Source organism: Streptomyces sp. NPDC104381, assembly GCF_055583745.1.
Map to the genome: position 1 here is coordinate 81,595 of NZ_JBVJNK010000011.1, position 113,584 is coordinate 195,178.

Annotated in this window: 99 protein-coding genes, 2 pseudogenes and 1 riboswitch (1 of these 102 cut by a window edge); of the genes and pseudogenes, 60 read left to right on the top strand and 41 right to left on the bottom strand. The window is 72.2% G+C overall.

Annotation, left to right across the window (positions count from 1 at the left end; genetic code table 11):
• Positions 1 to 168: 168 nt before the first annotated feature.
• From ACZ607_RS31885 to ssgD, 3 genes are all read right to left on the bottom strand, one after another.
• On the bottom strand, positions 169 to 1,146 hold the full coding sequence (locus ACZ607_RS31885) for an acyl-ACP desaturase (RefSeq protein ID WP_469740657.1): 978 nt from the start codon (positions 1,144 to 1,146) through the stop codon (positions 169 to 171).
• A 154-nt stretch (positions 1,147 to 1,300) separates the two neighbouring features.
• Positions 1,301 to 2,947 carry an ABC-F family ATP-binding cassette domain-containing protein gene (locus tag ACZ607_RS31890; RefSeq protein WP_469740659.1) on the bottom strand — a complete coding sequence of 549 codons (1,647 nt, stop codon included), beginning with the start codon at positions 2,945 to 2,947 and terminating at the stop codon, positions 1,301 to 1,303.
• 264 nt (positions 2,948 to 3,211) lie between these two features.
• Positions 3,212 to 3,628: a spore wall synthesis regulator SsgD gene (gene ssgD, locus ACZ607_RS31895; RefSeq protein ID WP_469740662.1), complete on the bottom strand. Its 417-nt coding sequence runs from the start codon at positions 3,626 to 3,628 to the stop codon at positions 3,212 to 3,214.
• A gap of 184 nt (positions 3,629 to 3,812) precedes the next feature.
• Here ssgD and ACZ607_RS31900 point away from each other — a divergent pair, with 184 nt between their 5' ends.
• Positions 3,813 to 4,898, top strand: a complete 1,086-nt coding sequence (locus ACZ607_RS31900) for a WD40/YVTN/BNR-like repeat-containing protein (RefSeq protein ID WP_469740664.1) — start codon at positions 3,813 to 3,815, stop codon at positions 4,896 to 4,898.
• Positions 4,899 to 4,935: 37 nt separating this feature from the next.
• On the opposite strand, the gene ACZ607_RS31905 is transcribed toward ACZ607_RS31900, so the two are convergent.
• Positions 4,936 to 6,264: a BTAD domain-containing putative transcriptional regulator gene (locus ACZ607_RS31905; protein WP_469740667.1), complete on the bottom strand. Its 1,329-nt coding sequence runs from the start codon at positions 6,262 to 6,264 to the stop codon at positions 4,936 to 4,938.
• A gap of 193 nt (positions 6,265 to 6,457) precedes the next feature.
• Between ACZ607_RS31905 and ACZ607_RS31910 the strand changes: the two genes are divergently transcribed.
• Positions 6,458 to 7,009, top strand: a complete 552-nt coding sequence (locus ACZ607_RS31910; RefSeq protein WP_469740670.1) for a hypothetical protein — start codon at positions 6,458 to 6,460, stop codon at positions 7,007 to 7,009.
• A 14-nt stretch (positions 7,010 to 7,023) separates the two neighbouring features.
• On the opposite strand, the gene ACZ607_RS31915 is transcribed toward ACZ607_RS31910, so the two are convergent.
• Entirely contained in the window at positions 7,024 to 7,323 is a 300-nt protein-coding gene (locus ACZ607_RS31915) for a YciI family protein (protein ID WP_469740672.1), read from the bottom strand.
• Between the two features lie 51 nt (positions 7,324 to 7,374).
• Between ACZ607_RS31915 and ACZ607_RS31920 the strand changes: the two genes are divergently transcribed.
• Together ACZ607_RS31920 and mmpA are read left to right on the top strand one after the other, a co-directional pair.
• Entirely contained in the window at positions 7,375 to 8,073 is a 699-nt protein-coding gene (locus ACZ607_RS31920) for an endonuclease V (protein ID WP_469741028.1), read from the top strand.
• A gap of 49 nt (positions 8,074 to 8,122) precedes the next feature.
• Positions 8,123 to 8,269 carry a morphogenic membrane protein MmpA gene (gene mmpA, locus ACZ607_RS31925; protein ID WP_014152821.1) on the top strand — a complete coding sequence of 49 codons (147 nt, stop codon included), beginning with the start codon at positions 8,123 to 8,125 and terminating at the stop codon, positions 8,267 to 8,269.
• Between the two features lie 28 nt (positions 8,270 to 8,297).
• Here mmpA and ACZ607_RS31930 read toward each other — a convergent pair whose 3' ends face one another.
• Positions 8,298 to 9,488, bottom strand: coding sequence for a saccharopine dehydrogenase family protein (locus tag ACZ607_RS31930; RefSeq protein WP_469740676.1), 1,191 nt, complete (start codon positions 9,486 to 9,488; stop codon positions 8,298 to 8,300).
• Between the two features lie 207 nt (positions 9,489 to 9,695).
• On the opposite strand from ACZ607_RS31930, the gene ACZ607_RS31935 reads away from it, so the two are divergent.
• From ACZ607_RS31935 to ACZ607_RS31955, 5 genes are read left to right on the top strand one after another with little or no spacing between them, the layout of a single operon-like run.
• Positions 9,696 to 10,847: a CaiB/BaiF CoA transferase family protein gene (locus ACZ607_RS31935; protein ID WP_469740678.1), complete on the top strand. Its 1,152-nt coding sequence runs from the start codon at positions 9,696 to 9,698 to the stop codon at positions 10,845 to 10,847.
• Positions 10,847 to 11,881 (top strand): LLM class F420-dependent oxidoreductase, encoded by a 1,035-nt coding sequence (locus ACZ607_RS31940; protein WP_469740680.1) that lies wholly within the window; start codon positions 10,847 to 10,849, stop codon positions 11,879 to 11,881. Before ACZ607_RS31935 ends, ACZ607_RS31940 begins: the two co-directional genes overlap by 1 nt.
• A gap of 1 nt (position 11,882) precedes the next feature.
• Positions 11,883 to 13,025, top strand: coding sequence for an acyl-CoA dehydrogenase family protein (locus ACZ607_RS31945; RefSeq protein ID WP_469740682.1), 1,143 nt, complete (start codon positions 11,883 to 11,885; stop codon positions 13,023 to 13,025).
• A 37-nt stretch (positions 13,026 to 13,062) separates the two neighbouring features.
• The gene (locus ACZ607_RS31950; protein ID WP_469740684.1) at positions 13,063 to 14,277 is read left to right on the top strand and encodes an acetyl-CoA C-acetyltransferase; all 1,215 of its coding nucleotides are present in this window, start codon (positions 13,063 to 13,065) and stop codon (positions 14,275 to 14,277) included.
• A gap of 44 nt (positions 14,278 to 14,321) precedes the next feature.
• On the top strand, positions 14,322 to 16,493 hold the full coding sequence (locus ACZ607_RS31955; RefSeq protein ID WP_469740686.1) for a 3-hydroxyacyl-CoA dehydrogenase NAD-binding domain-containing protein: 2,172 nt from the start codon (positions 14,322 to 14,324) through the stop codon (positions 16,491 to 16,493).
• Positions 16,494 to 16,511: 18 nt separating this feature from the next.
• Here the strand turns inward: ACZ607_RS31955 and ACZ607_RS31960 are convergent, their stop codons facing one another.
• The gene (locus ACZ607_RS31960; protein ID WP_469740688.1) at positions 16,512 to 17,252 is read right to left on the bottom strand and encodes a MerR family transcriptional regulator; all 741 of its coding nucleotides are present in this window, start codon (positions 17,250 to 17,252) and stop codon (positions 16,512 to 16,514) included.
• Between the two features lie 195 nt (positions 17,253 to 17,447).
• On the opposite strand from ACZ607_RS31960, the gene ACZ607_RS31965 reads away from it, so the two are divergent.
• Positions 17,448 to 19,268, top strand: coding sequence for an AMP-dependent synthetase/ligase (locus ACZ607_RS31965; RefSeq protein ID WP_469740691.1), 1,821 nt, complete (start codon positions 17,448 to 17,450; stop codon positions 19,266 to 19,268).
• A 36-nt stretch (positions 19,269 to 19,304) separates the two neighbouring features.
• The gene (locus ACZ607_RS31970; protein WP_469740694.1) at positions 19,305 to 19,781 is read left to right on the top strand and encodes a macro domain-containing protein; all 477 of its coding nucleotides are present in this window, start codon (positions 19,305 to 19,307) and stop codon (positions 19,779 to 19,781) included.
• A gap of 20 nt (positions 19,782 to 19,801) precedes the next feature.
• Here ACZ607_RS31970 and ACZ607_RS31975 read toward each other — a convergent pair whose 3' ends face one another.
• Positions 19,802 to 20,965, bottom strand: coding sequence for an acyl-CoA dehydrogenase family protein (locus ACZ607_RS31975; protein ID WP_469740696.1), 1,164 nt, complete (start codon positions 20,963 to 20,965; stop codon positions 19,802 to 19,804).
• A 106-nt stretch (positions 20,966 to 21,071) separates the two neighbouring features.
• On the opposite strand from ACZ607_RS31975, the gene ACZ607_RS31980 reads away from it, so the two are divergent.
• A complete protein-coding gene (locus tag ACZ607_RS31980; RefSeq protein WP_469740698.1) occupies positions 21,072 to 21,704 on the top strand; it encodes a TetR/AcrR family transcriptional regulator in 633 nt (210 codons plus the stop codon).
• A gap of 6 nt (positions 21,705 to 21,710) precedes the next feature.
• On the opposite strand, the gene ACZ607_RS31985 is transcribed toward ACZ607_RS31980, so the two are convergent.
• Both ACZ607_RS31985 and ACZ607_RS31990 read right to left on the bottom strand, forming a co-directional pair.
• The gene (locus ACZ607_RS31985) at positions 21,711 to 23,168 is read right to left on the bottom strand and encodes an aldehyde dehydrogenase family protein (protein ID WP_469740700.1); all 1,458 of its coding nucleotides are present in this window, start codon (positions 23,166 to 23,168) and stop codon (positions 21,711 to 21,713) included.
• Positions 23,165 to 24,043 (bottom strand): oxygenase MpaB family protein, encoded by an 879-nt coding sequence (locus ACZ607_RS31990; protein ID WP_469740702.1) that lies wholly within the window; start codon positions 24,041 to 24,043, stop codon positions 23,165 to 23,167. The genes ACZ607_RS31985 and ACZ607_RS31990 overlap by 4 nt, the downstream gene beginning before the upstream one ends.
• 236 nt (positions 24,044 to 24,279) lie before the next feature.
• Here ACZ607_RS31990 and ACZ607_RS31995 point away from each other — a divergent pair, with 236 nt between their 5' ends.
• Complete coding sequence (locus ACZ607_RS31995) at positions 24,280 to 25,173, top strand: oxygenase MpaB family protein (RefSeq protein WP_469740705.1); 894 nt, start codon at positions 24,280 to 24,282, stop codon at positions 25,171 to 25,173.
• Here ACZ607_RS31995 and ACZ607_RS32000 read toward each other — a convergent pair.
• Complete coding sequence (locus ACZ607_RS32000; protein ID WP_469740707.1) at positions 25,136 to 26,188, bottom strand: LacI family DNA-binding transcriptional regulator; 1,053 nt, start codon at positions 26,186 to 26,188, stop codon at positions 25,136 to 25,138. The genes ACZ607_RS31995 and ACZ607_RS32000 overlap by 38 nt on opposite strands.
• 233 nt (positions 26,189 to 26,421) lie before the next feature.
• On the opposite strand from ACZ607_RS32000, the gene ACZ607_RS32005 reads away from it, so the two are divergent.
• On the top strand, positions 26,422 to 28,158 hold the full coding sequence (locus ACZ607_RS32005; RefSeq protein ID WP_469740710.1) for a BCCT family transporter: 1,737 nt from the start codon (positions 26,422 to 26,424) through the stop codon (positions 28,156 to 28,158).
• A 14-nt stretch (positions 28,159 to 28,172) separates the two neighbouring features.
• Here the strand turns inward: ACZ607_RS32005 and ACZ607_RS32010 are convergent, their stop codons facing one another.
• Positions 28,173 to 29,105 carry an FAD-dependent oxidoreductase gene (locus ACZ607_RS32010; RefSeq protein WP_469740712.1) on the bottom strand — a complete coding sequence of 311 codons (933 nt, stop codon included), beginning with the start codon at positions 29,103 to 29,105 and terminating at the stop codon, positions 28,173 to 28,175.
• A 104-nt stretch (positions 29,106 to 29,209) separates the two neighbouring features.
• On the opposite strand from ACZ607_RS32010, the gene ACZ607_RS32015 reads away from it, so the two are divergent.
• The gene (locus ACZ607_RS32015) at positions 29,210 to 30,850 is read left to right on the top strand and encodes an ABC-F family ATP-binding cassette domain-containing protein (protein ID WP_469740714.1); all 1,641 of its coding nucleotides are present in this window, start codon (positions 29,210 to 29,212) and stop codon (positions 30,848 to 30,850) included.
• Between the two features lie 98 nt (positions 30,851 to 30,948).
• Here ACZ607_RS32015 and ACZ607_RS32020 read toward each other — a convergent pair whose 3' ends face one another.
• The 3 genes from ACZ607_RS32020 to ACZ607_RS32030 form a co-directional block, all read right to left on the bottom strand.
• Complete coding sequence (locus tag ACZ607_RS32020; protein WP_469740716.1) at positions 30,949 to 33,378, bottom strand: Tex family protein; 2,430 nt, start codon at positions 33,376 to 33,378, stop codon at positions 30,949 to 30,951.
• Between the two features lie 223 nt (positions 33,379 to 33,601).
• Positions 33,602 to 33,733 carry an LPFR motif small protein gene (locus tag ACZ607_RS32025; RefSeq protein ID WP_261988152.1) on the bottom strand — a complete coding sequence of 44 codons (132 nt, stop codon included), beginning with the start codon at positions 33,731 to 33,733 and terminating at the stop codon, positions 33,602 to 33,604.
• 67 nt (positions 33,734 to 33,800) lie between these two features.
• Positions 33,801 to 34,664 (bottom strand): SCO6745 family protein, encoded by an 864-nt coding sequence (locus tag ACZ607_RS32030; protein WP_469740718.1) that lies wholly within the window; start codon positions 34,662 to 34,664, stop codon positions 33,801 to 33,803.
• A gap of 158 nt (positions 34,665 to 34,822) precedes the next feature.
• Here ACZ607_RS32030 and ACZ607_RS32035 point away from each other — a divergent pair, with 158 nt between their 5' ends.
• Positions 34,823 to 35,785, top strand: a complete 963-nt coding sequence (locus ACZ607_RS32035) for a GlxA family transcriptional regulator (RefSeq protein WP_469740721.1) — start codon at positions 34,823 to 34,825, stop codon at positions 35,783 to 35,785.
• 42 nt (positions 35,786 to 35,827) lie between these two features.
• Positions 35,828 to 36,463 carry a DJ-1/PfpI family protein gene (locus tag ACZ607_RS32040; protein ID WP_469740722.1) on the top strand — a complete coding sequence of 212 codons (636 nt, stop codon included), beginning with the start codon at positions 35,828 to 35,830 and terminating at the stop codon, positions 36,461 to 36,463.
• Here the strand turns inward: ACZ607_RS32040 and ACZ607_RS32045 are convergent.
• Positions 36,450 to 37,265, bottom strand: coding sequence for an enoyl-CoA hydratase/isomerase family protein (locus ACZ607_RS32045; RefSeq protein WP_469740724.1), 816 nt, complete (start codon positions 37,263 to 37,265; stop codon positions 36,450 to 36,452). The genes ACZ607_RS32040 and ACZ607_RS32045 overlap by 14 nt on opposite strands.
• Positions 37,266 to 37,345: 80 nt before the next feature.
• Between ACZ607_RS32045 and ACZ607_RS32050 the strand changes: the two genes are divergently transcribed.
• Both ACZ607_RS32050 and ACZ607_RS32055 read left to right on the top strand, forming a co-directional pair.
• Complete coding sequence (locus ACZ607_RS32050) at positions 37,346 to 37,933, top strand: HdeD family acid-resistance protein (protein ID WP_469740725.1); 588 nt, start codon at positions 37,346 to 37,348, stop codon at positions 37,931 to 37,933.
• Positions 37,934 to 38,081: 148 nt separating this feature from the next.
• Entirely contained in the window at positions 38,082 to 38,537 is a 456-nt protein-coding gene (locus ACZ607_RS32055; RefSeq protein WP_469740727.1) for an ATP-binding protein, read from the top strand.
• 24 nt (positions 38,538 to 38,561) lie between these two features.
• On the opposite strand, the gene idi is transcribed toward ACZ607_RS32055, so the two are convergent.
• The 4 genes from idi to galE form a co-directional block, all read right to left on the bottom strand.
• Complete coding sequence (gene idi, locus ACZ607_RS32060) at positions 38,562 to 39,155, bottom strand: isopentenyl-diphosphate Delta-isomerase (protein WP_124275907.1); 594 nt, start codon at positions 39,153 to 39,155, stop codon at positions 38,562 to 38,564.
• A gap of 148 nt (positions 39,156 to 39,303) precedes the next feature.
• A complete protein-coding gene (locus tag ACZ607_RS32065; protein ID WP_469740730.1) occupies positions 39,304 to 40,557 on the bottom strand; it encodes a GNAT family N-acetyltransferase in 1,254 nt (417 codons plus the stop codon).
• A gap of 212 nt (positions 40,558 to 40,769) precedes the next feature.
• Complete coding sequence (locus tag ACZ607_RS32070; protein ID WP_469740732.1) at positions 40,770 to 41,711, bottom strand: cation diffusion facilitator family transporter; 942 nt, start codon at positions 41,709 to 41,711, stop codon at positions 40,770 to 40,772.
• A gap of 179 nt (positions 41,712 to 41,890) precedes the next feature.
• The gene (galE, locus tag ACZ607_RS32075; protein WP_469740734.1) at positions 41,891 to 42,877 is read right to left on the bottom strand and encodes a UDP-glucose 4-epimerase GalE; all 987 of its coding nucleotides are present in this window, start codon (positions 42,875 to 42,877) and stop codon (positions 41,891 to 41,893) included.
• 307 nt (positions 42,878 to 43,184) lie between these two features.
• On the opposite strand from galE, the gene ACZ607_RS32080 reads away from it, so the two are divergent.
• The 18 genes from ACZ607_RS32080 to ACZ607_RS32165 all read left to right on the top strand — a co-directional run bounded on the left by ACZ607_RS32080 (position 43,185) and on the right by ACZ607_RS32165 (position 63,303).
• A complete protein-coding gene (locus ACZ607_RS32080; protein ID WP_469740736.1) occupies positions 43,185 to 44,939 on the top strand; it encodes a DUF5941 domain-containing protein in 1,755 nt (584 codons plus the stop codon).
• Positions 44,936 to 45,673 (top strand): phosphocholine cytidylyltransferase family protein, encoded by a 738-nt coding sequence (locus ACZ607_RS32085; protein ID WP_469740738.1) that lies wholly within the window; start codon positions 44,936 to 44,938, stop codon positions 45,671 to 45,673. Before ACZ607_RS32080 ends, ACZ607_RS32085 begins: the two co-directional genes overlap by 4 nt.
• Complete coding sequence (locus tag ACZ607_RS32090) at positions 45,661 to 46,722, top strand: iron-containing alcohol dehydrogenase family protein (protein ID WP_322982618.1); 1,062 nt, start codon at positions 45,661 to 45,663, stop codon at positions 46,720 to 46,722. Before ACZ607_RS32085 ends, ACZ607_RS32090 begins: the two co-directional genes overlap by 13 nt.
• Positions 46,700 to 47,479, top strand: coding sequence for a CDP-alcohol phosphatidyltransferase family protein (locus ACZ607_RS32095; RefSeq protein WP_469740741.1), 780 nt, complete (start codon positions 46,700 to 46,702; stop codon positions 47,477 to 47,479). The genes ACZ607_RS32090 and ACZ607_RS32095 overlap by 23 nt, the downstream gene beginning before the upstream one ends.
• Positions 47,480 to 47,487: 8 nt before the next feature.
• Entirely contained in the window at positions 47,488 to 48,360 is an 873-nt protein-coding gene (locus ACZ607_RS32100; protein WP_469740743.1) for a glycosyltransferase family 2 protein, read from the top strand.
• A 108-nt stretch (positions 48,361 to 48,468) separates the two neighbouring features.
• Entirely contained in the window at positions 48,469 to 49,398 is a 930-nt protein-coding gene (locus tag ACZ607_RS32105; protein ID WP_469740745.1) for an ABC transporter permease, read from the top strand.
• Positions 49,391 to 50,176 carry an ABC transporter ATP-binding protein gene (locus ACZ607_RS32110; protein ID WP_469740747.1) on the top strand — a complete coding sequence of 262 codons (786 nt, stop codon included), beginning with the start codon at positions 49,391 to 49,393 and terminating at the stop codon, positions 50,174 to 50,176. The genes ACZ607_RS32105 and ACZ607_RS32110 overlap by 8 nt, the downstream gene beginning before the upstream one ends.
• Before the next feature lie 419 nt (positions 50,177 to 50,595).
• Positions 50,596 to 51,510: a squalene synthase HpnC gene (gene hpnC, locus ACZ607_RS32115; RefSeq protein ID WP_469740749.1), complete on the top strand. Its 915-nt coding sequence runs from the start codon at positions 50,596 to 50,598 to the stop codon at positions 51,508 to 51,510.
• Positions 51,511 to 51,539: 29 nt separating this feature from the next.
• Positions 51,540 to 52,460: a presqualene diphosphate synthase HpnD gene (gene hpnD / locus ACZ607_RS32120; RefSeq protein WP_469740751.1), complete on the top strand. Its 921-nt coding sequence runs from the start codon at positions 51,540 to 51,542 to the stop codon at positions 52,458 to 52,460.
• An 88-nt stretch (positions 52,461 to 52,548) separates the two neighbouring features.
• Positions 52,549 to 53,937: a hydroxysqualene dehydroxylase HpnE gene (gene hpnE / locus ACZ607_RS32125; RefSeq protein ID WP_469740753.1), complete on the top strand. Its 1,389-nt coding sequence runs from the start codon at positions 52,549 to 52,551 to the stop codon at positions 53,935 to 53,937.
• On the top strand, positions 53,934 to 55,037 hold the full coding sequence (locus tag ACZ607_RS32130; protein WP_469740756.1) for a polyprenyl synthetase family protein: 1,104 nt from the start codon (positions 53,934 to 53,936) through the stop codon (positions 55,035 to 55,037). The genes hpnE and ACZ607_RS32130 overlap by 4 nt, the downstream gene beginning before the upstream one ends.
• Before the next feature lie 104 nt (positions 55,038 to 55,141).
• Positions 55,142 to 57,148, top strand: a complete 2,007-nt coding sequence (shc, locus tag ACZ607_RS32135) for a squalene--hopene cyclase (RefSeq protein ID WP_469740758.1) — start codon at positions 55,142 to 55,144, stop codon at positions 57,146 to 57,148.
• A gap of 4 nt (positions 57,149 to 57,152) precedes the next feature.
• Positions 57,153 to 57,812: a phosphorylase family protein gene (locus tag ACZ607_RS32140; RefSeq protein WP_469740760.1), complete on the top strand. Its 660-nt coding sequence runs from the start codon at positions 57,153 to 57,155 to the stop codon at positions 57,810 to 57,812.
• A 6-nt stretch (positions 57,813 to 57,818) separates the two neighbouring features.
• Positions 57,819 to 58,838: an adenosyl-hopene transferase HpnH gene (hpnH, locus tag ACZ607_RS32145; RefSeq protein WP_469740762.1), complete on the top strand. Its 1,020-nt coding sequence runs from the start codon at positions 57,819 to 57,821 to the stop codon at positions 58,836 to 58,838.
• Between the two features lie 170 nt (positions 58,839 to 59,008).
• Entirely contained in the window at positions 59,009 to 60,919 is a 1,911-nt protein-coding gene (gene dxs / locus ACZ607_RS32150) for a 1-deoxy-D-xylulose-5-phosphate synthase (protein WP_469740766.1), read from the top strand.
• Positions 60,916 to 62,310 carry an aspartate aminotransferase family protein gene (locus ACZ607_RS32155; protein WP_469740768.1) on the top strand — a complete coding sequence of 465 codons (1,395 nt, stop codon included), beginning with the start codon at positions 60,916 to 60,918 and terminating at the stop codon, positions 62,308 to 62,310. The genes dxs and ACZ607_RS32155 overlap by 4 nt, the downstream gene beginning before the upstream one ends.
• 57 nt (positions 62,311 to 62,367) lie before the next feature.
• Positions 62,368 to 62,988: a helix-turn-helix domain-containing protein gene (locus ACZ607_RS32160; protein ID WP_469740771.1), complete on the top strand. Its 621-nt coding sequence runs from the start codon at positions 62,368 to 62,370 to the stop codon at positions 62,986 to 62,988.
• A gap of 141 nt (positions 62,989 to 63,129) precedes the next feature.
• Positions 63,130 to 63,303 carry a DUF6126 family protein gene (locus tag ACZ607_RS32165; protein ID WP_469740773.1) on the top strand — a complete coding sequence of 58 codons (174 nt, stop codon included), beginning with the start codon at positions 63,130 to 63,132 and terminating at the stop codon, positions 63,301 to 63,303.
• A 71-nt stretch (positions 63,304 to 63,374) separates the two neighbouring features.
• Here the strand turns inward: ACZ607_RS32165 and ACZ607_RS32170 are convergent, their stop codons facing one another.
• Positions 63,375 to 64,199 carry a tyrosine-protein phosphatase gene (locus ACZ607_RS32170; protein ID WP_469740775.1) on the bottom strand — a complete coding sequence of 275 codons (825 nt, stop codon included), beginning with the start codon at positions 64,197 to 64,199 and terminating at the stop codon, positions 63,375 to 63,377.
• Between the two features lie 415 nt (positions 64,200 to 64,614).
• Positions 64,615 to 64,775: riboswitch (cyclic di-AMP (ydaO/yuaA leader) on the top strand.
• A gap of 4 nt (positions 64,776 to 64,779) precedes the next feature.
• Here ACZ607_RS32170 and ACZ607_RS32175 point away from each other — a divergent pair.
• Together ACZ607_RS32175 and ACZ607_RS32180 are read left to right on the top strand one after the other, a co-directional pair.
• Positions 64,780 to 65,694, top strand: a complete 915-nt coding sequence (locus ACZ607_RS32175) for a M23 family metallopeptidase (RefSeq protein WP_469740778.1) — start codon at positions 64,780 to 64,782, stop codon at positions 65,692 to 65,694.
• A gap of 176 nt (positions 65,695 to 65,870) precedes the next feature.
• Positions 65,871 to 66,698, top strand: coding sequence for an SGNH/GDSL hydrolase family protein (locus ACZ607_RS32180; RefSeq protein WP_469740780.1), 828 nt, complete (start codon positions 65,871 to 65,873; stop codon positions 66,696 to 66,698).
• 22 nt (positions 66,699 to 66,720) lie between these two features.
• On the opposite strand, the gene ACZ607_RS32185 is transcribed toward ACZ607_RS32180, so the two are convergent.
• From ACZ607_RS32185 to ACZ607_RS32205, 5 genes and pseudogenes are all read right to left on the bottom strand, one after another.
• The gene (locus ACZ607_RS32185; RefSeq protein WP_469741030.1) at positions 66,721 to 67,680 is read right to left on the bottom strand and encodes an STM4011 family radical SAM protein; all 960 of its coding nucleotides are present in this window, start codon (positions 67,678 to 67,680) and stop codon (positions 66,721 to 66,723) included.
• 32 nt (positions 67,681 to 67,712) lie between these two features.
• A complete protein-coding gene (locus tag ACZ607_RS32190) occupies positions 67,713 to 69,080 on the bottom strand; it encodes an STM4012 family radical SAM protein (protein ID WP_469740782.1) in 1,368 nt (455 codons plus the stop codon).
• Positions 69,077 to 69,889, bottom strand: coding sequence for an STM4013/SEN3800 family hydrolase (locus ACZ607_RS32195; RefSeq protein ID WP_469741033.1), 813 nt, complete (start codon positions 69,887 to 69,889; stop codon positions 69,077 to 69,079). The genes ACZ607_RS32190 and ACZ607_RS32195 overlap by 4 nt, the downstream gene beginning before the upstream one ends.
• Before the next feature lie 313 nt (positions 69,890 to 70,202).
• Positions 70,203 to 71,300 (bottom strand): annotated as a pseudogene (locus tag ACZ607_RS32200) (STM4014 family protein); the annotation flags it as partial.
• A gap of 7 nt (positions 71,301 to 71,307) precedes the next feature.
• Positions 71,308 to 72,258: an STM4015 family protein gene (locus ACZ607_RS32205; protein ID WP_469740784.1), complete on the bottom strand. Its 951-nt coding sequence runs from the start codon at positions 72,256 to 72,258 to the stop codon at positions 71,308 to 71,310.
• Positions 72,259 to 72,412: 154 nt separating this feature from the next.
• On the opposite strand from ACZ607_RS32205, the gene ACZ607_RS32210 reads away from it, so the two are divergent.
• The 3 genes from ACZ607_RS32210 to ACZ607_RS32220 all read left to right on the top strand — a co-directional run bounded on the left by ACZ607_RS32210 (position 72,413) and on the right by ACZ607_RS32220 (position 74,061).
• On the top strand, positions 72,413 to 72,556 hold the full coding sequence (locus ACZ607_RS32210; RefSeq protein ID WP_469740785.1) for a hypothetical protein: 144 nt from the start codon (positions 72,413 to 72,415) through the stop codon (positions 72,554 to 72,556).
• A gap of 107 nt (positions 72,557 to 72,663) precedes the next feature.
• Complete coding sequence (locus tag ACZ607_RS32215; RefSeq protein WP_469740787.1) at positions 72,664 to 72,990, top strand: hypothetical protein; 327 nt, start codon at positions 72,664 to 72,666, stop codon at positions 72,988 to 72,990.
• 69 nt (positions 72,991 to 73,059) lie between these two features.
• The gene (locus tag ACZ607_RS32220) at positions 73,060 to 74,061 is read left to right on the top strand and encodes a DUF6745 domain-containing protein (protein WP_469740789.1); all 1,002 of its coding nucleotides are present in this window, start codon (positions 73,060 to 73,062) and stop codon (positions 74,059 to 74,061) included.
• 93 nt (positions 74,062 to 74,154) lie between these two features.
• On the opposite strand, the gene ACZ607_RS32225 is transcribed toward ACZ607_RS32220, so the two are convergent.
• Both ACZ607_RS32225 and ACZ607_RS32230 read right to left on the bottom strand, forming a co-directional pair.
• The gene (locus ACZ607_RS32225) at positions 74,155 to 74,766 is read right to left on the bottom strand and encodes a TetR/AcrR family transcriptional regulator (protein ID WP_469740791.1); all 612 of its coding nucleotides are present in this window, start codon (positions 74,764 to 74,766) and stop codon (positions 74,155 to 74,157) included.
• A 57-nt stretch (positions 74,767 to 74,823) separates the two neighbouring features.
• Positions 74,824 to 76,023 (bottom strand): glutamate dehydrogenase, encoded by a 1,200-nt coding sequence (locus ACZ607_RS32230; RefSeq protein WP_469740794.1) that lies wholly within the window; start codon positions 76,021 to 76,023, stop codon positions 74,824 to 74,826.
• Between the two features lie 202 nt (positions 76,024 to 76,225).
• Between ACZ607_RS32230 and ACZ607_RS32235 the strand changes: the two genes are divergently transcribed.
• The 3 genes from ACZ607_RS32235 (at position 76,226) to ACZ607_RS32245 (ending at position 78,730) form a co-directional block, all read left to right on the top strand.
• On the top strand, positions 76,226 to 76,660 hold the full coding sequence (locus ACZ607_RS32235) for a PPOX class F420-dependent oxidoreductase (protein ID WP_469740796.1): 435 nt from the start codon (positions 76,226 to 76,228) through the stop codon (positions 76,658 to 76,660).
• A gap of 117 nt (positions 76,661 to 76,777) precedes the next feature.
• On the top strand, positions 76,778 to 77,977 hold the full coding sequence (locus ACZ607_RS32240; RefSeq protein ID WP_469740799.1) for an MBL fold metallo-hydrolase: 1,200 nt from the start codon (positions 76,778 to 76,780) through the stop codon (positions 77,975 to 77,977).
• A 174-nt stretch (positions 77,978 to 78,151) separates the two neighbouring features.
• Positions 78,152 to 78,730, top strand: a complete 579-nt coding sequence (locus ACZ607_RS32245; RefSeq protein ID WP_469740802.1) for a hypothetical protein — start codon at positions 78,152 to 78,154, stop codon at positions 78,728 to 78,730.
• Between the two features lie 217 nt (positions 78,731 to 78,947).
• Here the strand turns inward: ACZ607_RS32245 and ACZ607_RS32250 are convergent, their stop codons facing one another.
• From ACZ607_RS32250 to ACZ607_RS32260, 3 genes are all read right to left on the bottom strand, one after another.
• A complete protein-coding gene (locus ACZ607_RS32250) occupies positions 78,948 to 80,327 on the bottom strand; it encodes an MFS transporter (protein ID WP_469740805.1) in 1,380 nt (459 codons plus the stop codon).
• A gap of 206 nt (positions 80,328 to 80,533) precedes the next feature.
• Positions 80,534 to 80,989 (bottom strand): RpiB/LacA/LacB family sugar-phosphate isomerase, encoded by a 456-nt coding sequence (locus ACZ607_RS32255; protein ID WP_469740809.1) that lies wholly within the window; start codon positions 80,987 to 80,989, stop codon positions 80,534 to 80,536.
• Positions 80,990 to 81,061: 72 nt separating this feature from the next.
• Complete coding sequence (locus ACZ607_RS32260) at positions 81,062 to 82,057, bottom strand: LacI family DNA-binding transcriptional regulator (protein ID WP_469740813.1); 996 nt, start codon at positions 82,055 to 82,057, stop codon at positions 81,062 to 81,064.
• Between the two features lie 143 nt (positions 82,058 to 82,200).
• Between ACZ607_RS32260 and ACZ607_RS32265 the strand changes: the two are divergent.
• The 6 genes and pseudogenes from ACZ607_RS32265 (at position 82,201) to ACZ607_RS32290 (ending at position 87,954) form a co-directional block, all read left to right on the top strand.
• A pseudogene (locus tag ACZ607_RS32265) lies at positions 82,201 to 82,745 on the top strand (VOC family protein).
• Positions 82,729 to 83,544 carry a MerR family transcriptional regulator gene (locus tag ACZ607_RS32270; RefSeq protein ID WP_469740817.1) on the top strand — a complete coding sequence of 272 codons (816 nt, stop codon included), beginning with the start codon at positions 82,729 to 82,731 and terminating at the stop codon, positions 83,542 to 83,544. Before ACZ607_RS32265 ends, ACZ607_RS32270 begins: the two are co-directional and overlap by 17 nt.
• Positions 83,545 to 83,827: 283 nt before the next feature.
• Positions 83,828 to 85,618: a hypothetical protein gene (locus tag ACZ607_RS32275; RefSeq protein ID WP_469740820.1), complete on the top strand. Its 1,791-nt coding sequence runs from the start codon at positions 83,828 to 83,830 to the stop codon at positions 85,616 to 85,618.
• 30 nt (positions 85,619 to 85,648) lie between these two features.
• Positions 85,649 to 86,524 carry a hypothetical protein gene (locus tag ACZ607_RS32280; RefSeq protein ID WP_469740822.1) on the top strand — a complete coding sequence of 292 codons (876 nt, stop codon included), beginning with the start codon at positions 85,649 to 85,651 and terminating at the stop codon, positions 86,522 to 86,524.
• 86 nt (positions 86,525 to 86,610) lie between these two features.
• Positions 86,611 to 87,432, top strand: a complete 822-nt coding sequence (locus ACZ607_RS32285) for an APH(3'') family aminoglycoside O-phosphotransferase (RefSeq protein ID WP_469740824.1) — start codon at positions 86,611 to 86,613, stop codon at positions 87,430 to 87,432.
• A 21-nt stretch (positions 87,433 to 87,453) separates the two neighbouring features.
• Positions 87,454 to 87,954 (top strand): TetR/AcrR family transcriptional regulator, encoded by a 501-nt coding sequence (locus ACZ607_RS32290; RefSeq protein WP_469740826.1) that lies wholly within the window; start codon positions 87,454 to 87,456, stop codon positions 87,952 to 87,954.
• Here the strand turns inward: ACZ607_RS32290 and ACZ607_RS32295 are convergent.
• Entirely contained in the window at positions 87,951 to 89,408 is a 1,458-nt protein-coding gene (locus tag ACZ607_RS32295; RefSeq protein WP_469740829.1) for an MFS transporter, read from the bottom strand. The genes ACZ607_RS32290 and ACZ607_RS32295 overlap by 4 nt on opposite strands.
• Positions 89,405 to 90,061 (bottom strand): TetR/AcrR family transcriptional regulator, encoded by a 657-nt coding sequence (locus ACZ607_RS32300; protein WP_469740831.1) that lies wholly within the window; start codon positions 90,059 to 90,061, stop codon positions 89,405 to 89,407. The genes ACZ607_RS32295 and ACZ607_RS32300 overlap by 4 nt, the downstream gene beginning before the upstream one ends.
• A 265-nt stretch (positions 90,062 to 90,326) precedes the next feature.
• Here ACZ607_RS32300 and ACZ607_RS32305 point away from each other — a divergent pair, with 265 nt between their 5' ends.
• The 6 genes from ACZ607_RS32305 (at position 90,327) to ACZ607_RS32330 (ending at position 104,898) form a co-directional block, all read left to right on the top strand.
• On the top strand, positions 90,327 to 91,187 hold the full coding sequence (locus tag ACZ607_RS32305) for a DUF4132 domain-containing protein (protein ID WP_469740833.1): 861 nt from the start codon (positions 90,327 to 90,329) through the stop codon (positions 91,185 to 91,187).
• Positions 91,184 to 96,367: a hypothetical protein gene (locus tag ACZ607_RS32310; RefSeq protein ID WP_469740835.1), complete on the top strand. Its 5,184-nt coding sequence runs from the start codon at positions 91,184 to 91,186 to the stop codon at positions 96,365 to 96,367. Before ACZ607_RS32305 ends, ACZ607_RS32310 begins: the two co-directional genes overlap by 4 nt.
• The gene (locus tag ACZ607_RS32315) at positions 96,364 to 97,599 is read left to right on the top strand and encodes an ATP-binding protein (protein ID WP_469740837.1); all 1,236 of its coding nucleotides are present in this window, start codon (positions 96,364 to 96,366) and stop codon (positions 97,597 to 97,599) included. The genes ACZ607_RS32310 and ACZ607_RS32315 overlap by 4 nt, the downstream gene beginning before the upstream one ends.
• 3 nt (positions 97,600 to 97,602) lie before the next feature.
• Positions 97,603 to 101,505, top strand: a complete 3,903-nt coding sequence (locus ACZ607_RS32320) for a DUF5682 family protein (protein ID WP_469740839.1) — start codon at positions 97,603 to 97,605, stop codon at positions 101,503 to 101,505.
• Positions 101,502 to 103,454, top strand: a complete 1,953-nt coding sequence (locus ACZ607_RS32325; RefSeq protein WP_469740841.1) for a DNA polymerase III subunit gamma/tau domain-containing protein — start codon at positions 101,502 to 101,504, stop codon at positions 103,452 to 103,454. Before ACZ607_RS32320 ends, ACZ607_RS32325 begins: the two co-directional genes overlap by 4 nt.
• A gap of 418 nt (positions 103,455 to 103,872) precedes the next feature.
• A complete protein-coding gene (locus tag ACZ607_RS32330; protein ID WP_469740843.1) occupies positions 103,873 to 104,898 on the top strand; it encodes a sporulation protein in 1,026 nt (341 codons plus the stop codon).
• Positions 104,899 to 105,154: 256 nt separating this feature from the next.
• Here ACZ607_RS32330 and ACZ607_RS32335 read toward each other — a convergent pair whose 3' ends face one another.
• Complete coding sequence (locus ACZ607_RS32335) at positions 105,155 to 105,820, bottom strand: maleylpyruvate isomerase family mycothiol-dependent enzyme (RefSeq protein WP_469740846.1); 666 nt, start codon at positions 105,818 to 105,820, stop codon at positions 105,155 to 105,157.
• A 226-nt stretch (positions 105,821 to 106,046) separates the two neighbouring features.
• Here ACZ607_RS32335 and ACZ607_RS32340 point away from each other — a divergent pair, with 226 nt between their 5' ends.
• Complete coding sequence (locus ACZ607_RS32340; RefSeq protein WP_469740848.1) at positions 106,047 to 106,571, top strand: O-acetyl-ADP-ribose deacetylase; 525 nt, start codon at positions 106,047 to 106,049, stop codon at positions 106,569 to 106,571.
• 58 nt (positions 106,572 to 106,629) lie between these two features.
• On the opposite strand, the gene ACZ607_RS32345 is transcribed toward ACZ607_RS32340, so the two are convergent.
• Positions 106,630 to 106,989: a nuclear transport factor 2 family protein gene (locus tag ACZ607_RS32345; RefSeq protein WP_469740850.1), complete on the bottom strand. Its 360-nt coding sequence runs from the start codon at positions 106,987 to 106,989 to the stop codon at positions 106,630 to 106,632.
• A 170-nt stretch (positions 106,990 to 107,159) separates the two neighbouring features.
• Here ACZ607_RS32345 and ACZ607_RS32350 point away from each other — a divergent pair, with 170 nt between their 5' ends.
• Positions 107,160 to 107,675 carry a winged helix-turn-helix transcriptional regulator gene (locus tag ACZ607_RS32350; RefSeq protein WP_469740852.1) on the top strand — a complete coding sequence of 172 codons (516 nt, stop codon included), beginning with the start codon at positions 107,160 to 107,162 and terminating at the stop codon, positions 107,673 to 107,675.
• Between the two features lie 7 nt (positions 107,676 to 107,682).
• On the opposite strand, the gene ACZ607_RS32355 is transcribed toward ACZ607_RS32350, so the two are convergent.
• From ACZ607_RS32355 to ACZ607_RS32375, 5 genes are all read right to left on the bottom strand, one after another.
• Positions 107,683 to 108,171: a hypothetical protein gene (locus tag ACZ607_RS32355; protein ID WP_469740854.1), complete on the bottom strand. Its 489-nt coding sequence runs from the start codon at positions 108,169 to 108,171 to the stop codon at positions 107,683 to 107,685.
• A gap of 97 nt (positions 108,172 to 108,268) precedes the next feature.
• On the bottom strand, positions 108,269 to 109,786 hold the full coding sequence (glpK, locus tag ACZ607_RS32360) for a glycerol kinase GlpK (protein WP_469740857.1): 1,518 nt from the start codon (positions 109,784 to 109,786) through the stop codon (positions 108,269 to 108,271).
• Between the two features lie 27 nt (positions 109,787 to 109,813).
• Positions 109,814 to 110,659, bottom strand: a complete 846-nt coding sequence (locus ACZ607_RS32365) for an MIP/aquaporin family protein (RefSeq protein WP_469740859.1) — start codon at positions 110,657 to 110,659, stop codon at positions 109,814 to 109,816.
• Between the two features lie 112 nt (positions 110,660 to 110,771).
• Positions 110,772 to 112,088 carry an MFS transporter gene (locus ACZ607_RS32370; protein ID WP_469740861.1) on the bottom strand — a complete coding sequence of 439 codons (1,317 nt, stop codon included), beginning with the start codon at positions 112,086 to 112,088 and terminating at the stop codon, positions 110,772 to 110,774.
• Positions 112,089 to 112,100: 12 nt separating this feature from the next.
• Complete coding sequence (locus tag ACZ607_RS32375) at positions 112,101 to 112,664, bottom strand: NADPH-dependent FMN reductase (RefSeq protein ID WP_469740863.1); 564 nt, start codon at positions 112,662 to 112,664, stop codon at positions 112,101 to 112,103.
• A 159-nt stretch (positions 112,665 to 112,823) separates the two neighbouring features.
• Here ACZ607_RS32375 and ACZ607_RS32380 point away from each other — a divergent pair, with 159 nt between their 5' ends.
• Positions 112,824 to 113,327, top strand: coding sequence for a MarR family winged helix-turn-helix transcriptional regulator (locus ACZ607_RS32380; RefSeq protein ID WP_360367695.1), 504 nt, complete (start codon positions 112,824 to 112,826; stop codon positions 113,325 to 113,327).
• 66 nt (positions 113,328 to 113,393) lie between these two features.
• Here ACZ607_RS32380 and ACZ607_RS32385 read toward each other — a convergent pair whose 3' ends face one another.
• Positions 113,394 to 113,584: the 3' end of a purine-cytosine permease family protein gene (locus ACZ607_RS32385; RefSeq protein ID WP_469740865.1), read on the bottom strand. It continues 1,219 nt past the right edge of the window; the window shows 191 of its 1,410 coding nt (coding positions 1,220-1,410); its start codon lies beyond the right edge, outside the window; its stop codon occupies positions 113,394 to 113,396.

Genomic DNA, 113,584 nt, shown 5'->3' on the forward strand with positions numbered 1-113,584 from the left:
ACTTGTTACACCGCCATCCTTTCTTTTCTTTTAAGTTTTGGGGTTAGACCTTTTTTTTGGATACGTTCTGGTGGCTCCCCTCGGTTCTTCGAGGGCCCGCCACGGTCCGGCGGGTCGGGGAGCGGATCCCGAGCCCGGCCGGGTGTGTTCTCGGGGGAGACCGGGGGATCAGCCCTGTGCGGCCCGGGCCGCCACGCGGGCCTTGCGGGCCGCCAGCTTCTCGTCGAACTTCGACGCCTCGCTGTCCAGGCCGTTCATGTACAGCCCGAGCTCCTCCTGCGCCTTCAGGCCCTCCGGGCCGAGCCCGTCGATGTCGAGGACCTTCAGGTACCGCAGGACGGGCTGGATCACGTCGTCGTGGTGGATGCGCATGTTGTAGATCTCGCCGATCGCCATCTGCGCCGCGGCCCGCTCGAAGCCGGGCATGCCGTGCCCGGGCATCCGGAAGTTGACGACGACATCGCGGACGGACTGCATCGTGAGGTCCGGGGCGAGCTCGAAGGCCGCGCCCAGCAGGTTGCGGTAGAAGACCATGTGCAGGTTCTCGTCGGTCGCGATCCTGGCCAGCATCCGGTCGCAGACGGGATCGCCCGACTGGTGGCCGGTGTTGCGGTGCGAGACGCGGGTCGCGAGCTCCTGGAAGGCGACGTACGCCACGGAGTGCAGCATGGAGTGGCGGTTGTCGGACTCGAAGCCCTCCGCCATGTGCGCCATGCGGAACTGCTCCAGCTTGTCCGGGTCCACGGCGCGCGAGGTCAGGAGGTAGTCGCGCATCACGATGCCGTGCCGGCCCTCCTCCGCGGTCCAGCGGTGCACCCAGGTGCCCCAGGCGCCGTCACGGCCGAAGAGGGAGGCGATCTCGTGGTGATAACTGGGGAGGTTGTCCTCGGTCAGCAGGTTCACGACGAGGGCGATGCGCCCGATGTCGGTGACCTTGGACTGGCCGGTCTCCCACGCCTCCCCGTCCTCGAAGAATCCGGGGAAGTTACGGCCGTCGGAGAACGGCACGTACTCGTGGGGCATCCAGTCCTTGGCGACCTTGAGATGGCGGTTGAGTTCCTTCTCCACCACCTCCTCCAGCGCGTAGAGCAGCTGGGCGTCGGTCCACGCCTTCGAACTGCCTGTGTGGGGAGAGGTGATCGTCACGGGGGCTCCTGGGGACGGGAGAATTACCTACGGCTTCGTAGGTTACGTGACCGTAGGTTAAGGCGGCAGTAAGGCCGCAGCCAAGCCCGGTCCTCGCGGTACCCGCTCACACACGGTCATCCGTGCAGGTCATAGGCGTACGGTAGGGGACAGGTCAGGCGCCGTCGCCCCCGATTCCCGGCAACTCTCCGGGGTCGATGTCCCGGAGTCCGCCCTCGTCCAGCAGCAGCCACCGGGTGATCCCCAGAGACGTCAGGAACGGCAGGTCGTGGCTCGCCACGATCAGCGCTCCCCGGTACGCCGCCAGCGCCGACGTCAGACGGTGCACGCCGGACAGGTCGAGGCTGTTCGTCGGTTCGTCCAGCATCAGCAGCCGAGGGGCCGGCTCGGTGAGCAGCAGCGCCGCCAGCGCGGCCCTGAGGCGCTCACCGCCGGAGAGCGTACCGGCCGGGAGGTCCGCACGCGCGCCCTTGAAGAGGAAGTGTGCCAGCCTCGCCCGGATGCCGTTGTCCGTGGTGCCGGGCGCGACACGTGCCACGTTGGCCACCAGGGACGACGTGTCGTCGAGCACGTCGAGACGCTGCGGCAGGAACCCCACCGGCACCTGGGCGTCCACCTCGCCCGACACCGGGTCCAGCCGGCCGGCGATCGTGCGCAGCAGCGTCGTCTTCCCCGCGCCGTTACGGCCGATGAGCGCGATCCGCTCCGGGCCGCGCAGATCCCACTCGCCCGGCACCCGTGCCCCGTAGGCCAGTTCGAGGTCACGGAGCATCAGCACGCCGCCTCCCGGGTGCACCCGGGTCTGCGGCAGCTCGATCCGGATCGCCTCGTCGTCCCGCACCGCCTCGACCGCCTCGTCGAGCCGCTCCTCCGCCTCCGCCAGCCGCTCGGTGTGCATGATGCGGTGCTTGCCGGCCGACTCCTGGGCGGTCTGCTTGCGCTGGCCCATCACGGCCTTCGGCTCGCGTTTGTTGTCCCACATCTTCTGCCCGTACCGCTTGCGGCGGGCCAGTTTGACGTGGGCGTCGGAGAGTTCGCGCCTCTGGCGCCGTACGTCGGCCTCGGCCGCCCGCACCATCCGCCCGGCCGCCTCCTGTTCCACGGCCAGCGCCTGCTCGTACGCCGACAGGCTGCCGCCGTACCAGGTGACCGCGCCGTCGCGGAGATCGGCGATCCGGTCCACCCGCTCCAGCAGGTCCCGGTCGTGACTGACCACGACCAGCACTCCCGTCCAGGCGTCCACGGCGTCGTACAGCCGCCTGCGGGCGTACACGTCGAGGTTGTTGGTCGGCTCGTCCAGCAGCAGGACGGAAGGGCGGGCCAGCAGGAGTGCCGCCAGGCGCAGCAATACGCACTCGCCGCCGGACAGTTCGCCCACGGTCCGGTCGAGTCCGATCGCGGACAGGCCCAGCTGGCTCAGCACGGCCCCGGCGCGCTCCTCGACGTCCCAGTCGTCCCCGACCGCGGTGAAGTGCTCCTCGCGGGCGTCGCCCGCCTCGATGGCGTGGAGCGCCGCGCGAGCCGTGGCGACCCCCAGGACCTCGTCCACCCGCAGGGCGGTGTCCAGGACCAGGTCCTGGGGGAGGTAGCCGATGGTCCCGGCCGCGCGGACGCGCCCGCCCGTGGGCGTGAGTTCACCGGCCATCAGACGCAGCAGGGTGGACTTGCCGCAGCCGTTGAGACCGATGAGTCCGGTCCGGCCGGGACCCACCGCCAGGTGGAAGTCGTCGAAGATCTCGCGCCCGTCGGGCCAGGCGAACGAGAGGGAGGAGCAGTGGATATGCGTGGTGGATGCAGGCACAAGGGTCTCCCGGCTGCGTCGAGGGAATCACGGAGAACGGCTCGGACACTGGGGTCGCGCGAGGGCACGCGTGCGTCGGGCACGCGGTGCGGCGGGCGGACACCTCAGATGTGGAGCAACGTCCTTCTCCGATCCGACGACAACAGGGACGACGGAAACGCTACGAGCCGTCCCCGTGGCCACGCAACCGAATTCCGGCCGCGGAAGGGGGAAGAGAAAACGGGAGAGGAGCCGGGAGGGAGGCCGGGAGGGCGTCCGGGCCGCTCAGGAGGACCCGCCCAGCAGATCGGTCAGGTCGCCGTCCAGGTCCAGGAAGCGGTACTCGTCCCCGACCGGGACCAGCTCCTGCGCCCGCTTCAGGAAGCGGCGCAGCTCGGAGGTCCGCACATGCACCATCGCGATGCCCTCGACCGCGTGGAACTCCAGCACCGTACGGTCGTACCCGAAGGGCCGGACCCGGACGTCACCGACACCGGCCGGCGCGTCCATGCCGGTGGCGAGCAGCTCACGGGAGAACTCCCAGGACACCTCGGTGCCTTCGAGCGTCGCCGGCGCCGGGAACGCCATGCGGACGGCGAAGGGGTCCTTGCGGTCGTAGTGCAGAGTGGCGGGCAGAGTCTCCATACGCGGCGCGGACGCGACCATACGGGCCTGCACGGACTGCTCGATAACGCTGGACAAGACCTGCTCCCTCTCGCCTCGGACGAACGGTTCCCGGCATTGGAGTAGACGACGGAACGCCTCCATCCGTGCACCGGCGGACGGCGTGAGCTGCGTCACCGCCCCCGTCTCCCCCTGATCCACTGCCCCGTTTCGCCGGGCGCACCCTGGACGCCCGTCCACCGGTGGGTTAGCTTCCAGCGCCATGAAGGCCATGGGGAAGACGAGACGGCTGATCGCACCTGTGCTCTGCGGGGCGGCGGTGACCGCCGCGCTGGCCGCTCCGTCGGCGCAGGCCACGTCCGGTGGGCACAGCGACCGCACACCGCGATGGGTGTCCACGACGACGGGGACGGACGCGCGGTTCCGCGGTCTCGCCGCCGTCGGACGCGACACCGCCTGGGCCGCCGGCACCGGGGGCACGGTGCTGCGGACCACGGATGCGGGACGCCACTGGCGTGACGTCTCACCGGCCGGCGCGGCCGGGCTGGAGTTCCGGGACGTCGAGGCCTTCGACCGGCGTCGGGCGGTGGCGCTGGCCATCGGTGAGGGCGAGGCGTCCCGGGTCTTCCGTACGGAGGACGGGGGCGCGACCTGGACCGAGTCCTTCCGCAACACCGACGCCCGCGCCTTCTACGACTGCCTGACCTTCTTCGACAGCCGTCACGGGCTCGCGATGAGCGACCCGGTGGACGGGAAGTTCCGCATCCTGTCGACCTCGGACGGAGGGCGGAACTGGCGGGTGCTGCCCGACAGGGGGATGCCCGCCGCGCAGCCCGGTGAGGCCGGGTTCGCGGCGAGCGGCCAGTGCCTCGTCAGCGCGGGAGCCAAGGACGTCTGGCTCGCCACCGGCGGCGCCGCGGCCTCCCGGGTGCTGCACTCCGCCGACCGAGGCCTGACCTGGAAGGAGGCCGGGGCGCGGATCCCCGCGGGTGATCCGGCGCGCGGGGTGTTCGGCCTCGCCTTCCGGGACCGTACGCACGGCATCGCGGTCGGCGGCGACTACCGCACGGGGGAGGCGTCGCCGGACGCCGCGTCCGTCACCGGCGACGGCGGCCGGAACTGGCGGAGCGCGGTCACCCCGCCGCCCGCCTACCGCTCAGGCGTCGCCTGGCTGCCCCGCAGCCGGAGCTCGGCGCTCGCCGTGGGCCCGACCGGAACCGATGTCACCCGGGACGGCGGACGCACCTGGCGGACCGTGGACACCGGCTCGTACGACACCGTCGACTGCGCCCCGGACGGCGGCTGCTGGGCCGCGGGCGAGAAGGGCCGGATCGCGCGGCTGCGGTAGCGGTACGGGTCTCCTCCGGCCCGTACGCCGTACGGTGTCAGTGCGGTCTGCCGCAGGTGCCGAGGCTGCACCAGCGGCGCCGGCCGCTCTCGTCGGGGAAGACCCAGCCGCAGCCGGCCCCCGGGCAGACCCGGATCATGAACCGGGCCGGATCCCCCAGGAGTTCGGCCGCGCTGCGGGCCACGCCCAGCAGCGGCAGTCGCAGCCCGGCGGACGGGGACAGCCGCCAACGGCCCAGCCCGTCCTCGCCCCGGACGAACGAGGAGACGCCCGCCGCCTCCTGCGCCAGGGCGGCCACCGCCCTGAAGGCCGGCACGTCCTCGGGGTCGGTCAGCGCGGTACGGAGCCGCGTACGGAACTCCCGGGCCTCCTCCAGGACGGCCGCCGCGTCCGCCGGCCGCTGCTCCGCCCGCTTGAGCAGCCCCGACACGAGCTGATCCTCCGCGAGGTCCAGATGGCCCGCCCAGACGGCCAGTGTGGAGTACGTACGCAGCCACTCGGACCCCGGCGACGGAGGATCGCCCCAGCCGGCGTAGGTGTTGCAGAACTCGAGCGCGGGGTGCCCGCTCGTGCTCCACGGCAGCCACTCCCCGCCCACCCGGACCGCGTACACGGGGCCCGGCGGCCGGTCCAGCCGGGGGTCGCCCCGCAGCATGCGCTCGTGCAGGGTCCGCAGGGCCGCCCCCGGTTCGACACCGAGACGGCTCACGAGCGCCTGCCGGGTGAGCCGGTAGAGATCGAGGGCCTCGGCCTGCCGGCCGCTCCGGTGCAGCGCGGTCATGTGCGCGGCGACCAGCCGCTCCCTCTCCGGGTGGCGGAGCGTCGTCGGAGCGAGATCGGCGACCAGCCCGGCGTGCTCGCCGAGTTCGAGCAGGGCCTCCGCCCTCTCCTCCAGCGCGGAGAGCCGCAGCTCGGTCAGATGGCCGCGGAGCCGGTCGCGCAGGGCGTCGTCGGCCACGTCGGCGAGCAGCGGCCCCTGCCACAGGGCGAGGGCCTCGTCGTAGTGGCGCACACGCCGCACCGCGTCCCCGGTGGCCCGCGCCCGTCCGCACAGCGCCGCGAACTCCCGGGCGTCGATGGTGTGGCCGTCAGGATCGAGGACGTAACCGCCGTGCCGGGTGTCGATGTGCAGCCCGTACGGCCGCAGCCGCGCGCGGAGCCGTCCGATGTAGGTGTGGAGGGTCCCGCGGCCCGAAGCGGAGGCGTCGCCGTCCCACAGCAGCTCGGTGAGGCGCCCGGTGGCCACGACCCGCCCCGCGTCGAGCAACAGGATCGCGAGCAGACAGCGCTCCTGACGGCGGCCGGAGACCAGGACCCGCGCGCCGTCGTGACGGGCCTCGAACGGGCCCAGCAGTCGGAACTCCATGGCGACGCAGAGCATATCCGGGCCGGACGCGCGGGTGGACGGGGACGGCCGGCACACGGCCGGCACCCGGCACACGGCCGGCACCCGGCACACGGCCGGCACGTGGTCAGCAAGTGGTCAGGAGCGGCGGGCACGCTGTGGCCGGCACAACCCGACCGCTCCTCACGTACCTCTACGCTCCCAAGGAGTCACCGTGCGACGAACAGCGCAGTTCCTGACGGCAGTCGCCGCAGCCACCGCCCTGGGCGCGGCGCCCGCTCACGCGACGCCCGCCGGCCACACCACGACCACCGCCGCCGACCGCCCGGGCCCCGGCCGTGCGCTCGGCTGGGAGCCCGCGCCGTCCGCGCCCTTCGATGTCGCGGCCGGGCTGCGCTGCGACTTCGCCATCCACGGCGAACCCGTCGTCGACGAGGTCGTCCAGCACGTCCTCGACCGGCACCCCGACGGATCGCCGAAGCGGGTGGCGTACAAGGGCGACCTCGTCGTCCGGGTGACCAACCAGCGGACGGGCGTCTTCCACGACGCGGACGCGAGCGGCTCGGCGATCGTCGAGTACCGCACCGACGGCTCACAGTTCTGGTCGGTGCTCGGCCCCGTCCTGGTCGGCGTGGGGGAGGGCAACCTCGACCGGGGCATGTACCTCGTCGACGGCGTCCACACCCTGCTCATCAGCCCCGCAGGCCACAAGACGGTGACCATGGCGCACGGCACGACGACCGACATCTGCGCACTGATCGCCTGACCCGCCCCGGACGTTCAGCCGGCCGGCTGCTGCCGGTACGGCGCGAGGGCGTCCGAGGTCTTCGTCGCGAGGAACTCCGTGATCCGGTAGGCGCACACCCCGTGCGCCGCGAAGGGGTCGGATGCCGCGATCCGCTCGATCCCGGCACGGTCCTCGCCCACCGCCAGGATCACACCGCCGTCGCGGGGGTTCTTGCGACCGGAGGCGATGAACACCCCGGCCGCGTACTGCGCGTCCAGCCAGGACACATGGTCCGTCATGAGGGCGTCGACGCGCTCGACCGGTGCGGTGTAGGTCAACTCGAGTACGAACATGATCGCCAGGCTACCGGCTGCCTAGACTGACCCGTCATGACGACTTTCCGGATGCCCGCCGACGCGGCCGAAGCCCGCGCCGTCCAGGACGAGTTGCGCCCCCGGGTGGTCCTGGACGAGCCGGGTCCGCCGCCCGGGGTGGGCCGGGTCACGGGCGTCGACGTCGCCTACGACGACGAGCGCGACCTCGTCGTCGCGGCGGCCGTCGTCCTGGACGCGGCGACCCTGGAGGTGATCGCCGGGTCCACCGCCGACGGCCGCGTGACGTTCCCGTACGTTCCCGGGCTGCTGGCCTTCCGGGAGATCCCGGCGGTCCTGGCGGCCCTGGAGGGCCTGCCGGTGGACCCGGGGCTCGTGGTCTGCGACGGCTACGGGCGGGCCCACCCCCGCAGGTTCGGGCTCGCCAGCCACCTCGGCGTCCTCACCGGCCTGCCCGTCATCGGGGTGGCGAAGAACCCCTTCACCTTCCGTCACGAGGAACCCGGGCCACGGCGGGGCGACTTCACCCCGCTCATGGACGGCGACGAGGAGGTGGGCCGGGCCCTGCGCACGCAGGACGACACCAAGCCCGTCTTCGTCTCGGTCGGGCACCGCACCGGCCTCGACAACGCCTGCGCCCACACGCTCGCGCTGGCCCGCGACTTCCGCCAGCCGGAGACCACGCGCAGGGCCGACGCCCTCTGCCGGTCCGCCCTCAGGGAGGCGATCGGCCGAGCCGAATCGGCCCGCCCGGGATCTGTTGCCGACTGAGTACAAAAACGGATGTTGGTTGTCGAACATCAGGGGCAGGCTGGTACGCATGATCGACCACCACGCACCCCAGATGAGCACCGGAACCGTACGTCTCTCGCAGCGCGGCGTCGCTGTGGGCATGACCCTGGGCGTCCTCGCGGGCGCCGGCTGGACCGTGTCCATGGTCGTCACGCTGGCGTCCTGGATGCTCTGACCCACCGGGTGCGCGCGCCCTCCGGGGCTCAGCGCACCGCCGCGACCCGGAAGCGCAGCCCGGCGGCCGTCAGCCGCTCCAGCAGCGCGTCGCCCATCGCCACGGCCGTCGTGACCTGACCCGATGTCGCCGGCAGGTCGTCGAGGGCGAGCGCCAGGGCCGCCTCGGCGAGCATCTTGGCCGTCTCGTCGTAACCGGGATCGCCGCCCGACACCTCGGTGCGGACCCGCCGGCCGCCGCCCTCACCGATGAAGCGCACCGTGAACCAGCTGCGCTTCCTGCGCCGCTCGTCGGGGCCGGTGCCCGGCTCGACCCGGGAGGACAGCCAGTTCCGCGCCGCGGGGATCTGGGCGGCCCCCGCCAGCAGGACCGTCGCGGCCGTGCCGCCGAGCGCCACCGGCAGGTGCTTCACCGAGGCGAAGTGCCGGTAGCGGAAGTCCGGGCCGTAGCGCTCCAGCCCCCGCGCGGACCGCTCGACGACCCGGGGGTCCAGCGTCGGCAGCGGCAGTGCCCAGGTGCCGGTGCCCGGGCTGAAGTGCGGCGCCCCCTGCGGGGCACGGGCCCTGCGGCCCACCAGGCGCGGCTCGTGCAGACGCCGCTCCCGCGCCGCCCGCGCCATCTGCGGACCACGGCCCATCGCGGTGAGCGCCGAGGCGAACGTACCGCCGGAGAAGACCGCGTTGGTGCGGACGAAGCCGTCGATCGTCAGCGGCACGTCCTCGGGGAGCTGCTGGACGGTGAAGTAGACGCCGAGGTCGTGCGGTACGGAGTCGAAGCCGCAGGCGTGCACGAGGCGCGCCCCCGTCTCACGGGCCCGCCCGTCGTGCTCCAGGTACATCCGGTCGACGAACTCCGCCTCTCCCGTGAGGTCGGTGTAGTCGGTCCCGGCCTCCGCGCAGGCGGCGACCAGCTTCTCGCCGTACCAGACGTACGGTCCGACCGTGGACGCCACGACATGCGCCGACTCGGCGAGTTCGCGCAGGGAGGCGGAGTCGTCGGAGTCGGCCGTCAGCAGGGGGACGTCCGCGCAGCGGGGGTGCCGCGCGGCGAGGCGGTCGCGCAGTTGTTCCAGCTTGGCGCGGTTGCGGCCCGCCAGGGCCCAGCGGCAGCCGTCCGGCGCGTGGGCCGCGAGATATTCGGCCGTGAGCGCCCCCACGAAGCCGGTGGCTCCGAAAAGGACCACGTCATAAGGGCGTTCCGCCCCGTTCTGCCTGTTCATGAGTGCCTCCGTCTGCGCCGGCGCCGATGTGGCAGGCAGAGGGTAGCCGAGGTGTTCGTTGTGCCGTGCCGCCGGGGGAGGGCCTCGGTGCGAGAGGATCCGCGAAAAGGAACTAAGCGCTTGCTCGGCCAAAAGGGTTGTGCGGAGCGCGGTCGCTTCTTAGCATCATCGATGTTACATCAGTTGTGTCACACCGCTGGGGGCTTGATGGCAACGACAGGACGCGGATCGCAGGGCCCGCTGACCGGAGTGCGCGTCGTCGAACTGGCGGGCATCGGCCCGGGTCCGTTCGCCGCGATGCTCCTCGCCGACCTCGGCGCCGACGTGGTGCGCGTCGACCGGCCCGGCGGTTCGGTGATCGGTGTCGAACCCGCCTTCGACCTCACCAACCGCAACAAGCGGTCGGTCCTCGTCGATCTGAAGGCGGAGGGCGGAGCCGGACGGGTCCTCGACCTCGTCGAGCGCGCGGACGTCCTGATCGAGGGCTACCGGCCGGGCGTCGCCGAACGCCTCGGCGTGGGCCCCGACGCCTGCCTGGAACGCAACCCGCGGCTCGTCTACGGGCGGATGACCGGCTGGGGCCAGGACGGCCCGCTGGCCGAGCGGGCGGGACACGACATCGGCTACATCGCCCTCACCGGCACCCTGTCCATGATCGGCGGGCCCGGTGAAGCGCCTGCCGTGCCCGCCAATCTGGTCGGCGACTACGCGGGCGGCTCGCTGTACCTCGTCGTCGGTGTGCTCGCCGCCCTCCACCACGCCCGTACGCCCGGCGGGACCGGGCAGGTCGTCGACGCGGCCATCGTCGACGGCGCGGCCCATCTCGCCACGATGATCCACGGCATGCTGGCCGCCGGCAGCTGGCAGGACCGGCGCGGCTCCAACCTCCTGGACGGCGGCTGTCCCTTCTACGGCTCCTACGCGACCTCCGACGGCGAGTACATGGCGGTCGGTGCGCTGGAGCCGCGCTTCTACGAGGAGTTCACCCGGCTCCTCGGGATCGCGGACGAGGCCCCCGACCGCAACGACCTCGGACGCTGGGAGGAACTGCGCGCCCTGGTCGCCGAACGGTTCTCCACCCGTACGCGCGCCGAGTGGACCGAGATCTTCGAGGGGACGGACGCCTGCGTGGCCCCCGTCCTCTCGCTCCGCGAGGCACCCGACCACCCCCACCTCGCCGCCCGCTCCACCTTCGTGGAGCACGGCGGACTCACCCAGCCCGCCCCCGCACCCCGCTTCTCCGCGACGCCCGCCTCCGTACGGGGCGGCCCCGCGCTGCCCGGTGCGGACACCGAGGCCGTCGCCGAGGAGTGGGGTCTGCCGGGCCTGCTGACCACCGGGAAGGAAGCGACCGGCTGATGGAACTCTCCCTGCCGCTCGACTACGCGGGCGACCCGCGCACCGCCTGCGACCAGGTCGCGGAGCTCGAGTCCGCCGGACTCGACGCCGTCTGGGTCGCCGAGGCGTACGGCTTCGACTCACCCACCCTGATGGGCTATCTCGCCGCCCGCACCGAACGCCTGAAGATCGGCGCGGCGATCCTCAACGTCTACTCCCGCACCCCCGCCCTCATCGCCCAGACCGGCGCCGGGCTCGACGCCGTGTCCGGCGGGCGCGCCCTGCTCGGCCTCGGTGCCTCGGGCCCGCAGGTCGTGGAGGGCTGGCACGGCAAGCCGTACGACAAGCCGCTCGGCAGGACCCGCGAGACCGTCGAGCTCTGCCGCCGCATCTGGCGCCGCGAGATCATCGACCACCACGGCATCACCGACATGCCGCTGCCGAAGGAGAAGGGCGGCAAGCTCGGCAAGCCGCTGAAGATCCTCACCCGGCCGGTGCGCGAGACCATCCCCCTCTACGTCGCCTCCCTCGGCCCCGCCAACGTGGCGCTGACCGCCGAGATCGCCGACGGCTGGCTCCCCACCCTCTACATCCCGGAGAAGGCCCAGCAGGTCTGGGGCACCGCACTGGCGGAGGGCACGGCGAAGCGCGACCCGGCGCTCGGCCCCCTGCAGACCGTCGCGGGCGGCCTGCTGGCCATCGGCGACGACGCCGCGGCCGCCCGGGACCTCGCCCGCCCGCAGATCGCGCTGTACGTCGGCGGCATGGGCGCGCCCGGGAAGAACTTCTACAACGACCTCGCCGTCGCCTACGGCTACGAAAAGGAGGCCGCCACCATCCAGGAGCTCTACCTCTCCGGGAGGAAGAGGGAGGCGGAGGCCGCCGTACCGGACGAGTTCTGCGAGCTCATGACGCTCTGCGGCCCCGAGGGATACGTACGCGACCGCATCGAGGCCTTCCGCGATGCCGGCGTCACCATGCTCAACGTCACCCCTGTCGGCCCCGAGCCGGCACGGCTGATCTCCACCGTCAAGAACTGGCTCCAGGGGGCTTGAAGTGCAGCGGCAGATCTTCACCGAAGAGCACGACGCGTTCCGCGAGACCGTCCGCACCTTCCTGGCCAAGGAGGTCCTCCCGTACTACGAGCAGTGGGAGGAGGACGGCATCGTCTCGCGGGAGGCCTGGCTCGCGGCCGGCCGGCAGGGGCTGCTCGGCCTCGCGGTCCCCGAGGAGTACGGCGGTGGCGGCAATGCCGACTTCCGCTACAGCGCGGTGCTCGCCGAGGAGTTCACCCGGGCCGGGGTCTCCGGGCTCGCGCTCGGCCTCCACAACGACATCATCGGCCCGTACCTGACCGGCCTCGCCACCGAGGAGCAGAAGCGGCGCTGGCTGCCCGGGTTCTGCAGCGGTGAGACCATCACCGCCATCGCCATGACGGAGCCCGGCGCGGGCTCCGACCTCCAGGGGATCCGCACCTCCGCCGAGGACAAGGGCGACCACTGGCTGCTCAACGGCTCGAAGACCTTCATCTCCAACGGCATCCTCGCCGACCTGGTGATCGTCGTCGCCAAGACCTCGCCGGAGGGCGGGGCGAAGGGCCTCTCGCTGCTCGTCGTCGAGCGCGGCGCCGAGGGCTTCGAACGGGGCCGCAACCTCGACAAGATCGGCCAGAAGTCCCAGGACACCGCCGAACTGTTCTTCAACGACGTACGCGTGCCCAAGGAGAACCTCCTCGGCGAGCTCGACGGCGCGTTCATCCACCTCATGACCAACCTCGCCCAGGAGCGCATGGGCATAGCGGTCGCCGGGATCGCCGCCGCCGAACACCTCCTGGAGATCACCACCCGGTACGTCAAGGAGCGCGAGGCCTTCGGGCGCCCGCTCTCCAAGCTCCAGCACATCCGCTTCGAGATCGCCGAGATGGCCACCGAGTGCGCCGTCACCCGGGCCTTCCTCGACCGCTGCATCGTCGACTACTCCGAGGGGACGCTCGACGCCGTCCACGCCTCGATGGCCAAGTGGTGGGCCACCGAACTGCAGAAGCGGGTCGCCGACCGCTGCCTCCAGCTCCACGGCGGGTACGGCTACATGACGGAGTACCGGGTCGCCAAGGCCTTCACCGACGGCCGTATCCAGACCATCTACGGCGGCACGACCGAGATCATGAAGGAGATCATCGGCCGCTCGCTGCTCTCCTGACCCACCCGCCCCGCCCCGAACCCGAAAGGCAGCTGCCTTGAGTACCGAAGCATTCGTCTACGACGCGATCCGCACCCCGCGCGGCCGCGGCAAGGCCAACGGCGCCCTGCACGGCACCAAGCCGATCGACCTCGTCGTCGGCCTCATCCACGAGATCCGCGCCCGGTTCCCCGGACTCGACCCGGCGGCCATCGACGACATCGTCCTCGGCGTCGTCAGCCCGCTCGGCGACCAGGGCTCCGACATCGCCCGTATCGCCGCCATCGCCGCGGGCCTCCCGGACTCCGTCGCGGGCGTCCAGGAGAACCGCTTCTGTGCCTCCGGTCTGGAAGCGGTCAACCTGGCCGCCGCCAAGGTCCGTTCGGGCTGGGAGGACCTGGTCCTGGCGGGCGGTGTCGAGTCGATGTCCCGGGTGCCCATGGGCTCCGACGGCGGTGCCTGGGCCATGGACCCGATGACCAGCTTCGAGACCGGCTTCGCCCCCCAGGGCATCGGGGCCGACCTCATCGCCACGGTCGAGGGCTTCTCCCGCCGCGACGTCGACGAGTACGCCGCCCTGTCCCAGGAGCGCGCCGCGATCGCCTGGAAGGAGGAGCGCTTCGCCCGCTCCGTCGTCCCGGTCAGGGACCGCAACGGCCTGCTCGTCCTCGACCACGACGAGCACATGCGACCCGGCACCACCGCCGACTCCCTGGCCTCCCTCAAGCCGTCCTTCGCGACGATCGGGGAGATGGGCGGCTTCGACGCCGTGGCCCTCCAGAAGTACCACTGGGTCGAGAAGATCGACCACGTCCACCACGCGGGCAACTCCTCCGGGATCGTCGACGGGGCCGCCCTCGTCGCCATCGGCTCCAAGGAGACCGGCGAGCGCTACGGCCTCACCCCGCGCGCCCGGATCGTCTCCGCCGCCGTCTCGGGCTCCGAGCCGACCATCATGCTCACCGGCCCCGCCCCCGCCACCCGCAAGGCACTGGCCAAGGCCGGGCTCACCATCGACGACATCGACCTCGTCGAGATCAACGAGGCCTTCGCCGGTGTCGTCCTGCGCTTCGCCCGGGACATGGGCCTGAGCCTCGACAAGGTCAACGTCAACGGCGGCGCCATCGCGCTCGGCCACCCGCTCGGCGCGACCGGCGCGATGATCCTCGGCACGCTCATCGACGAGCTGGAGCGGCAGGACAAGCGCTACGGCCTCGCCACCCTCTGCGTCGGCGGCGGCATGGGCATCGCCACCGTCGTCGAGCGTCTCTGACCGTCCCCCGGCACCCCCGCTTACGGCTTACGGAGAAAACAGCAATGACCGAGAGCACGACCATCCGCTGGGAACAGGACGAGACCGGCGTCGTCACCCTCGTACTCGACGATCCCGACCAGTCCGCCAACACGATGAACCAGGGCTTCAAGGAGTCCATCGCCGCCGTCGCCGAGCGCGCCGAGGCCGAGAAGGACTCCATCCGGGGCATCATCTACACCTCCGCCAAGAAGACCTTCTTCGCGGGCGGCGACCTCAAGGACATGATCAGGATCGGTCCGGAGAACGCCCAGGAGGCGTTCGACGCCGGGACCGCCATCAAGAAGTCGCTGCGCACCATCGAGACCCTCGGCAAGCCGGTCGTGGCGGCCATCAACGGCGCGGCGCTCGGCGGAGGTTACGAGATCGCGCTCGCCGCCCACCACCGGATCGCGCTGGACGCCCCCGGCTCCCGGATCGGCCTCCCCGAGGTCACCCTCGGACTGCTCCCCGCAGGCGGCGGCGTCACCCGTACCGTACGGCTCATGGGCATCACCGACGCCCTGCTGAAGGTCCTGCTCCAGGGCACCCAGTACACCCCGCGACGGGCGCTGGAGAACGGCCTGGTCCACGAGGTCGCCGCCACCCGCGAGGAGATGCTCGACCAGGCCCGCGCCTTCATCGACGCCCACCCCGAGTCGCAGCAGCCCTGGGACGTCAAGGGCTACCGGATCCCCGGCGGCACCCCGTCCCACCCGAAGTTCGCGGCCAACCTGCCGGCCTTCCCCGCCAACCTGAAGAAGCAGCTCGCGGGCGCGCCCATGCCCGCGCCCCGCAACATCATGGCCGCGGCGGTCGAGGGCTCGCAGGTCGACTTCGAGACCGCGCAGACCATCGAGGCGCGCTACTTCACCGAGCTCGTCACCGGCCAGGTCGCCAAGAACATGATCCAGGCGTTCTTCTTCGACCTCCAGGCCGTCAACTCCGGGGCCAGCCGCCCCGAGGGTGTCGAGGAGCGCCAGGTCCGCAAGGTCGCCGTCCTCGGCGCCGGGATGATGGGCGCGGGCATCGCCTACTCCTGCGCCCGCGCCGGCATCGACGTCGTCCTCAAGGACGTCTCCACGGAGGCGGCCGCCAAGGGCAAGGCGTACAGCGAGAAGCTCCTCGCCAAGGCGCTCTCCCGCGGCCGTACGACCGAGGCGAAGCGGGACGAGCTCCTGGCCCGCATCACCCCGACCGGGGACCCGGCCGACCTCGCCGGCTGCGACGCCGTCATCGAGGCGGTCTTCGAGGACACCGCGCTCAAGCACAAGGTGTTCCAGGAGATCCAGGACATCATCGACCCGGACGCCCTGCTCTGCTCCAACACCTCGACGCTGCCCATCACGGTGCTCGCCGAAGGTGTCAGCAGGCCGGTGGACTTCATCGGGCTGCACTTCTTCTCTCCCGTCGACAAGATGCCGCTCGTCGAGATCATCAAGGGTGAGAAGACCGGCGACGAGGCCCTGGCACGCGCCTTCGACCTGGTGCGCCGGATCAAGAAGACCCCGATCGTCGTCAACGACTCCCGCGGGTTCTTCACCTCACGCGTCATCGGGCACTTCATCAACGAGGGCGTCGCCATGATCGGTGAGGGCGTCGAGCCCGCCTCGGTCGAACAGGCGGCGGCGCAGGCCGGCTACCCCGCCAAGGTGCTCTCCCTCATGGACGAGCTGACCCTCACCCTGCCCCGCAAGATCCGCAACGAGACCCGGCGCGCCGTCGAGGAGGCGGGCGGCACCTGGGCGACGCACCCCGCGGACGCGGTCATCGACCGGATGGTCGACGAGTTCGGGCGGCCCGGACGCAGCGGGGGAGCGGGCTTCTACGAGTACGGCGAGGACGGCGGGCGCGGGGCGCTCTGGCCGGGTCTGCGCGAGCACTTCACCAAGCCCGGCGCCGACGTGCCCTTCGAGGACATGAAGGAGCGGATGCTCTTCTCCGAGGCGCTGGACAGCGTCCGCTGCCTGGAGGAGAACGTCCTCATGACCGTCGCCGACGCCAACATCGGCTCCATCATGGGCATCGGCTTCCCCGCCTGGACCGGTGGCGTGCTCCAGTACATCAACGGGTACGAGGGCGGCCTGCCCGGCTTCGTGGCGCGGGCGCGGCAGCTCGCCGAGCGGTACGGCGACCGCTTCCTGCCCTCCGCGCTCCTGCTGGAGAAGGCGGAGAAGGGCGAGACCTTCCACGACTGACGGCCGTGCGGGCCGTGTTCACCCCTCCTCACCCGCGGTGAACGCGGCCCGCAGCTCCTCCTTCAGCGACCGCTGGAAGGCCGTCAGCAGCGCCTGAAGCACCATCGGCTGCATATGGGCCGTGAGCGACTTCATCGCCTTCACGTGCTCCGGGTCGGACTCCCGCTCCCGGTACGGGTTCCACACCTCGTCCCGGAACAGCCGCGTCAGCTCGTGCGCGGCCGACCTGGTGTGCTCCAGCAGGACCGTGCGCGCCGCGAGGATCGTCTCGTGCGCGATGGGCACGTCCAGCAGCTCGATCCCGAGCCGCAGCAGACCCGGGTCGACCAGGAAGGGCCCGCCGGCCTTCCTGGGGCGCTCCAGGACGCCCATGGCCCCCAGCCGGTCCACGTCCACGTCGCTCAGGGGCCGGCCCGCCCGGCGCTCCAGCTCGGCCCGCTCCATGTCCTCGGCCGAGTCCGGGGCCCACGAGGCCACCAGGGCGCGGTGGATCGCCAGGTCCTGCGCGCTCAGGTCGGGCGGCAGCTGCTGGAGGTAGCGCTCGATGGCGGCCAGCGTCATGCCCTGGTGCTGGAGTTCCTCGATGAGGGCCAGCCGGGAGAGGTGGTCCTGCCCGTAGTGCCCGACGCGCCGGGGTCCGATCACCGGAGGGGGCAGCAGGCCCCTGGTGCTGTAGAAGCGCACGGTGCGCACGGTGACCCCCGCTCGCGCCGCCAGTTCGTCGACGGTCAGCGTCGGTTCGTCGGTCCCGGTCGCCATGTCCACTCCTCCGTGCCGGGGACCGCAGTTCCCGTCCATTGTGCCCGTGCTCGTGTCCGTGCCCGTGGCCGTGTACCGATCAGGTGCAACAGTATTGCTGTCTCACCAGTGTTGTGAAAGTGTCCGGCAGCATCGAAGCGCAGTCCCACCCCCGGTACGGACCGCACGGTCCGGCCGAACGGACAGGAGGCGGCCGTGACCACGATCCTGCGACTTCCCACCGGACCCGAGCAACTCACCCTCCCCGCCCTGCTGCTGCGCAACGCCGAGGACCACGGGGACCTCCCCGCCCTCTCCTGGCGCGCCGCGGACGGCGGCGGGTGGACCACCCTCACCTGGCGCGAGGTACGCCACGAGACGGCCGTGCTGGCCGCCGGCTACGGCGCGCTGGGGGTGGCGCGCGGCGAGCAGGTCCTCATGATGATGGGCAACCGGCCCGAGCACTGGCTCAGCGACCTGGCCCTCGGTCACCTCGGCGCCGTCCCCGTGACCGTGTACGGGACCGCGGCACCCGGCCAGATCGCGCACATCGCCCGCCACAGCCGCGCCCGCCTCGCGATCGTCGAGGGCGAGCGGGAACGGGAGCGCTGGGAGCCCCTGCTGGCGGACGCCACCGTACCGCTGGAGACGCTCGTGGTCGTGGAGCCGGGCGCCGCCGGGCCGCACCGGTCGTACGGAGCGCTGCGGGAGACGGGGGAGCGGCTGCGCGACGACGAGGCCTTCGACAAGGCCTGGCGGGAGATCGGCGCCCAGGACCCGCTCACCGTCGTCTACACCTCGGGGACCACCGGCGACCCGAAGGCGGTGCCCCTCACCCACCGCGGCGTCGTCGTCAACGCGCTGGCCCTGGACCGGGTCGTGGAACTGCCGGATCATGTCGCGCACATCTGCTACCTGCCGTTCGCCCACATCGCCGAACGCATGCTGGGCATCTACCTGCCGGTCTTCCGGGCCTCGCACGTCCACCTCTGCGCCGACACCGCAGCCGTCGCCGCCACCGCGCGCGCCCTGCACCCCGCCCAGTTCTTCGGCGTGCCCCGGGTGTGGGAGAAGCTCGCGGCGTCCGTCCGGGCCGCCCTGGCCGAGCTGCCCGAGGAGCAGTTGACCGCCGTCGAGGCGGCGAACGCCACGGCCCGTGAGCATGTGGCCTGCCGGGAGCGCGGCGAGGAGCCGTCCGCCGCACTGGAGGCCGCGTACCGGGAGGCCAGACAGACCGTGCTGGACCCCCTGCTGTCGCTGGCCGGGTTCGAACGGCTGGTGTGGACGGCCAGCGCCTCGGCGCCGATGCCGCTCGAAGTGGTGCGCTTCTGGGCGGGCTTCGGGATCGTCGTCATGGACGCCTGGGGGCTCACCGAGACGGTCGGCGTGTTCACCACCAACAGCCCGTCGGCCTTCCGTCTGGGCTCGGTGGGACGCCCGCTGGAGGGCCTGGAGCTCCGGATCGCCGAGGACGGCGAGATCCTGGTCCGCGGCGAGACCGTGTTCCCCGGATATCTGCGCGCCGACGGCACCGTGGACGGGGCGCTCGACGCGGACGGCTGGTTCGCCACCGGGGACGTCGGCCGGGTCGACGAGGACGGATACCTCTGGCTCACCGACCGCAAGAAGGAAATGATCATCACCTCGACCGGGAAGAACGTCTCCCCGGCGCTCGTCGAGAACACCCTGAAGGAACACCCCCTGATCGGCCAGGCCCTCGTCCACGGCGACGGGCGCTCCTACCTCGTGGCGCTGCTCGTCCTGGACACCGAGGTGGCCCCGGCCTGGGCGGCGGCCCGGGGCATCGACGGCGACCCGGCCGGCCACCCCGCGGTGCACGCGGAGATCGCGCGCGCCGTCGAGGCCGCCAACGCCCGGCTGAACCGCACCGAACAGATCAAGCGCTACCGGCTGCTGACCCGGGAGTGGGGGCCGGAGACCGGTGAGCTCACCCCCTCGCTGAAGCTTCGCCGCCGGGTGATCCGCGACCGGTACGGCGACCTGCTCGACGGCCTGTACGAGGAGAACGGCAGCTGAGGACCGGTTGTCGGTGGGCGCGGCTACGGTGAGGGCATGCCGGGGATCACCTACGTACGGGGCGACGCCACCAGCCCCCAGGGCAAGGGCGTCAAGCTGATCGTGCACGTCTGCAACGACCTGGGCGGCTGGGGCAAGGGCTTCGTCCTCGCCGTGTCCCGCCGCTGGCCCGGGCCCGAAGCCGCCTACCGCCGCTGGCACCGTGAGCGCGCCGGGAACGACTTCGGGCTGGGGGCCGCGCAGTTCGTCCAGGTCGAGCCCTACATCTGGGTGGCGAACGTGGTGGGCCAACGGGGGATACGCACCGGCAGCAAGGGTGTGCCGGTGCGTTACGAGGCGATCGGCGCGGGTCTCGGCACGGTGGCGGGCAAGGCCGCCGAGCTGGGTGCCTCGGTCCACATGCCGAGGATCGGCTGCGGGCTCGCGGGCGGCACCTGGGCCAGGGTCGAACCCCTCGTCACCGACCGGCTGGTGAACCGGGGCATCGACGTCACGGTGTACGACTTCGGCTGAGCGCCGCCCGGGGCCGTCGGCTACAGGCCGTAGCTCCTGCCGATGATGTCGCGCTGGATCTCGCTCGTGCCGCCGTACACCGTGGACACGACCGCCGCCCGCAGATGGCGCTCCATGTCGTACTCGGTGGCGTAGCCGTAGCCGCCCATCATCTGCATGCCCTCCAGCGCCGCGTGCCTCGCCGTCTCGGTGGCCTTGAGCTTCGCCATGGACGCCTCGCGGGGGAACAGCCTCTCCGGCTCCGCGTCGCAGGCCGCCGCCACGTCGAAGACCAGCAGCCGGGCGCACTCGATCTCGGTCGCCAGGTCGGCCAGCCGGTGCCGCAGGGCCTGGAAGGAGCCCACCGGCCGGCCGAACTGCTCACGCCCCCGTACGTACGCCACCGTGTCCTCCAGGATCCGTTCCGCGAGGCCCAGCATGTTCGCCGCCAGGAAGAGCCGCTCCGCGTTCAGACCCGCCATCAGCTGGGCCCAGGCACGGTCGGCCGTGCCCACGACGGCGTCGGCCGGCAGCCTGACCCCGGTGAGATAGACGTCGTTGACCTCGTGGCCGCCCATCGTCCCGATGGGACGGATCTCGATCCCGGCCGTCCTCGCCGGCACGTGGAACATGGTCAGCCCGTCGTGCTTCGCGCCGCCCGTGCCGGTCCTGGCCACCAGCAGGATGTACTCGGCCAGATGCGCGTTGGAGATCCACGTCTTGTGGCCGTCGATCAGCCAGCCGCCGTCCGGCGTGCGTTCGGCCCCGCACCGCAGCGCCGCCACATCGGACCCGGCCTCCGGCTCCGACATCGCGATGGACAGCACCTGGCCGGCCACGGCGCCCCCGACCGCCGCCTTGCACTGCGCCTCGCTGCCGAAGCGCTCGTACGCCTTCGCCGTGATCACCGAGGTGATGAACCCGCCCGCCGGGACGAGGCCGCGCGCCGTCTCCCGCAGGAAGAGGCAGGCGTCCGTCATCCCGCCGCCCGCGCCCCCGTACTCCTCGGGGAGGCACACACCGAGCCAGCCGAGCTCCGCGAGCCGGGCGTACAGCGACGGGGCGTGCGGGCCGCCGGTCTCCGCGGCCAGCGCGTCGCGCTGCTCGCGCGTACCGCACTCGCGCCGGGCGAAGTCCCGCAGGGCAGTGACGAAGGCCCGCTGCTCGGCCGAGGCCGTCCGCGGGAGGGCGTGGGTGGTGGACATGGAGAACCTCCAGGGAGGAGCGGCCCGTTGGGTTACAAAGAGCCGGATGGGATAACACTGTTGCGTGGTCGATAGGGTGGAGGGTCACGACGGACGGAGAGCACCCATGGCGGCACCGGGCGATGACGAGACACTGCTGGGCAGGGCGCTCGCCGCGCGACCACCGTCCGACGCGCTGAGCGAACAGATCCTGGACGCCGCCCGCGAGCAGTTCATGACCTTCGGTCTGCGCCGCTCGACCGTCGACGACGTGGCCAAGCGCGCCAAGGTCTCCCGCGTCACGGTGTACCGCCGGATCGGCAACAAGGACAGCCTGGTCTCGGCCTGCCTGCTGCGGGAGTACAGCCGGTTCGTCGTGGAGGTGGACGAGGCGGTCGCCCCGCTGCCCACCATGGAGGACAGGCTCGTCGCCGGTTTCGTCGCCGTCCTCAAGCACATCCGTGAACACCCGCTGGTGGGCGGCCTGCTGAGGCTGGAGCCGGAGATCATGCTCCCCTTCCTCACGCTGGAGAGCGGCCCCGCCTTCCTCGCGATGCGCGGGTACCTGGCCGACCGGCTCCGCCGTGCCCAGCGCGCGGAGGGACGGCCGGAGACGGACCCGACACCGGTCGCCGAACTGATGGTGCGGATCACCGTCTCCTTCCTCCTCAACCCGGTGAGCTGCTTCGAACTGGACGACGACGAGCAGGTGGGCTCCTTCGCCCGCCGGTATCTGGTGCCGCTGCTCAGCGTCGCGTGAGCGTCCTCAGAACCGGGCGTGCAGCTTCCTGCCCAGTTCCACCGCCCGGGCGGCCGTCTCCCGGGCGGTCGCGAACGACATCAGGTCCACCACAGGCGCGAACCGCCGTACGGTGACCGAGTGCGGCGCCGCGAAGGCCCGCAGCCCCTCCTCGCCGTGGATCCGCCCGTACCCCGACTCGCCCGCGCCGCCGAAGGGCAGGGAGGGGATCGCCGCGAAGCCGAGCACCGAGTTCACCGACACGGCACCGGAGTCGAGACGCTCCGCCAGCGCGAGCCCCGCGGCCCTGGAGCGGGTGAACACGGCGGCGCCCAGCGAGTACGCCGACGCGTTCGCCCGCTCCACGGCCTCGTCCATGTCGCGCACCGGGTTCACCACGACGACCGGCCCGAAGGTCTCCTCCGTCATGGCCGGCGAGTCCTCCGGCACCCCCGAGAGCACCACCGGGGCAAGGACACGGCTCCGCAGGCCGTCGGGGCCGCCCAGTTCGGCCGTGCCGCCGTCCACCAGGGCCTCCTTCACATGACGTTCCACCACACCGAGCTGGGACGGCAGGGTGAGCGGCCCGTAGGTGTCGCCGGGCACCAGCGCCCGCGCCCGGCTCACGACGCGGGCGCACAGGGCCTCGTGGACCGAGGCGTCCGCGTACACCCGCTCCACGCCGGCGCAGGTCTGGCCGGCGTTGCCCATGGCCCCCCACACGATCGCGTCGGCCGCCGCGTCCAGATCGGCGTCCGCCGCGACCAGCACCGCGTCCTTGCCGCCGCACTCGGCGAGCAGCGGAGTCAGCGTGGCCGCGCAGGCCGCGGCGACCTTGCGGGCGGTGCCCGGTGAGCCGGTGAAGGCCACCTTGTCCACCCCGGTCGGCCCGTCCGCGCCGGCCAGGGCGGCCCCGGTGGAGCCCGGTCCGGTGACCGTCTGCAGCAGATCCGCGTGGTCCGGGGCGGCCTCACCGAAACTCCGGGCCAGCAGGACCCCCACGTCGGGGGTGAGTTCGGACGGCTTGAACACCACCGCGTTGCCCGCGGCGAGGGCGTAACCGATCGAGCCCATCGGTGTGTAGAGCGGATAGTTCCAGGGGCCGATCACGCCGATCACCCCGAGCGGACGGTAGGCCAGCAGCGCCCGCTGGTGGACCGACAGCAGGCCGGACGGCACCCGCCGCCGGCCCAGCACCCGGTGTGCGTTGCGCGCCGCCCAGTCCAGATGGACCAGGGTCAGCAGCACCTCGGAGCGGGCGTCGTGCGGCGGCTTGCCGGTCTCCGCCGCGATCACTCCGGCGAACTCGTCCGTGCGGGACGCCAGTTCCCGCTTCCAGCGCAGCAGGACGGCGCGCCGCTCCCGCGCTTCGAGCGCGGCCCAGCGGCGGCCCGCGGTCCTGCCCCGGGCCACCGCCGCACGGATGTCCTCGATGCCGTGCGCCGCCCGCTCCGTGCGGGCAGCGCGGTCCGTTCCGTCCGTCATGACGTCTCCATGGGCAGGGGTTCCAGGGGGCGGTTCCGCGCCCAGTGCGGACCGAGGTCGTCGAGCCGGTAGCCGAAGGGATAACTGCGGGGCCGGGGACGCGAGGGCAGCCACCGGGGCCGGGCGGGCAGCAGCCGCACACCGTACGACCGGGCGCGCACCAGCCGTACGGCGGAGGCCCGCGCCCATCGCGGCTGGGCCGGGAAGCCCAGCGCGCGCAGTAACGGCTCGTCCAGCAGGGCGAGCGAGAACCGGGCCACCAGGGGACGCAGCGGGGCCGGATACCAGGCGGCCATCACCCGGAAGGTGGCGTTGGCGACGCGGCGGTTCGCCGGGTCGTACGCGAACATCCGGTCCTCGTAGGAGTCGAGCAGCCTCTCGAACCCCTCGTACGTCCCGGGCGCCCCCTCGATGCCCATCATGACCGCCATCCGCCGCCCCACCTCGGCCAGCGCCGCCGCCTCCTGCGCGCACAGGGGGCGCCAGCCGAACCGGTCGATCCAGCGTTTGGGGCCGACGACCGTGGTGGCCAGCACATAGAGGTAGTCCTCGTTCGGGATGCGGTACTTGCCGTGGATCCGGTTGAGATGGCGGGCCGCCGCCCGGGCCCGCTCCGAGTCGAAGCCCTCGGCCGCCATCTCGTATCCGAACAGGACGGTGTCGTCGTAGCGCTTCTGGCCGTTGCGCTCGAACTCCTGCGTGCGGTCGAGCAGTACGGAGATCCGGGGAACGCCGTAGTCGCGCAGGAAGGCGACGCTGATGCCCTGCCGGTAGTCCCACGGGAACTCGTACTGGGACATCAGCCGGAGTATCTCGGCGCAGTCGCGTGCGGGATCCATCCGGCGGATCTCGCGCAGTCGGCTGTAACGGCCCATGGTGTGCGGCCTCCTCTGTGGACGGAGTCACCGGGAGTCAAAGTTACAAATACTATTGACTTGTTTCACGGGGCCCGTCAACACCGCCGACACGGATTCGGGGACGGAGGCCCGCGCCTCGTTCATGACACCGCGCCCGCCGCCCCCGTGGACCGCCGCCGCCCTCGTGATCGCATACTGGAAACACACGGCCCGGGCACCGGCCCGGGAGCCCGCCGAACTCCGGGAGCACCCGCATGACCAGCGCAGGAGAGCCGGTACCGCCCCCGCCGGGCGGTGTCCTGTGGAGCCTCGCCGGTGACATCCGCGGACTGCTGATGCTGCCCGCCGCTCTCACCCTCCAGGTCGCGCACCCGGCCGTCGGCGCCGGCGTGGACGAGCACTCGGTCTTCCGCACGGACCCCTGGGGGCGCGGCGAACGCTCCCTGAGCTCCCTCCAGCTCTGGGTGTACGGGGGAGAGGCCGCCGCCGAGGAGGGGCGCAGGCTGCGGAGACTGCACCGCACGATCCAGGGGACCGACACCCGTGGCCGCCGCTACCACGCGCTCACGCCCGCGAACTACGCATGGGTCCACGCCACGGGCTTCCCCGTCTACCGGCACGCGTCGCGTTACCTGATCCGCCCGCTCACCGAGGCGCAGGAGCGCGCCCTGTACCGGGAGTGGCTCCAGGTCGGCCGGGTCCTGGGCATCCACGACCGGGACATGCCGCAGACGATCGAGGAGTTCTGGCCGTACTACCGCTCGATGCTGGCCGACGAGGTGGAGGCCACCGTCGTCGTACGCGAACTGGTCGCGACCGATCTCCCCGTACCGCCGCCCGACCGGGGCCCGCTCGTGCTGCGGCTGGTCCTGAAGGCGCTGTGGCCGGTGCTCCTCCCGCCGCTGGCCCGGTTCCGGAGCTTCCTCACCGTCGGGCTGATGCCGCCGGACGCCCGCGAGGCCATCGGGCTCGACTGGACGCCCCGGCAGGAGCGTCGCCTGCGCCGCTTCGGGGCCGTGGTGCGGCGGGTCGTCCCGGTGGTCCCGGAGCGGCTGCGCTATCTGCCGCGCGCCCGGTCGGCTCGGGCCGAGCGGCGGGCCGCCGGGGTGCTCAGGCCGAGGCCCGGCGGACCAGCTCGGTCGGGGTGATCACGGACTCGGGCCATGTGCCGGTGTCGCTGTTCAGCCGCTCCATCAGCAGCCGCACCATCAGGCGTCCCATGCCCTCGACGTCCTGACGCACCGTCGTCAGCGGAGGTACGGCGGCCTCGGCGACGGACGTCATGTCGTCGAACCCGACCACCGCCACGTCCTCCGGCACCCGGACGCCCCGTTCGCGCAGCACCCGCAGGGCGCCCGAGGCCATCAGGTCGTTGGAGACGAAGACGGCGTCCAGATCCGGCCGGGCCTCCAGCAGGCCCGCCATGGCACGGGCCCCGCCCTCCGCGGTGAAGTCGCCCTCCACCACGAGATCGCTCCCCGCGTCGGGGAGCACATCGTGGTACCCGTCGATCCGGTCGAGCGCCGACGTCTGGTCGCGGGGCCCGGCGATGTGCGCGATGCGCCGCCGGCCGAGCGAGACGAGATGGCGCACGGCCTCGCGGGCACCGCCCCGGTTGTCGCAGTCGACGTACGGCACCTGCGGCGCGTCCCCGCCCCCCGACGCCGGGTGTTCCGGGCGGCCGCCGTAGACCGTCGGGACCCGGAACCGCCGGATGATCGCGGGCAGTTCGTCGTCGGTGTGCAGGGAGAAGGCCAGGACCCCGTCCACATGGCCGCCCGCCAGATAACGGGTGACCCGGTCGAAGTCGCCGCTGCCCTCCACCAGGAGCAGGACCAGCTGCGCGTCGTGGGCGTTCAGCTCGCGGCTGATCCCGCGGATCTGCCGGGAGAAGAACGGGTCGGAGAAGATCCGGAACTCCGGCTCGTCGATGATCACCGCGACCGCGCCGTTGCGCCGGGTGACCAGCGTCCGCGCCGCGTGGTTCGGGATGTAGCCCAGCTCGTCGACCGCCTTGCGCACCTGGTCCACCAGGGGCTGACGTACGCCCGCCCCGCCGTTGACGACCCGGGACGCCGTCGCCCTGGACACACCTGCGCGGGCCGCCACCGCCTCCAGGGTGGGGCGGACATCGCGCTGCGGATCGGGGGTGGGGACGGGCAAGGGTCGCTCCTCGTGCACGCGCGCCCGGGCCGGGAACGGCTGGAACCGGTGGGCTCGGGCATGGACGCCGTCAGCCTATCGGCCCGGCCCGAGGGGGCGGACGCCGGAGACGCGGACCCGTGCGCTCCGCAAACGGCCGCGCGTGTACCGCTCGGGGGTCCCGGAAGATGCGCATCGAGTGTGGTACTGCCTACGGAGAGCGAAATATTCGCATTGCGTGAAAGGTGCCATTTGTGTCACACGATGAGCAGGGAACGGGTGGACGAGGGGGGTATCTGCCGGTAACGGCCGATCTGCCCACCGATCCGCACCACGGTCGCCGTCCCACGACCGACCGGGTGGTGTTCGGCGTCTCCGCAGTGCTCACCATCGCCTTCGTGATCTGGGGTGCCACGGCCACCGACTCGCTGGAAGACGTCTCCAGCACGCTGCTCAACGGCCTCATCCACAACGGCGGCTGGGCCTTCATGCTGGCGGCCTCCGGCTTCGTGGTCTTCGCCCTCTGGCTCGCGATCAGCCGTTACGGGAAGATCTCGCTGGGCCAGGAGGGGGAGGAGCCCGAATTCAGGACGGTCTCCTGGGTCGCGATGATGTTCAGCGCCGGTATGGGCATCGGCCTGATGTTCTACGGAGTGAGCGAACCGCTGGCCCACTTCGTCAACCCGCCCCCGGGGACGCACCCCGCCGACGCGGCCGAGGCCATGCAGACGGCGATGGCGACCACGCTGTTCCACTGGACGCTCCACCCCTGGGCGATCTACGCGGTCGTCGGGCTGGCCATCGCGTACAGCGCCTACCGCCGGCACCGGCGCCAGACCATCAGCGCGGTCTTCATCCCGCTCATCGGCGAGCGGCACTCCCACGGGGTCGCCGGCCGCGTCATCGACATCCTCGCCATCTTCGCGACGCTCTTCGGCTCCGCGGCCTCGCTGGGGCTCGGGGCCCTGCAGATCGGCAGCGGCTTCCAGGAGCTCAACTGGATGGAGAAGACCGGGACCGGCCTGCTGGTCGCGATCATCGCGGTCCTGACGGCCGCCTTCGTCGCCTCGGCGGTCTCCGGTGTGGAGAAGGGCATCCAGTGGCTCTCCAACATCAACATGGTGCTCGCGCTGATCCTGGTGATCTTCGTGTTCGTCGTCGGCCCCACCATCATCATCCTGGACCTGCTGCCCACCTCGATCGCGGCGTACTTCGGTGACCTCGCCCAGCTCGCCGGCCGGACCGAGGCGACCGGAGAGGGCGAAGTGGCCGACTGGCTCGCCAGCTGGACCGTCTTCTACTGGGCGTGGTGGATCTCCTGGACGCCCTTCGTCGGCATGTTCATCGCGAGGATCAGCCGCGGCCGCACGATCCGGCAGTTCGTCGGCGGCGTGATCCTGGTGCCCAGCACGGTCAGTCTCATCTGGTTCGCCGTCTTCGGCGGCTCGGCGATCGAGCTGCAGAGGGACGGACGGCTCAGAGGCGTCGGCGACACCCCCGAGGCCCAGCTCTTCGGGGTCCTCCACGAGTACCCGATCGCCACCGTGATGAGCATCCTCGTCATGATCCTGGTCGGCATCTTCTTCGTCTCCGGCGCCGACGCCGCCTCGATCGTGATGGGCACGCTCTCCCAGAAGGGCGTCCTCGAACCCGCGAAATGGGTCGTGATCTTCTGGGGCGTCGTCACCGGGGCCGTCGCCGCGGTCATGCTGCTCATCGGCAACGGGCAGGGGGACGCCCTGGCGGGCCTCCAGAACCTGACGATCCTGGTGGCCGCCCCCTTCACCATCGTGATGGTCGGGATGTGCGTCGCCCTCATGCGCGACCTGCGCCACGACCCGATGATCGTCCGCAGGGAGTTCGGCGTGGAGGCCGTCGAGTCCGCCGTCATCGAGGGACACGCCAAGTACGACGGGGACTTCGAGATCCGGATCGGCCCCGGCACGGAGGTCACCACCGACGAGCGCCACAAGAACGACCCGCAGGCCTGAGGGTGTGCCGCGGCTCAGCCCACCAGCTGAGCCGCGGCCCGCGCACAGCCCCGGGCCACCGTCACCCCGGCGCCCCCGTGACCGTAGTTGTGCACCAGCAGCCCGCCGCCCGGCAGTTCCTCCGCCTCGATGCGCACCCCGGCGTCCCTGGCCGGCCGCAGTCCCACCCGGTGGCCGACGATCCGGGCCCCCGCGATCTCCGGCCGCACCCGCGCACACCGCGCCACGATCTCCTCGGCCGTACGCGGATCGGGCTCGGCGCGGGAATCGTCCGCCTCCGCCGTGCCGCCCAGCACCAGTCCGCCCGGCTGCGGAAAGAGGTACGTCGTCGCGCCCGACGCCGGATCCGCCTCGGCGAACCACTCCCCGATGCCCGGGTTCTCCACCACGACCAGCTGGCCCCTGACGGGCCGTACCCCGGGGTCCGGCACCAGCTCACGCGAGCCGAGGCCGGTGCAGTTGACCACCACCCGCGCCTCGGCCGCGGCCTCCGCGAAACCGCGCACCGTACGCCGCTCCACCGTGCCTCCCGCGGCCCGGAGCCGGTCCTCCAGCCAGCGGAGGTGGGCGGGCATGTCGATCAGCGGAAGGGTCACCCGCAGCCCCTCCGCCACCTCGGAGGCGTCCTTCAGGCCGCGGGCCCACGGCCCGAGCGCGGACAGCCGCTCGCCCCCGTGCACCCCCGCGACCATGCGGACACCGGTCTCGTCGGGGGCCGCCGCCAGCTCCTCGTACACCCGGAGGGTTTCCAGCGACCAGTCGGTGACCAGCGCCTCGGGCTCGATCCGGTACGGCCACCACAGCGCCCCGGCCACCGCCGAGGTGGTGGCCGGGGCCGGGTCCCTGGACCAGACGCGCACCCGCAGGCCCCGCTCCGCCAGCAGCAGCGCCGTGGTCAGCCCGCTGACCCCGCCACCCACCACGACCACATCCGCCACCGTGCTCACCCCTGCCGTCGCAACGCCCCCGTGCCGGGGGCCGGACAGGCCATGGTCGCACCCCGGTCCGGCGGGAGGGACGGCCCCGCCGGTTCGTTAGGATCGTCACCCTGATGACTGCCACTCTCGTCGCCAAGGAACTCGCCGCCGGACACGGTGACCGCACACTCTTCGCAGGGCTCGACCTCGTGGTCGCGCCCGGTGACGTGATCGGTCTCGTCGGAGCCAACGGCGCCGGAAAGTCCTCGCTCCTCCGCCTGCTCGCCGGGCTCGACCGGCCGGAGGAGGGCGAGCTCAGGCTCTCCCCGCCCACCGCGACCGTCGGACACCTCCCGCAGGAGCCCGAGCGCCGCGCGGGCGAGTCCGTACGGGAGTTCCTCGCCCGCCGCACCGGCGTCGCGGACGCCCAGACCGCCATGGACGCCGCCACCCAGGCCCTGGTCGACGGAGCGCCCGGCGCGGACGACGCGTACTCCGAGACGCTGGAGCGCTGGCTCGCCCTCGGCGGCGCCGACCTCGACGAACGTGCCGAGGAGGTCGCCGCGGAGCTCGGCCTCACCATCGGTCTCGACCTGCCGATGACGGCCCTCTCCGGCGGCCAGGCGGCCCGCGCCGGCCTGGCCTCGCTGCTGCTGTCGCGCTACGACGTCTTCCTGCTCGACGAGCCCACCAACGACCTGGACCTCGACGGCCTGGAGCGCCTGGAGCGCTTCGTCTCCGGGCTCCGGGCCGGCACCGTCGTCGTCAGCCACGACCGCGAGTTCCTGATGCGCACGGTCACCAAGGTCCTGGAACTCGACCTCGCCCAGCAGCAGATCAACCTCTACGGCGGCGGCTACGCCTCCTACCTGGAGGAGCGCGAGCGGGCACGGAACCACGCCCGCGAGGAGTTCGAGGAGTACGCCGACAAGCGCTCCGCGCTGGAGGGCCGCGCCCAGATGCAGCGCGGCTGGATGGACAAGGGCGTCAAGAACGCCCGCCGCAAGGCCACCGACAACGACAAGATCGGCCGCAAGTTCCGCAGCGAGGCCAGCGAGAAGCAGGCCGCGAAGGCCAAGCAGACCCAGCGCATGATCGAGCGCCTGGACGTCGTCGAGGAGCCCCGCAAGGAGTGGGAGCTGCGGATGGAGATCGCCTCCGCCCCGCGCTCCGGTTCCGTCGTGGCCACCCTGCGCGATGCCTCCGTCGTCCGGGGCGACTTCTCCTTCGGCCCGGCCACCCTGCAGATCGACTGGGCGGACCGGGTCGCCATCACCGGCGCCAACGGGGCCGGCAAGTCCACCCTGCTCGCCGCCCTGCTCGGCAGGCTGCCCCTCGACGCCGGCCACGCCTCCCTCGGTTCGGGCGTCGTGGTGGGCGAGGTCGACCAGGCCCGCAAGCTGTTCCACGGCACGGAGAGCCTGCTGGAAGCCTTCTGTGCCGCCGTCCCCGACACCGAGCCCGCCGATGTGCGCACCCTGCTCGCCAAGTTCGGCCTGCGGGCCGCCCATGTGCTGCGCCCCGCGACCACGCTCTCGCCCGGCGAGCGCACCCGGGCCGGGCTCGCCCTCCTCCAGGGCAAGGGCGTCAACCTGCTGGTCCTGGACGAGCCGACGAACCACCTCGACCTTCCGGCGATCGAACAGCTGGAGTCCGCCCTGGAGGCGTACACCGGGACCCTGCTGCTGGTCACGCACGACCGGCGGATGCTGGAGGCGGTCCGGACGACCCGCCGCGTCGAGGTGGCGGACGGCAAGGTCAGCGAGGCCGGCTGACATACGTCCGCCCGCCCCGGAGGCCGGGGCGGGCGGACGTGCGGTACGTGCGCGGTTCTCCGGCGACCGCCGCGTCGCCGGAGAACCGCGCGGTGTGCTCAGCGGCGGGAGCCGCCCTTGTCGGAGCCGCCCGTCAGCCCGGCGCGCCGCAGCGCGTCGGCCATCGCGCTGTTGGCGGGTGCCGCGGCGGGGCGCGCCGCGCCACCGCCGCCCGCGCCACCGCGCCTGTCACGCCGCTGCCCGTTGCCGCCCTGACGGCTGTCCTGCCCCTGCCGTTGCCGGGGCGGCCGCTCGCCGCCGCCCTGCGCGTTCCGCTCCCGCTTCTGGCCCTGCCCGCCGCCCGGACCCGCCGTGGCGTCGTCGTCGAGCCGCAGGGTCAGGGAGACGCGCTTGCGCGGGATGTCGACGTCCATGACCTTCACCTTCACGATGTCGCCCGGCTTCACGACATCCCTCGGGTCCTTGACGAACGTCCGCGACATCGCCGACACATGGACGAGGCCGTCCTGGTGGACGCCGACGTCCACGAACGCGCCGAACGCCGCCACATTCGTCACGACGCCCTCCAGCACCATTCCGGGCACCAGGTCGCCGAGCTTCTCGACGCCCTCCTTGAACGTGGCCGTCCGGAAGGCGGGACGCGGGTCCCGGCCCGGCTTCTCCAGCTCCCTGAGGATGTCCGTGACCGTCGGCAGACCGAACTTCTCGTCCACGAAGTCGTCCGGCCGCAGCGACCGGAGGGTGCCCGTGTCGCCGATCAGCGCGGCGACGTCCCCGCCCGTCCGCTTCACCATCGTGCGCACCACGGGGTACGCCTCGGGGTGCACGCTCGACGCGTCCAGCGGGTCGTCCCCGCCCCGGATCCGGAGGAAGCCCGCACACTGCTCGTACGCCTTCGGACCCAGCCGCGCCACGTCCTTCAGCGCCCGGCGGGAGCGGAACGGGCCGTTGGCGTCGCGGTGCGCCACGATGTTCTCGGCCAGCCCGGAGCCGATGCCGGAGACCCGGGAGAGCAGCGGTGCCGACGCCGTGTTGACGTCGACGCCCACGCCGTTCACACAGTCCTCGACCACGGCGTCCAGGGAGCGCGACAGCTTCACCTCGGCCAGGTCGTGCTGGTACTGGCCGACGCCGATCGACTTCGGGTCGATCTTCACCAGCTCGGCCAGCGGGTCCTGGAGCCGGCGCGCGATCGAGACCGCCCCGCGCAGCGACACGTCCATGTCCGGGAGCTCCTGCGAGGCGAAGGCCGACGCCGAGTACACCGAGGCGCCCGCCTCCGAGACCATCACCTTCGTGAGCTTCAGCTCCGGGTGCCTGTCGCACAGTTCACCCGCGAGCTTGTCGGTCTCGCGGGACGCCGTGCCGTTCCCGATCGCGATCAGGTCGACCCGGTGCTCCCTGGCGAGGCGCTCCAGCGTGGCGAGCGACTGGTCCCACTTGTTCGCCGGCACATGCGGGTGGATGACGTCCGTCGCGACGACCTTGCCGGTCGCGTCCACGACGGCGACCTTCACACCCGTACGGAAACCGGGGTCGAGCCCCAGCGTCGCCCGCGTGCCGGCCGGGGCGGCGAGCAGCAGGTCGCGCAGGTTCGACGCGAAGACGCGGACGGCCTCGTCCTCCGCCGCCGTGCGCAGCCGCAGCCGCAGGTCGATCCCGAGGTGGACGAGGATCCGGGTCCGCCAGGCCCAGCGGACCGTGTCGCCCAGCCACTTGTCCCCGGGGCGGCCCCGGTCCGCCACGCCGAACCGGCGGGCGATCATGTTCTCGTACGAGGAGGGGCCCGGCTGCTCCGACGGTTCCTCCGGCTCCAGGACCAGGTCGAGCACGTCCTCCTTCTCGCCCCGGAGCATCGCGAGGACGCGGTGCGAGGGGAGCGCGGTGAACGGCTCGGCGAAGTCGAAGTAGTCGGCGAACTTCGCGCCGGCCTCCTCCTTGCCGTCCCGCACCTTCGCGACGACCCTGCCGCGCGACCACATGCGTTCGCGCAGCTCGCCGGTGAGGTCGGCGTCCTCCGAGAAGCGCTCGGTCAGGATCGCGCGGGCGCCCTCCAGCGCCGCGGCGGGGTCCGCCACACCCTTGCCGGGGTCGACGTACGCGGCCGCGGCGGTGAGCGGGTCCACGGACGGGTCGTCGAGCAGCCCGCCGGCCAGGGGCTCCAGGCCCGCCTCGCGTGCGATCTGCGCCTTGGTGCGGCGCTTCGGCTTGAACGGCAGGTAGATGTCCTCCAGCCGCGCCTTGGTCTCGGCCGCCCGGATCTGCGCCTCCAGGGCGGCGTCGAGCTTGCCCTGCTCACGTACGGACTCGAGGACCGCCGTACGGCGGTCCTCGAGTTCCCGCAGATACCGCAGCCTCTCCTCGAGCGTGCGCAGCTGCGCGTCGTCGAGCATCTCGGTCGCTTCCTTGCGGTAGCGCGCGATGAACGGCACGGTCGAGCCGCCGTCGAGCAAGTCGACGGCCGCCTTCACCTGACGCTCACGTACGCCGAGCTCCTCGGCGATCCTGCCTTCGATGGACGTCGTCACGGTTTTCCCGACTCGCCTTCTCGTACTGGCTGTGCTGGCTGTGCCACCGGGGTGGTCCACACCCGGGTGGGCCCCTCAGGGCCTGTGTGGAGTCGCCCCGCGGCACGGGGCGACTCCACACAGGCCCTGGCCTGCATTGTGCCGGGTGGCCGGGGGTCGTGTCGCGTGACCTGGTCGGTCACGTCGCCGATCACGTCCCCCGGCGGTCTGACGAACGGCCGGGTCAGGCGCGACGGGTCCTGCCGCCACGCGACGCGCCGCCGAAAAGGCCTGCCAGGAGCCGGAAGGGCAGAGTCACCACGGTGGCCACGGCCGAACCGACGGTACTCAGAGCGTTTGCGATCGCACGGAACACGGTGTGCCTCCTTCGTAGGGTGTGCACATCGCCTGGCCCGTACGCCCCGACGTAAACGTGTACGGGCTCAGCCCTTGCCGACCAGGTCGTCCGGGAACGCGCCGGCCGAGGCCGCCATGAACAGGAACCCGCGGCCCAGCTCGGTGAGCCGCTCCACGCCGTCGGCGCCCAGGTGCTCGTACGGCGCGGAGTCCATCCGGTCCGTCGCCTCCTCCAGCTCCGCCCTGAGCGCGGTGCCCGCCTCGGTCAGCTCGCCCCCGGCGTCCAGCACACCCCGGTCACGCAGGCGCTCCACCGCCGCGTCCCAGTCGGTGCGCCGCCAGCCACGGGTGGCGAGGATCCAGCGGGGCGCCATGCCCTTGCCGGTGGCGGTGTGGCTGACCAGGGCCTCCAGCGGGTCGAGACCGGCCGTGAGCAGTCCGGCCAGGTGACCGTCGCCGCGGTGCTCGCGCAGCAGCGTCGCCGCGTGCCAGTACGCCAGGTGCGGCTCGTCCGGCACGTCCAGGTCCGCCTGCGCGGCGTACAGCGGACGGGCGTGGCGGGTGCAGGCCTCGGCGGCGCGCAGGGCCAGGGTGGCGGCCTCCGCCATCTCGGGGGACGCGAGGGTCTCCTCGCCGAGGACCCGGCGCAGCGTCGCGTCGGCGGCCCGCAGACGGGCGCCGAGCGCCGCCTCGGGGGTGATCTCCGACCAGACGGCCGGCAGATGGCGGGCCACCAGCTCGTGGTTGAAGTTGTAGAAGGTCGCGGTGACCGCGCCGGCCCCGACGGCGCCCAGCGCCGCACCGCGCGCGGCGAAGTAGACCCGGCTCTCGTCGTCGATACCGAGCTCCCCGAACTCCTTGCCGAGGTCGGGGGAGAAGTAGACACAGGAGTGCAGCGGGTTGAGCGCGTTGTGGCAGCGCCGTCCGGCACGCGGCGGAAGAGTACTCATGCCCGCACGTTACCGACTGGTTGGTACGTGGGGTAGACCCGGGGTTCCGGACGGCTGCCCCGGACCAGGTATGGCAGGTGCCCCCGGACCAGGTACGGCAGGAAAGGTGGGGAACTCGTCATTGCGGCCATCCGGCGCCAATGACCAGGATGACGGGCATGAAGCAGCGATCCGTCCACGTCCTCGTCGTCCTCTTCGAGGGCGTCCAGAGCCTCGATGTGACCGGCCCGATGGAGGTCTTCGCCGGTGCCTCCCGCTTCCCCGGGGTCTCCTACGACCTGCGCACCGCCTCGCTCGACGGCGCGCCGGTCCGCTGCTCCAGCGGCCTCACCCTCGTGCCCGACACCGCGCTGGCCGACGCTCCGGCGCCCGATCTGCTCCTCGTGCCGGGAGGCGCCGGCACGAGGACGCCCGACCCGGAGCTGGTCGACTGGCTCCGCGTGCACGCCCCGCGCGCCCGGGAGCTGGTGTCGGTGTGCACCGGCGCCCTCCTCCTCGCCGAGGCGGGCCGGCTCGACGGCCACCGGGTGACCACCCACTGGTCCGTCTGCGAGACGCTCGCCCGGAGATTCCCGGCGGTGCGGGTGGACCCGGACCCGATCTTCGTACGCGACGGGCGGCTGGCGACGTCGGCCGGCGTCACCGCGGGCATCGACCTCGCGCTCGCCCTGGTCGAGGAGGAACACGGGCGGGAGGTGGCCCTCTCGGTCGCCCGCCATCTCGTCGTGTTCCTGCGGCGCCCGGGGAACCAGGCCCAGTTCAGCGCCCAGCTCACCGCACAGACCGCCGTACGCGAACCGCTCCGTGAGCTCCAGCACTGGATCACCGAGCATCCGGCCGCCGACCTCTCCGTGGAGGCCCTGGCCGCCCGCGCCCGGCTCTCGCCCCGCCACTTCGCCCGCGCCTTCCAGGCCGAGACCGGCCTGACCCCCGGGCGGTACGTCGAGCGCGTACGCCTCGAACAGGCCCGCCGGCTGCTGGAGGACACGACCGACGGCATCGCCGGCATCTCCCGCGCCAGCGGCTACGGCACCCCGGAGGCGATGCGCCGCGCCTTCGTCAAGGCACTCGGGACGGCGCCCGCCGAATACCGCCGCCGCTTCCGCTCCCAGCCTGTCTGACACGACTCGCACAGCCACCGCAGCACCGACGGAAGGAACTCCATGCAGATCGCCATCGTGCTCTTCGACCGCTTCACCGCACTGGACGCCGTGGGCCCGTACGAGATGCTCAGCCGGGCCCCCGGCGCCGAGACCGTCTTCGTCGCCGAGCGGCCCGGCCCCGTGCGCAACGACAGCGGCAGCCTCTCGCTCACCGCCGAACGCACGCTCGCCGAGGTGCCCGCCCCGGACGTGGTGATCGTGCCGGGAGGACCCGGGCAGAGCGACCAGATGGAGAACGAGGCGCTGCTCGGCTGGCTGCGGACGGCGGACGCCACCAGCACCTGGACCACCTCGGTGTGCACCGGGTCCCTGCTGCTCGCCGCCGCCGGACTGCTCACCGGCCGGCGCGCCACCTCGCACTGGCTGGCCCTCGACGTCCTGACCCGCTTCGGCGCCGAGCCGACGGGCGAGCGGGTCGTCGTCGACGGCAAGTACGTCACCGCCGCCGGGGTCTCCTCCGGCATCGACATGGGCCTCACCCTGCTGGGCAGGATCGCGGGACACGACCACGCCCGCGCCGTCCAGCTGCTGACCGAGTACGACCCGCAGCCGCCCTACGACTGCGGAGCGCCGGAGAAGGCCCCGGCGGCCATGGTCGAGGAGTGGCGGGCGAAGAGCCGGTTCATCCTGACGTAGGAGCGGACCCGGCATTCCCCGTCGTCGTCCAGGTGAAGCGCGGAGTGCGGCGCTCCAGGAAGGCGGCGACCCCCTCGGCGGTGTCGCCGCTGCCGCCTGCCTGCTCCGCCCAGTACGCGTCCCGGTCCGCACGGCCGTCGGCGAACTCCTTCGCCGCGGCCTGGGTCAGTTGCGAACGCGATGCCAGGGTCCGTGCGAACGCGGCCACCCGGTCCGCCAGCGCGCCCGCCGGAAGGACCTCGTCCACCAGCCCGCTGCGCAGCGCCCGTTCCGTCCCGATCAGCTCCCCGGAGAACAGCAGGAACTTCGCGGTGGCGGGGCCGACGAGCGCGACCAGCCGCCGCGTCGAGGACGAGGGGTAGACGATGCCGAGCTTGGCCGGGGTGACACCGAACGAGGCGCCCTCCTCGGCGAACCGCAGATCGCAGGCGGCGGCCAGCTGGCTGCCGCCGCCCACGCAGTACCCGCGCACGGCGGCCAGCGTGGGCCGGGGAAACGCCGCCAGTGCCTCCTCGGCCCGGACGGCGAGCGCCTGAGGCCGCCCGCCCGGGTCACGGAGGGAGGAGATGTCGGCGCCGGCGCAGAAGGTGTCACCGGCGCCGGTGAGCACGAGGACCCGCACGCCGGGATCGGCCGCCAGCCCCTCCAGGAGCGGGGGCAGCGCCTGCCACATGTCCGCGGTCATGGCGTTGCGCTTGGCGGGGTTGCTGATGACGACGGTCGCGACGCCGTCCACGACGGTGTGCTCCAGCCGCGGCTCCGTCGCTGCCGCCCGCTCCGCCGTCTGCTCCCTGAGGTCCATGCGCCGGATGCTATCCGCACGGCCCGAACCTATGATCGGGAAGGGGTCGCGAAGCGGACACGCACCGTGAGGAGCTGTCGATGGCCGGACCCACGACCGAGGGCAGGAAGCTCAGCCGGAGCTTCGGCGTGCTGGCCCTGCTCGGCGCCCTGCTGGCCGTCGCGGGGCTCGTCGGCCTCGTCTACACCGGTGTCGCCACCCTCACCTCGATGATCCTGTTCGGCTGGCTGCTGCTCGTCGGCGGGCTCGTCGGTCTCCTGCACGCGGTCCAGGCCCGCGGCACCGCCTACTTCTGGCTCGGCGTGGTGGTCGCCGCGCTGAACATCGCCGCCGGAGTCGTCGTCCTCAAGCACCCGGAGGGCACGGCGGAGACGCTGACGATGTTCGCCGCGCTGCTCTTCCTCACCGGCGGGGTGTTCCGGCTGGTCGGCAGCGTCGTCGTACGCGGTCCCCAGTTCGGCTGGACCCTGCTGCAGGGGGCCTTCGGGCTCCTGCTGGGGCTGCTGGTGCTCTTCGACTGGCCGCACAGCAGTCTCTACGTGCTCGGCTGCTTCTTCTCCCTGGCGCTGCTCTTCGACGGGCTCGGACTGATCGCGATCGGGGTGGGCGGGCGACGGGTCGTCAGTCTGGTGACGGACCAGATGACGCCCGAAGAAGACGAGAAGTAGTCCAATCACCTGACGCTGTCATACCCACTCGGTCAAATTGCGTCGAGAAGAGACCACTTGTGGTCAGAGCTGTGGTCCGGACCACGCTCTTCCCGACACTCATTACTCGAGGGTCAGCGAAATGCGAGTCGAGAGCGGGTGGCGGTCTATGGAGAGCCGTGGGAGTGTCCCGGCCCATCCCGTGTCGTACGAGGGGGTGTGGCGCTTCACCGCCCCCGCCGTCGACGTCTCGGTGCCGCAGGCCCGGCGCGCGGTCAGGGACCTGATCGGCCGGCAGGGCGTACCCGTAGAGGACGACATCCTCCACGGGCTGCTGCTGATCGTGTCGGAGCTGGTCACCAACGCGGTCCGGCACGCGGCCCTGCTCTCGCCCGAGCTGGCGGTCGAGGTGGCCATCGGGGCGGAGTGGATCAGGGTCTCCGTCGAGGACAACCACCCCTACCGCCCCACCGCGCTGGTCACCGACTACGCGCAGACCGGCGGCCGCGGGCTGCTCCTGGTGCGCGAGATCACCGCCGAGGCGGGCGGCACCTGCGACGTGGAGCACACCGCGGGCGGCGGCAAGATCATCTGGGCGGCGCTGCCCCTGAAGGCGCAGCTCTGACCGCCCCCTGCCCGGTGTGCGGACTCACCAGCCCGCGGACGGCCCCGTCAGCTCCCTGACCGCGGGCCGCGCGGCGTCCAGCACCGTCATGAACCACGCCGAGAACGGCGCGGCGGCGTGCCGCTCCGCGAGCTCCGCCGCGGTCACGAAGGCCGTCTCGCCGACCTCCTCCTCGTCCGGCCGCAGCCGCTCCTGCACCAGGCCGACGAACAGGTGGTTGAACTCCTGCTCCACCAGGCCCGACATGGGGTCCGGGTGGTTGTAGCGGACCGTGCCCGCCGCGGCGAGCAGCGAGGGCGAGACGCCCAGCTCCTCGTACGTACGCCGGGCGGCGGCCGCGAACGGCGCCTCTCCCGGGTACGGATGGCCGCAGCACGTGTTCGACCACACGCCGGGGGAGTGGTACTTGCCGAGCGCGCGGCGCTGCAGCAGCAGCCGCCCCTGCTCGTCGAAGAGGAAGACGGAGAACGCCCGGTGCAGCTGGCCGGGGGCCTGGTGCGCCGCCAGCTTCTCCGCGGTGCCGATGGTGGTGCCGTTCTCATCGACCAGTTCGAGCATGATCGCGTCTGCTGTGCCGTTCGACGAGCTGTTCGCCGCGGTGGCTGGTGTGGTCGGCATACCCATCCTTCGCTTTGGTTCCCGGCCTCGTGCGCCGGACCCCTCGAGTCCGGTCAAGTCTGCCGTACAAAAGCCGCTTGTCTGCACTACGGGTGCTGGCATGTCCGCCCCGCCCCGGTCCCGGGGGCGTGGCGGGACGGACAGCGCGTCAGACCCCGAAGGCCGCCGGGTAGCGGATCGTGCCACCGGGAACCGGCGCCGAACCGTCCAGGACCAGCGCCATCATCGCCTCGTCGGGGACCTCGAACCCGGGCCTGATCCCGAACTTCGACGCGGGCACGAAACCGAGGGCCCGGTAGTACTCCGGATGCCCGAGCACCAGGACGAGTGACTCCCCGCGCAGTCGCGCGGCGTCCAGCGCCGCCCGGACCACCGCACGACCGGCACCCCGGCGCCGGTGGTCCGGCGCGGTCGCCACCGGGGCCAGCGTGAGCGCCGGGCCGTCCCCGACCCGGCACCGGGTGAGCAGGGCATGGGCCGCCACCGAACCGTCCGGAGCCTCGGCCACGTACGACAGACCGGGCAGCCAGGCGTCGGGGTCGGTGCGCAGGGCGTCGACCAGATCGGCCTCGTCCCGGGTCGGGAAGGCCGCCGCGACGACGGCGCGCACCGCCGCGTGGTCGGCGGCCGTCTCGGGCCGGGTCCTCCAGCGGGGATCGAAGGGGCGCAGCACATAGCCGGCGTAGCCGTACTCCGCGCCGTACCGGCGGCGTACCTCCAGCTCCTCGTGGGTCGCCGCGAGGGCCTCGGGCATGCCGGGAGCCGAGGGATCCGCGGCGGCGGCCCGCCCGGCCAGCGGGACGTAGTACTCGTCCCAGTCGCTGTCGGGCTGCACCAGCACCCCGAGTACGTGGAAGCCCGCCTCCACGGCCGCCGCGGTGTTCCCCGCGACGGGGCGCAGCGAGGCGTGCCGGTCCCAGAAGGCGCGCGCCCCCGCCGACGGGGAGCCGGTGGTCCAGACGCACTCGGTGATCACCATCGTGCCGCCGGGGGCGAGCAGCCGCCGCCAGTCCCGCAGCGCGGTGTCGAATCCGACGATGTACGCGGAACCCTCGGCCCAGACGAGGTCGTAGGACCCGTCGGCGAAGCAGGACCCGTCGAGGTCCGTCATGTCGGCCCTGACGGTACGGATCCGGTCGCCGAGCCCGCGGGCCTCGGCGGCCTCGGTGAGCTCGTCGAGGAACGGCTGGTGCAGATCGACCGCCGTCACCTCGGCGCCCGCCTCGGCGGCGAGCAGCAGGGCGGCCCTGCCCGGGCCGCAGCCCAGGTCGAGGACGCGGGGGCGGTCCGGCCGCGGGCCCGTGAGGGAGAGCAGCCGACGGGTGGTGGCATCGGAACCGGGGTTCTGCCGGGGCAGCCGGTGATGCAGTGCGAAGAAGGCGTCGTACGTGTGGTCGGTCAAGACGGGAACCCTTGGAAGAGAGGGCCCCGGCCGACGCGGCGTGGGAAGTGCCGAGCGGTCAGCCGGTGACCCGGGAGACGAGGAAGGACCGATCGCTGCACAGGGCAGCCGTCGTGACGACCGTCATCGACCTCAGCTCCTTCTCTCCCCACGGGCTCCGGGCTCGGAGACACGCCGCAGACCTTAGCACCGGGCGACGGCGCCCCGGCGGCTCAGTGACAGAGCCGCGCCTCGTGCTCCGCGTGCCCGCTGGGCTCCAGCTGGAAGGTGCAGTGCTCGACGTCGAAGTGGTGGCCGAGGCAGCCCTGGAGTTCGTGCAGGAGCTTCTCGTGGCCGATGGAGTCCAGCATCTCCTGGTGCACGACCACATGGGCGGAGAGCACGGGCATGCCCGAGGTGATCGTCCAGGCGTGCAGGTCGTGGACGTCCAGCACCCCCGGCAGGGCCGTGATGTGGGCGCGCACCTCGTCCATGTCGACCCCCTTGGGCGCCGACTCCAGCAGTACGTCGAGCGTCTCCCGCAGGAGCTTCACCGTACGGGGGACGATCATGAGGCCGATGAGCAGCGAGGCGATGGGGTCGGCGGCCTGCCAGCCGGTCGCCATGATGATGCCCGCCGACACGAGCACCGTCATCGAGCCGAGCGTGTCCGCGACGACCTCGAGATAGGCACCCCGCACATTGAGGCTGTCCCGCTGCCCGCGCATCAGCAGGGACAGCGAGACGACGTTGGCGACCAGGCCGACGGCGGCGAACGCGATGGCCAGCCCGCCCCTGGTCTGGGCCGGGGTGATGAAGCGCTCGACGGCCTCGAAGACCAGATAGCCGCCGACGCCCAGGAGCAGCAGACAGTTGGCCAGCGCCGCGAGGATCTCCGCACGGGCGAAGCCGAAGGTGCGGTTGGGGCCCGCCGGCCGGTTGGCGAAGTGGATGGCCAGCAGGGCCATGCCCAGCCCCAGGGCGTCCGTCGCCATGTGGGCCGCGTCGGCGATCAGGGCGAGGGAGTCGGCGAGCAGTCCGCCCACGATCTCCATGACCATGACGCCGAGCGTGATCGTCAGGGCGACCCGGAGCCTGCCCCGGTATGCGGCGGCCGCCGTTCCCGTCGGGGGCGGCCCTCCGTGCGTATGCCCGTGATCGTGGCCAGCCCCCATACGAACGCCTCCGCAACCCGTCGTGTCCCGTCGTGTCCCTCGGACAGCACGGGCGTGCCTGCCCGATGCGGCCAGTGAACTACGGGGGAGGGGTACGGGGCAACACGGCACTGAACACCGTTGTCATGTGCTCTGACCTGCGGAAACGTTCGCAGGTCAGAGCCTCGGGGCGCGGCGGGTCACCGCGCGGCGCGGGCCTCCGGGTGGCGCAGGCACCAGCCCTCCCAGGCCGACTCCACCATCTCGCGCATGCCCCGGCGTGCCGTCCAGCCCAGCTCCTCGGTCATCCGGGCGGCCGAGGCGACCGCGCGGGCCGCGTCCCCGGGCCTCCGCGGCTCGACCACGGGCTCCGCGGGCAGCCCCGTGACCTCGCCCACCAGCTCGGCGAGCCGGCGCACCGACACACCCTCGCCCCGGCCGATGTTCACGGTGAGGTCGCCGCCGTCCGCGCTCCTGTCGAGGTGCGCGGCGACGGCGAGATGCGCGTCCGCCAGGTCGGCGACGTGGATGTAGTCGCGTACACAGGTGCCGTCCGGCGTCGGGTAGTCGTCACCGAAGATCCGCGGGGTCTCGCCCCGCGTCAGCCGGTCGAAGAACATCGGCACGACGTTGAAGACGCCCGTGTCGGCCAGCTCGGGCTCGGCGGCCCCGGCCACGTTGAAGTACCGCAGACAGGCCGTCGAGATGCCGTGGGCCCGCCCCGTCGCGCGCACCAGCCACTCCCCGGCGAGCTTGGTCTCCCCGTACGGGTTGATCGGCGCGCAGGGCGTCTCCTCCGTGATCAGGTCCACGTCCGGAACCCCGTACACCGCCGCGGACGACGAGAAGAGGAAACGCCGCACACCGGCCGCCACGACGGCCTCCAGCAGCACGCCGAGCCCGGTCACGTTCTCCCGGTAGTAGAGCAGCGGCTTCTCGACGGACTCGCCGACCTGCTTCTTCGCCGCGAGGTGCACCACACCCGTCACGCCGTGCTCCGCCAGAACCCGGTCGAGCACCTCACGGTCCGAGGCCGAGCCGCGGACCAGCGTGACGTCGGCGGGCAGCCGCGCCTCGATGCCCGACGAGATGTCGTCGAGGACGACGACCTTCTCCCCTGCCCCCGTCATGGCCTTCGCCACATGTGCCCCGATGTAACCGGCCCCGCCTGTGATCAACCACGTCATACCCCTCAGCCTATGTGCTGTCCGGACGCGGTTTGTGGCGCGAGGCGTTGATCGACGATGATGATCGCGAACGGCGCCGCATGATGGCCGATTCGCCCGAACGGAGCACAAACGGGCGGTGAACTCGGTCTTCCGTTCATCCGATAGCCTCAGCCGACGTGCCGCCGGCCCACCTCCGGGCCGCTTGTCCGCGCGCCGTTCCCGTCAGCGCCCCAAGGAGTGAGTTCGTCTGTCGACCGCCATCCTCACCGGTGCGCCGGTACCCGGATCGTCGCTCGAGGACGATCTGCGGTCGCTCGGCTTCGACGTGACTGCCGCAGCCGACGCCTCCGAGGCCGCCGAGCTGCTCGCCGCAGTCCCCGCGAGCAGGCGCGTCGCGCTCGTGGACCCCCGTTTCGTCGGTCATGTCCACGCGCTCAGGCTCGGACTCACCGACCCCCGCTTCGCCGCCGCGTCGATCCCCGGGGCGCTCACCGCGCAGCCCGAGGCCCGTCCCGCGCTGCTGCGCGCCCTCCAGCGGGCCGTGACCGCCGTCGGTGCCGGGAGCCCCGTCGCGCCCCACGGCGCCGGACCCGTCACCGAGGAGCGCACCGTGCCCGGCCGGCTGGCCGTGGCACTGGACGCGGAGGGCACCCCCGTACAACGCCCCGAGCTCGGCTCGCTCACGGCCACGGTGCCCACCGGCCCGGAGGAGCGGAGCGCCGCCGAGACCGCCGTGTCCGCCGTCGACGACGAGGCCGTACGGCTGCGCAGCGCGGTCAAGGCCCACGACGGCTTCTTCACCACGTTCTTCATCAGCCCGTACTCCCGCTACATCGCCCGCTGGTGCGCCCGCCGGGGCCTCACCCCGAACCAGGTCACCACCGCGTCGCTGATCACCGCGCTCATCGCGGCCGGCAGCGCGGCGACCGGCACCCGCGGCGGCTACATCGCGGCCGGGGTGCTGCTCCTCCTCTCCTTCGTCCTGGACTGCACCGACGGGCAGCTCGCCCGCTACTCGCTCCAGTACTCGACGATGGGGGCCTGGCTGGACGCCACCTTCGACCGGGCCAAGGAGTACGCGTACTACGCGGGCCTCGCCCTCGGGGCGGCCCGCGGCGGTGACGACGTCTGGGTGCTCGCCCTCGGCGCGATGGTGCTCCAGGCCTGCCGCCACGTCGTCGACTTCTCGTTCAACGAGGCCAACCACGACGCGGTCTCCAACACGAGCCCCACCGCCGCGCTCTCCGACAAGCTCGACAGCGTCGGCTGGACGGTCTGGCTGCGCCGGATGATAGTCCTGCCCATCGGTGAACGCTGGGCCATGATCGCCGTGCTCACCGCCGTGACCACACCCCGGATCGTCTTCTACGCCCTGCTCGTCGGCTGCGCCCTGGCCGCCTGCTACACCACCGCGGGCCGGCTGCTGCGCTCGCTGACCCGCAAGGCGCAGCGCACCGACCGCGCCGCCCTGGCGCTGGCCGACCTCGCCGACTCGGGACCCCTCGCCCAGGGTGTCGCCGCCGTGCTCCGACGCCCGGGCGGCGGCTTCACGGCCCCGCTCCTGGCGTTCGCCGGCGCCGCCGTCATGGTCGCCGCCGCGCTGTTCGCCCCGTACGGCGACTGGCTGACCGTGGGCGCCGCAGCGGTGTACGCGATCCTCTCCGGGCTCGCCGTCTCACGGCCGCTCAAGGGCGCGCTCGACTGGCTCGTACCGCCGGTCTTCCGTGCCGCCGAGTACTGCACGGTCCTCGTGCTGGCCGCCCGCAGCGACGTCCCGCACGCCGTCCCCGCGGCATTCGGCCTGGTTTCGGCGGTCGCCTACCATCACTACGACACGGTGTACCGCATCCGGGGCGGCACCGGAGCGCCGCCCCGGTGGCTGGTGCGCACCATCGGCGGGCACGAGGGCCGGACCCTGGTCGTGGCCGTACTCGCCGCCGTACTGATCCACGGTTCAGGTTTCACCACGGCCCTCACCGCGCTCGCGGCCGCCGTGGCTCTGGTGGTGCTCGTGGAGTCCATCCGCTTCTGGGTGTCCTCCTCGGCCCCCGCCGTACACGACGAAGGAGAACTCGCATGATCGGCCTCGTACTGGCTGCCGGTGCCGGACGCCGTCTGCGTCCCTACACGGACACGCTGCCCAAGGCCCTGGTGCCGGTGGACGGCGAGAAGACGGTCCTGGACCTCACGCTGGCCAACTTCGCCGAGGTCGGACTCACCGAGGTCGCGGTCGTCGTCGGCTACCGCAAGGAGGCGGTCTACGCCCGCAAGGCCGAGTTCGAGGCGACGTACGGCGTGAAGCTGACGCTCATCGACAACGACAAGGCCGAGGAGTGGAACAACGCCTACTCCCTCTGGTGCGCCCGTGAGGTGCTGAAGAAGGGCGTCATCCTCGCCAACGGCGACACCGTGCACCCGGTCTCCGTCGAGAAGACCCTCCTGGACGCGCGCGGCAAGGGCCAGAAGATCATCCTCGCCCTCGACACGGTGAAGAACCTCGCCGACGAGGAGATGAAGGTCATCACCGAGGACGGCAAGGGCGTCCGGCGCATCACCAAGCTGATGGACCCGGCCACCGCGACCGGCGAGTACATCGGCGTCACCCTCATCGAGCCCGAGGCCGCCGAGGAGCTCGCCGACGCGCTGCGGACCACCTTCGAGCGCGACCCCGACCTCTACTACGAGGACGGCTACCAGGAGCTGGTGAACCGCGGCTTCACCGTCGACGTCGCGCCCATCGGCGAGGTGACGTGGGTGGAGATCGACAACCACGACGACCTCGCCAGGGGCAGGGAGATCGCGTGCCTGTACTGACCCGCCTCATCCCGTCCCCGGTCGTCGTCGACATCCGGCGCGGCGCGATGGACGATCTGGCCGGTCTCCTCGCCGACCAGCGGATCTCCGCCTCGGGCAAGCTCGCCATCGCGATCAGCGGAGGCTCCGGCCGTGCCCTGCGCGAGCGGCTCGCCCCGGTGCTGCCGGGTGCCGACTGGTACCCGGTCGCCGACGGCACGATCGACTCCGCGGTGCGGCTCGCCGACGGCATCAAGGGCAACCGCTACGACGCCGTGGTCGGCCTCGGCGGCGGCAAGATCATCGACGTGGCGAAGTACGCCGCGGCGCGCGTGGGCATGCCCATGGTCGCCGTCGCGACGAACCTGTCCCACGACGGGCTCTGCTCGCCGGTCGCGACCCTGGACAACGACAACGGGCGGGGCTCCTACGGCGTCCCCACCCCGATCGCCGTGGTCATCGACCTCGACGTCATCCGTGAGGCCCCCGCGCGCTATGTGCGCTCGGGCATCGGCGACGCCGTCTCCAACATCTCCTGCGTCGCCGACTGGGAGCTCGCCCACGAGGTCCAGGGCGAGGACATCGACGGGCTCGCGGCCGCCATGGCCCGGCAGGCCGGCGAGGCCGTGCTGCGCCACCCCGGCGGGATCGGCGGCGACGCCTTCCTCAAGGTGCTCGCCGAGGGACTCGTCCTGACCGGCATCTCGATGTCGATCGCCGGTGACTCGCGGCCCGCCTCGGGCGCCTGCCACGAGATCAACCACGCCTTCGACCTGCTGTACCCGAAGCGCGCCGCCAGCCACGGCGAGCAGGTCGGCCTCGGCGCCTGCTTCGCCATGCACCTGCGGGGCGCCCACGAGGACGCGCTGCACATGGCCTCCGTCCTGCGGCGCCACGGGCTGCCGGTGCTGCCCGACGAGATCGGCTTCACCGCCGACGAGTTCGTACGGGCCGTCGACTACGCCCCGCAGACGCGCCCGGGACGCTTCACGATCCTGGAACACCTCAACCTGTCCACCGACCAGATCAGGGACGCGTACGCCGACTATGCAAAAGCCATCCATAGCTGAACTCCGTCCGGTCGTGCACCCCCCGGGCGTGAAGGACCGGCGCAGTGGCGAGCACTGGGCGGGCCGTCTCTACATGCGCGAGGTCTCGCTGCGCATCACCCGGCGCCTGGTGACGACGAGGATCACGCCGAACCAGCTGACCTACGTGATGACCGTCGCCGGTGTGCTCGCGGCTCCCGCCCTGCTGGTCCCGGGCATCCCGGGCGCCGTGCTCGGCGTGCTCGCCGTCCAGGGCTACCTGCTGTTCGACTGCGTCGACGGCGAGGTGGCCCGGTGGAAGAAGCAGTACTCCCTGGGCGGGGTCTACCTGGACCGGGTGGCCGCCTACCTCTGCGACGCGGCCGTGCTGGTCGGCTTCGGCCTGCGCGCCGCCGACCTGTGGGGCCCCGGACGCATCGACTGGCTGTGGGCCTTCCTGGGCACGCTCGCCGCGCTCGGCGCCATCCTGATCAAGGCCGAGACCGACCTCGTCGGGGTCGCCCGCCACCAGGGCGGGCTGCCGCCCGTCAAGGAGGCCGCGTCCGAGCCCCGCTCCTCCGGCATGGCGCTGGCCCGCCGGGCGGCCGGCGCGCTCAAGTTCCACCGGCTGATCCTCGGCATCGAGGCGTCCTTCGTGATCCTCGTGGCAGCCGTGCTCGACACCGTCAGGGACGACCTCTTCTTCAGCCGTTTCGCGGTCGCGGTCATGGCCGGCATCGCCCTTCTCCAGACCGTCCTGCACCTGGTGTCGATCCTGGCGTCCAGCAGGCTGAAGTGAGCTCTCCCATGAAACTCGGCGCGGTCATCATCACCATGGGCAACCGGCCCGACGAACTGCGCGCCCTCCTCGACTCGGTCGCAGGGCAGGACGGCGACCGGATCGAGGTGGTCGTCGTCGGCAACGGCGCCCCGGTCCCCGACGTCCCCCCGGGCGTACGGACCGTCGAGCTGCCCGAGAACCTGGGGATCCCGGGCGGCCGCAACGTCGGCATCGAGGCGTTCGGCCCGTCCGGAGCCGATGTGGACGTCCTGCTCTTCCTCGACGACGACGGGCACCTGCCGAACACCGACACCGCCGAGCTCTGCCGGCAGGCGTTCGAGGCGGACCCGAAGCTCGGCATCATCACCTTCCGCATCGCGGACCCGGAGACCGGGGTCACCCAGCGCCGGCACGTGCCGCGGCTGCGCGCCTCCGACCCGATGCGCTCCTCCCGCGTCACGACGTTCCTCGGCGGCGCGAACGCGGTGCGCAGCCAGGTGATCGCCGAGGCCGGCCCGCTCCCTGGCGAGTTCTTCTACGCGCACGAGGAGACCGACCTCGCCTGGCGGGCCCTCGACGCCGGCTGGATGATCGACTACCGCGCGGACATGGTGCTCAACCACCCCACCACCGCCCCGTCACGGCACGCGGTCTACCACCGCATGGTGGCCCGCAACCGCGTCTGGCTCGCCCGCCGGAACCTGCCCGCGCCGCTGGTCCCCCTGTACGTCGGCGTCTGGCTGCTCCTCACGCTGGTCCGCAGGCCCTCCCTGCCCGCCCTCAAGGCATGGTTCGGGGGCTTCCGGGAAGGCTGGACCACGCCCTGCGGACCCCGGCGCCCGATGAGGTGGCGTACGGTATGGCGGCTGACCAGACTGGGCCGGCCGCCGGTGATCTGAGAGGCTCTCCTCTGAGACCATGAGCCGTATTCATTCCGTACGGGGAACCTGTCCGCCCTGGCCGCGACCACGACCTGCTGCGCATCGTGAAGACGAGAGTTCTTAACTGTGAGTGACACGACCCACGACGGCGGGATTGCGCTGAGCAGCCCGCCGTCCGCCGACGAGGGACTGAGCGCGTCCCAGCTGGCCGCCAAGTACGGCTTGACGGTCAGCGGCGCCCGGCCAGGGCTGTTCGCGTACATCCGTCAGCTCTGGGGCCGTCGGCATTTCATCCTGGCGTTCTCGAGGGCGAAGCTGAGCGCTCAGTACAGCCAGGCCAAGCTCGGCCAGCTGTGGCAGGTGGCCACGCCGCTGCTGAACGCCATGGTCTACTTCCTGATCTTCGGCCTGATCCTGGAGACCAACCGGGGGATGAGCCAGGAGGTCTTCATCCCCTTCCTGGTGACCGGGGTCTTCGTCTTCACCTTCACCCAGAGCTCGGTCATGGCGGGGGTGCGTTCCATCTCCGGCAACATCGGCCTGGTCCGGGCGCTCCACTTCCCCCGCGCCTCGCTGCCCGTCTCGTTCTCGCTCCAGCAGCTCCAGCAGCTGCTGTACTCGATGATCGTGCTGTTCGCCGTGGCGGTGGGCTTCGGCAGCTACCCGTCCCTGTCCTGGCTGCTCATCGTCCCGGCCCTGGCCCTGCAGTTCCTGTTCAACACCGGCCTGGCACTCGTCATGGCGCGGCTGGGCAGCAAGACCCCCGACCTCGCCCAGCTGATGCCGTTCATCATGCGCACCTGGATGTACGGCTCGGGCGTGATGTTCTCCATCCCCGTGATGCTGGAGGGCAAGCCGCAGTGGATCGCCGACGTGCTGCAGTACAACCCGGCGGCCATCTACATGGACCTGGTCCGCTTCGCGCTGATCGACGGCTACGGCTCGGAGAACCTGCCGCAGCACGTCTGGGCCGTCGGGCTCGCCTGGGCGCTCGTGGTGGGCGTCGTGGGCTTCGTGTACTTCTGGAAGGCAGAGGAACGGTACGGCCGTGGCTGAGGAATCGTCCCAGGGACACATCCCCACCGTGATCGCGGACGACGTGCACATCGTGTACCGCGTCAACGGCACGGGCGGCGGCAAGGGCAGCGCCACGGCGGCACTGAGCCGGATCATGCGGCGCGGCAAGGGCGAGCCACGCGGTGTGCGCAAGGTGCACGCGGTGCGGGGCGTCTCCTTCACCGCGTACCGAGGGCAGGCCATCGGCCTCATCGGCACCAACGGTTCCGGCAAGTCCACCCTGCTGCGGGCCATCGCCGGTCTGCTGCCGACCGAGCACGGCAAGGTGTACACCGACGGCCAGCCGTCGCTGCTGGGTGTCAACGCGGCCCTGATGAGCGACCTGACCGGGGAGCGCAACGTCGTCCTCGGCGGCCTCGCGATGGGCATGAGCCGCGAGGAGATCCGCACGCGGTACCAGGACATCGTGGACTTCTCCGGGATCAACGAGAAGGGCGACTTCATCACGCTGCCCATGCGGACGTACTCCTCCGGCATGGCGGCCAGGCTGCGCTTCTCGATCGCGGCCGCCAAGAACCACGACGTCCTCATGATCGACGAGGCGCTGGCCACCGGTGACCGCAAGTTCCGGGTCCGCTCCGAGCAGCGGATCCGCGAGCTGCGCAAGGAGGCCGGCACCGTCTTCCTGGTCAGCCACAACAACACGACGATCAGGGAGACCTGTGACCGCGTGCTGTGGCTCGAGAAGGGCGAGCTCCTGATGGACGGCCCCACCGAAGAGGTGCTGAAGGCCTACGAGCGGGAGACGGGCAAGTAACCGTCGTGTGCGTGCGGCCCCCGCCGTCCGGCGGGGGCCCTGCGGTGTGCGCGTCGCGGTGACGAGGGCCCACCGGGGCGGTAGGCGCCCGGGGTGGATCTCCTCCCGACGGATGACGTCAATTGACCCGGATCCGGGGAAGGTTGACGGCGGCCGATGTGTTGCACGAGGGCGCGCTGCCCCCCGGCGCGGGCTTGTGAGCTGTACAACGTAAGCTGGGACGGTGCCGATTCGCGGCCATGTGGGGTGATACGCCCCCGCGCTTCGCCCGTTGTGTCCACATCGCACTCGGCCGGACGAGCGGCGTGTCCGAAAAGGGATGTTTTGGGTCGGCAGTGTAGAACGGGAGATATGACGGCAATGATGGAAAATCTCCAGCTCCGACGTGGTTTCGCCGTCCCCGCGTCGGGTGGATCGCAGTGACCCGTACCCGGCAGGCGCCCGCCGACCCCGCCGCCACGCTGGACAAGGCCGCCGACGAGAACTTCCCCGTGGCCCCCTTCTTCCTGCCCCGCGCCTGGCGCGACGACCTGATGGCCGTCTACGGCTTCGCCCGTCTGGTCGACGACATCGGTGACGGCGACCTGGCGCCCGGCGGCGCCGACGCCCGCGGTCTCGGACTCGAACCCGGACAGGAAGAGGACCGTCCCGCCGCGCTGGACGCCCTCGAAGCCGATCTCCACCGCATCTTCTCGCAGGTCGGCGACGGCCCGCGGCACCCCCTGATGCGCGCCCTGCGCCCCACCGTGCGGCGCTGCGCGCTCACCCCCGAACCCTTCCTCGGGCTCGTCGAGGCCAACCGGCAGGACCAGAAGGTCCGCCGTTACGGGACCTACGCGGACCTGCTCGCCTACTGCGAGCTCTCCGCCAACCCCGTCGGCCGCCTCGTCCTCCAGATCACCGGCACCGCGAGCCCCGAACGGATCCGCCGTTCCGACGCCGTCTGCACCGCCCTGCAGATCGCCGAACACCTCCAGGACGTCGCCGAGGACCTCGGCCGCGACCGGATCTATCTGCCCGCCGACGACATGGCCCGCTTCCACGTCCGCGAGAGCGACCTGGCGGCGCCGTCCGCGGGCGCGGCGGTGCGCTCCCTGGTCGCGTTCGAGACGGAGCGCGCCCGCGGTCTGCTGGACGAGGGCATCCCGCTGGTGGGCAGCGTCCACGGACGGCTCAGGCTGCTCCTCGCCGGATTCGTCGGCGGCGGACGTGCCGCCCTCGCCGCGGTCACCGCCGCCAGCTTCGACGTACTGCCCGGACCGCCCAAGCCCACCGCGCCCGGACTGCTGCGCGAAGTGGGCCACGTCCTGCGAAGAGCGCACAGAGAGGGGTGAACCGGACCGTGGAGGGACAGACGACGTACATGTCGGCACCGGTACAGGCCGCGTACAGCTACTGCGAGGCCGTCACCGGACAGCAGGCCCGCAACTTCGCGTACGGCATCCGACTGCTGCCGTACGAGAAGCGGCAGGCCATGTCGGCGTTGTACGCCTTCTCCCGTCGGGTCGACGACATCGGCGACGGCGAGCTGGATCCGGAGACGAAGCACACCCGGCTGGAGGAGACCAGGGGACTGCTCGGCCGGATCCGGGACAACGCCGTCGACGAGGACGACACCGACCCGGTCGCGGTCGCGCTGGCCGACGCCGCCCACCGGTTCCCGCTGCCGCTCGGGGGCCTCGACGAGCTCATCGACGGCGTGCTGATGGACGTGCGCGGCGCGACGTACGAGACGTGGGCCGACCTCAAGACGTACTGCCGGTGCGTCGCGGGTGCCATCGGGCGCCTCAGCCTGGGCGTCTTCGGCACCGAAGCGGGCGCCCCCGGCGCCGAGCGCGCCGCGGAGTACGCCGACACCCTCGGCCTCGCGCTCCAGCTCACCAACATCCTGCGCGACGTCCGCGAGGACGCGGGCAACGGGCGTACGTACCTGCCCGCCGACGACCTCGCGAAGTTCGGCTGCTCCGCCGGCTTCCACCGGGCCACCCCGCCGCCCGGGTCCGACTTCGCCGGCCTGGTGCACTTCGAGGTACGGCGCGCCCGGGCGCTCTTCGCCGAGGGCTACCGGCTGCTGCCCATGCTGGACCGCCGCAGCGGTGCCTGCGTGGCGGCCATGGCCGGCATCTACCGCCGGCTCCTGGACCGGATCGAACGCGATCCCGAGGCGGTCCTGCGCGGCAGGGTCTCGCTGCCCGGCCACGAGAAGGCGTACGTTGCGGTGCGCGGCCTCTCGGGCCTCGACGCGCGGTACATCTCACGCCGGACGGCCAGGGGGAGGGTCTGATGACGGGTCCGATCCGACGTACGGAGCGGGCAACCCCCGGACGCAGGGGCGCGTCCCTCTCTGCGACGACACGGCGAAGGGAGCAGGCATGACCGGCCGGAACCCCCGGTCCTCCCGGGCGGTGGTCGTCGGCGGCGGACTCGCGGGCGTCACCTCGGCGCTGCGCCTCGCCGACGCGGGGCTCGACGTGACCCTGCTCGAAGGCCGCCCCCGGCTCGGCGGTCTCGCCTTCTCCTTCCGGCGCGGCGACCTGTCCGTCGACAACGGCCAGCACGTGTACCTGCGCTGCTGCACCGCCTACCGCTGGTTCCTGGACCGCATCGAGGGCGCCCATCTCGCACCGTTGCAGGACCGTCTCGACGTGCCCGTCCTCGACGTGGGCCGGCCCGCGGGACCGAGGCTGGGACGGCTGCGCCGCACCGGGCTGCCCGTCCCGCTGCACCTCGCCGGCGGACTCGCCGCCTACCCGCACCTCTCCCTCGCGGAGAAGGCCGGCGTCGCCCGAGCCGCGCTGGCGCTGGGCCGTCTCGACCCCGCCGATCCCGCACTCGACGGCATCGACTTCGCGACCTGGCTCCGCCGCCAGGGCCAGTCCGACCGCACCATCGAGGCGCTGTGGGACCTGGTCGGCGTCGCCACGCTCAACGCCACCGCGCCGAACGCCTCCATGGCGCTGGCCGCGAAGGTGTTCAAGACGGGACTGCTCTCCGAGTCCGGTGCCGCCGACATCGGCTGGGCCGCCGTGCCGCTCGGGGACCTCCACGACACCCTCGCCCGCAAGGCGCTCGAATCGGCCGGGGTCGAGATCCATGTGCGGACCCGCGCCGCCTCCCTCACCCGCGCCGAGGACGGCCGCTGGACCGTCGGGACCGACGGGGAACGGTTCGAGGCGGACACCGTCGTCCTCGCCGTGCCCCAGGGGGAGACCCACCGGCTGCTGCCCGAGGGCGCGTTCGACGACCCCGGCCGGCTGCTCGACCTCACCGACTCGCCGATCCTGAACGTGCACGTCGTCTACGACCGCAAGGTGCTGCGCAGACCGTTCTTCGCCGCGATCGGCTCACCCGTGCAGTGGGTCTTCGACCGCACGGAGTCCTCCGGCCTCCAGGGCGCCGGGCAGTACGTCGCGGTCTCCCAGTCCGCGGCGCAGGACGAGATCGACCTGCCCGTCGCCGAGCTGCGCAAGCGCTACCTGCCCGAACTGGAGCGGCTCCTGCCGGCGGCCCGCGGCGCCGGGATCCGCGACTTCTTCGTCACCCGGGAACGCACCGCGACCTTCGCACCCGCGCCGGGCGTGGGCCGCCTGCGGCCGGGCGCACGGACGCGCGCACCCGGGCTGCTCCTGGCGGGGGCATGGACCGCCACGGGCTGGCCCGCCACGATGGAGGGCGCCGTCCGCAGCGGTTTCAGCGCCGCGGACGCCGCGCTCCAGGCCCTCGGCAGGCCACACGAACATCCGCTGCAGGAGGCGGCATGAGCAGTACCACCGGAACAAGAGGAGAGTCTGTGACCCCGGCGAATCCGGCTTACGACACCGTGGTGGACACCGCGGACGTCACCGCGCTTCTGGAGCGTGGAAGGGCCCTGTCAGCGCCGGTGCTGCGAGCTGCCGTGGACCGGCTGGCGCCGCCCATGGACACCGTCGCGGCCTATCACTTCGGCTGGATCGATGCCCAGGGCCGGCCCGCCGACGGCGACGGAGGCAAGGCCGTGCGTCCCGCGCTGGCCCTGCTGTCCGCGGAAGCGGCCGGCGCCCCCGCAGAGGCGGGGATCCCCGGAGCCGTAGCTGTCGAACTCGTGCACAACTTCTCGCTGTTGCACGACGACCTGATGGACGGCGACGAACAGCGCCGTCACCGCGACACCGTGTGGAAGGTGCACGGCCCCGCCCAGGCGATCCTCGTCGGCGACGCGCTGTTCGCGCTGGCCAACGAGATCCTGCTGGAGCTCGGCACCGTCGAGGCCGGGCGGGCCGCCCGCCGGCTGACCACGGCCAGCCGCAAGCTGATCGACGGTCAGGCCCAGGACATCTCCTACGAGCACCGCGAGCGGGTCACCGTCGAGGAGTGCCTGGAGATGGAGGGCAACAAGACGGGCGCCCTGCTCGCCTGCGCCGTCTCCATCGGCGCCGTGCTCGGCGGAGCCGACGACCGTACCGCCGACATCCTGGAGTCGTACGGCTACCACCTCGGCCTCGCCTTCCAGGCCGTCGACGACCTGCTCGGGATCTGGGGCGACCCGGAGTCCACGGGCAAGCAGACGTGGAGCGATCTGCGTCAGCGCAAGAAGTCCCTGCCCGTCGTGGCCGCGCTCGCCGCGGGCGGACCGGCCTCGGAGCGTCTGGGCGAGCTGCTCGCCGCCGACGCCAAGAGCAGCGACTTCGACAGCTTCTCCGAAGAGGAGTTCGCCGCCCGCGCGGCACTCATCGAGGAGGCGGGCGGCCGCGAGTGGACCGCCCAGGAAGCCCGCCGTCAGCACACCGTAGCCATCGAGGCGCTGCACGGCGTCGACATGCCGGAACGAGTCCGGGCGCAGCTCACCGAGCTCGCCGACTTCGTGGTCGTACGAAAGAGATGATGACCATCCAGATATGACTCGCAGTCGCCGGCGGGCGCCCCACGGGGCGCCCGCCGACGGAGACCCCAGCACAGCAGAGGACCAGACTGCACGAAGGGGAAGCCATGACAGCGACGACCGACGGAAGCACCGGGGCCGCGAACCTCCGCGCAGTCCCGGCAGGCGATCCGACCGAACCAACCATCGCCACGGACGACATCTCGGCCGTCGCGCGAAGAGCCGCGGAACGCTCGGTGGAGCACCTCCTCGGCAGGCAGGACGAGCAGGGCTGGTGGAAGGGCGACCTCGCCACCAACGTCACCATGGACGCGGAGGACCTGCTGCTCCGTCAGTTCCTGGGCATCCAGGACCCGGACACCGTGAAGGCCGCCGCCCGCTTCATCCGGGGCGAGCAGATGGGCGACGGCACCTGGAACACCTTCTACGAGGGGCCGCCCGACCTCTCCGCCACCATCGAGGCGTACGTGGCGCTGCGGCTCGCCGGGGACCGGCCGGACGACCCGCACATGAGACGGGCCGCGGGCTGGGTCAGAGAGCAGGGCGGCATCGCGGAATCCCGGGTCTTCACCCGGATCTGGCTGGCGCTCTTCGGCTGGTGGAAGTGGGACGACCTGCCGGAACTCCCGCCCGAGCTGATGTTCTTCCCGAAGTGGGTGCCGCTCAACATCTACGACTTCGGCTGCTGGGCCCGTCAGACCATCGTACCGCTCACCATCGTGTCCGCGAAGCGGCCCGTGCGTCCCGCCCCCTTCGCCCTGGACGAACTGCACACCGACCCGGCGTGCCCCAATCCCCCCAAGCCCGCTGCTCCCGCCGCCAGTTGGGACGGCGTCTTCCAGCGGCTCGACAAGGCGCTGCACCTGTACCACAAGGTGGCGCCGCGCAGACTGCGGCGTACCGCCATGAACGCCGCCGCCCGCTGGATCATCGAACGGCAGGAGAACGACGGCTGCTGGGGCGGCATCCAGCCCCCCGCGGTGTACTCGGTCATCGCCCTGCACCTGCTCGGCTACGACCTCGACCATCCGGTGATGCGGGCGGGACTCGAATCGCTCGACCGCTTCACGGTCTGGCGAGAGGACGGCGCCCGCATGGTGGAGGCCTGCCAGTCCCCGGTCTGGGACACCTGCCTCGCCACCATCGCTCTCGCCGACGCGGGGGTGAGACCGGACCACCCCGCCCTTGTGAAGGCGGCCGACTGGATGCTCGGCGAGGAGATCGTACGGCCCGGCGACTGGGCCGTACGCAAGCCCGAACTGGCCCCGGGCGGCTGGGCGTTCGAGTTCCACAACGACAACTACCCCGATATCGACGACACCGCGGAAGTCGTCCTGGCGCTGCGCCGCGTCCGCCACCCCGACCCCGCCCGGGTCGAGGCGGCCATCGAACGCGGAGTCCGCTGGAACCTCGGCATGCAGTCACGCAACGGCGCCTGGGGAGCCTTCGACGCGGACAACACCAGCCCGTTCCCCAACCGGCTCCCGTTCTGCGACTTCGGGGAGGTCATCGACCCGCCGTCGGCCGACGTCACCGGCCATGTGGTGGAGATGCTCGCCGTCGAGGGGCGGTCCCGGCACCCTCGTACCCGCCGGGGCATCGAGTGGCTGCTCGCCGAACAGGAGGCGACCGGCGCCTGGTTCGGCCGGTGGGGCGTCAACTACATCTACGGGACGGGCTCGGTGGTGCCCGCCCTCATCGCGGCCGGGCTGCCGGCCGCGCACCCCTCGGTGCGCCGGGCCGTCGACTGGCTGACCTCCGTCCAGAACGACGACGGTGGCTGGGGCGAGGACCTGCGCTCCTACCGCGAGGAGAAGTGGATCGGCCACGGTGCCTCGACCGCCTCCCAGACCGCCTGGGCGCTCCTCGCGCTCCTGGCCGCGGGGGAGCGGGAGAGCCGGTCCGTGGAGCGGGGCGTCGCCTGGCTGGCGGAGACACAGCAGGCGGACGGCTCCTGGGACGAGCCGCACTTCACCGGGACCGGTTTCCCGTGGGACTTCTCCATCAACTACCACCTGTACCGGCAGGTCTTCCCCCTCACCGCGCTCGGCCGGTACGTCTACGGGGACCCCTTCGCCACCGCCGCCGGCGCGGACACCGGCAAGGGGGCCTGAGGCGATGGGGGGTTCACAGGAACCGCCCGGCCCCACCACTCCGCTGCTGATCGCCTGCGCCCTCGGCATCGAGCGCTTCGCCCTGCGCACCGGGCGGAGCGGCGGTGTCCCGGGACCCGGCCCGGTGAGCATCATCAGGTCGGGGATGGGCCCCAGGGCCGCGGAGAACGCCGTCCGGCTGGCACTGGGGCAGGACGGCGCCGGGGGCACCGCCGTCATCGCCTCCGGCTTCTGCGCCGGGCTCGAACCCGGCATGCACCCGGGTGACCTCGTGGTGGCCGAGGAGACCCGGGACTCCGGCGGCACCACGGCCTGCACCGGTACCGGCCTGCTGGTCGACGCGCTGGTCAGGGCCGTGCCCGGCCGTACGGTCCACACCGGCCCGCTCAACGGCTCCGGACACGTCGTCCGGGGCCCCGAGCGGGCCGGGCTCCGGGCCACCGGGGCCATCGCGGTGGACATGGAGTCCGCCGCCACCCTTCGCACCGCCGTACGCACGGGGCCACGCCCGGTTGCCGCCGTACGGGTGGTCGTGGACGCTCCAGAGCATGAGCTCGTCCGTATCGGGACGGTCCGCGGTGGAATATCGGCATTCCGTGTTCTCCGTGCTGTCCTTCCGGCTTTTCATGAATGGCACCGATCTTTGCTGCTCCCCAGGAGGTGAGCCCAGATGGCCATGCCGCTCCGTCAGTCCATCAAGGTTGCGACGTATCTCTTCGAACAGAAGCTCCGCAAGCGGGAGAAGTTTCCGCTGATCGTCGAATTGGAGCCCCTGTTCGCCTGCAATCTCGCGTGCGAGGGCTGTGGGAAGATCCAGCACCCCGCCGGAGTGCTCAAGCAGCGCATGCCGGTCGCGCAGGCGGTCGGGGCGGTGCTGGAGTCGGGCGCCCCGATGGTCTCCATCGCCGGCGGCGAGCCGCTGATGCACCCGCAGATCGACGAGATCGTGCGCCAGCTGGTGGCGAAGAAGAAGTACGTCTTCCTCTGCACCAACGCCATGCTGATGCGTAAGAAGCTCGACAAGTTCACCCCGTCGCCCTACTTCGCCTTCGCCGTGCACATCGACGGGCTGCGCGAGCGGCACGACGAGTCGGTCGCCAAGGAAGGCGTCTTCGACGAGGCGGTGGAGGCGATGAAGGAGGCCAAGCGGCGCGGCTTCCGGGTCACCACCAACTCCACGTTCTTCAACACCGACACCCCGCAGACCGTCATCGAGGTGCTGAACTTCCTCAATGACGAGATGAAGGTCGACGAGATGATGATCTCGCCGGCGTACGCCTACGAGAAGGCCCCCGACCAGGAGCACTTCCTGGGGGTCGAGCAGACCCGCGAGCTCTTCAAGAAGTCCTTCGCCGGCGGTAACCGCAGCCGCTGGAGGCTCAACCACTCCCCGCTCTTCCTGGACTTCCTGGAGGGCAAGGCCGACTTCCCCTGCACGGCCTGGGCCATCCCCAACTACTCGCTCTTCGGCTGGCAGCGGCCCTGCTACCTGATGAGCGACGGATACGTCCCCACCTACCGGGAGCTGATCGAGGAGACCGACTGGGACAAGTACGGCCGGGGGAAGGACCCGCGCTGCGCGAACTGCATGGCGCACTGCGGCTACGAGCCGACCGCCGTACTCGCCACCATGGGGTCCCTCAAGGAATCGCTGCGAGCGGCACGGGAGACGATCGGCGGAGGCCGGTGACGTCATGAGCCGGGGAGAGCCGGTCGCACCGGGTCTCCCCGGGCCGCCGGCCCGGCCTTCGCGGTGCGTCGCCCCTCGCGGCGCATCCGGGGCCGGGCCGGCGGGGACACCCGGCGGGATCCCCGCAGTGGCCGTGAGCCGATAACAGAAGCAGAGAGAGGGGCCCGGGCATGACGATGCTGGAATCCATCAAGGGGCCGCAGGATCTCAAGGCACTGAGCCGACCGGAGCTCGGCGAACTCGCCGAGGAGATCAGGGCGTTCCTCATCCGGGCGGTGGCGAGGACGGGCGGTCACCTCGGCCCCAACCTCGGCGTGGTCGAACTCACCATCGCCCTGCACCGGGTCTTCGACTCACCCGTGGACCGCATCCTGTGGGACACCGGACACCAGAGCTACGTGCACAAGCTGCTGACGGGTCGTCAGGACTTCTCCAAGCTGCGCGGCAAGGGCGGACTCTCCGGCTACCCGTCCCGCGAGGAGTCCGAGCACGACGTCATCGAGAACTCCCACGCCTCCACCGTGCTCGGCTGGGCCGACGGCCTCGCGAAGGCCGACGAGGTGCTGGAGCGCGCACGCCATGTCGTGGCGGTCATCGGCGACGGAGCCCTCACCGGCGGAATGGCCTGGGAGGCACTGAACAACATCGCCGCCGCCGGGGACCGCCCGCTGATCATCGTGGTGAACGACAACGAGCGCTCGTACGCCCCGACCATCGGCGGGCTCGCCAACCACCTCGCCACCCTCCGCACCACCGACGGCTACGAGCGCTTCCTGTCCTGGGGCAAGGGCCTGCTCCAGCAGACACCGGTCATCGGACAGCCGCTGTACGGGTCCCTGCACGGCGCGAAGAAGGGGTTCAAGGACACCTTCGCCCCCCAGGGCATGTTCGAGGACCTGGGACTCAAGTACGTCGGCCCCGTCGACGGACACGACACCGAGGCCGTCGAGGCCGCACTGCAGCGGGCCAAGCGCTTCCACGGCCCGGTACTGGTGCACTGCATCACCGAGAAGGGCCGGGGCTTTCCGGCCGCCCTCGCCGACGACGCCGACCGCTTCCACACCGTCGGCAGGATGGACCCGCTGACCTGCGAGCCGCTCGTCCTGCCCGCCGCGCCGTCCTGGACCTCCGTCTTCGCCGACGAGATCGCGGAGATCGGCGCCGAACGCCCGGACGTCGTCGCCCTCACCGCGGCGATGCTGCACCCGGTCGGGCTGACCCGGTTCGCCGAGGAGTTCCCGGACCGGATCTGGGACGTCGGGATCGCCGAGCAGCACGCGGCGGCCTCGGCGGCGGGGCTGGCCACCGGAGGACTGCATCCGGTCGTCGCCGTCTACGCGACGTTCCTCAACCGGGCGTTCGACCAGCTGCTGATGGACGTCGCCCTGCACAGGTGCGGAGTGACCTTCGTGCTGGACCGGGCCGGCGTCACCGGGTCCGACGGCCCCTCGCACAACGGCATGTGGGACATGTCCCTGCTCCAGGTCGTCCCGGGGCTCCGCATCGCCGCCCCGCGCGACGCCGAGCGGCTGCGTGAGGAGCTGCGCGAGGCCGTCGAGGTCGACGACGCGCCGACGGTGGTCCGCTTCCCCAAGGAGTCGGTGGGGGAGCCCGTCGCGGCCGTGGGGCGGATCGGCGGGATGGACGTCCTGCACCGGGACCCGGACCCCGACGTCCTGCTGGTCGCCGTCGGAGCGCTCGCCCCGGTCTGTCTTCAGGCAGCCGACCTGCTGGCCGGATCCGGGATCCGCTGCACGGTCGTCGACCCGCGCTGGGTCAAGCCGGTCGACGACCAGCTGCCCGCGCTCGCCTCGCGCCACCGGCTGACGGCGGTCGTCGAGGACAACAGCAGGTCCGGCGGGGTCGGCTGGGCGGTCGGGCAGGCACTGCGGGACGCCGGTGTCGACGTACCGCTGCGGACGTACGGCATCCCCGAGCAGTTCCTCGCGCACGCCGGGCGCGGCGAGGTGCTGGCCGAGATCGGGCTCACACCGGTGGAGATCGCCGGAAGCATCAGCGCGGCGCTGGAGCGCCGCACGGCGGCGGAAGAGCGGAACACGCCGAAGGGGAACGGGGCATGAAGGACGAACGGCCGGGCTTCGACCTAGGGCGGCTCCTCGCGGAACGCGGCGCCGAACGGTACGAGCTGCACACCCGGCACCTCAACCACCAGCTGCCGAGGATGCTCCACACCCTCGGTTTCGACAAGGTGTACGAGCGGGCCGAGGGTGCCCACTTCTGGGACGAGGAGGGCAACGACTACCTCGACATGCTCGCCGGCTTCGGCGTGATGGGGCTCGGCCGGCACCACCCCGTCGTACGCAAGGCGCTCCACGACGTCCTGGACGCCTCGCTCGCCGACCTCACCCGCTTCGACTGCCAGCCGCTGCCCGGGCTGCTGGCCGAGAGGCTGCTGGCGCACAGCCCGCACCTCGACCGGGTGTTCTTCGGCAACAGCGGCACGGAGGCGGTCGAGACCGCGCTGAAGTTCGCCCGGTACGCCACCGGCAAGCCCCGGATCCTCTACTGCGACCACGCCTTCCACGGGCTGACCACCGGCTCCCTCTCCGTCAACGGTGAGAAGGGCTTCCGCGACGGGTTCGCGCCCCTGCTGCCCGACACCGCCGTCCCGCTCGGCGACCTCGACGCGCTGCGCCGCGAGCTGAAGCGCGGGGATGTGGCCGGGCTGGTCGTGGAGCCGATCCAGGGCAAGGGCGTCCACGCCTCTCCGCCCGGCTTCCTGCGGGAGGCGCAGGAGCTGCTGCACCGGCACAAGGCCGTGCTCATCGCCGACGAGGTGCAGACCGGGCTGGGCAGGACCGGTGACTTCTACGCGTACCAGCACGAGGAGGGTGTCGAACCCGATCTGCTCTGTGTCGCCAAGGCGCTCTCCGGCGGATACGTCCCGGTCGGCGCGACGCTCGGCAAGGACTGGATCTTCAAGCGCGTCTACTCCTCGATGGACCGGGTCCTCGTCCACTCCGCGAGCTTCGGGTCCAACGCCCAGGCGATGGCCGCGGGGCTCGCCGTCCTCGCCGTCATGGAGCAGGAGGAGATCGTCGCGAACGCCCGTCGCACCGGTGATCTGCTGCGCGAGCGCCTCGCCGCGCTCGTCGGCCGCTACGAGCTGCTGCACGAGGTGCGCGGCCGGGGTCTGATGATCGGCATCGAGTTCGGCCGGCCGTCCTCCCTCAAGCTCCGCAGCCGCTGGACGATGCTGCAGGCCGCCCGCAAGGGGCTCTTCGCGCAGATGGTGGTGGTGCCGCTGCTGCAGAAGCACCGGATCCTCACCCAGGTCTCCGGCGATCACCTCGAGGTGATCAAGCTGATCCCCCCGCTGGTCATCGGGGAGCCGGAGGTCGACCGCTTCGTCACCGCCTTCACCGCCGTCATGGACGACGCGCACAGCGGGGGCGGGCTGATGTGGGACTTCGGCAGGACCCTGGTGAAGCAGGCGGTGGCCAACCGTTGATTTTACCTCTGAGGCAAAATATTTGCCTCAGAGGAAAGTTCCTGGCCCAATGGAGACATGAATCCTCCTGACGGAGGGGTGGCCGACGAGCTCCCGGGGATCGCGCCACGCCTACGCGACCTGCGCCGCAACCGCGGCCTCACCCTGGAGGGCGCGGCCGGCCGGGCAGGGCTCTCCCCGGCCCACCTCTCCCGGCTCGAAACGGGCCGGAGGCAGCCCTCGCTGCCGATGCTGCTCGGCCTCGCCCGGGTCTACGGTACGACCGTCTCCGAGCTCCTGGGCGAGATACCGCCCGAACGTGACGCGATCGTCCGCGGCGGGACGCCCGACGGCGCGCCACGCGGCACCGAAGCGGGCGGCTGGCTCTACCGCCAGGCCGGCGGGCCGGGGCGTGCCATGCAGGCGCTGCACGTCCGTGTCCCCCACGGCGCCGAGAGCGACCTGGTGCGCGTCCACCCCGGGGAGGAGTGGCTGTACGTCCTCGACGGCAGGCTCCGGGTCGTGCTCGGCGAGACGGTGCACGACCTCGGCCCCGGGGACAGCGCACACTTCGACTCGCTCACCCCGCACCGGATCGCCGCGCCCGACTCCGGCGGGGCGCGCCTGCTCTTCGTGCACACGCTGCTGCAGAGCCCGGCCGCCGAGCTGTGCCTGGGCGGCGGGACGCACCGGCTCTGACCCCGACACCGGCGCCCCCCAGGCCGGCACCGCCCACGCAGCTACGCGCACCCACCTGACACGCCGCCCGTCCGACCGCGCACCCGCCCGGTCGCGCGCCCTTCGCCACCCCGGCCCGAGCGGCCGGAAGAGAGGACTGTCATGTCCGATTCGGAGCACTACGACCCGCTCACCCCGCGCAAGCCCAGGAGTGCGGACACGCAGGAGCGGCGGATGCCCCGCGGCGTCGTGATCCGGCTCTTCGCCTACCTGGTGGCCGGTCACGTCGTCGCGGGCTTCCTCTTCCTGCTCTTCACCGTGGCCGGCAAAGGCTGACCGTCCGGCCTCACGCCTCCTCGACGGGCCCCCGTCGCGCAGGGAGAGGCGCCTTGCGGCCGCCTGCTGCGTCAGGCGCCCTCGACGAGGCGCTCACGCAGCCGCGCGCGGGTCTCGTCGCTGATCTTCAGTCCCTCGCGGAGATAGCGGTCCGTGCCGCCCCAGATCTCGTCGATGGTCTCGAATGCCGCGGCGAGGTATTCGGCGCGGGCGCCGAAGAGCGGATTGAGCAGTTCCATCACCTCCTCGGACATTCCCACCGCCGAGGTGTCACTGCGGCGCACCTTGTAGCGGCGGTGCGCGTCGTTCGACTTGAGGTAGTCGGCCTCGATGGCCTCCACCCGTACCCCGACCGCGAGCAGCGAGACCGCGACCGAGAGGCCGGCCCTGTCCTTGCCCGCCGCGCAGTGCATCAGCGCCGGCACGCTGTCCTCCGCCAGCGCGTGCAGCACGCGGCTGTGCTCGGCGGTGCGGTCCTTGATGATCGAACGGTACGAGGCGACCATCCGGTCCGTCCCCTTGCCGTCGGCCAGGATCGAGCGCAGCTGCTGGATGTTCCCGTCGCGCACGAGCCGCCAGAACTCCGCGCCGTCCGCCGGGTCGGAGAGAGGAATGCTGACATTCCGGACGCCGGGCAGCTCCACGTCGAGGCCGTCGAGCTTGTGGTCGGCGGCGTTGCGGAAGTCGAAGATCGTGTGCAGCCCGAGCCCCGCGAGGAAGGTCGCGTCGGACTCGGTGGCATGGGCGAGGTGGCCGCTGCGGTAGAGGCGCCCGTACCGCACGGTGCCGCCGTCGACGGTCGGAAGCCCGCCGACATCACGGAAGTTGCGGACACCGGTCAGGTCGACGTCCGTCGGCTCGGGGCCGACCGGCGGGACCTCTGGCAGCTGCGTCACAAGGGCTCCTGGAGTGTCGGGCGTCGGCGCCGCTCGCCGACGGGGGCACGCCCGCGACGATACGACATGGCTGCATCAGGCAACCGTCTCGGTGGCCGTGACCCCGGCCTCCCCTGAGGGTCGACGTTCACATCATGTCCGTATTGGTGCATTTAGCAGAACATGCCCCGCTTGTACGGGAGATGGTGTGAGCCGGGTGAGCGGGATCATATCCGTGACGGTGCGTGGTGAAGATCCCGCGGGGTATTCCTGACGCCGTGCGGAAAGCCAAGATCGGTAATCCACGGAGTGTGACGGGAATTCCGCGCCGGAATTGAAGCGTGGATTCCGGTTCGGAATCGACGGCTTGTTCACGGCGTCCCGGCTCGCTTACGGTCACGGTCAATCCGGACGGAACGCCTAATCCTGCCGCCGCCCGGAATCCGCACCGACTCACGCGTGGCAGGAGCGGGGGAACCAGGTAAGCCGCCGGCCGGAGGGATCCGGCACGGCTAGGGGTCAAGTCGCGCACCGCGCGGCCGGGCATCTCCAGTCCGAACCCGACAGCTCACCTCGCAGGCGCCGGAGAGGAAATATCCCCATGCCCGCAAAAGGCAAGCACCGTCGTACGAAGACCGGCCCGATCTCCCGAGGCGTCCTTGCCGCAGGGACCGGCGGCGCCGTCCTCGCCCTCCCGCTGATCGGCGCGACCGGAGCCCACGCGGCCGAGCAGTCCGCGCCGGCCGCCACGTCCGCCGCCGCGCACAGCGCTCCCGCCTCCGCCGCGAAGAGCACCCCCAAGACCTACTCCGTGGTCTCCGGCGACTACCTCGCCAAGATCGCGGCCGAGAAGAAGGTCAAGGGCGGCTGGCAGAAGCTGTACAAGGACAACCGTGACGTCGTCGGCGAGAACCCGAGCCTGATCCTGCCGGGCATGAAGCTGACCCTGGGCGCCAAGGCGTCCGGTTCCGCCGAGGCCACCCCCTCCAAGTCCGCCCCGTCGGCGGCGAAGAAGGCCGCCCCGGCCGAGAAGACGGCTGCCCCCGCCGAGAAGACGGCCGCCCCGGCCGCCGAGACCGCCGACTCCGGTGCGTCGGAGAGCGACAGCTCCGGCTGGGCCGCCCCGGTCGAGAACCCCAACGTCACCACCCAGTACCGAGCCTCGGGCGCCAGCTGGTCCAGCGGCTACCACACCGGCTCCGACTTCCAGGCGGCCTCCGGCACCAGCGTCCGCTCCATAGGCCCGGGCACCGTGGTCTCCGCCGGCTGGAGCGGCTCGTACGGCAACGAGGTCGTCATCCAGCACAGCGACGGCATGTACTCCCAGTACGCGCACCTGTCCTCGCTCGAGGTCTCGGCCGGCCAGACCGTCACCGGCGGCCAGCAGATCGGCCTCTCCGGCACCACCGGCAACTCCACCGGCCCGCACCTCCACTTCGAGGTCCGGACCGGCCCGAGCTACGGCTCCGACGTCGACCCGATCGCCTACCTGCGATCGCACGGCGTCTCCATCTGAGACCCACCGCCCGAGGGTGTCACCCCGGGCCGAAGGAGAGGGGCGGTGCGCAGCGGCGCACCGCCCCTCTCCTTATTCCGGCTTTACCAAAAACTGACCGGGTGGTCTTTCTCACCACCCGTCAACCCCTTATTACGGTCGCGTAGGTCACAATCGAAGGTGCAGGATAAGCACTTGTGGCAGACGATTCGAGAAACAGAACACGCGGCATCATCGGGTCGTACGCAGCGATTGGCGACAGCTTCACCGAGGGCGTCGGAGACCCCGGCCCCGGAGGGACGCTCGTCGGCTGGGCCGACCGGTTCGCGGTCCTCCTGGCCGACCAGCTCCCGGTCCCCGATGCGGTGGTCGGCCCCGTCGACGACACGCACGGGAATTTCCGGTACGCCAATCTCGCCGTACGCGGACGACTCCTCGACCAGATAGTCGAGGAACAGGTCCCGCGCGCCAAGGAGCTGGCACCTGATCTGGTGAGCTTCTGCGCGGGCGGCAACGACATCCTCCGTCCCGGTTCCGACCCGGACGACGTGGCGGAACGCTTCGAGCGGGCCGTCGCCGATCTGACGCAGGCGGTGGGCACCGTCATGGTCACCACCGGCTTCGACACCCGTGGCATCCCCGTGCTCAAGCATCTGCGCGGCAAGATCGCCATGTACACCGCGCACGTCCGGTCCATCGCCGACCGCTACGACTGCCCGGTGCTGGACCTGTGGTCCCTGCGCTCCGTGCAGGACCGGCGGGCCTGGGACAACGACCGGCTGCACCTCTCGGCGGAGGGTCACACCCGCGTCGCGCTGCGCGCCGCCCAGGTCCTCGGCCTCGATGTGCCCGCCGACCCCGACCAGGTGTGGCCCCCGCAGGTACAGCGTGGGGCGCTCGAGGTCCGGCGCGACGACATCCAGTGGGCGCGTGAATACCTCGTCCCGTGGATCGGCCGCCGACTGCGCGGGGAGTCCTCCGGGGACCACGTCGAGGCCAAGCGCCCCGACCTGCTGCCGCTCTGACCGTCCGGCCGGTGACCCGCCGTCAGGGGCGGGCCAGGGGCAGCTGACGCCGGGCAGGGCCCGCGGACACGGGCCCGTCCGGCGCGGGCAGCGGCATCGGACCGGCGGGTGTCGGTGCCGGATGGGCGGCGTCCCGCAGCGGGCGGGCGGGTATCCGCTCCAGCACGCCGCCCGCGAAGACGTCGTACAACGGCAGCGTCTCCAGGTGCACATAGCCGATGTGGCAGTCGCACACCGCGAGCGGGCAGCCGCGCGGGCCGAGCGCGCCGCGGTAGCTGCCGTCGTAGAGATTGCCCAGTTCGGACCGGACGAAGTGACAGCGGCGCACCGTCCCGTCGCCGTCCACCGAGACGACCGACTCACCCGTCCGGCAGGGCATCCCCGCCGAGCGGTGCGGGTGCCTGCTGTAGGGGAACAGCGGGTCCAGGGCCGTCCAGAGGTCCGCCTGCTCGTCCGTATAGGTGTGCCCCTCGGCGGCGTTGACCCAGAGATACACCTCGGGCGGCAGCGCCGAGCGCAGCCGTCGCGCCTCCTCCAGGTGTTCGTCGAGCCCCACGATCCCGACGCTGTGGCGCACCCCGAGATCGGTGAGCTCCCGGCACCGCCCGAGGAAACGCTCGTACGGCGTCTGGCCCGGGTGGTACGTGCACCACAGGGCGACCTTCTCCCGGTCCGCCTCCGCGAGCCAGCTCGTACGGCCGCTGAGGTTGGTCTGGATGGCGACCCGGCCGATGTGCTCCAGCCGCGACAGCTCGACGAGCGCCTTCCGGTACCAGGACCGCACGAGGCCCTCGCCCCACGGGGTGAACAGGACCGACAGCCGGTCGCCGGTCTGCGCCGCGGCCCACGCGGTGAACCGCTCCAGGGCGGCACGGTCGGACCGGAGCTGCTCCCCGGTGTCCCGCCGCTTGGCGAACGGGCAGTAGGGGCAGTCGTAGTCGCACGAGGCCAGCGGACCCCGGTAGAGGATCGTCAGGTCCAGGGGAGCGGCGGACGTGTCGCTCATCGGCCCGTTCACTTCGCCTCGTACGCGGCCATCGCGGCCCGCACCGCCGGGGAGAACAACTCGGGTCCCAGGGCGTCCGAATGGGCCAGGCCCTCGGGGGAGAGACGCAGCAGGCCGGGGCCCGCCGAGCCGTCCAGCCAGCCGCGCGCGGAGAAGAGCTCCAGCTCGGCGGGGAAGTCATCGTAAGGATCGGTGCCGAAGCGCTCCCGGTACTCGGCGGGCCGCATCCCCTGGGCCTGGAGGAGTGACTGCAGGAGATGGCGCCGGCGTGCCTCGCCCTCGTCGACGTACCGGCCGACCTCCGCCCGGGAGAAGTCCCCGGTCGTGGTGAAGCGGTCGATGATGCCCCGGATCTCACGCATCTCCACCGCGTAGTCGAAGGAGTAGTGCAGGGAGGAGGTGTACGAGCGTGCCCCGCAGCCGAGCCCGATCATGCCGTCGGTCTGGCACGCGTAGTCGTCGGGGCCCGCGTGCGGGGCGTCCCGGCGGCGGAACATCCGCATCGACACCTGCTCGTAGCCGTGGGCCAGCAGGTGGTCGCGGCCCGCGCGGTACAGCCGCAGCCGCTGTTCGTCCCAGGCGGTGTCCGGCCCCTCCGGTGCTTCCGAGGCGGTGCCCTGGCGCCCGAGACCGGTCAGCGGGCGCACGTACAGGGGGTAGAGGTACAGCTCTTCCGGGTGCCAGGCCAGGGCGGCGTCCAGCGAGGTGCGCCAGCTCGCGCCGGTCTGGCCCTCGATGCCGTAGATCAGGTCGATGTTGAGGACCGGGACACGCGCCTCGCGGATGCGGCCGAGGGCCGCTTCCACGTCGGAGCGGTGCTGCGGGCGGACGGCGGCGCGGGCCTCGGCGTCGACGAAGCTCTGTACGCCGATGCTGATCCGGGTCGTACCGCGGTCGGCCAGGACAGCCAGCCGGTCCGCCGTCGCCGTCGACGGCGAGGTCTCGACCGACAGCGGTACCGCCCTCAGGTCGGCCCCCATCCGCTTCTCCGCGATGTCGCAGAGGCGTTCCAGCTCCCCGGCGGTGAGGAAGGTGGGCGTTCCGCCCCCGAACGCGGCGGCGGCGAAGCGCACCGGACCGTCGTCGCCCAGCGCGTCGCGGACGGCGGTGGCCTGCCGGTCGAGCGCGTCGAGGTACCGGGTCGTCAGCTCCTCCGGGGCGCCGATCCGGGTGAACAGATTGCAGAAGCCGCAGCGGACCTCGCAGAACGGTATGTGGAGGTAGAGGGAGAGCGCGTCCTTGCGCTCCGTCGCCCAGAGCTCGCGCAGCGCCGGCCGCCCCACGGGATGGGCGTCGAGCGGACGGTAGGCCGTCTTGTGCGGGTAGGCGTAGACGTAGCTGCGATACGGGCTGCCGCTGTGCGTGGTCCCGGTCATCGAGTTGCCCCCGGTTCGAGGAAGAAGTGGGCATAGGGGACGGTCCACACGGCCTCGTGTCCGATCCGGTGGCCGGTGTAGCCGTCGTCGCCGTACGCCGTGCCGTGATCGGAGCAGACGATGGCGAAACACCTGCGTCGGCTGCTCGCCGCGGTGAAGAGACGCCCGATGTGCCGGTCCGCGTACTCCAGGGCCGCGGCGTGCGTGGCTCTGGTGTCACCCGCTTCGGCGGTGGCGCCCGGCAGATGGAACCAGTTGGGCTGGTGCAGCGCCGAGACGTTGACGAAGAGGAACAGCCGCTGGTCCTCGGGAAGTTCCGCGACCACCTGCTCGGCGCGCGCGACCTGCGACTCGAAGGACGTCGGCGACGCCACACCGAACTCCGGCTCCCAGTGGCTCTCCTGGAACATGCCGGGCAGGACCGAGCCGAGCGGCGGACGCCGGTTGAAGAACCCCACACCGCCGACGCACACCGTGCGATAGCCCACGGCGGCGAGGCCGGACAGGAGGTCGGGGGCGTCATGGACGAAGGTGCCGTCCGCGGTGGACTCGCTGCCCGCGAACCGGGCGGCGAACAGCCTGGGGTGAGGACCGGGAGCGGCGGGCGTCGGCAGAAAGCCGGCGAAGATCGCCTGATGGGAGGCGTACGTGAAGCTCCCGGGCGCATGCCGCTTCTCCCAGACGCCACCGGGCAGATGCCGGGCGAGATTCGGGATGCGTCCGGCCGCGGCCAACTCCTCGGCCACGTCGAACCGCAGGGTGTCCAGGGTGACGAGCAGCAGGTCGTGGCTTCCCACGATCGCGTTCATGTCGGGGTTCGGCAGCGGAGCGCGGTGGGACATGTTTTCAGGGGGCATGGGTGACACGGTCGTTCCTTGTCCGGTCGTCGCTCGCCGGACCCGATCCCCGGGAACGGCCACCCGGCCGGTGGTCGTGCGAGCGGGCGGCGTGGTCGTGCGGTGGTGTCGCGGGGTCATGTGCCGGGGCCGGGTGGCCGGGGGCCCCGTGCTTGTCCGAGGAGGTCGCGTGGCAGTGTGCCGCGTACTTGTCCCAGGAGGCCGCGTGACGGTGGGCCCCGTGCTTGTCCCAGGAGGCCGCGTGGCTGTGCGCCGAGGCGGCCCGTACGGCTGCGACCTGCGCGCCGTAGGTGTCCAGGCCCTCCGCGCCGCTGCCCGGCAGGCCGGTCAGACGCGGCAAGAGGTCGCCGAAGGCGTTCACCTCGCCCACGGCGAAGCGCCGCCAGCCGGTCGCGGGCAGCAGGTCGACGCCCACGCACAGCGTGCCCGGGAAGCAGGCGGCCGCCCGCTCGCACTCGGCCAGGGCGGCATCCCAGCTTCCGCCCGCCGCCGCCACGGCGGCCCGCACCTCGTGCAGATCACCGCGCGTGCCGCCCAGGTGAAGATTGGTCATGGGGGACCGGCTGGTCCGTACGACGGCATGGGTCGCCCTTCCCGCGACCACCACGACCCTGAGGTCGGCGACCCGCCCCCGCTGGGACGCCTTGGGCAGCCAGCGCTCGATGTGCAGGCCGTCCGGGGCCAGGGCGTCGACGAGGGCCGCCACCTCCCGCTCCGTCGTACAGCGGCGCACGCGCAGCGAGTTGAACAGCCGGCCCCGCTCGTCCCGCTCCACGGACGTGGTCGCCCGGATCCTCCCGGGGCCCGCCGTCTCCAGGGCCATCACGCCCGAGGCGGAGGAGCCGTGCGCGGGCTTCACGAACACTCTGGGCATGCGGTGGTCCGCCATCAGGCGGCGCAGATCCGCCCATCCCCGTACCGGTGCCGCGCCGGGGCCCGACGTGGGGGAGTCCGGAACGGACACCCCGGCGGCATCGAGCACACCGTGGCAGAGCCGCTTGTCGAACAGCACCGCGATGTCCTCGGGGTCGTCCAGCAGGACCGCACCCGCGCCCGCCGCGGCCCGCCCCACCTCCCGCGCGGCCGCGGTGAACCGTGCGTACCAGCGGGCCGAACCCTCGACCCTGGCCGGATCGTCGCCCCCGCGCAGCATCCGGTCCACCACGGCGTCCTCGCCGGGCGAATCGACGCGCACCGTCTCCCCCGGAAGGAAGACCGCCTCTCCCCGGAGCACCTCCAGCCAGGAGATCGTGCGCGCTGCGGGCAGCCCCGCGGCGCGCACGGCGTCCTGGAAGAGGCCGACCCTGCGGTTGGCGGGAATGCCGACGACGGCCAGGCGCGGCGTCCCCTCGGTGCCGGTCATCGCATCCTCACTCCGCGACCGCGGTGTAGCGGCCCTCGGGGCCCTGGTCGTCCCACGGCTCGCAGCGGTCGGACAGATCCACCGACACACCGTGCGGCTCCAGTGCCTCCTTGACACGGCGCTCCATCGGCGCGGTCAGGAAGTGGTGGTGCAGGTCGAGCGAGGTGAGATGGGTGAGGGGCTGCCCTTCCAGCAGGGCCGCCGCACCCTCGTCGCCGAGTGTGCCGTTGGACAGGTCGAGGGTGCGGAGCTGCGCGACGACCGGCGCCGAGCCGACCGCCGCCGCTATCTCGTTCTGCAACTCGCTGTTGCGCAGGCCCAGATGGTGGAGCCGGGGGAAGCGGCTGCCACTCAGCAGCGGCGCCAGATCCGGGACGACCACGTCGCCCCCGTACGCGGAGACGCCGAGCCAGAGGTCCAGGTGCTCCAGGGCCGGCAGCTCGCTGTCGAGCACTCCGCGCAGCGCCGCCGCGGGCAGGCCACCGCTCTCGATGACGAGCCCCCGCAGGGACCCGTGCTTGACCGGCGGGAACTCCAGGTCCGTACCGCCGCGTACACCGAGATGCGTCAGGGCGGGGAAGGCGGTGAGCAGCGCGGTGACGTCCGACTGCTCGATCCACGAGATCTCGGCCTCCTCCTGCACCAGGTCCCCGACGAAGACGGCCTTGAGCGAGGTCAGCCGGCCGGCCGCGGCCACGACGAGCCCGATGGGATAGGAGGAGTTCTCCTCGTACGACTCGCCCCACTGGCCGATGATCAGGGCCTCGACGCCTGACGGATCGACGGCTTCGAGGAAGGCGGTGAACTCCTCCTCCCACGTGCCGTCCTCCTCGTACGGCTCGACGCTGACGCGCCAGGCCGCAGCGCCGGCCGGGGGACGGTCCGCCCCCTCGGTATCGCGCTGGAAATCGACGGCCGGGAGGCCGAGCAACTCGTGCAGACGGTCCGCGTCGGACATGGCACCGATCTCCTGAAACTGGGGACGACTGATGTCCGCAAGGTTTATCAAGCGCCACTGACAACGGCGTGACCGGCCCCACAACCACCCGGCCGGCCGTCGCCTGCGTGGCGCGGCCGGCAAGGCCGCGGCACGCCGTAACGAGGTGCGGGCGGTGACCGGGGCCCGGACGCTGGACCTCGGTCTCGCCCAACCGTCGCGCCTCGGCGCTTCGTTCTTCCGGGCCGTCGTGGGCGTCGTGCTGCCCTGCGGCCTGATGTTCGGGCTCATCGGGCTCGCTCTCACCCTCACCGGCTGACACCTCGCACGGCCGGGGAGCCCGGGCCGGCCGCCGATGTCAGACCCCTCTCGTAGCGTTTTACCTGTGACCGGCACAGCGGGTGCCGGGGCGGAGGGGAGACGTCTGTGTACCGGCAGGGCGACGTACTGATGGTGGCGCTGGAGGAGTCGGCGGTGCCCGCGCACTTCCTCGACGCACCGGGCGAACCGCGCGACGGGCGGGGGCGGTTGGTTCTGGCACTCGGTGAGGTCACCGGCCACGCGCACGCGGTGCAGGGGCCCGGCCGCCTGATGAGGGAGGCCGGGCCGTTCGGCCCGATGCTGCTCCATCTCCCCGAGGGCGGCCGCGTGGTCCACGAGGAGCACGCCGCGATAGCCCTGCCGAAGGGCTGGTTCCGCGTCGTGCGTCAGCGCGAGTACGCCCCGGGGGCGGTCCGGATCGTCGCGGACTGACGCCCACGCGGTGTGCGGTGATCCGGTGATGTGCGGTCAGACAACAGGAACAGGGGACGGGGAATACCGATGCAGTACGTGAACGCGTGGCGGGCCGTGGCGGCGGCGACGGGCAGGGCCGACCGAGGCGCCGCCGAGGACGGGGTGCGGCTCGCCTACCGCCGAGCGGGACTCGCCGAGCCCGAGCGCATCATCTGGGCGGACTCACCCAGGGCGGCGGTCGAGGTGGTGGAGAAGCTGGCCGGCGCGGGACGTTCGGTGCGCGAGGAGGTCCGGACCCGTCCCTGGGCGGAGGAACGGCGCCGGATGTACGACGAACTGGGCCCGGCCGGCTGGTCCGCCCTCTGGTCCGCGACCGGGGCCCAGCTGTGGGAGACCACGGCCGCACTGGCCGAGCGGATACGGACAGGGATCGTCGCCGGGCTCACCACGCGGCCCGAGGACGAGTCCGACGTCCGTCTTCTGCTGCTCGACGCGGTCCTCGGCCAGCACGACGCGGCCTGGCTCGCGGCTTTCGACGGCCGAGGCGACCGGCTGACCGGACTGGCGGAGGTCGCGAGGAACGCCGGATGGTGGTGGCCCTACGAGCACGCCGTCGTGATCAGCGAGCGCCCCGAGGAGCTCCACCGCGACGAGGCGGGGCGGCTCGACCGGGGCGACGGACCCGCCCTGTCCTACCCGGACGGCTTCGCGCTGTACGCCTGGCGCGGAATGCCCGTACCGGCAGAGTTCCTCGACGGCCTGGCGAGCCTGACCCCGGAGCGGATACGGGACGAGGAGAACGCGGAGCTGCGCCGCGTGATGCTGGAGTACTACGGCTACGACCGCTACCTCTCGGAATCCGGCGCGGAGCCGGTGCACCGGGACGAGACCGGGATCCTGTGGCGCATCGCGATGGAGGGCGACGAGGACGTGGTGATGGTCGAAGTCGTCAACTCCACCCCCGAGCCGGACGGAACGTACCGCACCTACTGGCTTCGGGTGCCGCCGCGGACCCGTACCGCGAAGGAGGGCGTCGCCTGGACCTTCGGTCTCGACGGGGAGGTCTACGCCCCGGTGCGCCAGACCTGACGGACGCGGGGACCGCCTGTGCTCGGCCGGTCCGGAGCTCCCGGGCCCGTCTGATCTGGCGCCCTGCCCCTCCTTCGGCCCACGGGACCGGCCTCAGGCGGTCAGGGCCTCGTGGGCGATGCCGAGTTCGCGGGCGAGCGCCTCCTCGGTCCACTGCAGCATCGTGGCCCGGGAGAGCGGACCCGCGTACGACGTCATCTGGACGGCGAGCCCGTCCAGGAGAGCCGTCAGCCGCCAGGCCACGGACATCGGGTCCTCGCAGTGGAACTCACCCGCCGCGGCGCCCTCCTCGATCACCTCGGCCAGCTCCGACTTCCACTGCTGGTCGAGATCCCCGGCCACCTCCCGCAGCACCGGATCACGCAAGGAGGACGCCCAGCCCTCGATCCACAGCCGCCAGCCCTTGGCCTGGCCGGTCGGCGCGTACCAGCGGACGGCGGACCGCAGCCGCCGGACCGCGCTGGTGCGCCGGTTCAACAGCTTGCGCAGATGGGCGAGATCGGCCTCCGCCGCATAGGCGAACGCGGCGGCCACCAACTTCTCCTTGGACGAGAAGTGGTAGAGCACCAGCGCGTTGCTCACCCCGAGAACGGCGGCCACATCGGCGATCCGGACCGCGGACACGCCCCGGACCTCGATCTGCTCGACGGTAGCGCGCAGGAGCTCCTCACGCCGCTCCGCCACACTCAGCCGTACTCTTGCCACGCCGTCACCCTAACCAACACCCTGGTCCCGGCATCCGGCCCCGCCTCCCGGAGATGGCTACCGGTACCAGCCGAACCGCTCCGCCATCACCGGCAGACGGTCCGCGGCGAGCCCGTGTGCGGCAGCCCGCGGTGTGCAGCCGTCCGTTGCCGACCGCTCCAGGACGCGCTCCATCAGGGCTCGCATCGAACGCCGGGTGTGACCGAACGCCTCGTCCGCGTCCGGCCCGATGTCCCCGAACAGCGTCCACCACCACCACGCGTTCGTACCGGAGTTGACGACCACATCGGGCAGCACGGTGACTCCGCGCCCGGCGAGCAGTGACTCCGCTTCCGGGAGCACCGGCATGTTCGCTGCCTCGACCACCCAACGGGCCGTGATGGACGCCTGGTTCACGGCGTCCACGGCATAGGACACGGCGGCCGGGACCAGCACGTCCGCGTCGGCGGCCAGCCAGGCGTCGGACGGCAGCTCCTGGTCCCCGTCGCGCAGCGCTCCCCGGTCCACCGTCCCGTGCGCGTCCCGGGCGGCCAGCAGCGCCTCGACGTCCAGGCCGGAGGGATTCGCGATCGTGCCCTTGACGTCGGCGACCGCGACGACCGCCAGCCCGGCCCGGGACAGGAACCGTGCCGTCGCCCCGCCCATGGTGCCCAGCCCCTGGAGGGAGACCCGTGCCTCGCCGTGTGCGATACCCGCCCGGTCGAGAGCGGCGAGCGCGCACTCCGCGACCCCGCAGCCGCCGACGAGCTCGTCGAGACCGATCCCGTCCACCGTGACGGCGAAGGCGTCCGAGAGCCGGCGCCGGGCGTCCGTCTCGTCGTCCAGCAGGGGGTAGACCGCCTGGACCGTGGAGAGAAGCCCGGCCTCGGCGGCGGCCCGGTCGACGAGGTCCTGGCTCAGCCCGAGGTCCTCGCCCGTCGTCCAGACGCTCTCCACGTACGGGCGCACCGCCCGCAGGAAGCGGACGAGCACCCCGTAGGCGGCCGGATCGCGCGGGTCGCAGTCGATGCCGCCCTTGGCGCCGCCCAGCGGGATGTACCGCGCCCGTGAGTCTGCGGGGTCGAAGTGCAGCGCCTCCTTCAGGGTCATGCCCTTCGCCAGCCCCGCCACCTCCGCCAGGGTGCAGCCCTGCCGCATCCGCAGACCCCCGCTCGACACCCCGCGCACCAGTCGGTCGACGACGAGATACCCCTCCGTGCCGGTGATGTGATCGGTCCAGGTCAGGGACACCAGCGGGGCGGGGGAGAGGGACGGCACAAGGCGGCTCCTGGATCGTCGGGGGGAGGATCTACTGAACAGCGAGTCAGTATCAGGAGGGCGGTGGACGGCTGTCAACGCGTGCAGAACCCCCTGATGCCCCCCCGGCGAACCCCCGACGAACCCCCGACGCGACTCCCCTACGCACCGAGTCGTCGGCCGAATGCGGAATCCTGCGGAGGGTACGGACGTTGGAGTCGGCATGACGGAACCCGCGCGCGAAGCGCTGCTACGACTCTTCGGGGAGTACGACGGCGGGGTGCTGGTCACGCTCAAGCGGGACGGCAGGCCCCAGCTGTCCAACGTGAACCACGCCTATTACCCGGAGGAAGGGGTGATCCGCGTCTCCATCACGGAGGGCCGGGCCAAGACCCGCAACCTCCGCCGGGACCCGAGGGCCGGCTACCACGTGACCAGTGACGACCGCTGGGCCTGGACCGTCGCCGACGCCACCGCCGAGCTGACCCCGCCCGCCGCCGACCCGCACGACGAGGTGGTGGAGCAGTTGATCACCCTCTACCGCGACGTCCAGGGAGAGCACCCGGACTGGGACGACTACCGCCGGGCGATGGTCCAGGACCAGCGGGTCGTCCTGACCCTGCGGATCGAGCATGTGTACGGCCAGCCGCGGGCCTGACGCGGCACCCCTCGCGACACGTCTGCGGCGGGCGGGCTTGCTCCGTCCGCCGCCCAGCTCTCGCTCCGTCCTGCCTCAGACCATAATGAGACGACACCGACTCCCTCAGGAGATGTTGTGACCGGCGCCGACCACCAGCCTTCGCTCCGTACCAGACTCCGCTCGCTGCGCCCCGACGCCTTCGGGGCGGACCCGACGGGGGCACGGATGGAGCGGATCCGCCGCTCGCCCAATTTCGCCGACGGGGTGTTCCAGAACCCGGAGGGGGCGCGGACCAGGCCGTCCGGCTCCATGATCGAGTTCGCCAAGGTGTATTTCCAGAAGGAGGAGCGGGCCCGCAGGTCCCCGCTCGGCACCGTGCCCGTCCACGCCACGACCCTCGCCGATCTCGCCACGCCGCCCGCCACGGGCCTGCGGGTGACCTGGCTCGGCCACTCCAGCGTGCTCGTCGAGATCGACGGCCGCCGGGTGCTGTTCGACCCGGTCTGGGGTGAGCGCTGCTCGCCCTTCGCCTTCGCCGGGCCCAAGCGGCTGCACCCCGTCCCGCTGCCGCTCGCCTCGCTCGGGCCCGTGGACGCCGTCGTGATCTCCCACGACCACTACGACCACCTCGATCTGCCCACGATCAAGGCGCTGGCGGGCACGGACACGGTCTTCGCGGTGCCGCTCGGTGTCGGCGCCCACCTGGAGCGGTGGGGCGTACCCCTCGACCGCATCCACGAGCTCGACTGGAACGAGACCGCCCGGATCGCGGGCATCAGCCTGACCGCCACCCCGGCGCGCCATTTCTGCGGGCGAGGCATCCGCAACCAGCAGCACACGCTCTGGGCGTCGTGGGCCGTCGCGGGCCCGGAGCACCGGGTCTACCACAGCGGGGACACCGGCTACTTCTCCGGCTTCCGGGACATCGGTGCCGAGCACGGCCCCTTCGACGTGACGATGATCCAGGTCGGCGCCTACTCGGAGTACTGGCCCGACATCCACATGACGCCGGCCGAGGGCCTGCGTGCGCACCTGGATCTCCAGGGCGGCCGGCCGCACGGTGCCCTGCTGCCCATCCACTGGGGCACCTTCAACCTGGCCCCGCACCCGTGGGCGGAGCCGGGGGAGTGGATGAAGGACGTGGCCGACGAGGCGGGACAGCCGGTGGCGTTGCCCCGCGCGGGTGAGCCGTTCGAGCCTGCCGGGGAACTGCCCTCGGAGGCGTGGTGGCGTGCGGTGTCCGCCCCCGTCGCGCCCGCGTGGCGTCGTGCGGAGGTGGCGGACGTGGTGCCGCCGGTGCAGCGGGAGGAAGTCGACCTCGCGGGCGAGCGGTGACTCGCACGGGACACCGTACGAGCGTGTGGGACACCGTACGAGCGCACACGAAACCGTTGTGAGCGCGCACGACACCGTACGAGCGCGTGGACGGCGCCCCGGGGCGGCGGTTCGGGTGCCGCGAAGAAAAGGGGTGCCTGCGGCCCGCCGCGGGGCGGCGGGTAGCGTGCGGGCATGACGGGGAAACGAAGGGTCCTGTACCGGCAGGGCACCGGGTTCTGGCGGATGACGGCGAAGTGGGTCCTGGTCTTCGGGGTCCTGTACCTGCTGGACGGGCTGCTCCGGTCGTTCGCCGATGCCTTGGTCTGGCCGATGATCGGGATCCTGCTGTGGGTGCCGTTCGGGATCGGCGTCGTCTGGTACCCGAAGAAGGACCAGCGGGTCGAGCTGACGACGCGTGAATTGCGTGTGCGGCGCAAGCGGTTGTCGATGGAGAAGGTCAACCTGCTCCACGTGGCGCGCTTGTGGCTGGAGGGGCGGTCAACCGCGGACGACCGGCCGGTGCAGGAATGGGCACGGGTCGACCGGGTGGTGTGGGTGCCGCTGCGGGACGGCCGGGCGTTCGGCGTGGAGTTCCGCGACCCGGCCGCGTTCGCCAAGGTTTTCGGCGCCTTCGCGGTCGCGGCGTGCGGCGGGCCCGACATCGTCCGCGCGAGGGCAGCGAGGGAGACCTATCCGGACCCGCTTCCCGTGCGGCCCCGTCGCGGCGAGGACGCGGGCTCCTGGCTGGACCTCCTGGACATCTTCGGCTGACGGCCGGGCAACGGGCGGCGCCTGCGTACCGCGGGGAGGGACGAGCGAGCACGGCAGCGGGGCGGTGAGGACACTCACCGCCCCACGTTCGTACAGGGCCCTGAACAGGACGCCACCCCGGCGTAGTGGTGCCGCCGTCCGGGACCGTGCATCCCGGGCCCGGGACGTGGCGGTGGTAGCGGGTGCGGGGCGCACCGGGCGCGGGGCGAGTGGGCCTTCAGCGGGAGTCGGACGAAGCGGGCAGGGGCGCCGCTGCCGGCGACGCCGCATGACCGGCCTTCTCCTCGGCCACCAGCCGCGATACGCGCTCCCGCTCGCTGCGACCCCAGGTCTCCCGCGTCAGGAGGATGCCGGCAAGGCCGATCAGGGCCGCACCGAGGTAGAGCAGTGCCGCGCCCGGCCAGCCGAAGGCTCCCACCAGCGCGGCGGCGAGCAACGGTGCGAAGCCGCCGATGGCCGCGGCGATCTGGTAGCCCAAGGAGGCGCCCGAGGTGCGGGTCGCGGTGCGGAACTGCTCGGTGAGCAAGGCCCCTTGGGTTCCCGTGAGGGAGGCGTGGATGAGACCGATTCCGATGATGAACACGGTGACCACGAGGGCGGGCCGCGCCGAGTTGGTGAGCAGGTACATCGGGAAGGCGAACAGGATCGCCATGGTGCAGGCCGCTATGTAGATGGGGCGGCGTCCGATGCGGTCGGTGAGAGCGCCGGCCAGGAAGGTCACGGCGATGGCGAGGATGCTCGCCGCGGTAATGGCTCCGAGGGCGACGGGCCGGAGATCGGGATGGCGGTCGGTGATGTAGTTGAGCAGGTAGGTCGCGGTGGAGTAGTAGGCGAAGGACTCCACGACGCGCAGGGCGATGACCCGCAGGATGCCCCGCCAGTCGCCGGCGAGGGTCGCCAGCAGGGGGTTCTTCTCGGTCTTGCCGGTGGCCCGGGCTTCCTGGAACTCGGGGGACTCCGACAGACGGGAGCGGACGATCAGTGCGACGACGACCAGGACGGCACTGAGCAGGAACGGGGTCCTCCACTGCCAGCTGCCTTCCAGTGTGGCGCTGAAGGCGAACACGCCGCTGGCCAGGGCGATTCCCAGAGGGTTGCCGGACTGCGGGATCGCCGCGAACATGCCCCGGCGGTGCCAGGGCGCGTGTTCGTAGGCCATGGTGATCGCGCCGCCCCATTCGGCGCCGAACGCCAGGCCCTGCACCATCCGGATGATCACGAGCAGGACCGGGGCGAGCACCCCGATCTGGTCGAAGGTCGGCAGCAGGCCGATGAGGAAGGTGGCGGCGCCCATGACGATCATCGCTGTGACGAGGACGGGCTTGCGTCCGAATTTGTCGGCGAAGTAGCCGCCGACGGCGCCTCCCAGGGGACGCATGACGAATCCGACGGCCAGGGTGGCGAAGGAGAGAAGGGTCCCGACGAACCGGTCGCTCTCGGGGAAGAAGACCGCGCCGAAGTAGAGCGCGGAGGCTGTGCCGTAGGCGATGAAGTCGTAGTTCTCCACGCTGGTGCCCAGGGCCGCGGCGACCGCGGTCTTGACGCGGTCCTTCGAGCCGAGCACGCTTCGCCGTCCGGCGGTTGCGCTGGTGGACATGCGGGGTCTCCTTGATCGGGCGCCGGCCGGGTGCCGGGCGGCGAAGCCGTGAGAAGGATTCGGCCGCCGGGCAGGACCGGGTCTGCCGTTGGCTTGGGGATGCGGGCATGACGAAGAGACGCCTGGCGAGGCCGTGCGGGGCCGGGCGTTCGGTGTCGTTCAGTGCGACAGACGGTCCGTCCGTGCGAGGGGCCGGGCGGTGAGGGTCAGAGGGACGGTGTCAGGTCGTCGAGCGCGTTGAGCTTGGCGACCCGGCGGCGGGTCTCCTCGTCGTCGTCGAACACGGCGTCGAGGAACTCGCGCATGATGTCGGGCACGAGTGCGTGCGGCACCAGCCACGCCCCCACCGCTATGGCGTTGGCGTCGTCGTGTTCGACGGCCTGGTGGGCGGAGTACGGCTCATGGGCGAGACCGCAGCGGATGCCGGGCAGCTTGTTGGCCGCCATGACGGCGCCCTGTCCCGTGCCGCAGACGAGCACCGCACGATCGGCCGATCCGCCGAGCACCGCCTCACAGGTCGAGCGGGTGATGTCGGGGAAGTCGACGGGGTCACCGCTGTGGGTGCCGCAGTCGATCACCTCATGTCCGAGGGTCTCGATGGCCTCGCGCACGGCGTCCTTCAGTGGGAAACCGGCGTGATCCGCGCCGAGGGCGACCTTCATGGTTTGTTCCTTTCGAGCAGGGCGTACTGTCTCTCGCCGGCCGGGACGCATCGGCGCTCACCGGGCGGGTACTCAACCGCGGCCTCCCACCGCGCGGTCGGTGAAGGTGGTCGCGACGCGCCGGCCTGCTGCCTGGCGGCCGGCGAGGAGGTCGATGAGTCCGCGCACGCCGAGCCGGCCGATCTCCGAGGCGTCGTTACGGACCGCGCTGATGGGCGGTGAGGCGAACTCGAACCAGTCGAGGTCGTCGAAGGAGACGACCTCGATGCGGGATGCCTGCTCCGCGCCGAGCCGTTCCCGCAGCGCGCGCACCGCGCCCAGGGTGGTCTGGCCGTTCGCGCCGAACACGGCGGTGAACGGCACACCGCGGTCGATGACACGGCCCATGGCCTGGGCGGCACCGCCGGCCAGGAAGTCACCGGCGTCGAGCAGCCGGTCGTCGGTGCTGATGCCGTGGGCGGCCCGGCCGGCGACGTAGGCCGCATGACGCTCCGCGCCGGTGGAAATGGTGGGCGGTCCGCCGATGAACGCGACGTCCCGGTGGCCCCGGTGTTCGAGCCAGGAAAGCACCTGCTGCACGCCCTGAGCGTTGTCCGTGCCGTACAGCGGTGCGTCGACGCCCTCGACCGTCCGGTTGAGGAAGACCAGCGGCTTCCCCGAGGCGAGTGTGGTGGCGAGCTGCGGCGAGATGTTGTCCTGGGGCGAGAACAGCAAGCCGTCGACACGCTGGCCGGCGAAGGTCCGCAGGTAGGCATCGGCCTGGTCGGCGTCCTCGTTGGCGTTGGCCAGCAGCACGGTGAAACCGTGCCGGCGGGCCTCCTGCTCGGCCGCGTGAGCCAGCTCGGAGAAGAACGGGTTGCGGATGTCCGAGACCAGCAGCCCCAGCACATCGGTCCGAGCCCGCCGCAGGGACCGGGCCGGCCCGTGGGCGACGTATCCGAGCTCGGTGGCGGCGGCCAGCACCCGGGCCCGGGAGTCGGCGGAGGTCTGACTGCTGCCGCTCAGTACCCGTGACGCGGTTCCGAGCGCCACCCCTGCCCTGGCGGCGACGTCTTTGATCGTGGCCATCGCCCCACCTCCTTGTGGAAACGTTTCCATGCGTTCTATGACGTAAAGCTTTCACACGGTGGATGAAGAGGCAAGGGTCGTGACCGGCTTCAAGGTCGTCCGGACTTGACCCTCACGTCGCGTGAGGTTGGAAGGTGGGGCCCATGAGCGACTACTACAACGCGTTCGAGATGAGCCCCGTGCCCGCCCCCGGCCCGGACGCGGTTCCGCCGGAGCCCTTCCGCGGCATCTACGGATGCCGGCCTTCGTGACGATCCCCACGAACGATCTCGCGGCGTCGGCGGACTTCTGGATGCGCGGACTCGGGTTCTTCGAGCTGTTCAGCGTCCCCGGCACGATCGTGCATCTGCGCCGATGGGCGTTCCAGGACGTACTCCTCGTCGCGGCGGCGAGCGTTCCGGAGCAGCCGCCGGCGATGAGCTTCAGTTTCGCGGGCGTGCTCAGCCAGGTCGAAGCCCTGGCCGAGACGTGCCGTGCGCTGCGCCCGGACTCGGTCGACGGCCCCCGGGACACTCCCTGGAACACCCGCGATGTGGAGGTGATCACCCCCGAGAACGCACGGGTCGTCCTCACCGCGGCGAAGCCCTACGATCCGGCCGCTCAGGAGGCGCGGAACCTCGAAACCATGGGGATCACCCCACCCGGAGACGCTCATGGCGACAATGAGACGCATGCCGGAAACCACTGACGCCGACGGCCTGACCGTCGGTCAGGTCTCGACGCGTCTGGACGTGACGGTCCGCGCGCTGCACCATTGGGACGAGATCGGTCTGGCGCGGCCGTCGCTGCGCACGGTGGCCGGATACCGGCTCTACACCCCTGGTGATCTGGAACGCCTGCACCGCATCGTCGTCTACCGCGAGCTCGGTCTCGGCCTGGACAGGATCCGGACCGTCCTGGACGACTCGACCGCAGACGTGCCCGGCGCGTTGCGTGCTCAGCGCGCCCGGATCGCTGAACGGATCGAACGCCTCCAGCAGCTCGGTACCGGACTGGACCGGATGATCGACGCCCATGAGCGCGGCCTGCTGCTGACCGTCGAGCAGCAGGCCACGATCTTCGGCCCCCGGTGGAACCCGGACGACCCGGCCCGGGCCCGTCAGCTCTACGGCGACACGGTGCAGTGGCGGCAGTACGCCGAGCGCTCGGCCTCCCGCAGCCCGGAGGAGTGGCAGTCCATCGCCGACGACGTCGCCGGCCTCGACCGCGCCCTCCGGGACGCGATGGATGCCGGCGTCGCACCCGGCAGCCCGGACGCGAATCAACTCGTCGACCGGCACCGGGAAGTCTTCGCTTCGTACTTCCCCCTCACGAGAGAGATGCAGGTCTGTCTCGGCCGCATGTACGAGGCCGATCCGGGATTCGCCGCCCACTACGACGGCATCCGCCCCGGCCTCGCCGCGTGGTTCCGCCGCATCATCGACGCCGGTGCGCGCGCCCACGGCATCGACCCCGACACCGCGACCTGGCAGGGGCCTCAGCAGTAGCGGTACGGAAGGTGCCGCTGGGGCCGAACTGGCGGTCGCGACACGGCGGGCGACCAGTTGATCCCGGTACGGAAGGCCCCGCCGACCCGACCGGCACCTCCTTCACCGCAGGCCCGGCTGCCGATGCGAGACGGAGGCGTGGGGGAGGGCGCCGTATGGCCCATTCCGCGCGTAAATCCGACCTCTTGTGGCGTTTGCGTCCTAATATCGCTCCCGACCGTTCTGTTGTGAATATTCCTGGTCGAACCGGTAATACTCCGCGCGGCTGCGCCGAGGAGGTCTTGTGATCGACTATTACGCCCACCGTGCCGTTCTGGAGCAGCTGCGCGCCCAGGTCCCGTTGGCCGGGGGTGGTGCCGGCCCCGCCGAACTCGCCCAGCTCCAGGAGTTCGCCGATGCCGCGGCTGCCGAGGAGGGAGCCGCACTCGTCGGACTGTTCACCGACCAGGTGCTCACCCACGCCGCGGCGGACGGGACCGAGGCCGACCTGCTCGAAAGGGCGGGGGACCTGTGGAAGACGGGCATGGAGCTCTACGAAGGCATGGGCGAGATCCGCCAGGTCGTCGAGAAGGTGCTGCAGACGCCCGACGAGCCGGGTGCGGCGGACGCCTTCAACCAGGCCATGGCGCGCATGGTCGTCCTGCTCCGGAAGGCCAAGAAGCTCTCGGCCGGCGTCAGGCAGCTGCGCACGGACCTGCGCCCGATGAAGCACCTCCCGCCCCATCCGCGCCAAGCCGACGTTCCGTTGTCCGACTGGGGATACGGCGACGTGTTCCTGGCGCGCCGGCAGGACGCCTTCACACGCACCGTGTTCTCCCGGGCCGGCGGAGACACCACCGCCCGTGCGCTGGCGTTCGGCGTCCTCGCCTCCTACGCCGGAAACGTCACCGGCTCCGCCTATCTGGGGCAAGGCGTCGGCGGGCCCCGCCGCAGCCACCGCTTCCGCACCCGCCTGGCCCGCAACGCCGTGGGACGTTGGTGCGCCCGGCAGTACACCGTGGCGGGGCCCGGTGAGCTGGCGGACAAGCTGCGCCCCCTGGTGCCTGCCCCGGGCGACACCGCGCCGTCCGCGATGGCCCAGCTCCTCGCCCAGGCGCTCTCGGATACGTACGACCCGGCGCTCACGCCGCCGCTGCCGGACATCGACCTCGGGCTGCGTCGCACGCTGCGGCAACTCGAGCTGTACGACGTCATCCGACGGCCCCCGCTGCCGAGGCCGGTTGTCGCGTCCATCGCGGTTCGTGTGCACACGACAGCGGGTGGAGGTCTTCCGGAGACGTACGACGACCAGGGGGGTTTCACGTACCCGCATTCCGACCAGGGTGCGGCGCCCGGCACGGTCGGCGAGGTGTCGGGGGCCGACACCACGGGCCAGGCCACCGACAACGGCGGAGGGTGCCCCTGGTGGGCCTACACCCTCATCGGCACCCTGGTCTTCCTGATCTGCCTGGGTGTCTCGTGCATCGTCGGGCTCATCGCCAGCGGGAGCTGCAAGGATGGCGTCTCGGACTTCTTCGAGGGGTTCAGCGGTGACGACGAACCGGAGCAGCCCACATCGGTCACCGGGGACGCCCTGATCGCGGTCGCCGCCTCCCCGGCGGGGCCGCAGATCGCGCAGCGCCTGTTCGAGGTGCACACCGGCCTGTGGCAGGCGGCCGACGAAGCGTTCAACTATCTGGCCCTGGTCGGCCTGGTCCCGCCGGACGACCTCCTGCTCACCTCGCCGCTCCACGGGCAGTTCCTGTCCTTGCCGGTGCGCGAGCTCTACCCCCTGAAGGAAGTGCCGGCGCCGGAGAAGACGTACGCCTTCGATCCGTCCACCACCCATGAGAACCCACCCACACGTCCCTCCCCGTACCCGCCGGGTGCCGACCCGTCGGTGTTCGTCGAGGGAGCCGCCCCCGAGCGGGCGCTGGACCTGCTGCTGCAGATCCTCCGTGGGGAGCAGCGGTCCGAGAACCTCGACGCCGATGCAGACCGCGGGTACGACCAGCGCTGCTGGACCACGGGCCCGTACGGCTCCGTGCACGACGACCCCGTGCCGGTACAGGTGCTCGCCTACCACGAGACGTAAGCGACGAGACGTTCACGCAGGAGCCGAACCATGAACCAGCCGCAGGAACCCGGTGAGCCGCACGGGCCGGAGACGCCGAGCACACTCCTGGTCATCCCGTACTTCGACGGTGACCGAGGGCTGCCGGACCGTCCTCTGACGGGCGTCTTCTACTACTGCCCGTCGATCGTCGTGAGCGGGACTCCCAGCCGCTTCGAATTCACACCGGGCCAGCCCATGGACGTCACCGTCGATGTCGCGAACCACGGTGCGGGCACGTCGGTCGCAGCAACGAGTGTGGTGGTGTGGTGGGCGGAGCCCACGACAGGATTCGCCACGCTGAACTGGTTCGGCCAGGAGGTGGTCGCCGTGCCCTCGCACGGTGCCTATGTCGCCCGCACCAGGCCGATCACCGGAACCATTCCGGCCAGTGCACCGAACCACGTGTGTCTGCTGGCCCGGGCGACCGCCCTGTCGTCCTCGCTCCCTCCGGACACCACGCCCGACCCCATCAACGAACCGCACTGGGCGCAGTTCAACCTCGTCGCCCACACCGTCGCGCCGGGGGAGACCGGCTTCGCCTTCAGCTGGCTGGCCGGTAACCCGGGAAGCACCGGCGCCCGGTACGAGCTGAGGGTCCGTCCGGCCGACTCGGACGCGTTGGGGAGGCTCACCGAGGTGCTGGAGGCCCGCCCTTCGGTCATGCCCGACATGGCTCTGACCATCGAGGAGGGTGACGGGCCCCGCCTCGCCATCGACCTGGAGGGGGGCGAGCAACGGCGGGTGCACCTGCGGGGCGATCTGACGCAGGGGCTGGAGCCAGGAACGTTCACGGCTGTCGAAGTCGCCCAGTTCGACGTCACGGACGACCCCGAGGGTGCGCCCGTGGGAGCCATCGGCCTCCTTCTCCGTCCGGGAAGCGATTGACCGGGCGGGGGTGTGGGGCGTGGTCGCGGCGGCTGTCCCGGTCCGGCCGTCCTGATCCACGTGCCGGGCTGGCTAGGGTGGGCCGGGTGAGTGGTCACCCTCGAACTCAGGCCTTGTCGCCGGTGCTCCTCGGTGTGGAGGACGGCGGCTGGCTGCCCGTCACCGCGGGCGAGTCGGCGGCGACTGTCTTCCGCAGCGCGGACGCCGCTCGCTACGCCAAGTGTGTGCCCGCCGCTGACGCGGCCGATCTGAAGGCCGAGCGCGACCGGGTCGTATGGCTCAGCGGTCAGGGTGTACCCGGCCCCCGGGTGCTCGACTGGCGGTCCGGGGACGCCGGCGCCTGTCTGGTGACGGGCGCCATCTCCGGCGTACCTGCCGACCAGGTGCCGGCCGAGGACCTCCGAACCGCCTGGGAACACATCGCGGACGCCGTCCACCGACTGCACGAGGTCCCTGTGTCCCGGTGTCCCTTCCGCAGAGGTCTGGACGCCATGGTCGCCATGGCGCGCGACGTCGTGGCCCGAGACGCGGTCGACCCCGCGTTCCTCCCCGTCGACCAGCAGCAGACGCCCGCCGCCGACCTGCTGGACCGCCTCACCGGGCAGGTCGCACGGCGGCGGGAGCAGGAAGCGGCCGACATGGTCGTCTGCCACGGGGACCTGTGCCTGCCCAACATCATCCTCGATCCGCGGACCCTGGACGTGTCGGGCTTCATCGACCTGGACCGCCTCGGACCGGCCGACCGCTACGCCGACCTGGCACTGCTGCTCGCCAACGCACGAGAGACATGGACGGACGAGGGACAGGCCCAGGCTGCGGACGCGGCCTTCGCCGAGAGGTACGGCATCGACCTCGACCACGACCGCCTGCGCTTCTACCTCCACCTCGATCCGCTCACCTGGGGCTGACCGGCTTCCTGGGAATCATCCGTGCCCGAAGCGGTCGCCGCCCGCGCCGGCACGAGCCGGGCAGTGCTCTACCGTCGGTGGCCCACGAAACGGGATCTCGTCCTGGCCGCACTGAGCCGCAAGGCACCTCCCGTACCGACCGAACCGCCCGACACCGGGAGTCTTCGCGGTGACGTGATCGCCCTGCTGCGCTTCGTCGTCCGCCAGATGCTCGATCTCGCCCCGGTGAGGCAGGTGCTCGCCGCGGAGCAGGGGGAGGACACGGAGCTGTCCGCGTATCTGGCCTCCCGGAACCGCGGGCCGGGGGGTGAGTGGATGCGAACGGTCCTCGAACGGGCGGGCCGGCGTGGTGAGATCGACCCGGCCGCCTCGTTCCCCGACCGGCTCGTCGCACTTCCGGTGGTCCTCGTCCTCCATGAGCTCCTGATGGCCCGTCGCACCCCGTCCGAGGCCGACATGGAGGAGATCGTGGACCTGCTGTTCCTTCCCCTCGTCACGCGCCAGGAAGGCCCAGGCGCTTAGGAGCTCTCCACCGTTCGTGGGACGTCGGGACCGTCCCGGGCGGTCGTGTCATGTCCTGCGCCGCGGGCCGACTGCGCCGGCAGCAGCGATGCCGGGAGCAGAGCGAGGGCCGCGAGTCCGGCGAGCACCATCAGGGCGGTGCTGGCCGCCGAGGCGGACATCGTCGGGGCCGTGCCCGCGGTCCGGGCCGCGGCGGCCGTCGGTCCCAGCGTCATCAGGCCGGCGGCCACGGCGATTCCCAGTGCCGGGCCGACGTTCATGGCGGTCTGTTTGAGTCCACCGATCACCCCGGCGTATCCGGGTGGCGCCTCACCCACGACGGTCGCGGTGGCGGTGACCATGACGGTGGCGAATCCGGCGCCGAGGGCGGCGAAGGCCACGCCCACAACCGTCCACGTGCCGGCGGAGGCGAGCTGGGACAGGCCTCCTGTGCCGAGGACGACGAGGACCGTTCCGAAGACAGCGGTACGGCGTGGGCCGCACCGGCGCAGCGCGGCACCGGCGACGGGCGCGCCGAGGACCATGAGCGCGGTCAGCGGGAGCGCCCTCAGGCCACTGGCGAGGGGGGTGAGCCCAAGGGCGTCCTGGAAGAAGAAGGTGGCCACGAACAGCGCGCCGAACATGCCGCCGCTGGTGACCAGAAGGACAGCCACCGATGCCGTCACCGGTACGGACCGCGTCACTGCCGGCGCCACGATCGGGTGCGTGGTGCGGCGTTCGTGCCCGACGAACACCACCACGACGCCCGCCACCACGGCGAGGCCGACCCATGTCGGCGCGGTGGTCCACCCGTGCGCCGGTACGCCGGACAGGGTGTGCACCAGGACCGCGAGCGCGGTTGCGAGCAACGCCGCGCCGGTGAGGTTGAGCCGCTGGGTCCCTGCACGGGCGGGCGCCGGCGTCCGTACGGCGAGAGTGAGGGCGGCGATGGCGAGCGCGACGGGGACGTTCATCCAGAACACGGCGCGCCAGCCCAGGTGCGCGACGAGAACACCCCCGAGCACGGGGCCGGCCGCCGCGGCCACCCCGATCGCGCTGGTGCGGATGGCGACCGGCGTGCCGAGCCGGTCCGGCGGGTACGCCAGCCTCAGCAGCGCGAGAGTCGCCGGCTGGAGGAGCGCACCGGACACGCCTTGCGCGGCACGCAGGGCGATCACCCAGCCGGCCCCGGGAGCGAGCGCGATACCGGCCGACGCCGCCGCGAAGCCGAGCACGCCGACGACCAGCATCCGCGCGTGCCCGTACCGGTCACCCAGGCGTCCGGCTATGACGAGAAGCGCGGCCACCGCGAGCAGATAGGCGGTGCTGGTCCACTGCACCTGCGCCATGCTCGCGCCGAGGTCATGCCGCAGGCTGGGCTGCGCCACCATCAGTACCGTGCCGTCCAGTGCGACGATCATCGCGCCGGCCACACCGGCCAGGAGTGTGAGGCGCCGTCTCGAGGTCGCGGTCACGACTCCACCGGGCCGAGATGGGCGTCCAGGACCGCTGCGACGAGTTGGTCGAGACGGCTCTCATCAGGTGCTTCACCCGGTGACGTGGCGTCGAGGGCGAGCTGGAGGCTTCCCCAGGCCCACAGTTGGGCGAGGCCGTGGAGATTCGACCAGAGGGCGGCGGCCGTCACCGCCGGCGGCGGCACGGGGTCGCTCCGCGCGCCCGGCCGGCGCGCGGCAGCCTGCTCCCTCCGCAGCCGGACGATGAGTTCGACGGTGAGCTTGAACAGCGGCAGGGTCGAATCGCGGAGCTGTGACTGGTCCGACGGGTGGCTCTCGCTGTCGAGCAGGTCATGTCGGAACATCAGCTCGAACATGCCTCGGTGCTCCAGCGCGTACCCGACGTGTGCCCGCCCGATCTCCCGCAACTGGGCCCGCGCCGACGAGGCGCTGTCGATCGCGGCTGTGATCCGGTCCTCGAGGTCCGTGAAACCGCGGCGCGCGATGGCGGAGAGCAGCGAGTGATGAGTCGGAAAGTACCGGCGCGGGGCCCCGTGCGACACCCCGGCCCTCCGGGCGATCTCGCGCAGCCCCAGCGAGGCCGTGCCGTCGGTCATCACGAGGTCCAGCCCGGCGTCGATCAGCCGTTCCCTGAGAGAGTGGTCGCGTTCCATAGACAGTGTCTACACGATGCGTCAGACACTGTCTACGGTTTCGGGAAATCAGGAGACCGGTGTCCCTCCCCGTCATCTCCCGCGCCGGTGAACGGCGTTCGGTGAACCGTCGGCGCGTACCTGTGCGGCCAGGCGCTCGGACGCCGAACGCATTGTCACTGGGTACGCCTAGAGTTCCTCTCAATCGTCACGGTGCGTTGCCGTCGACGGGTCTCATCGGCGTGCCGCAAGACCGGCGCGTCCGCAACGACGGGGAGAACGGCGCATGGGGTGGGTACCGGCGGGCGACTACGAAGTCGCCCTGGAAGCGGGCAAGGTGGTGTGCCGCAACGGGAAGGGCCGGCGGCTGAAGTCCGTCCCGGCCAAACTGAAGGACGATCCGGCGGTCGTCGGGCTCCGGCAACTGACCGAATGGCTGGAGCGGCACGAACGCCGGTGCCTGACCGACGTAGAGCAGTGGATGGTGCGTTCGCTGCCCGTTCCCACGGCTGTTCTCGCCCAGGTCTGGCCCGACCCGGCATGGCAGGCGGCCCTGCGGGACGTGGTGGTGACCGGCACGGACGGCGGGGTCGCCGGGTTCCTGCGCGACGTCGACCCCGCGCGCGGTCTCGGCCTCGTCGACCTGGACGGCGACACGGTCCGCATCACCCCGGACGTGGTCAGACTGCCTCACCCCGTCCTCCTCGACGACCTCGACGAGCTGCGGGAGTTCGCGGTCGAACTGGAGATGCGCCAGAACGTGGAGCAGCTGTTCCGCGAGGTGTGGCGCCGACCGCAGGGCCTCGCCCCGGACACCACGTCCGTCGACACCTACGCCGGCGGGGTCTTCAAGGAACTGCGTTTCCTGCACGGCCGCGTCACCCAGCTCGGCTACCGGTCGCGTGGCGGGTACGCGGTCTGCCCGGTCATCGAGGACGGCGCCACCGCCGAGGCGCGCATCTGGATCGGCGAGCACGACGGATACGACGAGTACGGCACGGAGACCGGGCCCCTGGGCTGGACCGACCCCACGGGGCGCGCGCTGACGGCCGCCGAGGTCGGGCCCGTCACCTGGTCCGAGGGCATGCGCATGGCGGCGGCGCTCCATGCCGGCCGCGACGTGGAGGACGAGGAGCGGGCGGCATGAACATCACGACGACGAAGGTGACGACGGCGAACACGAACGTGAACACGACCGAAGCAGGCACTGCGGCAGCGGGAACGGTGTCCCTCCCCGCCCAGACCCGGGACAAGGGCACCTCCGGCCCCGCCGCCGAGGCACGTGCGGCGGCCCTGCTGGACGCGGGCGCGGTCCTCCCCGCCGGTACCACCGAGCGGGACGACGCCGACGCGCTGACCGCCCGCACCTACACGCACACGGCAATCGGCGACCGCCCCGTGGTCCGGCTCGTGCCCGGAACGCTCGGCGAGGCCGAGGACCTGGCCCTGGAGTTCCTCGGCCTCGCCCGGACCGCAGAGGCCCCCGTCGTCGGCCAGGTGCGCCGCGAAACGCTGGGCTTCCCGGCCTGGGCCCTGGTCAACGACCCGGCCAACGGTCACCACGCCCTGGCCCTGGTCAAGGACATCGAGCGACTGGGCCGTCAGGCCAGGAGCCGTGCGGGAGCGGCCAAGGAAGGCTTCGACGCCCTCGGCATCCGGCTCGGCCGGGCCGTGCCCCATTTCCTCCCCACCTACTACGAGCAGGTGGCGCGCCTCTTCCTCCAGGCGGAGAACACCAGCTACGCCGCCTCCTTCTTCGGCAAGGCCCGCGAGGCCGAACGGGTGCACGACCTGACCGTGGACGAGGACCGGCAGCGGGCGGTCTTCCTGGAGTTCGCCTTCGCCGGCGCGCTGACCGTCAAGGCGCTGCGGCAGTACGTACGCGACCTGGTGGCCCGGCTCGCACCGGCGGACGCATGGGTACAGTTCCGCCGTCTGCTGGTGGAGCGCTGCGGTGCGGGCATGCCCCCGTACGCGGCGCTGCCCCAGGACGTACGCGCGCTGGTCAAGGCCGCCGGACTGGACCGCGAGGCCGCCGATCGCGAGCTGATGGCCGATCTGATCGGTTCCCCCGGAATCGTCCGCGCCCCCGCCTCGTTCTGGACCGCCTACCGTCCCGCGCTCGTCGCCCTCGCCCGACGGGACGAGGCGGTGCGCGCCCGGCTCCTCGGCTTCTTCCCGGAGTCCTTCAGCGAGAACGGCAGGGACACCGACGGCGAGCACGGCTGGCTCGCGCTGCTGACGGAATCCGGCGCCGAGGACCTGCTGACCGCCCTCCCGGACGTCTCCGATCCCGCCGAGCCGTCCGTCTCCCCGGCGGACTGGCTGGCCCGCTGGGAGGCCCACCGCCGGCGCAACAGGGCCACGCCCGGCCGCAGCCCGCAGACTCTTGAGCTGGCCGCCCGGATGGCGGACCGGCTGCGCGCCGACGGGCGCCCGGTCGAGCTGTTCCAGGGCCGTTGGCTGCGCACCGCGGACCTGGACCTCCTCGACCTCTGCCTCGCCTCCGGCATCCCCGTCGCCGAGCCGGACGACCGGAACACGCACACCTCGCAGGGTCCCGCCGTTCCGCTCGCCTCCTGGCTCACCGACACCGCGCCCGGAGAGCGGGATCTCACCGCCATCGCCGGACAGCCGGTCTTCCGCGCCCTGCTGAGCCGGACCGTCGGCGGCCTCGGCGGCGGACGGGGCCAGCGGCTGGGAGACACCGGTATGGCGAAGCTGGCGGCGCATCCGGTGCTGTCCGGGATCCTGCGGGAATGGCTGACCGCCTGCGCCGAGGAGTACACGGCCGCGCAGGGGCTTCCCGGGCTGAGGACGGCCCTCAACAAACTCTCCCCGTACGGCTCCGTGGTCGCGGAGGTCGCCCCCGAGGCGGTCCGGCTCCTCGCGGACCACGATGTCGTCCCGCTGCTCGCCTCGACCCTGCGTACCGGCATCCTCGACGAACTGGGCTGGACCGCGCTGGACGAGACGTACGCCGAACTGGCCGCGGAGGCGGCTGCCGTGCGTCAGCGGCGTAACCGCTCGGAGGGCGTCGGCGTCACCGGCGCCTGGCCCGCGCTGATCCTGAACACCCTGGAACGGGCCGTCGTCGTCGGCCCGGACGACGTGCTGCTGCGGCACACCCTGAGGCTCCCCGCCACCGTCGACCACTGGCGGACGCTCGCCTTCCGTTACGTCGACGGCGAGTTGCTGGTCATCTGGTGGGAGGACGGCAAGCAGCGCGGCTACTGGTCGCACCGCCCCGCCGAGGTGTTCACCGTCGGTGGCGAGCAGATCCCCCGCTGGGGTTCTTCCAGCCCCTCCGACGACGTCTGCCTGCCCCTCCCCGGCGGTGGCCGGGCCACCGGCGGCAAAGCCCTGCACGCGGGCGACACCGCCCTCCCGCCGCAGCGCGCCATCCTCTCCGACGGCACCGGCCACTGGCGGGACGGCCACCAGGGCACGCAGCGGGTCTGGCTGGAGTACGACCCGGTCAGCGGGACGCACGGGCGGGCCTCCCTGCCGGCGTTCCTCCACTCCGGGGTGCGGGACGGCACCCGGCTGCTCACCGAACACTGCCAGGTGCTGCCCCTCCAGCCCGGTCTCGAAAGCACCCCGTTCGGCACGGACGGCACGGTCCTCGGACGCTGGGTCCGCCGCACGGCCACCGAACCGGGCATGCCCGCTCCCGAGGACGGGCACCGGACCGTCGCGGGTACCCCCGACGGCCACACGGTGACCCTGCCGCACTCGTCGCACGGTGGCTCCCGGGTACCCCTCGGCGCCCTCACCCTGCCCGGTGGATCACGCCCCGTCATGGCTCTCGCCGGGCGGTCCGTCGAGGCCCACCCGGCGGACACGCGCGGCAGCGGCGGACATCTGTGGTCCGTCACCCCCGGCTCCCCGGGGGACAACGACTCCGCCGGCACCCCTTACGTGCCTCCCGTCGCCTACTGGCACGCCATGCGCCCCAGGGACGAGCGGGGCTCCACCGCCCTGCGCAACCTGGCGGACTCCCGGGCGGCAGAGCTGTTCGAGGAGGTCGCCACCGCGGTCACCCGCCACCTGAAGGCCTTCCGGGCCGTGGAGGACTACACCGGGCCCTCGTCGCACGACCTGAGCCGGGAGGCCGTGGCCCGGGTACTGCCCGAGGTGTCCGACGCGCGGCTCCTCGACGGCGTCACCGCGCTTGTCCGCACCGCGGTGAGCAGGGCGACGGCTGCCGCTCTCTATCTGGAACCGCCTCGGCCCGCGGCCCCGTCGCGCACCACGCACAGCCAGGACATGTTCTCCGACCGTTCGCCCGAGCACACCGACGACACGACCCTGCTGCACGCCACCGCCTGGGGCTCCGAGCGGATGCACGGCAGCTGGTGGGGAGGAGGGAACCGCTGGACCACGATCCGGCAGATCCTCGCCGTCAATCACGTCCTCGGCGGCAAGCCGGCCTTCGGCCCGCCCGTGCCCTCCAAGGTGCCGTTCGCGTCCGTGGACGGCTGGCAGTGGGACGAGCACACCGTCCCGGGCCAGTCCCTGAACTGGACCTCCCTGCTCGACAAGCTGCCCGAACTGGCCTACCGGGCCGCCTCGGCGACCACCTCGCCCGAGCACCGCACGGGTCTCGTGGTCCTGCTCGAGACGTTCGCCGAGGGCCCGCTGGCGGAACCGGCGGGCACGATCCGGCAGGTGGAGCTCGTCGAGCCGCACGCCGGAACGCCCGGGCAGGGGCGCCTCGAGGCCGTGCACCGGCTCGGCCAGGTGCTGCGCAAGGGCGCCCGCACCGTCGTGATCCTCGCCGAGCGCGGCCGGAACTCCCGTGACGACGCGGCACGCTGGCTGGCTCTGGACCACGACCCCACCGGCGCCTTCGGCCCCGTTCCCGGCTTCACTCTGGACCGTGAGCGCGTCCACCAGGGCATCACCCGCACCCGGCTCACCCGGCTCACCGCACTGGTGCGTGAGCAGGGCCCGGCGCCCTGGCACCCCGAGGCCGCCGAGGCCTTCCACACGGCGACCGGGATCGGGCCCCTCCAGTCCGCCGCCCTGGTGTCGGCCGCCGTGGACGAGCCCGGCGCCGAGGCGCTCGGGCTGCTCGGAGCGAAGACCCGTGCGTTCGAGGCGGCACAGGCCAGGCTGAACGCCCTGCCCCACGCCGACCGTCAGGCCCTGCTCCAAGCGCTGCTGCCCGCCGACCCGGCCGAGCTGTGGTCCACGGGCCCGGACCTCCGGGCCGCCACCGAGGTCTGGCAGGAGCGTCTGGCCTCCCTCGTCCGCGTCCCCGAGGAACTGGAGCTCGACCTGTCGGGCACCACCCCCGGCGCCGTCGACCTGGTCCTCAACTCGGGCTCCCGCACATGGCTGGGCCAAGGTTCCCATGTGCAGGACGGCACCGGACGGCCCGGCCTGCGCCGGGTCAGCGCGTACGGTTCGCTCTCCTCCGCCGTGACCGCGCTGCGGACCCTCGCCTACACACTGCCGTACGGGCATCCCCTGCGGGCGCACCTGCCCGAGGGGCTCGCGGCCCTCCGCCGCACCCTCGCCGACCCGGACCTGGTGCTCGAACTCGGCCTGGACTGGACCGAGGCGGGAGGCTCGATCGGCTCGGTGGTCCGGGCAGCCCACCAGCTTCCGGAGTCCGGGGGCGCGGGGCCCGACGGCCTGGTCCGGGCGGGTACGGCGCTGCTCCTCGCAGCCGGACACGGCAGCAACGAGAGACTCCTGATCCGCCCGGCCGGCCTGGAAGGCCCCCAGGACCCGGCGTTCGGCCTGGTCGAGGGCACGGTCGCGCAGTACCGGGTGGGTGAACTCCGTGCTCTGCGTACCCTGCTGGGCAAGGAGATCGACGCCCTGGTCGCGGCGGGCGCGCCCGACGGCACCCCGCACCACCCTGCGCAGGACCCGACGCGCACGGCGCCGGACCTGGTGGCCGAGGCCGCCGGGGCCCTCGGGGTCGGCGCCGACGCAGCCGCCCTGTACCTGATGCTGCTCGCCCTGCCGGACCCGACGGACCGCAACTGCGTCCGCTGGACCGAGTGGAAGCCCGCACGCATCAAGAAGGCCCGGGCCGAGCTCGCCGCGACCGACCTCGTGGTGGAGGCCAAGCGCTCCCGCGCGGGCCGCACCCTGTTCCTTCCCTGCGGCTGGGCGGAACGCGGCGCGCCAGGTCTGCCGCTGGAGACCTGGAAGGAACGGCTCTACCCCGTGGAAGGGGCCACCCGGACCCTGCCCGACATGCCTGTGCCCGAGCTGTTCGCCACGGCCTGGGCACGGGCCAGGGGCGGCGACGCCCCGGCCTTCGAAGAACTGGACACCCGCGCACCCCGGAAGGGCCGCCGCCGATGACGAGCGACATCACGACCACCACCGAGAGCACCCGCACGGGCGGCGCCCCGGACCAGGTGACACCCCCTGCCGGTGTCTCCGGCCCGGCGAACCGCCAGGTCACCCCGCCGGAGGACCGGTACGCCACCGAGCTGGCCTTCCTCGCCGCCCACGACCCGGGGCCGCGCCCGCCGGGCTGGCTGCTCACCCCGCGCGCGGTCGTCACCTTCGTGATGGGCAGCGCGGGCGAGGCGCTCGGTCTGCCGAAGTCCGCGCAGCCCGGTGCCGGGGTGCCGCGCCGCCTGGTGATCGAGCAGAAGTTCGTCGGCGAACGGGCCCTGGTCGAACGCTGCGTGGTCACCCTCGCGGGGGAGCGCGGACTGCTGCTGGTGGGCGAACCCGGCACCGCCAAGTCCATGCTCTCCGAACTCCTGTCGGCAGCCGTCTGCGGGACCAGCGGGCTCACCGTGCAGGGCACCGCGGGCACCACCGAGGACCAGCTCAAGTACGGCTGGAACTACGCCCTGCTGCTCGCCCAGGGCCCCACCGAGGAGGCTCTGGTGCCCTCCCCGGTGCTCACCGCCATGACCCGGGGCGCCGTCGCCCGCGTCGAGGAGGTCACCCGTTGCCTGCCCGAGGTCCAGGACGCGCTCGTGTCACTGCTGTCCGAACGGCGGATCGCGGTGCCCGAACTCGCGGGAAGCGAAGGCGCCCAGGTGCACGCGGCCCCTGGATTCACCCTGATCGCCACCGCCAACCTGCGGGACAAGGGCGTCTCGGAGATGTCAGCGGCGCTGAAGCGCCGCTTCAACTTCGAGACAGTGGGCCCGATCGGGGACGTGGACGCCGAGATCGCGCTCGTCCGGCGCCAGTCGAGGGCGGCTGTCGAACGGGCGGGTGCGGTGCACCAGGTGGACGACGCGGTCCTCGAAGCCCTCGTCACCGCTTTTCGGGACCTGCGCGACGGCCGCTCCGTCGAGGGCTGGGAGGTCGAGCGCCCCTCCACGGTGATGAGCACGGCGGAGGCGGTCTCCGTCGCGGGCTCCCTGGCCCTGGCCACCGCCTACTTCCCCGGGGACCGGGACGTGCTCTCCCTCCTGCCCGGCCATCTGCTCGGCGTCGTACGCAAGGACGACCCCGCTGACGCGGCACGGCTGCTGGGGTACTGGGACGGCCCGGTACGCAGGCGCGCCGAGCAGGGATCGGCCACCTGGCGCGCCCTGTGGGAGCTTCGCGCGGTGCTGGAGAGCTGACGGATGAGCGAACCGACCACCTCCGACACATGGGCCGCCCCGGGGACGCCACCCGCCCCCGGGACGCCACCCGCCCCGGGGACGTCACCCGCCCCGGGGACGCCGCCCGTCACCGAGGCGCCGCCCGTCGGCGCACCGCAGGGGCCGGTGGCCGGGCCCACCACTCCGGAAGCCGCCGTGGAGGCCCTCGCGGCCGCCGGGCCCGGGCTGCCGTATCTGATCGGGGTGCGCCACCACGCGCCCTCGCTGGCGGCCGCCCTGCCGGCACTGCTGGACGCGGCGGCCCCCGACGTCCTCCTCGTCGAACTGCCCGCCGAGTTCCAGCCGTGGCTGGGCTGGCTCGCCCACGAGGAGACCGAGGCGCCGGTCGCGCTGGCCGCCGTTCCGACGGGCGGGGCGGCGGGAGGCGAACGGGGGCCCGCCTTCTATCCGTTCGCGGACTTCTCACCCGAACTGGTCGCCCTGCGCTGGGCGGCCAGGCACGGCGTCCCGGCCGTGGCCTGCGATCTTCCGCTGGCCGACCGGGCCTGGGCGCGGGGCGGGCCGGCCGTCCCCACCCCGGGAGCCGACTCCGCGCCTGTGCCGGGGGAGGGGCACGGACTGTCAGCCGCCCTCCGGTCCCGGCTCACCGGCCGTGACGGGGACGACCTGTGGGACCGGCTCGTGGAGGCCCCGGCACCCGGTTCGACACCCGAGGCACTCCGCCGTGCCGCCCTCCTCACCGGCTGGGCACTGCGGTACGAGGCCGAGGCGAAGGGCGGCGTGGAGGCCGGGGACCTGGCGCGCGAGGCATGGATGCGCGGACATGTCGCCGAGGCCCTCGCGAACGGGCGGCGGCCCGCCGTGGTGGTGGGAGCCTTCCACACCCCGGCGCTGCTGCCGTCCGCGCCCGGGACCGCCGAGGCACCCACCCCTCCGCCGCACGCGACGTCCGCCGGTCGGCGGGCACCGGATACGGACGGCCGGATGACGGGCGCTGCCGAAACGGAGACGTGCACGGTCTCGCTGATCCCGTACACCTATCCACTCCTCGACTCACGGTCCGGGTATCCGGCCGGCATCCGGGACCCGGAGTGGCAGCACACCGTCCTGGACGCGGCCGGGTCCCCGCCCGCGCTGCACGAGGCGCTGATCCGCACCACGGTCCGTGTCTGCGCGACCCTGCGCGAACAGGGGCACCCCTACGGTCCGGCGGACGGCCGCGAGGTCGTCCGGGTCGCCGGGGACCTGGCGCGCCTGCGTGAGCTGCCCGCCCCCGGCCGTGGCGAATTCCTGGAGGCCGTGCAGACGGTGCTGGGACGCGGCGAGACGTACGGCACCGGCCGAGCCGTCGCCCAGGCCCTCGAGCACGTACTCGTCGGAGCCCGCACCGGGCGGCCCACGCCTGCCGCTCCGCGCAGCGGCCTGGGTCCGGCCGTCGAGGCCGACACCGTGGCGCTCTCGCTCCCCGGCCCGGGGGACGCCCATGAGAAGAAGCCGCGCGATCTCCGGCTCGACCCGGCCCGCTCCACCCTCGACGGACGGCGCGAACTGCTGCTGCGCAGGCTGACGGTGTGCGGCATCCCCTACGCGCAGGAACAAGCGGTGACGGGCGCCGGCGGCTCGGAAGGACTGACGACCCGCTGGCAGGTGCGGTGGACCCCGGCGACGGCCGCGATGCTCACGGCTGCCGGGGCTCGCGGCGTCACCCCGGCCCAGGCGGCCGAAGGGCTGCTGCGGCAGAGGCACGCGGCCGAGCGCGCGGAGGGCGGCCCCACGGCCGCCCAGGTCGTGCGGGGCCTCACGGAGGCCGCCGAGTGCGGACTCCCCGCCCTGGCCGACGAACGGCTCACGGAACTGGCGACCGTGCTCCCCTCCAGCGGCACCCTCCCCGAGATCCTCACCGGGCTCGACCTCCTGGACCGTATCGACGCCGGCTATCTGCCCGCCCTGGCCGCCCCCGACGCCCCGCCGTCCTCCGGCGCACCCGAAGACCCGGAAGCCTCCGCCTCCCTCACCGCCGCCTCCGCCCGCACCGCGCACCTCGCACAGGCGAAGGAACTCCTGACCTCGGCGGCGGTCCGTCAGGTCGACGGACTGACCGGATCCGAGGATCCCGAGGACGCCCGCGCCCTGCTCGAACTCGCCCAGCGCGCCGACCGGCTGGGCGGTATCCGGCTCACCGACGCCCTGGTCAGGCTGGCCGCCGACGGCGCTCCGATGATCGCCGCGGCCGCCGGGGCGGTCCGGGTGCTCACCGGCCACGGGGAGGCCGAAGCCTTCGGAGTGCGCGTCGCCTCCTGGGTGGACGGTGCCGTCGACAGCGCCTCCCGGGCCGCGCTCACCGCCCGCCTCACCGGCGTCCTGACGGCGGCGGGCCCGCTCCTGACCGTGGCGGCCGACACCCTGGATCCGCTGCTGCACCGTGTCGTCGAACTGGACGACGCAGCGTTCCTGACACGGCTGCCCGCCCTGCGCGGAGGCTTCGACACCCTCAGTCCCGCCGCACGTGACCGGCTGCTGGACACCGTCGAGGAGAGGCTCGACGAACGGGTGGACAGCATCGGCGACGACGACCCGGCCGACCTCGCGGCCCGGACGGCCGCCGACCTCTCGGCCCGCGAACTCCTCACCGCGCTGGGCCTGCCCGTACCGCCTCCCGGGCACGACGACCGGGTCCGTCCGCAGTCGGACCGTGCCTCCGTGCCCCCGCGACGCGCCGCCGAGGCGTCCTTCGCCGGCGCACCTCCCACCGGGGCGAGCGCCTCTGCCGCGTCCCTGCCGGCGGAGGTCCGCCGCACCGGAGCCGGCCCCGCGCGGACCCTCGCGCCCGCCGACCGGTGGCGGCTCGTCCTCGGCCGGCGCCCCGATCAACTGCCGTCCCGTGCGGCCCGGCTGGCGACCGCACTGGACGAGCTGTACGGGGCGGGGCGCGGCGAGGGGTCACGTGGCGGCCTGCCGGATCCCGGCCGGGGCGGTGGCCGCGAGGCGTCGTTTCCCGGCGTCCGTGAGTGGTCGGAGGAACTGGCCGCGCTGTTCGGCCCCGGCGTCCGAGAGGAGGTCCTCGCCGCCGCGGCCGCGACCGGCCGGCCGGATGTGCTCGCCGAGATCGAACCGGCGGCCGCCACACCCTCCGTGGAACTGCTCCGTACGGTCCTGCGCTACGCCGGCGGCCTCCCCGAGGCGCGGCTGGCGGCGCTCAGGCCCCTGGTCCGCCGCCTGGTCGACGAACTGACCCGGCAACTCGCCACCCGGCTGAGACCCGCTCTCACCGGCACCATGCTGGCCCGGCCCACTCGGCGTCCGGGCGGCCGGCTGGACCTGGCCCGCACGCTGCGCGCCAATCTGGCCACCGCTCGCCGGACGGCCGACGGAACGGTCCAGGTGATCCCCGAGAAGCCGGTGTTCCGCAGCCGCGCCCGCCGGTCGGCCGACTGGCGTCTGATCCTCGTCACCGATGTCTCCGGATCCATGGAGGCATCCACGATCTGGTCCGCGCTGACCGCCTCCGTGCTGGCCGGGGTGCCGACCCTGAGCACCCACTTCCTCGCCTTCTCGACGGAGGTCGTCGACCTCACCGGCCATGTGCACGATCCTCTCTCCCTCCTGCTGGAGGTGAGTGTGGGCGGTGGCACCCACATCGCCGCCGGGCTGCGGCACGCACGCAGCCTGATCACGGTGCCCACCCGCACCCTCGTCGTCGTCATCAGCGACTTCGAGGAGGGCGCCCCACTCGGCGGACTGCTGGCCGAGGTACGGGCCCTGGTCGCCACCGGGGCCCACGTCCTCGGGTGCGCGAGCCTCGACGACGCGGGCCGGCCCCGCTACTCGACGGGTATCGCCGGCCAGCTCGTGGCCGCCGGTATGCCCGTCGCGGCACTCAGCCCACTCGAACTGGCCCGCTGGATAGGGGAGAAGACCGCATGACCGCCGCCCAGTTGCCACCTGTCGCGCCGGATGTCACGGCCACCCTGGTGGAAGAGCTCTCGCCCCGGCTGCGCAAGCGGCTGGACGCGGCGGTCACCAAACTCGGCGCCCGCCCGGCGCACCGTGACGAGGACACGGTGACGATCGCGGTCGACGAGGAGACCGGTCTGCGCATGCACGCCTCGGGCGGCGTGGTGGCGACGGCCGACGCCATCACCTGCGGCTGTCTCCTCGCACCGGCCTGCGTCCACCGGGCAGCCGCGGCCTGCGCCGCACCCGCGGCGGACCCGGCCCCCGAGCCCGCCGTCCAACCGGCCCCGGCCGAAACCGGATCCGCATCGCCTGCCGAAGGCACCGCCGACGCGCCCCACGGCACCGCGCCCGCGCCGGAGGGCACCGCGCCCGCGCCGGAGGGCGCCGCGCCCGCACCGGACGCCACCGCTCCCGCACCGGACGCCACCCCTCCCGCGCCCGGCGACACGGCCCCCGCGCCCGGCGACACCGCCCCCGCGCCCGACGTGGCGAGCCCGGCTCAGCGAGCTGCGGCCGGTGCCGTGTGGTCGGCGGCAGCAGCCGTGCTGGAGGCGGGCGTCGAGGGGGCAGGGGCCGTCGCCCAAGCGGCGCTTCTCCGCGCCGCGCACACCGCCCGGCTCCAGCACCTGCCGCGCGCCGCAGGGGCCGCACTGTCCGTCGTCACGCTGCTGCGCGCAGCCCGCGCAGGGGATCCCTCCTACCGCACCTCGGACCTCGTCACCGCCCTGGCCGAACTCCTGGGGACCGCGCACCGGGTGGGGACCACATCCGGTGCGGAGCTGGCCGCCGTCAGAGGCCGGGCACGCCGCCCGTACAGCCCGGACGGCTCGCTGCGCCTGTACGGCCTGTTCACCGAACCCGTGGTCACCGACTCGGGGCACGGCGGCGCCCGCACCTGGGTCGTCGGACCCGACGGCCGCCTCTGCACGGTCGGCGACGTGGCGCCGGGCGGCGTCGGACGCGCCCTGGGCGTGGCCGACCGTGCCGTACGCCTCGGGGAGAGCGCGCTCACCCACCGCGAGCTGGGCCGCGCCGGACTGGCGGTCTCGGGGGCGACCGTCTCACCGGACGGCAGACTGGGTGCCGGAAAGGGAGTCAAGGCCGTCACCGCCCGAGGCGCGGCATGGACCGAGCCACCGCTCGCCGCCCTGTGGGAGACACCACCGTTCCAGCAGGCCGTACGCGCCCTACGCTCCACATCCCGCTACGCGGATCCGGACGGCGGCGGCAGCGACCTGCTCTTCCTCGACGTCGAACTACGCGGCGTCGTACGGGAGCCCGGCGGCACCTGCCTGCTCGCCTCGTGCGACGGCGGCATCCTCGTCCGGCTCACGGTCGCCGACGACGACCCCGCGCTGGCCCACCGGGACAACCTGATGCTCCTGGCCGCAGCACCGGGGACACGGCTGCGGATCATCGGCCGTCTGGTGCCCGCGCTCCACCCCAGGCTCGCCCTCCTCGCCTGCTCGCACCCCACCGGTGAGGGCACGATCGACCTCGGCTTCGACCGTCTGCGCCGCGCCGACCTGCCCGTCCCGGACGCCCACGCGCGCCCCGCCCCGCCCGAGCCCGGCAACTCCGGCGCACACTCACCCCTGCACCTCCTGGAGCGACGGGTCGAACAGACGGTCCCGGCGGGCCGGGCCGCCCTCGGCATGCTCGGAGACGTCTCAGCCGAGGCCCGCAGCCTCCGCCGGGCAGGCCTTCCTACGGCCGCCGGCCTTCTCGTCGCGCTGTGCGACTCGGCGTCCCGACGCGAACGGGACCCCTTCGGCCGTCTTCTCCCTGCCGACACCGACGGCTTCGCCACCCACTGGCTGGCCGCCGCCCGTTACTCGTCCGCCGTCTCCGAGTCCCTGTGCGCGGCCGCCTGGGAAGCCCGTCCGGAACTCACGGCAAGCCCGGGGCGGTCCTGACCGGCGACGTACTGGCGACACCGCACCGCCCGGATTCGGCGCCCTCTCCGCGATCGCCTGGCTCAAAAGCTGCGGACGCGGAGACAGGGTGGCTTCCGGAAGGCCGACCTCCGAGAGCCTGCCGCCTTCTCGGCCCGGCGGGCCGGGCGGAAACGGTGCGGTCGCAGGTAGTTCAGCACGCCTGACACGATGGCAAAGGGATCATAAAAGTACCTTGTCAGAAGACCTGTTGACCTCTCGCAGGGCCCTTTTTCGGCCTTTCCCCGCCAGGGCGCCGGGAGAGCGGTCCCGCAGGGCACGCCGCCTCTATGCTTCTACATGTTTGTAGAAATATGGGGCGCCTCGGAGGGATTCCCGTCCGGGGAGAGCCCACCGAGGGCTTTCGGAACCATTCGTACATGAAGGAGTGAGCGCCGCGATGGTGTTCAAACGACTGCTCGGCTCGCTCGGCGTGGGCGGCCCCTCGGTGGACACGGTCCTCGACCCGGCTCCGGCCCTGCCGGGCGGCAGCCTCGGAGGGCACGTCCATCTCACGGGCGGCAGTGCCGACTTCGACATCGAGCAGATCACTCTGGAGCTGGTCGCGAGGGTGGAGGCGGAGCACGAGGACGGTGAGAGCGAAGGAGCCCTCGTCTTCGACCGGTTCACCGTCGGCGGTGGGTTCCGTCTCGCCGAGGGCGAGCGGCGCAGCATTCCCTTCTCGGTGATGTTGCCGTGGGAGACCCCGGTCACCGAGCTGTACGGCCAACCGCTGGGCATCGTGCTCGGTGTGCGTACGGAGCTCGAGGTGGCCGGGGCCAGGGACAAGGGCGACCTCGACCCGCTCGCCGTGCGGCCCCTGGAGGTCCAGGAGGCGATTCTGGAAGCCCTGGGTCAACTCGGCTTCGGCTTCAGGACCGCGGATCTGGAGCTCGGCCGCATCGGTGGAACCGGCCAGCAGCTGCCGTTCTTCCAGGAGATCGAGCTCGCCCCGCCCGCGCAGTACGCGCACAGCGTCAACGAGATCGAGGTGACCTTCCTTGCCCACGCCGGGGGGATGGAGGTCGTTCTGGAGGCGGACAAGCGCGGCGGCCTCTTCTCGGCCGGCCACGATGTGCTCACCCGCTTCACCGTCAGCCACCACGGGGTCGAACAGCACGACTGGAACGCCGAGGTGGACGGCTGGATGCGCAGGCTCGTCGAGAACCGGTCCTCGTACGCGGCCCACGGTTCGTACGGCCATGGCGAGCCGTACGGCGGCTACGCGCACAAGGACGACCACGGCCACGACTCACACCACCACGACGGTGGCCACGGCCGGTCCGGGCCAGGAGTGGGCACCGCCATCGCCGCCGGGGCTGCGGGCCTGGCCGTCGGGGTCGTCGGCGGGATGGTGGCGGCCGAGGTGGTCGACGAGGTCGGCGACTTCTTCGAGGGCGACGACGAGGGGAGCGAGGAGGACTGAGAGGGCAGCGTCCTGCCCCGTTCGACGAAGACGAAGAAGCGCCGGGAGCCCCCGGGCACCACGCACATCCTGTCCCGGTAGTCGCTGACACCTGAGGGGCGGCCGGCGAATGGCCGGGCCGCCCCTTCGGAGCAGGCGGAGTTGCCAGGAGGGCTGTGCTCCGGGCTCCGGGGCGGCGCCGCGTGCCTTTCCGGTCGCGCGGAGGAACAGCGGGAGTGCGGGCGTAGCGGCTCGGCGGCCGTGGGGTTCCCGCGCCTCACGCCCCGCCGCAGCGCTCGCGGAGGCGCTCGACACCGTCACCTTCCAGGTCGTCGAGATACGCCGCACGCCCGGTCATCGCCATCGTCAGGGCCAAGGTACTGCCGGACACCCGTGCCCCTGACCCGGTCTCGAACGAACTGTCATCTGCGACCAGCCGCAGGTCAGCGATGCGCCCTTTGGCGAGGACCACCAGATCCGAACCCTGGTAGTAGCGGGCCACCCGGGTGACGGCCTCGGCCGCGTAGTCGTGACGCATGCCCAGCGGACGCCGGATGTCCTCCGCGTGCACGATCGTCTCGCCGAGCATGGCCACGGCAGGCAGAGGAGGCTTGGTCCTGCTGGCGACCACGCGCCGGAACCGCTCCAGTGTCTCGGCCGGACTCGCACCGAGCTGCTCGGCCAGCCGCACCGCCACCTGCTTGTCGAAGTCGAATCGGCAGCGGATCACGCCCGCCAGCCAGCGCACGGAGTTGAGGCTCGCCCCCGCGGTGAGGTGCGCCAGCACCTCACGCACCGTCAACCCGGTGCACAGCGAGGGGGTCGACCACTGATCGCCGGACAGGTCCGCGAGATCGGCTGCCAGCGCCGCTCGCTCCGCCCGGATCAATGACCGGACCGTGGCCCCCGTGCTGCGCTCTGCTGCCGGTTCCGAACCAGACATGTGGGTGGGTCTCCTGTCACGCGTCGTGGGTCTGCGTTGCACCTGCGCCGGACGTGTTGTCCGGAAGGGTGTGTCCGAAGAAGAGACTCTCCCGGTGGAGCGAAGTCATCGCCGACGAGGTGTTCACCGCGTCCGCGGGCGCGAGCGACGAGGTATTCACCGTGTCCGCGGGCGCGAGCAGGGAGTCGGGCGACCGACCGCAGCTGACGGGCGGCAGTATGGCCGCATGACGACACGACCGACGATCACCCTCGTACGCGGGGACATCACCGAGCAGCACTGCGATGTCCTGGTCAACGCCGCCAACTCCTCACTCCTCGGCGGCGGTGGGGTGGACGGAGCGATCCACCGGCGCGGCGGGCCCGAGATCCTCGCCGCCTGCCGCGACCTGCGGGCCTCGCACTACGGCAAGGGGCTGCCGACCGGGCAGGCGGTGCCGACGACGGCGGGCCGGCTGCACGCGCGGCACGTCGTTCATACGGTGGGCCCCGTGTGGTCCCGCACCGAGGACCGTTCCGCGTTGCTGGCCTCCTGCTACCGGGAGTCCCTGCGCGTGGCGTCGGAACTGGAGGCCCGGACGGTCGCCTTTCCGGCGATCTCCACGGGCATCTACGGTTGGCCGCTCGACGACGGGGCCCGGATCGCCGTACGTACGGTCCGCGAGGCGGCGCTCCCTCCGATCACCGAGGTCCGGTTCGTGCTCTTCGACGAGGAGGCGTACGCCCGCTTCGACGAGGCGCTGAACGCGTAGGGGACCCTACAGGCCTGAAAGCCCCGTGCTCCCTGGCGCCCGCAGGGCCCGGCGGCCGTCAGGGGGCGATCGTCAGCTCGTCGATCAGGTCGTGCCCGTCGAGGACGAAGCGGTAGCGCAGATCGACACTGCCGCCGGGGAAATCGCCCTCGAGGTGCTGGACGACGGTGTACCTGCCGGGGTCGTCGCGCTCGGCTCCGACGGGCGTGGTGGTGTAGGTGTACTCGGTGGTGGCCTGCTCCAGCCAGCGCCCGATGGCGACGGTCCCGTGGTACGAACGGCCGTCGTCCGTGACGGTGGCCTCCGGCGCGAACGCGGCCGTGGCCGTGGGGAAGTCCCGTGCTTCATGGGCCCGAAGGAAACGTCGGACGACCTCTGGCAGGTCGGCGACGTCGACCGGGCCGGGGTGTTCGGTCATGGCTGCCTCACGTGCGTGGTGGATGTCGGTGGCCGGGCGTGCCGCGACGCGTGCAGACGCCGGACGGCGGGCCCGGGACTGCCTGCGGGCGGACACGCAGGAGCGCACCGCTGGCAACTGCTAAAATAGAAGCCAGTAACTTCGACTTTAGCAGTAACCCCGGAGGTGTCATGTCGAGCAGGGTCTGGCTGGAGGATCGCGAGTGCCCGCTGTCGACCACGGTGCAGCACGTCGGCGAGTGGTGGACGCTGCTGATCCTCCACGACGCCTTCGACGGCTATACGCGCTTCGACCAGTTCCAGCAGAGCCTGGGCATTTCCACCAGCATGCTCACCGCACGGCTGAAGACCCTGGTCGCCGACGGCCTGCTGGAACGGCGCCCCTATCGGACCGCCCCGGTCCGCCATGAGTACGTGCTCACCGAGCGCGGGCACTCCCTGCGGCCCGTGATCGTCGCCCTGGCCGCCTGGGGCAACCGTCACCTCGCGCCGCAGGACCGGTCCATGGTCCTCGTCGACGCGGAGACCGGCCAGGAGGTCGATCCCGTCGTGGTCGACGCCCGCACCGGCAAGAGCCTCGACGACAGCGACGCGTACGTGTTCGCCGCCGGTCCGGCCGCCGGCGAGGGCATGCGGGCTCGCTACACCGCACTCGAGGAACAGCGGCGATCGCGGGCAGCTCTCTGACGAGACGTCAGCACCCGCACCGGTTGCGCGAGCGGGCCGAACGGCGGGAGCGGCCGGAGCGGTGGGACACCGACGCGCACGCACCGCGCGGCCCCGCCCCCAGGAAGCCGAGGCCGATACCGAGCATCCAGGTGTCCTTCGCCAGGGCGATGCCGTCCTGGGTGGGGCGCAGGCTGCCCTGCTCCCGCATGCCCGGGACCCGCAGATACAGGCCGACGAGACCTCCGGAGAAGCCGGTCAGCGCCAGTCCTGCCAGCCGGGTCGGGACGAACGGAGCGAGCAGCGCCCCGCCGACCGCGATCTCCGCGCAGGCCAGCAGCCGGGTGAAGCGTCCCGCCTCGAGCTTGTCCAGGAACGGGTACGCCGTGCAGGCCATGCCGTGCAGACCCTGCGCGGTGGCCTCGTCCGCCTTCAGCTTGCTCAGGCCGGAGTTCAGGATGAATGCGCCGGTCGCGAGACGCGGGGCCACATCGCGTGGCTCGTACGCCATGGTCATGCGAACCTCCAGAGATCGGTTCCGCAGCCCCTCATCGAGCATAGCCAGCCCCCGCCGGGCCCGCTCCGTGAACAGGTCGGGCCCGGCGGGGTGGGAGTCAGGGGACCTGGACCCAGTCCAGTGTGCGTTCCACGGCCCGCTTCCAGCCCGCGTAGCCCTCGGCGCGCTGCTCCTCGGTCCAGCGGGGCTGCCACCGTTCGGATTCTTTCCAGTGGGTGCGCAGCTCGTCGGTGTCCCGCCAGAATCCGACCGCGAGACCGGCGGCGTACGCGGCGCCGAGAGCGGTCGTCTCGGCGACCACCGGGCGGCTGACCGGAACGCCGAGGACATCGGCCTGGATCTGCATGCAGAGGTCGTTCGCGGTGACGCCGCCGTCGACCTTGAGCACATCGAGATGGACACCGGAGTCGCGCTCCATGGCCTCGACGACATCGCGGCTCTGGTAGCAGATGGACTCCAGGGTCGCCCGCGCCAGATGGGCGTTGTCGTTGTACCTGGCCAGGCCGACGATCGCCCCGCGGGCGTCGGAGCGCCAGTACGGGGCGAACAGCCCCGAGAACGCCGGGACGAAGTACATGCCGCCGTTGTCCTCGACCGTACGGGCGAGTTCCTCGCTCTCGGGGGCGGACTTGATGATCTTCATCTGGTCGCGCAGCCACTGCACCGCGGACCCGGTCACGGCGATGGAGCCCTCCAGCGCGTACACCACCGGGCTGTCACCGAACTTGTACGCCACGGTCGTGAGCAGCCCGTGCTGGGAGCGGACCAGTTCCGTACCGGTGTTCAGCACCAGGAAGTTGCCCGTGCCGTAGGTGTTCTTGGCCTCGCCGGGGGCGAAGCAGACCTGGCCCACGGTGGCCGCGTGCTGGTCGCCGAGGACCCCGGTGATGGGAACGGCGCCGCGCAGCGGCCGGGAGCTGCGTGTGACACCGAAGGCTTCCGCGTCCGACGACGGGTTGATGGTGGGGAGCATGGCCCGGGGGATGCCGAAGAATCCCAGGAGCTCGTCGTCCCAGTCGAGGGTCTCCAGATTCATCAGCATGGTGCGGCTGGCGTTGGTGACGTCGGTGGCGTGGATGCCGCCGTCGGGGCCACCGGTCAGGTTCCACAGGACCCAGGCGTCGGTGTTGCCGAACAGGGCGTTGCCCGCCTCCGCGGCCTCCCGTACGCCGTCGACGTTCTCCAGGATCCACTGGATCTTGCCGGCGGAGAAGTAGGTCGCCGGGGGCAGCCCGGCCTTGCGGCGGATGACGTCGCCGCGCCCCGAACGTTCGAGGTGCGCCGCGATGGTGTCGGTCCGGGTGTCCTGCCACACGATGGCGTTGTAGTACGGCCGTCCGTTGCGCGGGTCCCAGACCACCGTCGTCTCACGCTGGTTGGTGATGCCGATGGCCGCCAGATCGTCTGCCGACAGGCCGCCGAAGCGCAGCGCGTTCTGCATCACCGAGTTGGTGCGTTCCCAGATCTCGACCGGGTCGTGTTCCACCCAGCCGGAGCGGGGGAGCACCTGGGCGTGTTCCAGCTGGTGCCGGGCGACCTCGTTGCCGCCGTGGTCGAAGATCATGAATCGGGTGCTGGTGGTCCCCTGGTCCACCGCGCCGATGAAGTCCGCCATGATGTGCCACCTCTCCGGACGGTGCCGTCAGTCCTGGGATGCCGGGGCGCGTCCCGGCGGCTCGGGTACCGCGGTGGGCAGGAACCTGCCGATGAACGCCTTGTACATCCCCGCGCCGAGCAGGCCGCCGATCAGCGGACCCAGGATGGGTACCCAGAAGTAGAGATTTCCGTACTGATCTCGCCACGCCCCGTTGTAGCCGGTGATGAAGCTCGCCAGCCGGGGGCCGAAGTCACGGGCCGGGTTGATCGCGTAGCCCGCGTTGGTTCCCCACGCCATGCCGATGGCGACCACGATCAGTCCGGTGATGAACGGACCCAGGTTCGCGCCCGGCGCCGTGTTGAGCATGTCGGTGACGGCCATGATCAGCAGGAGCAGGATGGCGGTGCCGATCACCTGGTCGCGGAACGCGCCCCACTCGTGGACCGGCAGCGCCGGATTGCCGTTGGCGGGCAGGGTGGAGAACACCGTCTGTGTCTTGGTCGTGTGTCCGGGGTCGGCCTTCGCCAGCGCCTCGCTGTAGTTCCAGCGGACGAGGAGGGCGGCCACGAACGCGCCGGCCGTCTGTGCCAGTGCGTAGGGAACCACCTTGCGCCAGGAGAAGCCCCTGAACGCGGCGAGCGCGAGGGTCACCGCGGGGTTGAGATGGGCGCCGCTGAGCCGCGCCGCCACGTAGACGCCCAGGGTGACGCCCAGGCCCCACGCCCACGCGATGCTGTCGTGGTCGCCGAGCCCTCCGGGTGGATCCGTCAGGGCTCCGCCCGCGGCCACCTGGGCCACGACGCCGCACCCGAAGAGGATGAGGATCATCGTCCCCAGGAACTCCGCGGACAACTCGCCGATCAGTCCGGATCTCGCACGTGTCTCAGCCATGGGAGCTCGCCCTCCGCCGGCCGAACCGGCCCTCGACTACCTGATCAATGTCAGTAGGCTAAGGCGCCTCGCACGAGTGCGCATATCGGGAGCAATCGCCGCGTACGGCCTCTCAGTCGGCGTGCGCCGCTTGTGGATCCGCCGCCGGCGGCGCGGGGCGGTCCGTGGCCCGGGTGGGCGCGGACGCGTCCACCGGTGCGGTACGCCGGTGTCGTACGGCCGCCCGGTGGGCGAGGGCGAGCAGTCCGGTGCAGGCCGCCAGCAGGGCCGCGAGGATCAGCGCCACCCCGGCCACGCTGCCGACCACCAGCGGGAGTTGGGCGCCGGCGCCGGAGCCCAGGTTGAGCAGGAAGCCGTAGGCGGCGATCGCGGTGGTACGCGCGGCCCCGGCGCTCACACCGATCGCCTGGACCACCGCGGGGCCGGCCGTGGAGACGGCCAGGACGAAGACGAACAGGGCGGCCCCGAGTGCCACGCTGCCGCCTCCGCCGACCAGGGCCGCGACGACCAGGCCGGCCCCGGCCAGACCGAGCGAGGCGGCGGCCCGTCGCAGCGGCGGGAAACGGCCGAGCACGGGGGCGGCGAGGACGGCGAGCACCATGGCGGGCAGGGCGCTGGCCCGCAGTCCGAGCATCGCGCCGGGATCACCGACCAGGTCGGCGGGTCCGTACAGCTGTACGACCGTGTAGATGGCGGTGAGGCTGCCGAGCAGGGGTACGGCGATGACGAGCAGCGGCAGCAGACGCGCCGAGCGCAGGACGCGCAGGCCGCCCTCGGCGGCGTCCCGTCCGGGGGTGCCGACCGTGCCGGGCAGCAGAATCCGCCGCAGCGCCACGGCTCCCACGGCCAGCAGCGGTGCGGAGATGAGGAAGACCGCCCGCCAGCCGAGCGCGGAGCCGAGCACCTGTCCCTCGATCTGGCTGAGCACCGCGCTGGCGCCTCCGGCGGCGTTGACGGTGGTCAGGGCCAGTGGCAGCCGCCGCTCCGGGACCCGTTCCGAGAGATAGGCGTACGACATCGGGACGAACGACCCGGCCGTGACGCCCTGGAGGGCCCGTGCGGCCGAGGCCCAGGGGAGGTCGGTGGCGAGCGGCACGAGGGCGGTCGCCACGGCCATGGCTGCCACGGTGCCCGCCAGGATCGTGCGGCGGCCGTAGCGGTCGGAGAGCGGGCCGCCGGCCAGGGAGCCGCACGCGTAGGCGACGGCGAAGACGGTGGTGGCCCAGGCCGCCGACTCCTGGGGTACGCCCCAGTCCCGGCTGAGCTGCGGCATGAGCGGGATGGTGATGAAGGCCTGGCCGACGACGAGGACCGCGACGGCGGACACCACGGCGACGGTGGCGCCGAAGGGGGCGTGCGTGGGCGCCCCTTGCCCGGCCGACGCGGGTGTGCGGGCGGGGCCGGTGGGCCCCTCGGGAGTGGAAGGCATCCGAGTCACCCCTCAGCGCGCCGAGACGCGGGCGCCCAGCGCGTCGGTGAGCTCCCTCAGCAGGGACACCGTCGTCGGGTCGGTGACGGAGCCGTCGGCGGCCACGCGCTCGTGGCAGCGGAACACGGCGACCTCGGGCTTGGCCAGGACGTCGGCGCCCATGGACACCAGTATCTGACGGAGCGCCAGCTGTCCGCGTGCCGAGCCGAACGGCCCGGGGGAGGCGCCCGCCACGGCCGTGGGCTTGCCGGCCACGATGCCACCGGCCGGCGGGGTGCTGATCCAGTCGAGGGCGTTCTTGAGCGCTGCGGGAACGGATGCGTTGTGCTCGGGCGTGACGATGAACAGGCCCTGCGCGGCCGCCACCCGCCGCCGCAGTGTGGCGACCTCCTCGTGCGGGGTGCCCCGGTCGTGGTCCTCGTTGTACATCGGCAGCCGGCCGAGGCCGTCGTACACCTCGATGTCCACATCGCCGGAACTGTGCTTCACCGCCGCCCTCAGCAGGGCCGTGTTGTACGACTCCGCCCGCAGGCTGCCCGACAGGGCGAGAACGGTGCCGCGAACCTCGCGTGTCATGGTGATCCACCTCTCCGTATGCAACTGACCTGCGCCTGGGCGCAGTTGACGGGAGCCGGTGCGGCGGGCGCCGCCGCGCTAAGCTCCTGTCCCATACGAACATCACAGGTATCTGAGCGTCAAGTCTCTGACTGTTCAGATAATGAGTGAGGAGAGACCATGTCCGACGCGGTGGACGCCATCCGTGACCTCTGGCGCACCGAGCGCCCCGACCTCGACACCTGGCCGGCGGGCATCGTGGGCCGGGTGCAGCGGCTGAGCCGGACCCTGGAGCGGGAGCTGCGGCAGTTCGACACCCGGCACGGCCTGGAGGCGGGGGAGTTCGACGTGCTGACGACCCTGCGCAGGTCGGGGCCGCCCTACCGGATGACGGCCGGAGCCTTCCTGAAGGCCTCGATGATCACCTCGGGCGCGGTCACCCGGCGTATCGACCGTATGGAGGCCAGGGGACTGGTGGAGCGCGTACGCCCCCAGGGCGGTGACCGGCGTTCGGTGCAGATCCAGCTCACGGAGAAGGGGAAGCAGGAGGCCGACGCGCTCTTCCCGCAGCACCTGGAGAACGAGGTGCGGATGCTGTCGGCCCTCAGCCGGGAGGAGTCCGACGAACTCGCCCGGCTGCTGCGCAAGCTCCTCGAATCCCACGGCGACACGTCCCTGACGTGACCCGCGTTCGCCGCGGGGGAGCGGCCGCGTCCCGCGACGGGGCCGCCCCCTGCGGGATCCCGGCTGTCAGCGCGCCGGGCCGGACGCCAGGGTGTACCGGGTCTCCTCCGGGATGTGGGACGTGTCGCGGCGTGCCAGCAGCCAGTACAGAACCGCGGGGACCGCGAGGCCCACGATCCACGAGATGTCCGCGCCGCCGAGCGGGGCCGCCAGCGGACCCGTGTAGAAGTGCGTCACGAGGAACGGGAGCTGGGCGA

Excerpts from the sequence above, each read along its gene's own strand:
- ACZ607_RS31900 (WP_469740664.1), top strand. The coding sequence starts at position 3,813 with ATGAAGGCCATGGGGAAGACGAGACGGCTGATCGCACCTGTGCTCTGC.
- ACZ607_RS31905 (WP_469740667.1), bottom strand. The coding sequence starts at position 6,264 with ATGGAGTTCCGACTGCTGGGCCCGTTCGAGGCCCGTCACGACGGCGCG.
- ACZ607_RS31915 (WP_469740672.1), bottom strand. The coding sequence starts at position 7,323 with ATGTTCGTACTCGAGTTGACCTACACCGCACCGGTCGAGCGCGTCGAC.
- ACZ607_RS31920 (WP_469741028.1), top strand. The coding sequence starts at position 7,375 with ATGCCCGCCGACGCGGCCGAAGCCCGCGCCGTCCAGGACGAGTTGCGC.
- mmpA (WP_014152821.1), top strand. The coding sequence starts at position 8,123 with ATGATCGACCACCACGCACCCCAGATGAGCACCGGAACCGTACGTCTC.
- ACZ607_RS31930 (WP_469740676.1), bottom strand. The coding sequence starts at position 9,488 with ATGAACAGGCAGAACGGGGCGGAACGCCCTTATGACGTGGTCCTTTTC.
- ACZ607_RS31935 (WP_469740678.1), top strand. The coding sequence starts at position 9,696 with ATGGCAACGACAGGACGCGGATCGCAGGGCCCGCTGACCGGAGTGCGC.
- ACZ607_RS31940 (WP_469740680.1), top strand. The coding sequence starts at position 10,847 with ATGGAACTCTCCCTGCCGCTCGACTACGCGGGCGACCCGCGCACCGCC.
- ACZ607_RS31955 (WP_469740686.1), top strand. The coding sequence starts at position 14,322 with ATGACCGAGAGCACGACCATCCGCTGGGAACAGGACGAGACCGGCGTC.
- ACZ607_RS31960 (WP_469740688.1), bottom strand. The coding sequence starts at position 17,252 with ATGGCGACCGGGACCGACGAACCGACGCTGACCGTCGACGAACTGGCG.
- ACZ607_RS31970 (WP_469740694.1), top strand. The coding sequence starts at position 19,305 with ATGCCGGGGATCACCTACGTACGGGGCGACGCCACCAGCCCCCAGGGC.
- ACZ607_RS31975 (WP_469740696.1), bottom strand. The coding sequence starts at position 20,965 with ATGTCCACCACCCACGCCCTCCCGCGGACGGCCTCGGCCGAGCAGCGG.
- ACZ607_RS31980 (WP_469740698.1), top strand. The coding sequence starts at position 21,072 with ATGGCGGCACCGGGCGATGACGAGACACTGCTGGGCAGGGCGCTCGCC.
- ACZ607_RS31985 (WP_469740700.1), bottom strand. The coding sequence starts at position 23,168 with ATGACGGACGGAACGGACCGCGCTGCCCGCACGGAGCGGGCGGCGCAC.
- ACZ607_RS31990 (WP_469740702.1), bottom strand. The coding sequence starts at position 24,043 with ATGGGCCGTTACAGCCGACTGCGCGAGATCCGCCGGATGGATCCCGCA.
- ACZ607_RS31995 (WP_469740705.1), top strand. The coding sequence starts at position 24,280 with ATGACCAGCGCAGGAGAGCCGGTACCGCCCCCGCCGGGCGGTGTCCTG.
- ACZ607_RS32015 (WP_469740714.1), top strand. The coding sequence starts at position 29,210 with ATGACTGCCACTCTCGTCGCCAAGGAACTCGCCGCCGGACACGGTGAC.
- ACZ607_RS32030 (WP_469740718.1), bottom strand. The coding sequence starts at position 34,664 with ATGAGTACTCTTCCGCCGCGTGCCGGACGGCGCTGCCACAACGCGCTC.
- ACZ607_RS32035 (WP_469740721.1), top strand. The coding sequence starts at position 34,823 with ATGAAGCAGCGATCCGTCCACGTCCTCGTCGTCCTCTTCGAGGGCGTC.
- ACZ607_RS32040 (WP_469740722.1), top strand. The coding sequence starts at position 35,828 with ATGCAGATCGCCATCGTGCTCTTCGACCGCTTCACCGCACTGGACGCC.
- ACZ607_RS32045 (WP_469740724.1), bottom strand. The coding sequence starts at position 37,265 with ATGGACCTCAGGGAGCAGACGGCGGAGCGGGCGGCAGCGACGGAGCCG.
- ACZ607_RS32050 (WP_469740725.1), top strand. The coding sequence starts at position 37,346 with ATGGCCGGACCCACGACCGAGGGCAGGAAGCTCAGCCGGAGCTTCGGC.
- ACZ607_RS32055 (WP_469740727.1), top strand. The coding sequence starts at position 38,082 with ATGGAGAGCCGTGGGAGTGTCCCGGCCCATCCCGTGTCGTACGAGGGG.
- idi (WP_124275907.1), bottom strand. The coding sequence starts at position 39,155 with ATGCCGACCACACCAGCCACCGCGGCGAACAGCTCGTCGAACGGCACA.
- ACZ607_RS32070 (WP_469740732.1), bottom strand. The coding sequence starts at position 41,711 with ATGGGGGCTGGCCACGATCACGGGCATACGCACGGAGGGCCGCCCCCG.
- galE (WP_469740734.1), bottom strand. The coding sequence starts at position 42,877 with ATGACGTGGTTGATCACAGGCGGGGCCGGTTACATCGGGGCACATGTG.
- ACZ607_RS32085 (WP_469740738.1), top strand. The coding sequence starts at position 44,936 with ATGATCGGCCTCGTACTGGCTGCCGGTGCCGGACGCCGTCTGCGTCCC.
- ACZ607_RS32095 (WP_469740741.1), top strand. The coding sequence starts at position 46,700 with ATGCAAAAGCCATCCATAGCTGAACTCCGTCCGGTCGTGCACCCCCCG.
- ACZ607_RS32100 (WP_469740743.1), top strand. The coding sequence starts at position 47,488 with ATGAAACTCGGCGCGGTCATCATCACCATGGGCAACCGGCCCGACGAA.
- hpnD (WP_469740751.1), top strand. The coding sequence starts at position 51,540 with ATGTCGGCACCGGTACAGGCCGCGTACAGCTACTGCGAGGCCGTCACC.
- hpnE (WP_469740753.1), top strand. The coding sequence starts at position 52,549 with ATGACCGGCCGGAACCCCCGGTCCTCCCGGGCGGTGGTCGTCGGCGGC.
- ACZ607_RS32130 (WP_469740756.1), top strand. The coding sequence starts at position 53,934 with ATGAGCAGTACCACCGGAACAAGAGGAGAGTCTGTGACCCCGGCGAAT.
- shc (WP_469740758.1), top strand. The coding sequence starts at position 55,142 with ATGACAGCGACGACCGACGGAAGCACCGGGGCCGCGAACCTCCGCGCA.
- ACZ607_RS32140 (WP_469740760.1), top strand. The coding sequence starts at position 57,153 with ATGGGGGGTTCACAGGAACCGCCCGGCCCCACCACTCCGCTGCTGATC.
- hpnH (WP_469740762.1), top strand. The coding sequence starts at position 57,819 with ATGGCCATGCCGCTCCGTCAGTCCATCAAGGTTGCGACGTATCTCTTC.
- dxs (WP_469740766.1), top strand. The coding sequence starts at position 59,009 with ATGACGATGCTGGAATCCATCAAGGGGCCGCAGGATCTCAAGGCACTG.
- ACZ607_RS32155 (WP_469740768.1), top strand. The coding sequence starts at position 60,916 with ATGAAGGACGAACGGCCGGGCTTCGACCTAGGGCGGCTCCTCGCGGAA.
- ACZ607_RS32160 (WP_469740771.1), top strand. The coding sequence starts at position 62,368 with ATGAATCCTCCTGACGGAGGGGTGGCCGACGAGCTCCCGGGGATCGCG.
- ACZ607_RS32165 (WP_469740773.1), top strand. The coding sequence starts at position 63,130 with ATGTCCGATTCGGAGCACTACGACCCGCTCACCCCGCGCAAGCCCAGG.
- ACZ607_RS32175 (WP_469740778.1), top strand. The coding sequence starts at position 64,780 with ATGCCCGCAAAAGGCAAGCACCGTCGTACGAAGACCGGCCCGATCTCC.
- ACZ607_RS32190 (WP_469740782.1), bottom strand. The coding sequence starts at position 69,080 with ATGACCGGGACCACGCACAGCGGCAGCCCGTATCGCAGCTACGTCTAC.
- ACZ607_RS32195 (WP_469741033.1), bottom strand. The coding sequence starts at position 69,889 with ATGAACGCGATCGTGGGAAGCCACGACCTGCTGCTCGTCACCCTGGAC.
- ACZ607_RS32205 (WP_469740784.1), bottom strand. The coding sequence starts at position 72,258 with ATGTCCGACGCGGACCGTCTGCACGAGTTGCTCGGCCTCCCGGCCGTC.
- ACZ607_RS32220 (WP_469740789.1), top strand. The coding sequence starts at position 73,060 with ATGCAGTACGTGAACGCGTGGCGGGCCGTGGCGGCGGCGACGGGCAGG.
- ACZ607_RS32235 (WP_469740796.1), top strand. The coding sequence starts at position 76,226 with ATGACGGAACCCGCGCGCGAAGCGCTGCTACGACTCTTCGGGGAGTAC.
- ACZ607_RS32245 (WP_469740802.1), top strand. The coding sequence starts at position 78,152 with ATGACGGGGAAACGAAGGGTCCTGTACCGGCAGGGCACCGGGTTCTGG.
- ACZ607_RS32250 (WP_469740805.1), bottom strand. The coding sequence starts at position 80,327 with ATGTCCACCAGCGCAACCGCCGGACGGCGAAGCGTGCTCGGCTCGAAG.
- ACZ607_RS32255 (WP_469740809.1), bottom strand. The coding sequence starts at position 80,989 with ATGAAGGTCGCCCTCGGCGCGGATCACGCCGGTTTCCCACTGAAGGAC.
- ACZ607_RS32260 (WP_469740813.1), bottom strand. The coding sequence starts at position 82,057 with ATGGCCACGATCAAAGACGTCGCCGCCAGGGCAGGGGTGGCGCTCGGA.
- ACZ607_RS32270 (WP_469740817.1), top strand. The coding sequence starts at position 82,729 with ATGCCGGAAACCACTGACGCCGACGGCCTGACCGTCGGTCAGGTCTCG.
- ACZ607_RS32280 (WP_469740822.1), top strand. The coding sequence starts at position 85,649 with ATGAACCAGCCGCAGGAACCCGGTGAGCCGCACGGGCCGGAGACGCCG.
- ACZ607_RS32300 (WP_469740831.1), bottom strand. The coding sequence starts at position 90,061 with ATGGAACGCGACCACTCTCTCAGGGAACGGCTGATCGACGCCGGGCTG.
- ACZ607_RS32305 (WP_469740833.1), top strand. The coding sequence starts at position 90,327 with ATGGGGTGGGTACCGGCGGGCGACTACGAAGTCGCCCTGGAAGCGGGC.
- ACZ607_RS32310 (WP_469740835.1), top strand. The coding sequence starts at position 91,184 with ATGAACATCACGACGACGAAGGTGACGACGGCGAACACGAACGTGAAC.
- ACZ607_RS32315 (WP_469740837.1), top strand. The coding sequence starts at position 96,364 with ATGACGAGCGACATCACGACCACCACCGAGAGCACCCGCACGGGCGGC.
- ACZ607_RS32320 (WP_469740839.1), top strand. The coding sequence starts at position 97,603 with ATGAGCGAACCGACCACCTCCGACACATGGGCCGCCCCGGGGACGCCA.
- ACZ607_RS32325 (WP_469740841.1), top strand. The coding sequence starts at position 101,502 with ATGACCGCCGCCCAGTTGCCACCTGTCGCGCCGGATGTCACGGCCACC.
- ACZ607_RS32330 (WP_469740843.1), top strand. The coding sequence starts at position 103,873 with ATGGTGTTCAAACGACTGCTCGGCTCGCTCGGCGTGGGCGGCCCCTCG.
- ACZ607_RS32335 (WP_469740846.1), bottom strand. The coding sequence starts at position 105,820 with ATGTCTGGTTCGGAACCGGCAGCAGAGCGCAGCACGGGGGCCACGGTC.
- ACZ607_RS32340 (WP_469740848.1), top strand. The coding sequence starts at position 106,047 with ATGACGACACGACCGACGATCACCCTCGTACGCGGGGACATCACCGAG.
- ACZ607_RS32345 (WP_469740850.1), bottom strand. The coding sequence starts at position 106,989 with ATGACCGAACACCCCGGCCCGGTCGACGTCGCCGACCTGCCAGAGGTC.
- ACZ607_RS32350 (WP_469740852.1), top strand. The coding sequence starts at position 107,160 with ATGTCGAGCAGGGTCTGGCTGGAGGATCGCGAGTGCCCGCTGTCGACC.
- ACZ607_RS32355 (WP_469740854.1), bottom strand. The coding sequence starts at position 108,171 with ATGACCATGGCGTACGAGCCACGCGATGTGGCCCCGCGTCTCGCGACC.
- glpK (WP_469740857.1), bottom strand. The coding sequence starts at position 109,786 with ATGGCGGACTTCATCGGCGCGGTGGACCAGGGGACCACCAGCACCCGA.
- ACZ607_RS32365 (WP_469740859.1), bottom strand. The coding sequence starts at position 110,659 with ATGGCTGAGACACGTGCGAGATCCGGACTGATCGGCGAGTTGTCCGCG.
- ACZ607_RS32370 (WP_469740861.1), bottom strand. The coding sequence starts at position 112,088 with ATGCCTTCCACTCCCGAGGGGCCCACCGGCCCCGCCCGCACACCCGCG.
- ACZ607_RS32375 (WP_469740863.1), bottom strand. The coding sequence starts at position 112,664 with ATGACACGCGAGGTTCGCGGCACCGTTCTCGCCCTGTCGGGCAGCCTG.
- ACZ607_RS32380 (WP_360367695.1), top strand. The coding sequence starts at position 112,824 with ATGTCCGACGCGGTGGACGCCATCCGTGACCTCTGGCGCACCGAGCGC.